This is a genomic window from Phytoactinopolyspora limicola, from assembly GCF_011320225.1.
GTDB classification, from domain to species: Bacteria; Actinomycetota; Actinomycetes; order Jiangellales; family Jiangellaceae; genus Phytoactinopolyspora; species Phytoactinopolyspora limicola.
Genome location: NZ_JAAOEN010000019.1, coordinates 1 through 102,956 on the forward strand (window position 1 = coordinate 1; position 102,956 = coordinate 102,956).

A 102,956-nucleotide genomic window follows, 5' to 3' on the forward strand; every position below is an offset into this window, starting at 1 on the left:
GCTACCAACCCAGCGCCCAACCCCGCTACGACCTACGCGGCCACCGCGAACCCCAACCCACATGACACACTCAAACCGTCAGCGATGTCCCGAGACACACCCGTCAGCGATGTCCCGAGACACCACAGCGCTGTCACGCGCTTTCAGCACACCTGATCGCCCCGGAGTAAACGATCAGGCGTCAAAACGGAGATCAGGTGCACACCGGGGGAGGGCGCTGGGTCAAGGCGCTGGTAGTAGTCCGGAATTGACCCGAGTCAGGGCTAGGCCGATTCCGTAACCGGCCACGATGATCAGGCGGTAACAGTTGATGGGAACCCGGTCGTTGTTGTACGCGGTCCCCGCCAGCGTCAGGGCAGGGGAGCCGGCGGCCACTCCGCATAGCTCGGCGGTCCGTTCGTCCAGCAGCGCCGGCTCCACCCGTTGCAGGCTTTCCATGACCCGGTGACCGGCGGTAGCCATGGCGTCGCCGATGGTGGGGCTGGCGGCCAGGATCTCCGGCGTGATGTCGTGTGCCACCCAGGCGGGTAGGACGTCGCTGGCCAGGCCATAGACGACTCCGTCCCGGCGCCGAACTGCGTCGTAGCGCACCAGTTCGGCGCCTTCGGACACCCGCAGCGCGGTGGCGAGAGCGTCGTCGGCGGTGACGGACCGGTGGCTCCGGTGCGATTCGTCCACGTGCAGTGCTTCGTCGTCGAGATCGTCGAGGAAGCCCGAATAGACCGGGCCGGAGCGTGGGGTCAGCGGCTGAACCGGTAGGACGTCGGCGACGTAACTTCCCGAACCCGTTCGGCTCGTCACGTATCCGGAGTCACGCAGCGCCGCGATGGCCTGCCGGAGGGTACTCCGGCTGACGCCGAGGCTGGCGGCCAGCCGTTCCTCACCGGGCAGCCGGCTACCGGGGGGCAGCGCACCAGACAGGATACGCCCCTTCAGCGATGCCGCGATCCTGCTGTATAGCGGGCGGTCCGGGCCCGGCGGCCGCGTCATCGGTGAGAGCCCGGTCCGGCTACCGGCGGCACCTCGGCGAGTTCGTGTCGGATCCGGGCCTTGGTGGCCTCAGGAGCGTAGGAGACGTCGAGCGCGTCCAGCTGCGTGGCGATCAGCGCCTCGGTGGTGAAGCCGTGTATTTGATGGGCAAGGAGCAGCTCGTCGACGAGTGTGGTCTGGAAGTAGGCGGGGTCGTCGGTGTTGATCGTGATGCGCAGACCTTCCGCGGCCAGCTGCCCGAGTGGGTGTTCGCCCGGACTCGCTGCCAGCTTGAGTGCGACGTTCGACGTCGGCGCGACCTCGAGCGGAATCCGATGCTGGCGTAGGTACGCGACGAGTTCCGGGTCGGCCAGGCATTGGACTCCATGCCCGATCCGGGACGCCTGCAGCGACCACAGCGCTCCCCAGATGCTGGCCGGTCCGACGGTCTCACCGGCGTGTGGCAACGACGCCAGTCCGGCCGCCCGGGCGCGGGCGAACGACGTCTCGAACAGTTCCGGTGGATAGCCGTCCTCGATACCGCCGAGGCCGAGCCCGACGACGCCCTCCGGTGCGGTATGGCCGAGCAGGTATTCGATCGTCGCCTCTGACGCCGGGTCCTCGCTCTCCCGGGCGATATCGCAGACCCAGGCCAGTTCGACGCCATGGTCGGTGAATGCGCGCCGGCGCCCTTCGTTCAACCCGTCGCGGTACTCCTCCGCGGCGACGCCTCGTCGCTGGTGGGTTATTGGTGTGGAGGTGACCTCGGCGTAGCGCACGTTCTGGCGGGCAAGTTCGGCGCCGAGCGCGGCGGTGGCGTCGGCGAAGTCCTCGGCGCTGCGTAGTACCGCGAGACCGGTGAAGAACAGCCGGGCGAAGTCGTCGAAGCTGCCGAACTGGTACAGGCCGGTGAGCTCCTCGGCGGAGCTGGCGCCGACGTCGACACCATTGCGTTCGGCCAGGTGAAGCATGGTGGGTGGCCGTAGTGAACCCTCCAGGTGGAGGTGGAGCTCGACCTTCGGAAGTGTGGTGAGCCAAGGGATGAGCGCGGCAGGCGAATACGTCACCTGTCTTGTTTACCATACAGGTCGCGTCGGGGAAACGGTTGTTTCCGGGGGGTTGCGCTGCGGTGAACGAAGCGTCACTATGGGCATCAACACGTATTGCCAACTCGTGTTGATAGGCCATATGCACTGGACTTAGGAGCTGCCGTCGTGGTTGTGCGCCGAGCCGACGTGGCGAAGATGGCCGGAACGTCGCCCGCGGTGGTGAGTTATGTGCTCAACGGCGGCCCACGCAGCGTGGCACCGGAGACCAGAGCCCGGGTGCTGGCGGCCGTCGAGGCTTTGGACTATCGGCCCAACGGCGTCGCGCGCTCGTTGCGCATGAACAAGACCATGACCCTCGGCCTTGTGGTCCCGGACACGTCCAACCCCTACTTCGCCGAACTCGCCCGCTCCATCGAGGAGTCGGCCTTTGCGCACGGCTACACACTCCTGATCGGCAACGGCGCGGAGGACGACGAGCGGCAGACCGCCTACGTGCGCACCTTCCTCCAGCGCCAGGTGGACGGGCTGTTCCTCGTTCCGGCCCACGGTCCCGCCGGCTTCCTACCCGAACTGGAGCGGGCCCAGACACCGTGGATCGCACTCGACCGGCAGGTCGCGGGTGCGTCGGCGCCCGCCGTGCTCGTCGACAACCGCGGTGGTGCGCGGGCGGCCACCGAGCACCTGCTGGAGCACGGCCGTCGCGCCATCACCTGCATCGCTGGACCTGAGGACGTGCTGCCCGCCACCGACCGGGTGGCCGGCTGGCGAGACGCTATGCGCGCCGCCGGGTTACCCGTGGACGGTGACGCTCTGTGGCAGATCCCGTTCGGCCGCCAGCCCGGATACGCCGTCGCGCGTCGGGTGCTGGCCAGCGCATCGTCCGGTTCGATCGACGCGTTCTTTACGGCCAGCGACGAGCAGGCGCTCGGGGTGCTGCGGGCGGTCACCGAACTCGGCCTGCGGTGCCCAGAAGACGTCGCCATCACCTCGTTCGACGGAATCGCGGCAGGGGCCTACGCCACACCCGCGCTGACCACCATGGCGCAGCCGTTCGCCGACCTGGGCAAGGCGGCGATGGCACAGCTATTAGAACGGATCGCGGACCCGGAAGCGGCCGTCAGCGCCGCGGTCCTGCCGGTTGAGCTGGTGGCCCGTGGTTCCTGCGGCTGCCCAGACCCGCCTGGCGGAGAACTCAGAGCGGGGCCACTAGCCGGTGAGAAGCGGCTGGCCGGTGAGAAACAGGAGGAGGAGCGGTGAGCGTGTTGTCGGAGAGCCGGGCATCAGCCGCTGGTATCGGGTTGGTCTGCCGGGGGCTCACCAAGACCTTCCCTGGGGTGCGCGCCTTGGACGGCGTCGACCTCGAGGTCCGATACGGCCAGGTCGAGGTGGTGCTGGGAGAGAACGGCGCCGGTAAGTCCACCCTGATGAAGATCTTGTCCGGCGCACATGCCGCCGATGCCGGCTCGATGACACTCGACGGTGCGCCGTACCGGCCGGACACCCCACGTGCGGCCATCGCCTCCGGTGTTGTCATGATCCACCAGGAGATGAACCTCGTCCCGGATTTGTCGGTGGCGGAGAACATCTTCCTCGGCCGTCAGCACCAGCGCAACGGGCGCATCCAGTACGGGGAGATGAATCGGGCGGCCGCTGAACTAACCCGCAGGGTCGGCCTGACCGCGGACGTCAGCACTCCGGTATCGCGGCTGTCGGTGGCGGCGCAGCAACAGGTCGAGATCGCCAAGGCGTTGTCCCTGGATGCGCGGATCCTGATCCTGGACGAACCCACCGCCGCACTGGGCGCCGCCGAGTCAGAGCGGCTGTTCGAAATCATCGACGAACTGCGGGCCGACGGTGTCGGCTTCGTGTACATCACTCACCGGCTGCGCGAGGTGGCCCGAGTGGGGGACCGCGTCGTCGTGATGCGCGACGGCCAGCGGGTGGCTGGTTGGGACCGGGCCGACGTCGAGATCGACGAGCTGGTCGAGGCCATGGTGGACCGCACCGTCGACCAGGTGTACCCGGAACCGCGCGAGCCGGACGACGGTGAACTGCTCCGGGTCGACGGTCTCGGCCGCGAGGGCGCGTTCAGCGACGTGTCGTTCACCGTACGTCCGGGGGAGATCTTGGGCATCGCCGGGCTGGTGGGCGCGGGCCGCACGGAGCTGGCGCGGGCACTGTTCGGTGCGGAACCGGCCGACCGCGGGCGGATCGTCGTCGACGGCCGGGAGATGCGCATCCGGGCGCCAGTCGATGCTATCTCGGCAGGGATCGTGCTGGTGCCGGAGGACCGCAAGGCCCAGGGCCTAGTGCTGGGTATGTCGGTGCAGGACAACATCGCCCTGCCGTCGCTGAAGGACGTGGCGCAGGGCGGGGTGGTACGACGCTCAGGCGTCAAACGCCTGGTGGACGAGCTGGCTCGCCGCCTCGATCTGCGCGGCCAGCCGGGCCAGGCCGCCGGCACCCTGTCGGGCGGCAACCAGCAGAAGGCGGCCATCGCCAAATGGATCCCGAAGAATCCGCGGGTCGTGATCTTCGACGAGCCGACCCGTGGGGTGGACGTCGGGGCGAAGGTCTCGATCTATCGCCTCATCGACGAGCTCAGCCGGAATGGCGTGGGCGTCATCGTCATCTCCTCGGAGCTGTCCGAGGTACTCGGGCTGGCCCGCCGGGTGCTCGTGCTCTCGCACGGTCACCAGACCGGGCTGCTGGAACGTGAAGAAGCAACGGAGGAACGAGTCATGACATTGGCGGTGAGTGGCTGATGTCGGCCACAACACAGGAGCCGGAGGCACCGGCGCGAGACAACTCGGCTCCGGCCTGGCGGGCAGTGTTCGACCGCTTCGGGTCCAGCGGGCCGCTATTGGGCCTTTTGGTCCTGGTGGTTGTCCTGACCGTCATGTCGGACGCCTTCCTGACCGTGAACAACCTCGTCAACGTGTTCCAGCAGATCTCGGTCCTGGCCATCCTGGCGTTGGGTATGACGGCAGTGATCATCACGGCCGGGATCGACCTGTCGGTCGGGTCGGTGGTGGGCCTGTCCGGAGTGGTGGCCGGCTGGACATTTGTTGAGGCTGAGCTGCCAATGGTGATCGCGTTTCTGGCGGGCCTCGCGGTTGGAGCACTGGCCGGGTTCATCAGCGGGCTCATGATCACCGTCGGGAAACTCCCGCCGTTCATCGCTACGCTGGCGATGCTGTCCATGGCGCGTGGCCTGGCGCTGGTTATCTCCGACGGCCGGCCGATCTCCGGGTATCCGGACTGGTTCCGCGACATCACCCGGTATCAGATCTTCGGCCTGGTGCCACCGTCGGTCCTCCTGGTGGTCGCGCTGTTCGTGCTCGGCTCCGCCTACCTGCGCTACCGGCCATCGGGGCGAGCGCTCTACGCCATCGGCGGCAACGAAGAGGTCGCCCGGCTGTCCGGCCTCAAGGTCAACCTGGAGAAACTGAAGGTCTACACCGCGGCCGGGGCTCTGGCCGGGCTGGGCGGACTGATCCTGATGTCCCGGCTCGACTCGGCGCAGCCGACCGCCGCGACCGGCATGGAGCTGGACGTGATCGCCGCCGTGGTGATCGGTGGCGCGAGCCTCGCCGGCGGGCGAGGGAGTATGTCCGGCACCCTTGTCGGCGCGCTGATCATCGGGGTGTTGCGCAACGGGCTCAATCTGCTCGACGTCTCCGCGTTCTGGCAACAAGTGATCATCGGTGCGGTGATCGCCATCGCGGTGATGACCGACACCCTCCGTCGCCGGTCGAAACGGTGACCACGTCGTCGGTGATCGTGGGCTGACTTACTCACACGTGCCGTTGTCAGCGGCAATTCATCGAGAACATCAACAAAGGAGTTTCGGAGATGAGAAGAACCCTGATCCCAGTCCTGGCCGTCACCGCGATCGTGCTGGCGGCGTGCGGGGGCGACGACGGGAACGGCGGCAGCGACGACGGCAACGGTGGTGGCGACGGCGGGTCCGGTAGCGACGTGACGATCGGCCTGGCCGTCTCCACCCTCGAGAACCCGTTCTTCGTTACCCTGCGCGACGGCGCGGAGGACGTCGCCAGCGAAGCTGGAGCTGAGCTGCTGGTCTCCGACGCCCGCGACGACGCGCAATCGCAGGCCAACCACGTGCAGGACTTCATCACCCGCGACGTCGACGTCCTGATCGTCAACCCGGTCGACACCGCGGCGATCGTGCCGTCGATCGAAGCCGCCAACGATGCGGGTATCCCGGTGGTGACGGTGGACCGCGGCTCCGACGGAGGCGAGATCGCCGCCCACATCGCCAGCGACAACGTCCTGGGCGGCCGGCTGGCCGGGGAGTTCCTGTTCGAGCAGATCGGCGGCTCGGGTGACGTCGCACAGCTCGAGGGGATCGCGGGGACGTCGGCCGCGCGGGACCGTGGTGCCGGGTTCCAGGAGGCACTCGACGCCGCCTCCGGGATCAGCCTGGCCAGCAGCCAGGCGGCGAACTTCAGCCGTGACGAGGGGCTCACCGTGGCCGAGAACGTGTTGCAGGCCAACTCCGGTCTGGCCGGTGTCTTCGCGCAGAACGACGAGATGGCGCTGGGTGCCGTGGAGGCCGCCCGGTCGGCGGGGATCCTCGACGACCTGGTGATCGTCGGCTTCGACGCCACCGACGACGCGCTGGCCGCGATCCAGGCCGGTGAGATGGACGCGACCGTGGCGCAGCTTCCGGACGAGATGGGTGCGGCCGCCGTCGAGGTAGCGCTCACCATCGCCGACGGTGGTGACGTCGAGGCCGAACAGGGCGTCGACGTGCAGCTCGTGACCTCGGACAACGTCGCCGACTTCACCGGGTGACCACCCCACCCCACCCGCCCCCGCCCCGCTGATCATTGGCTTTTGGCTACCGGATCCGGTAGCCAAAAGCCAATGATCATGGAAGGTACTGAGATATGAAGAAGACGGGGATCCTGCATCCGGCGCTGTCTGCGTTGGTTTCCTCAATGGGGCACGGCGACACCCTCTGTATCGCCGACGCCGGACTGCCGGTTCCGCCCGGCGTCGACCGGATCGATCTGGCCTTTGCCGCAGGCCAGCCCGCGTTTATCAACGTGGTTGACGCGGTCTTGACCGAACTACGAGTGGAGGGCTACACCCTGGCCGACGAAGCACTGAAGCAGTGCCCGGAGTTGGTCGCCCACCTACGCGAGCGGATGTCTGGCGTGGAGGAGACCCGCGTGCCGCACGAGTTGCTCAAGGAGCAGACCCGACACGTGCGCGCAGTAGTCCGCACCGGCGAGTTCACCCCCTATGCGAACGTGCTCCTACACAGCGGCGTCGCCTTCCCCGTCACCGCGTGACTTCCCCTCTCACCCCGGTGATCATGAACAGTTTGGGTCGTATATGGATCGGTAGTGTTCATGATCATGGGGTTGGGGATGGTGCTGGTGGTTAGTGGAGGTGGATGTGGGTTTGGTGGGGTAGGTGGTTGATGTGGGTGCCGAGGTGGATGGTGTAGGTGCCGGGTTCGGTGTGCCAGCCGTTGTTCCAGTGCGCGAACGTCCGCGCGGGTACCGCGATCGTGGCCGACTCCTCGGTCCCGGCATCTGCTCGTATGACGGCGTGTCCGGCCAACCATCTTCGTGGGCGGTCGATCGTGGTGTCCTCACGGGACAAATAGAGCTGAGCGACGTACTTGCCGTCCCGGTGCCCGGTATTGCGTACCGTGATGGCCACTTCCAAGTCCTGCCCAACGCTAGCCGTCTGCGGCACCTTCAGGTCCGTCACCTCCCAGGTGGTGTAGCCCAGGCCGTAGCCGAAGGGGTAGGCGGGTTTGGTGCCGGTTTTCAGCCAGGCGCGGTAGCCGACGTGGATGCCGGCGGTGTTGTAGTCTGCGGCGCCGTCGGCGGGGTTGGTGGATAGTAGGGGGACGTCGGTTTCGGTGGCCGGCCAGGTGGTGGGTAGCCGCCCGCCGGGTTCAACGATGCCGAGCAGGACGTCGGCGAGGGCGTGGCCGAGTTCTTGCCCACCGAACCAGGCCAGCACGACCGCGGCGACCTCATTCCGCCAGGGCATCAGCACCGGCGCGCCGGTGTTGACGACGACCACGGTGTGGGGGTTGGCGGCCGCGACCGCGGACACGAGTTCGTCCTGGCCGTCGGCGAGCGCGAGGGTGCTGCGGTCATACCCTTCGCTTTCCTCGGCGTCGCTGGTCCCGACCACGACAACCGCGACCTCGGCGTCGCGGGCGGTCTGGACCGCGTGAGCGAGTTCTTCTTCCGGTGTTCTGGTGGCTTGATCGATCCCGATGGTCAGCGAGTACGGCCCTGGCGCCGCACCACGGGCGGCAACGTCCATCCTGACCAGCAGTTCCACCGCCCGGCCGGCTACCACCTCGACCGGGGCGCTGACCGGCCGCGGCACCAACGGACGCCCCTGCTCCCCTTCCTCCCCGGCAGGGTGGGGTAGTCCGGCATCGATGACGGTGGCACCGTCCACCGCGACGGTGACCGGGTCCCTCGTCGCGACCCCCAACTGGACCGTGCCGGTGCTGGTGGGCAGGTAGCGGGTGCTGGCCTCGACCCTGACAACACCGGGCCGGGAGCGGATATCCAACGCCGCGATGTCCGTGCTGCGGCGGTTCTCACTGACCACCTCCTGGCCGTCAGCGTCCAGGAACCGCACCCGGACCCCCGGCCCACCCGTCACCGGATCAACCAACGACTCCGGGTCCACCGGCGCGATCCGGCCATGCCCGACCGCGGCACCCAGAGCCCACTCAACCCGCACCCCCGGCAACGCCGCACGAAACCCCTGCAACGGCGACACCACCCGACCAGGCGCCACCCGCGCGCTCCCACCACCCTGAGTACGCGGCACCAACGCATGATTCCCGATCACCGCAACCGAAGCCAACCCTGAGGCGTCCCACGGCAGCTCACCCCCCTCGTTGCGGACCAGCACCATCCCATCAGCAGCAACCTCACGAGCCACCACCACACCATCCACACCCACCGATGATGGTGCCCGCGATACCGCGTCTACCGGGGTCGCCGGCGATGTTCGGCCCGTTGGGGGTTGGGCGCCGTCCAGGGCCCCGACCCGTCCGGCCAGCCGCAGCAACCGGGTCACTTTCTCATCGATCACGTCCTCGTCGATCCGCCCGGCCCGCACCGCGTCCACCACCTGCGGCCCCCAGGTGCGATCCGGTCCCGGCATCTTCAGATCCAGCCGAGCCCTGGCGGCCGGCTCGACGCTGTACACCGCGCCCCAATCAGACACCACCACACCATCGAAGCCCCACTCCCCACACAACGGCTCAGCCAGCAGCGCATTCTCCGTCATTGGTGCACCGTTCACCCCGTTATACCCAGCCATCACCAACCACGGCCGCTCGGTGACAACCGTGTCCTCGAACGCCGCCAGGTAGACCTCCCGCAACACCCGCTCACCCGCCACCACATCAACCGTCTTGCGATCGGTCTCAAACTCATTCGCCACGTAATGCTTCGGACACGCACCCACCCCATGGTCCTGCACCCCCCGCACATACGCCGCAGACAACCACGACGTCAACACCGGATCCTCAGAAAACGCCTCAAAATGCCGCCCACCCAACGGGCTACGATGCAGGTTGATCGTCGGACCCAGCACCACGTGCGCACCCTTCAACCGCGCCTCACCCGCCAACACCACCCCATACCGATACGCCAACCCCGCATCCCACGTCGCACCCAACGCCGACCCCGACGGCAAACTCACACTCGGATCACGCTCATCCCACCCCGACCCACGCACCCCCGACGGCCCATCAGACAACACCACCTCGCCCAACCCCACCACCGGCTCGACATGCAACCGCCACTTATCGGCACCAACCAACAGCCGAACCTTCTGCTCCAAACTCAACCCCGCAACACGATCACGCAGCTCCTTATCATCGACGCTCTCTGCTGGCGGTGTACCTAACTGCGTCATCACTCAAACTCCAAACCCACTACGTGGTTGCGTAACCTCTAAGCCCGGTTCGCCTCGTCGAAGACGGAATCCGGCCAGGCGATCTCGACACCGAGGGTGTCGGTCAGCAACTGCTGGAAATCCGCTGTCCGATCAGGTGAGGAATAGACCTGCCGCGGTGTTGTGTCGTGACGCAGGCAGTACGCCGCGAGCGCGCCAGCTGCTTCGCCGATATTCCATTCGACGGGGTGCAGCCGGTAACACCCGTTGGTGATGTGTGTGGTGCCGATGTTCTTGTTCGCCGGGAGTAGGTTCTCGACCCGTTGAGGGATCAGGGCACCAAGCGGGATCTGAAACGGGTAGCTGCTGATATCCACGTACGTCCGTGGGCCGTTCTCACCACCGGTACTGGGGTGAAGGTCGATCCGGTATCGGCCTACTCCGACGGAGTCCCGATACCGCTCTGAACGCGCCGACAACCCCAGCTCGTGGCGGGCTTGGACGCCGACGTGTTGCTCGGTGACGGTGAACGCTGCCTGGATCCGTCGGGATTCTCGGATGTAGGGGCGCATCGCCAGTTCATGAGTTGTGCCAAGCACGTCACCACGGGGACGCAGCCCGGGATAACCCGTACCTCCGTCATAGCGCGGCGCCTCTGTCTGCATCCAGTACAGGAACGAAAGGCTCAACTGCCGGGAGGCTTCTATATGGTGGTTCTTTTCCTCCTCGCTTACTCCAACCAGCGGGCCGAGCCAGTAGTCAAGCTGCGGCCAATTCACGAGGGTGATGTCACTGCTGTAACGGCCGGGCTCAAAGTTCCGCACCGATAGGATCCGCCGGAACCGCCACAACAGTCCCTTCGTGTTACTGCCTAGGTGCGTGTCGACGTCGGTCAGAACACCACGGGTACGTTTCTCCAGAGTGGGCGGGACAACGTCGTCCCAGGACAGATGCCGGCCGGGCCAGAAGTCGGCCTGGTACTGCGACCAGAACTCGTACTGCTCCGGTTTGGTTATGGTGAAGTCCGCCTCGGGTTGATAGTCCATTGCGAAACACCACGAGAAAGCCTGTTGGTCCAGCGGCTGCGCGGTCCCAACCAACGCGTGCGGCTCCCCGGTGTCGGCCTGGCTCTCCGCGCCGGTGACGTGCTCAACTTTGCCAAGATCCAGCAAATCGCCTAACTCAGTCGCGTCCAGCACGTACGTGGCCTCGACCGTCACCTCGTCGCCGGTCTCATCATCAACGAAGGTCACCGCCCGAACCGTGTCGCCGACACCCAGCTCTGTCGATACCGGACGATGTCGTATGAGCACCTGAAGCTCTCCGCCCGCGCGGTATGGAGCCAGCATCTCGTCAATCGCCGCCACCGCCACCCGAGGCTCGTGGCACAGTCGGCTCACGCCACCCTGGCCGGGATCCAACAAGGCGAGTGTCGCCGCGGTCTCATTCAACGGATAGTTTCGCCGGTAGTAGCTGCGGATTCCCTCCCGCAGCCGGCGATACGAGCGGGTGCAGCCGAATCGTTCAATCCACCCGTGCTCGTCGGGCGGCACTCCTTGGGAAGTCAGCTGGCCGCCCAGCCAGGGGCTCTCCTCCGTCACCACCACCCGGTTGCCTAGCCGGGCAATGGTCAGCGCTGCCGCAACACCCCCAAGACCGCCACCTACCACGAGGACGTCGACGTTTTGCTCTCGCACGAAATTCCTTTCACCTGGATGCTGTCCGATGCATCAGCTTCGGAACGACGCCGTACCCGGCGGATCGCCAACGTATGTGGATTACTGCCGGGTCGCGCTCCACAACCGATCGGTCAGCTGTTCACACGTTCCTCGAACGCCACTTCATATTCACCTCGGGCGTCATCGCCTCCGGAGTTGCGCCAGGTGTCGATGACCTGGTCCCAGTCGGTGATTGGGCGGCGGCCTTGGATGATCTCGTTGATCGCGTCGCTGACTGGTGCGTTGAATGCTTGACCGCTGCGGTCTTCGGTTTCGCTGTAGAGTCCTGCCGTCGGGTTGGATATCCCGTTCGGGACGACCTGCTTTTGGTGGTGATAGAACCGCTCGGCCACCTGCGGGTATGCGGGATCGAAGACCGGGACGGGGGGACGCACCACCAAGTCCACGGGGGTGCGTTCGGTGCCCAGCTTGTCGGTCGGGTCAGGGACGCCCTGGTTGTCGTCCCAGGTGTGGTGTTCGTCTTCGACGCCGAAGTTGAGGTAGAGGTATTCCTCGGTGCCGAACGGCGCGGCGAGCCAGTTGAGGATGCGCAGCAGTTCCCGGGTCCGGTCCTCGTCGAGGCCCTGTTTGATCGCGGTGAGTCGATAGACTCCGGTGCCGTGAACCACGGGTGCGTACCCGCCGCCGTCGGCTAGTGGTGGTGCCATGAATGTGAGGTCCAGGCCGGGGACCTCGTCGGCGAGTACTGAGCGGTAATGCAGGCCACCTTCGGCCATCATCGCGACGCCACCGCTGCGGAACAGTTGTGAATGGTTGGCACCGGCGAATGAGTCCGGGTGGAATATCCCGGCCTCCCACAACCGAGCTGTGTATTCCAACGCCGCCTTGAACTCTTCGGTTTCCCACGCGTTGACGAAAGCCCCACCATCCGCGCTCCATCCCACCGGAGCCTCGAACATGCGGGTAATGAAGTTGTTCAAGATTGCTGTCGGTTGGGCTAACGCGTAGGTGTTCGCGCGGTCATCGGTTAGACCCTGGCACAGTTCGAAGAACTCTTCGGCGTCGGCTGGGTCGCCGTTGAGGGCTTTGGCGTCGACGATGTCCTGGCGCACGTGCATGTTGTTCGGCGCCCGCAGATTCAGCATCGGCACGGCGTAGATGCCGTTGTTGTAGATGCAGTGTTCCCAGGCGTAGGGGTGCAGGTTCGCCAGGTTCGGATATTCCAGTACCGCGTCACCGGACAGGTATTCGGTGAGGTCGGTGAAGGTGGCTTCGAGCATGTCGGGAAGCCTGGGTGTGGTCGGCGCCACCTGGACCAGGTCGGGCAGGTCACCACCGGCGATAGAGGACTGGAACGTGGTCGGGTAGTCGCTCATCGGCATCATGTTCAACTGCAGCTCAACACCGAGGCGCTCGTTCAACCCTTGCCAATGTGCGTTACGTCCCATCGCCGGTGGGACCGTTGTGGTGATCCCGAACATCGCCCGGACCACACCCCCACTGCCGGGCGGGCCATCAGTTGACGGGTTCGCCGGGCGCGGGTAGGAGAAGTACGCATCCGGAACCCCGTGCTCATCACCCGGTAGATCCGGCTCGATCCCATCAAAACGCTGATACGTGGGCAACACCACCCGCCCACCACCGTCCGGTGTCTGACCATTCCCACCCGGACCACCAGTAGCCGAACCCGCATCGTCGCTTCCGGAGTCGCCACCACAGGCCACCAACCCCGTGCCGACCACCGCGGACAGCCCGATACCAGACCCGAGCTGGAGGAACCGCCGTCGTCCCATGTCACGCTGCATCATCATCGTCAAACAACCCTTTCTACGAAAACAAACGAGTGAACTCAGATGTCGCGGATAGGGCCAGAGCCCTTATCCGTGCCACCTTCGCTGAATCAACACAATTAGCTACGAGATGAAGAACTGTTCAGGCAGGCAATCAATAGGGGATGAGAGATTACGTGAACTTGTTTTATGCGAGCTTCGGTTATGCCTCGGTTCCCAATCGGCAGGTGGGATGTGTTTCGAGGCGATCTTTGATCGTTTAGCCTTTGACGGCGCCGATGACGACGCCTTTGGCGAAGTGTTTTTGGAGGAATGGGTAGACGAGGCAGATCGGGACGAGGGAGACGACGAGGATGGCCATTTGGAGGGATTGTTGGGGTGGGACGACGTCGCCGGGGAGGTCGACGCCGATGGCGGTGTTGTCGACGACGTAGGTTCTGAGGACGAGTTGGAGGGGCCATTTTTCGGTGGAGTTGATGTAGAGGACGGCGTTGAAGAATGCGTTCCAGTAGGTGACGGCGTTGAACAGGGCGATGACCGCGATGGCTGCTTTGGACAGTGGCAGCATGATGGACACGAGGATGCGTAGTTCGGAGGCGCCGTCGATGCGGGCGGCTTCGACGATTTCTTTGGGTGTTTCGAGGAAGAACGCGCGCATGATGATGATCTGAAACGCGGAGGTGAGCGTGGGGAGGATGAGGGCCCAGTAGGAGTCGATGAGGCCGAGTTGGCGGATGAGGAGGTAGTTGGGGATCATGCCGGCGTTGAACAGCATGGTGAATAGCACCAGCAGCAGGATGGGTTTGTGGCCCCAGGTTCCTGGGCGGGATAGGGAGTAGGCGAGCAGCGCGACCACGGTGACCGACAGCCCGGACCCGACCAGGGTGATCCCGATGGAGACCAGGGTGGCGCGGGTGACCACGCCGCCGCGGAAGATCGCTTCGTAGGCGTAGAAGGACGGGTTGTCCGGCCAGAGCACGTACCCTCCGGCGGCGCTGATCTGGGCCTGGTCGGCCAGGCTGGTGGAGATCACCGCGAGGAACGGGATGATCACCACCGCGCAGCACAGGAACAGCACGATCCCTTTGACGCCACGCACAACCGGGTTGGGGGGTTTGGCGCCGTTGATCGCTTGCAGCCGTTTCTGCCGGGACACTCCCGGCAGCAGTTTCGCCGGCGCGCCGCTGCGGCGGCCGCGGCGGTTGCCGCCGCCACTGCTAGGGGTAGGGGTGTCTGGTCCGGGTGTGGTCGTCGTGGTGAGATCAGCCATGGGGTTAGAGGTCCTTCTTCGATGAGTAGATCCCGCGTTCACCGAACAGATGCGCCACTTTGTTCGCGCCCAGCACCAGAACGGTGCCGACCAGGCCTTTGACCAGGCCGACCGCGGCTGAGGTGCCCCAGTTGCCGCCCACGATCCCGCGGTTGTACACGTAGGTGTCCAACACTTCGGAGGCTTGCAGGCCGACGGGTCCTTGTTGCAGGAAGATCTGTTCGAACCCGACGGTGAGCACATCGCCGAGTTTCAGGATGAGCAGCAGGATGATCACCGGGCGGATCGCGGGCAGGGTGACATGCCAGAGCTGGCGTATCCGCCCGCCCCCGTCCACGGCGACCGACTCGAACAGTTCGATATCGACGCGGGAGATCGCGGCGAGGAAGATGATGGTGCCCCAGCCGGCGTCTTTCCAGATCACCTGCGAGGTGATCAACGCGATGAACAGGTCCGGGTCACCGATGACGTTGACCTCGAAGAAATCGTTCGCCCTCGCCCAGGTGTTGTACAACCCGGCGTTGCCCAGCATGTGCTGGAACAACGCGACCACGATCACCCAGGACATGAAGTGCGGCAGATACAGGATCGATTGGACCGTGCGTTTGATCCGCTCGCTCAACAACGAGTTCATCAACAACGCCAGCGCGATCGGGATCGGGAACACGAACACGATCTGCACAAACGAGATGATCAACGTGTTCGTCAACGCGTTCACGAACGCCGGATCACCATTAAAGATGATCGCGAAGTTGTCCAGCCCCACCCACGGAGACTCCACAATCCCCAGATACGGCTGATAATCCTTGAACGCGATCACATTCCCCAGCAACGGCACATACTGGAACAACAACACCAACAACACACCAGGGAGCCCCAGCAACAGCAGAAACCGATCACGCCGAAACCGCTGCCACCTCGACATCGGCCGCAACACCGGACGGCGATCTGGCTCGGCGAGGTCGACCTCGGTGTCTTGAGCCATACGTGCTCCTGATCGGTAGTGGGCTTGAAAGTTGATTATCTATTGCATTTAATGACGCGCGTCATGGCGAGACGCTACTGGGTGGCGATGGTTGGCGTCAATACCCAAACTGCAACCATCCCTACTTGGGGTGAATGTCTTGGGGGTCGCCTGAACGTCTGGGTGGGGTCGTCCAATATGGCGCGCGTCATGATGTGCCTCCGATGATCCCGGTGATATGGTGCTCACGTGCCTGACGTTCCGCCCGGAAAACGTCGGCGTCGCGCCACCCAAGCCGACGTCGCAAAGTTGGCCGGGGTCTCCCGTAGTGTTGTCTCTACCGTCATTAACGGCCCCGCCGCGAAGGGCAGCACCGGCGTGGGCCCGGAAGCTGCTGCCCGGGTGTGGGCGGCGATCCGGGAGGTCGGTTATGTCCCCAACATCGCCGCTCAGAACCTGGCTCACGGCCGGAGCAAACTGGTCGGCGTATTCACCTACGAAGCCATCTTCCCGGTCGAGAGCATCAGCTTCTACCATCAGTTCCTGATCGGGATCGAGCAGGAGGCCGACGCGCTCGGCTACAACCTCCTGATGTTCACCTCGAGTCGTACGTCGGATGGCCGACGGGCGATCTACCTCGACGGCAGTAACTCCCTGCAGCTCGCCGATGGTGCCATCATCCTCGGTGGTCATAAGCGTCGAGACGAGCTCGCAAGGCTAGCTACTGATGGTTTCCCGTTCGTTATCGTCGGACGACGTGAGATCCCGGGCACGCAGGTTTCTTACGTGGCCGCGGACTACGCATCCGGCATCCACCGGGCGGTGCAGGCGCTTGTAGAGCGTGGACACCGGCGCATCGCGATGACCAACAGCAGATCACAGACCGAAGCGGCGCAGGATCGCCGTCGCGGTTTCGAGCGAGCCGTGCGGTCCTTCAAGCTGGCCCCGCCGGACACCCCAGTCTTGACCGAACGCAACCCCAACTTGCTCGGGGAAATCGAGAAACGCCAGATCACCGCGGTGCTCACCGAGTCAAGCGGCGAGGCTCGTAATGTGTGCTACCAAGCCCGGCAAGCAGGCTGGGACATTCCAGCTCAGCTCTCCGTCGTCAGCCTCGGCGGCTTGCCCGGGGGGACACATCACACTGATGTCGTCGCCGAACTCTCGATACCACGGCGCGACATGGGGCGTGAGTCCGTTCGCATACTGGCCGACGTTATCGCCGATCCTGATGGGCCGCCCATCCAGAAAACCCTCGACTGCCACCTGGATCTCAGCCATACCGTTGCCCCAGCTCCCTAGGGTGGTACGGGTGCGCAACGTGTCCACATCGTGGAGGCGATCAGGTGCGGAACGTGCGCACCCTGGTCAGGGGGTGATGGCGACCACTGCGGCGTCAGGGGTCTCCAGGCGGTAGGGGCCGTCGGCGGCGCGGAACCGCACCACGTCGCCGTGCACGGGGCGGCGGTGGCCGAACCGGTCGGTCAGGAGGGTGCCGTCGCCGCCGACGGCCACCAACTCGTCGTCCACACGCATAAGCACCGGGGCGTCGAAGGCCGACGTGACCGCGACCCGGCCGTGCCGCAGCCCGTCCAGCACCAGCTCGCCCGGCGCAGGGCCTTCGGCGTCGAATCCGGACTCCACGGCTACCCAGGTGACCGGAACCCCAAGCGGGCGACCATCGGCCGGGTTGTGGAAGTCGCTGCCGCTGATCGGCACGGTGTCCCAGCCCCAGGCGTTCCACCAGGCCAGCGGTCCGGTCCAGCGGGTATCGAGCCAGGACCAGTGCCAGATCTCGGCGAGCGGCGGGCGTCGGGTCAGCGGGTGGCTCCAGGCGAAGTCGCCCATCAGCGGGTGGTTGATGGACAGCAACCCGCCGGCCGATTCCACGTGTGACACCCAAAGCTCAGCGGGCTGACGGAAGTCGACCCAGGGAATCGAGCCGAAGGCGTTGGCATGCCCACGGTCGGTGGTGACCTCCTGACCGGGCAGCAAAGTCACGCCGAAGTTCCGGCCGATCTCCGCTAGGCCGGCGAAATGGCTGACGGTGTTGTGGTCGGTGACGGCCAGCACGTCGAGACCGACGTCAACGGCGAGCGCGGCCAGCTCGGCCCGACCGAAGGAGCCATCGGAATGCAGGGTGTGTGCATGGAAATCGCAGGCCAGCCACGTCAGGCCAGAGTCGGCGGGTAGGTCGCGCCGGGGCCGACGCTCGGGTACGGGCGGTGGTGCTGGCTCGGTCTCCGCGGGCCCCGTCGCTGGCAGGTCGATCTCGACGACGACGTCGATGCCGGCGGCGGGAACCCGGTGCAGCCCCAGCAGCACGGCCCAGACCCCGGCGTCCACCGGCCCCGGCAGGTAACCGGGGGTGGCTTCGGCAGAGCCGACGACGTACCGGGACCTCGCGCCACCGGACCAGCCGCGGAAGCCGTGCGGATCCAGACATCCGAGATCAACCACCCCGTGATCGCGGTTATAGGAGAGCCTGACCTCGATCGACGGTGTCCCGGGCGGCACCTCGAACGGCAGCTCCAGGTACGGCGAGGCGGCACGGTCCTCAGGGGTCAGGGTTCGCGTGATACGCATGCACCCTCCATGATCGCGGGAAGATCCTGTAGATCGGACAGCACGGGTCGGCGGTTGTCGCGCAGCGTGGCGTCCGGCCTGTCGCCAGGCCCGTCGCGGTCGATCAGGTAGGCCCGCATGCCCAAGGCGGCCGCTGCCGCCACGTTCGCTGTCACGTCGTCCACGAATACCACGTCAGCGGGGTCGAGTGCGGCCCGTTCGAGCGCGATCTCGTAGATCTCCTGGCCCGGCTTCTCCGACCCGACGACGGCGGAGATGACGAACGGGTCGAACAGCTGGCGCAGCCCCATGTCGCGGTAGCGCAGCTCCAGCGACGGCCCAGCGTTGGAGACAATACCCATCCGAACACCGGAGGCGGCTAGCGTCCGCAGCACGGCCCGGGTGTCGTCGTAGGGCTCCTGGTCCAGCTCGTACACCGCCGCCTCGGCGAGGGAGTACACCAGGTCTTCGGGAGCGTCGTCGTACAAGACCGCCAGGACGATCCGGTAGAAGCCGACGTACACCCCCACCTCGTCGTCGACGGTCGGGATGGCCTGATGGCTCGCGAGATGCCCGGCTCCGGCGTCGTGGGCGGACCGGATCTGATCGGCGCCGGGAAGCAGGCGGCCCGACGCCTCGATCAGTTCGGCGAAGCGAGGTTTGGGCCACCAGTCATCACCCAGCGGCCGGGCCAGGGTGCCGCCGGAGTCGAAGAACACCGCGGCGGCCGCCCCCCGCCCATGATCATGAACCATTTGCCGTGCCATAGCCCGGATAAGTGTTCATGATCATGGGGAGAGGGGGGAGCCGGTCACGGCCGCCGACGCCACTTCCAGCCGGGGCGATCCGACCAGCCCGCCGTCGCCGGCGCGGTACAGCAGCGTGTGCTCCTGCGGGGCGGCCAGCCGGATCCGGTCGCCCACCTGCGGGGGAGTCCGGGTAGTCGCCTGCACGGAGACACCGTCGCGTTCCACCGTGACGAGGTGTTCGATGCCGAGGAGCTCGACGACGGCGACCTCACCCTCGAACGACGCCCCGGGGTCGGTGGTGATCTCGGTGTGCTCGGGCCGGAACCCCAGCACCACCTCCTCGCCCTCGGTGACGTGTGGCGCGGCCGCGGCCGGCAGCGGGAACCGGGTTCCCTTGATGTCGATGTCGCCGTCGCGGACCACACCGGGCACCAGGTTCATCGGGGTCGATCCGATAAACGACGCCACGAACAGCGACGCCGGCCGCTCGTACACCACGGCCGGGGTGTCCAGCTGGCGGATGTGCCCCAACTCCATCACCGCGATCCGGTCGGCCAGCGCGAGCGCCTCCGACTGGTCATGGGTGACGTAGATGGTGGTGATCCCGAGTTCCTTCTGCAGCCGTTTGAGGAACGTGCGGGCCTCCAGCCGCAGCCGGGCGTCCAGGTTGGACAACGGCTCGTCGAACAGGAACAGGTTCGCGTGATACGCCACGGCCCGGGCCAACGCGACCCGCTGCTGCTGACCACCCGACAGCTGCCCCGGGCGCCGTTCCAGCAGCTTCTCCAACTGGAGGTTCGACGCCGCCTCGGCCGCTGTCTTGCGCCGCTCTTCCTTGCCGACCTTGCGGACTTTCAGCGGATAGGCGACGTTGTCGACGACGGTCATGTGCGGGTACAGGGCGTAGTCCTGGAACACCATGGCGACGTTGCGTTTGCCGGATGGCACCTTGGTGACGTCGCGGTCGTCGATCAGGATCTGTCCCGACGTCGCGTTCTCCAGACCGGCGATGGTCCGCAGCATGGTTGTCTTGCCACAACCGGACGGGCCCAGCAGGGCGAAGAACTCGCCTGCCCCGATGGTCAGGTCGATCCCGTCGAGGGCGCGGACACCGCCGGGGAACTCCTTGACGAGGGAGCTGAGGGTGACACTCGCCGTCATCGTTTGATTCCTCCGTGGAAGCGGAAGCCGTAGCGGGCATTCACGAACAGATACATCAGCACCACCGGGATCGAGTAGAGGAAGGCGAAGGCGGACACCAGGCTCAGATCCGGGCGGCCGGTCTCGTCGTAGAAGTTGTAGATCACCACCGCGGCGGGATACAGGTCGGCGCTGCGTAGCAGGATGAACGGGGTGAGGAAGTCACCCCAGATGTTCACCAGCGCCCACACCGCGATCACGGCCAGGCCGGGCCGCACGACCGGTACGACGATGTCCTTGAGGACTTGGATCGACGATGCCCCGGCCACCTGCGCCGACTCCTCGTAGCTGCGTGGCACCGAGTCCATGAAGTCTTTGAGGATGAACAGCGCCGTCGGGAGCATGCCGCCGGTCAGGATGAGCACCACACCGGTGTGGGTGTTGATCAGCCCGATCTCGTAGATGAGCAGGAACGTCGGCACCATGGTCGCCGTGCCGCTCACCACGGCCGAGAACAACATCAACATGTACAGCAGCAGGTTGCGGCCCGGAATCCGCACCCTGGACAGCGCGTAGCCGGCGAACGCCGCCGACACCACCACACACCCGGTGGCGACCACCGCCAGGACCAGCGAGTTGCGTAGCGACGTCACCGCCCGCGGGTTCTCGAACACACCCTTGAAGTTGTCGAGGGTGAACGACGGCCAGGCCACGTTCAGGCCGGGCGACGCGTCGAAGGGTGCGGTCAGCAGCCACAACATGGGCACCGCGAAGAACAACCCGATCAGCACGGCGAAGAGGTAGAGCCCGATCCGGGAGAGCAACGCCTTGACCGTGGCCATCGGGTCGGTTTCGTCGATCCGGATGGAGGACATGAGTCTCATGACTTCTTCCTCCTGTCGCGCAGCACCCGGAAGTAGACCAGCGCGATGATCAGGTTGATCACCAGCATGACCGCCGATACCGCGGAGCCGAAGCCGAAGTCACCCTGGCCGAAACCGACCCGGTAGACGTAGATGGCCAGCACCTCGGTCTGGTAGTTGGGGCCGCCACCGGTCAGCAGGAACGGCGTGAACAGGTTGAACGTCCACATACTGACCAGCAGGGCGGTGGTCAGCATGTGACCCCGCACGGCCGGGAACACGATGTCGCGCAGCGTCTGCCAGGTGGACGCACCAGAAACCTTGGCGGTTTCCAGGTGCGACGGCGGCAGGGTGTTGAGCGCGGCGTCGAAAAGCAACATGGCGAAGGCGGTGCCGCGCCAGATGTTGAAGACGATGATGGCCAGCAGCGGCTGCCGGAGCAGCCACTCGGTGGTCACGTCACCCGGGATAAGCGAGTTGAGCGTGCCGCCCTCGCCGTCGAGGAAGGCCCGCCACAGGAAGGCCACGACCGAGCCCGGGATGATCCACGACATGATCACCAGGACTTCGATGGTCCGCCGGGTCCAGCCGCGCCACCGCCGGAACAGCCAGGCGAGGGTGAAACCGAGCCCCATTTGGCCGACGACGCCGGAGAACGCCATGAAGATCAGCGTGATCCACAATGAGCTGGTGAACAGGGGATCTTCCAGGGCCCGCGTGAAGTTGTCGGTGCCGACGAACTCCGGCTCGCGGGCCGCGGTGCCGGTGACCCGGTAGTTCGTCAGGCCCAAGTACAGCGCCCACACCGCGGGGAACATCATGAAGACGCCGATGAGTCCCAGAGCGGGGGCGACGAAGCCGATCGCGGTCGGCTTGTTGATCACCGCTACCTCGGCTGTCGCGTCGGCTTTGGGGCGCGGTTCGGGTTCGGGAACGGACGTGGTGCCCTCGTCGGCGAGGACGGGCTGGACGCTGCCACCACCGGCAGGGCTTGGCTGTCCGCCGTCGCTGCCGGTGGGTACGTCATGTCCGGGCGCCGCCGCGTCGTCGCGGCGGCGCCCGTCGTCGGCCGTCATATGGCGGTCCTTCGCAGGACAGCCGGATCAGTTGGCGGAGTTCGCATGGTCGTCGGGATTGCCGTTCACTCGCCGGAGACGTTGTCGGCGCCGACGATTCCCTCGAGGTTGGAGTGGAACTCCTGCGCCGCCGAGTCGACGTCGGAGCGCCCAGCGATGACGTTCTCCACCATCCGCTGGATCGCCTCGGAGACCTGCGGGTACTCCTCGAAGCCGGGGCGGTACCAGGTGAGCGGCAGCACTTCCTCGGCGACGAAGGACTGCATGGGGTCTTCGGCGATGCCGACCTCGTTGACGTCTTCTCGTGCGGTGATCCGGGGTTCACGTTCCACCCAGTCGAGCTGAGCTTCGTAGGAACCCATAAACGACAGCAGCTCCCAGGCCTCCAGCGGGTGCTCGGTGTTCGGGTTAATGACCCGGCCGGTGCCGCCGGACGCCGAGACGAAGTCCTGGCCGTTGATGCCCGCGCCGGGCTGCTGCGCGGGGATCAGCGCCCAGCCGACGAGGTCTTCGCGGCCGTCGATCGGGAAACCGCCGTCGGGGTTGATGACACCACGCCAGAGGTAGTCGCTCTCGATCATGATGGCGAGGTTGCCGTCGGCGAACGCCTCGAACGAGCGGTCCCGGCCATCGGTGACCAGCTGCATGTCGGAGTCGGCGAGGCCCTCGTCGAAGACGGTGGAGTAGAACTCCAGGGTCTCGCGGAGCTGTGGGGTGTCGCCTTGCCAGCTGCCGTCGGCGTAGAGGTCGCCACCAGCGCCGAGCAGGATCGGGATGAAACCTTGCAGGGTGGTGGCTTCCTCCATGTTGACGCCGGCGTTGAGCTGCATCGGAATGACGTCGGGAAGCTCGGACTGGATGGTGCGGGCGGCGTCGAGGATCTCGTCCCACGATGTCGGCTGCCAGTCGGTGGGCAGACCGGCCTGCTCGAACAGGTCGGTGCGGAAGAACAGCACCCGCCCGTCGGTGCCGAGCGGGATGCCGTACTGCTGGCCGTCGACGGCCAGCGACCCACTGACTGCCTCGGGGATTTGATCCCAGCCTTCCCAGTCGTTGACGATGTCGCCGACGACGGTCTCCAGGGGTTCGATCAGGCCACCGGCGGCGAACTCGGCGGTCCAAAACTGGTCGAAGGACGTGATGTCCGGCCCTTCACCGACCGAGAGGTCGAGGGCGAGTTGGGTTTTGTAGTCGTCCACCCCGCCTTCGATGTGTTCGACGGTGACCTCACGGCCTTCCGCGGCCATCGCGGCCTCGAATTCAGGGATGACGTAGTCCTCGATCCACACGGCGACGACGTCCGGGCGTACGGCATTGTGCGAGATGGTCAGGTGGACGGGATCGTCCGAGGGCTCGGGCGCCTCCTGGGCGGCGCCGTCGTCGTCGGACGGGTCGCTGTCATCACCGCCGCAAGCGGCGAGGACAAGTACGGAAGCGAAGATCGCAGCAGCAAATCGACTACCTCTGAGGTAGGTCTTCATTCATCCTCCAGCCAGCACAGCGGGCCAACTACGGTCGGCCTACACCGGTCATGTGGCTGTCAGCATGTCATGACCTTTTAACTTGGTCTAGACCTCGAAGTAACTTTGGCGGAACTGTGATCGAACACAGGTGCGCTGCTGAGGACGACGGTGACCTTAGCCTTGGATCAGCTCGCCACCAGCGGCATCGAACAGCAACGTTCGGTTGTGTCGAGGCACCGCCCAGCCCCGCGTTCCGGGCGCCGGCTCGTCGTCCTCGTCGACGACGAGGTGCAGGAACACCCCGTCGGCCTCCATGGTGACCAGCGCAGCCGCACCGAGGTTCTCGACGACGGTGACCTCACCTTCGACCGCGTCGTCGGTCCGCGTCGGCGACCACCGGATGTACTCGGGCCGAGCACCCCAAATCACCTCGTCGTCGTCGACCACCTGACCTTCGGCGGATGGAGGCAGCGGCATCGAGGCACCGGCGACCTCTACCCGGCCGTCCTTGATGACCGCTGGGTTCAGGTTCATCGGTGTCGATCCGACGAACCCGGCGACGAACGTATTAGCCGGCTCCGCGAACACTTCACGCGGGCTGCCGATCTGCTGGATCTGGCCATCCTTCATAATGGCCATCCGGTCGGCCAGGGCCAACGCCTCGGCTTGGTCGTGGGTGACGAACACCGTCGTGACCCCGAGGTCCTGCTGGAGCCGCTTCAGAAAGGTGCGGGCCTCGAGGCGTAGCCGCGCGTCGAGGTTGGACAACGGCTCGTCGAAGAGGAACACCTGAGGATTGCTGGCCACCGCACGGGCCAGTGCGACCCGCTGCTGCTGGCCACCCGACAGCTGCCCCGGACGACGGCCGGTGAGCCCGTTGAGCGACAGCCCGTCGGCGGTCTCCTCCGCCGTGGCCAGCCGGCTGCCCTTCGACACCTTCTGGATCTTCAACGGATAGGCGATGTTGTCCGCCACCGACATGTGCGGGAACAGGGCATAGTCCTGGAACACCATGGCGACCTGGCGCTCACCCGGCGGCAGATCGGTGACGTCGCGTTCGCCGATGAACAGCCGGCCCTCGGTCGCGCCTTCCAAACCGGCGATGGTCCGCAGCAACGTGGTCTTCCCGCAACCGGAGGGGCCGAGCAGTGCGAAGAACTCGCCATCCTCGATGGTGAGGTCGAGCCCGTCGACGGCGCGGACCCCGCCGGTGAACTCCTTGACCAGCTGGTGGGTGGTGATGGCGGCCATCAGCGCTTGATACCTCCGTAGAAGCGGAACCCGTAGCGGCGATTCACGAAGAGGTACAGCAGCACTACGGGGATGGAGAACAGCAGGGAAAATGCCGAGATCAGCGCCAGGTTGGGTTGCCCGCCTTCGGTGTAGAAGGTGAACATCACCACTGCGGCCGGGAAGTTGTCCGGCGACCTGAGCAGGATGAACGGCACCAAGAAGTTCCCCCAGACCTGCACCACACTCCACACCGCGATGGTGGCCAGGCCGGGCCGGGCGATGGGGACGACGACGTGCCGCAGCACCTGCAGCGACGACGCCCCGTATACGCGCGCCGACTCCTCGTAGGACTTCGGGGTGTTGTCCATGAAGTCCTTGAGGATGAAGATCGCCGCGGGCAGCAGCCCGCCGGCCATCACCAGGACGACCGCGAGGTGGGTGTCGATCAGCCGCAGCTCGGTGATCAGCACAAAGGTCGGCACCATGGCGGCAGTGCCGGTGACGATCGACGAGAGCAGCAGCAGCGAGTAGAGCAGCACGTCCCGGCCGGGGACCCGCACCCGCGACAGAGCGTACGACGCCAACGCGGCCAACACCAGCACGATCACCATCGTGGTGATCGAGATCAGCACCGAGTTCCACAACGAGCGCAGCGCATACGGATTGTCCAGCAGCGTCTGGAAGTTCTGGAGAGTGAACTCGGGGACGGAGAGCCGCAACGCCGGGGCCCGATCGAACGGCGCCGTGACCAGCCAGATCACCGGTAGGGCGAAGAAGACGATGACGAAACCGGTAAACACGTACCGGCCGATTCGGCCGAGCGCGGCCCGCACGAAGCGAGCGCTGTCGGTCCGGGGCGGGGCTGGGGTCTGCACGGTGGTCATGACTGACGTCGCTCCCGGAGTACACGCAGGTAGACGAGGGCGATCACGAGGTTGATCACGATCATGATCAGCGAGAACGCCGCACCCCGGCCGAGTTCACCGGTCTGCAGGGCCATCCGGTAGATCAGTACCGGGAAGATCTCCGTCTGCTGCCCCGGGCCGCCGCCGGTGAGTAAGAACGGTGCGAAGACGTTGAACGTCCAGAGTGTCACCAGCAACAGCACGGTCAGGATGTGCCCGCGGATGTTGGGGAACACCACGTCGCGCAGCGTCGCCCAGGTGCCAGCGCCGACCATCCGGGCGGTCTCCATCTGCGACGGTGGGATCGACGCCAGCGCCGAGCTGAACAGCAGCATGGAGAACGCGGTGCCGTTGAAGATGTTGAACGCGATGATCGACTGCATCGGATACTCGAGCAGCCACGCCGTGCCTTCGGTGCCCAGCAGCGCGTTCAGCGTGCCGCTGCGTCTGTCGAGCAAGACCAGCCACAACCAGGCGATCACCGACGCCGGAAGAATCCACGCGATCAGCACCAGCGTCTCGACGAAGCCGCGGACCAGCTTGTTGGTGCGACGCATTACCCAGGCGATGGTGAAGCCGAGCACCATCTGACCGAGGATCGCCGAGCCGATGACGAACACGAACGTGCGGTAGAGCGAGCTGAGGAAGCGGTCGTCGGTCAGCGCGTCGATGTAGTTGTCGAGGCCGACGAACTCCGGCTCCGCGGCGGCCAGCCCGGTCAGCCGCCAGTTGGTGACCCCCAGGTACAGCGTCCACAGCGCCGGGAAGATCAGGAAGACCCCGATGAGCACCAGGGCGGGTACAACGAACGCGGTGGCGCGCGCCCGGCCCAAGCCGGCGGCATCCGGGTCGGTCCGGCGCTTCTCGGGCCGCTGGGACCCGGCGTTCTCGCCAGGCCCCAGCGGCTCGTGGTCAGTCGTTGATGTTCTCGGCACCAACGATCCCCTCAAGGGTGGACTGGTATTGCCCGGCCGCGTCCTCCGGCGACGTCCCGGTGACGACGGCTTCGGTGGCCTCTTGCAGCGCGATAGACACCTGCGGGTACTCCTCGAGCCCCGGCCGGTAGAAGGTGATGGGGAGCACCTCCTCCGCGATGAAGCTGATCATCTCGTCATCGATGATCTGCTCGTTGACGTCCGTGCGGGACGTGATCCGTGGGTCGTCGGCGTGCCTGGCGAGCAGCGCCTCCGGCGAGTCGAGGAACTCCATCAGGCGCCACGCCACCTCGGGGCTTTCGGTGTTCGGGTTCAGCACCCGGCCACCACCGCCGGACATGCTGACGAAGTCTTGGCCGTCGATGCCGGCGCCGGGCTCCCGAGCCGGGATCTTGGCCCAGCCGATGACCTCGTCCCGGTTCTCCATGGGCGCCAGGTCCGACCCGGGGTTGATCACCGCCCGCCAGAGGTAGTCACCCTCGATCAGCATGCCGATCTCGCCTTCGGAGAACATGAGGAACGAGTTGTCCCGGCCCGCGGCCTCCTGTTGCAGCAACGGGTCACCCAGTTCCTCGTCGCCGTAGACGGCGGCGTAGAACTCCAGAACCTGCTCGACCTCGCCGGAGCCGCCCTGCCACAGTCCGGAGTCTTCGGAGTAGACGGCCGCTCCGGTTCCGGCCATCAGGGGAAGGAAGCCCTGCATCGTGGTGGCCTCACCCATGGAGACCCCGCCGTTGAGCTGGATCGGGACTACACCGTCGAGCTGTTTGAGGGCTCGGGCGGCATCCAGAATCTCCTCCCAGCTGGTGGGCTGCCAATCCTCTGGCAGGCCGGCGTCGGCGAAGAGTTCCTTGTTGAAATAGATGACCCGGCCGTCGGTACCACCCGGGATGCCGTAGCGCTGGTCGTTGAACGACATGTTCTGCTGGACGGCGTCGGGGATCTGGTCCCAGCCGTCCCAGTTGGACGACTCCGGGTAGATGTCGTCGAGCGGCTGGATGTAGTTGGCCTGTGCGAACTCACCGACCCAGATGCCGTCGAAGCCGCCGATGACGTCGGGCCCGCCGCCGGTGGACAGGTCCAGCGCGATGGTGGTCTTGTAGTCTTCGTCGTCGGCGCCGCTGCCCTCGAAGGTGACGGTGATGTCGAAGCCCTCGTCGGCCATCATGCTCTCGAACTCCGGGATGGCCCAGTCTTCGATCCACTCGGCGGCTTCGGTGTTCTTTCCGCCTCGAATGGCGTTCTCGGCCAGCGTGATCGCGACCGGTGCGACGTCGTCGCCAGGTTCGGGATCGTCTTCGTCGTCGGGTGCTGCCTCGCCGTTGTCCGGTTCATCGGGTTCCGGGTCCGCGTCGTCGCCGCCGCATGCGGCGAGCACGAGTGCTGGCGCGAGTAGTGCGGCGGCCAGCCTGCCTCGTTTGGTGTGGGTTTTCATTGATCCTCCACCTGCCTCGTCGTCGAGTAGTGAGGGTTGTTGTTCGTGAGTGTCGCCGCTGTCGGTCGGCCCGCCGGGCGGCCGCTGCCAGGCCGGCAGACGACACGATCCACAAGACGTGCCCGAGAATCTCAGGAGACGTCTGGCTGTCAGAATGTCACGACCTCTTAACTTTGACTAGGCCTACGGCTAACATCGACCGAACTGTGATCGACCGGTAGCCTCCCCGTGGACAGGGGCGCAGCGGGTTGGCTGAGGGGGCGCTGTGTCCAGTGTCCGTTTGGCGGAATCTCTTAACATGTTGTTGTCCGCACGCGATCGACCGTGAGGGGTTGGGATGGCCGAAGAGGTTCCGCAGTTGGTGGTCGATCGGAGTAGTCCGGTACCGCTGTACTTCCAGGTTGCCCAGCACCTGGAGCAGCTCATCGAGTCTGGGGCTTATCCACCCGGCACCCGCCTGGACAACGAGATCGTGCTGGCCGATCAGCTGGGCCTGTCGCGCCCGACCATGCGCCGCGCCATCGAATACCTCGTCGACCGCGGGCTGCTCGTGCGTAAACGAGGGGTGGGCACTCAGGTGGTTCAGCCAAAGGTGCGCCGTCCGGTGGAACTCTCCAGCCTGTTCGACGACTTGCGGGCGGCCGGCCGGGCCCCGCGTACCGAGGTGTTGCGCTTCGAGGTTGAGCACCCGTCCGAGGTCGTGGCCGAGACGCTTGGCATCGGGGTCGACGACGAGGTCTACGTGATCGAGCGGCTGCGGTTCACCGGCGACGAGCCGCTGTCCATCATGCACAACTACATCCCGACGGCGCTGTTACGGCTCAGCCGCGAAGCGCTGGCCGAGCAGGGACTTTACGACATCATCCGGGCTGCCGGCGTGAACCTGAAGATCGCCACCCAGTCCATCGGCGGACGGGCCGCCCGTGCCTCGGAGGCCCGGCTCCTCGAAGAGCGTCCGGGGGCGCCCCTGCTCACCATGAACCGGGTCGCCTACGACGACACCGGCCGGGCTGTCGAGTACGGCTCGCACATCTACCGAGCATCGCGGTACACCTTCGAGCTGACCCTCACCACCGGCTGACAACGGTGTAGGTCATGCCGGTGATAGCGAGGATGGTCCTCCACCGTCGCGCCGACATCCTTCCACCGCTATCGGTGTGAGTGGGGCGAGTGCAGTGAGGCGGAGAGGTCGGCCGCGACGCGGGTCATGACGGCCACGATGTCTTCCTCCCGGTGGGACTCCAGACGGGCCGCCGGCCCGGAGATCGACAGCGCCGCCACCGGACGTTCCGTCGCGGGTGGGTGGTCGCCGTCGGGTCCTGGGTGGGTGGTGCCGGGGCTGTCCGGTGATGGGTTCTGGTCGGGGTGGTGTCCGTTGAGGAAGACGGGGACGGCGAGACAGCGCACCGCGTCCTCCTCCTCGCCGGCGTCGACCGCGTAACCCTGCCGGGCCACGACGTCCAGTTCGGCGAGGAACCGGTCTCGGCTGGTGATGGTGGCCGGGGTGCGCTGCGGGAGGCCGGTGTGATCGATGACCCGTTCGGCCTCGGCACGTGGACCGAAGGCGAGTAGCACCTTCCCGACGGCACTGGCGTGGGGTAACACTCGGTTGCCGACGTGGGTGAACATCCGCAGCCGGCGCGGTCCGGCTACCTGGGCGATGTAGACCACGTGATGGCCATCGAGGACGGCGAGGTTGGCCGTTTCCTGACTTAGTTCAGCCAGTTCGGCCAGGTGCTGTTCGGCCCAGACCCCGAACAGCCGGGTGTATGGTTCGCGCAGCTTGAGCACGCTGGGGCCGATGACGTACCGGCGTGACTCCGGCTCCTGCCGGACATAGCCGCGACCGCCGAGGGTAGCGAGCAGACGGTGGACCGTGGCCAGCGGCAAGCCGGTCTCGCGGATGAGGGTGGTCAGCCCCATCGGCCCGTCGGCCTGGGCGAGCGACTCGAGGATGTCCAGCGCGCGTTCCACCGATTGCACACCGGACCCGTTCTTCGATTCGGCCACGTTCACCTCCTGATAGCGGGCAGGACACGTCGTTGCCTTGACGCGGGCAGGGCTGCGTCGTAGCATTATCCATATAGAGTCACTATATATCCGTATCGCGGAAACATCGAACCTTGGAGATCGTTGATGGTTGACGACGCGGATGCCGTGCCAACGGAGCTCCAGAGTGAACTCGCCGAAATCCTCGGGCCGGAAGGGCTGATCACCGAGCGGTCGCAGCGCCGCACCTACGAGTCCGACGGCCTCACCGCATACCGGGCGGTGCCGGCCCTGGTGGCATTACCTGTCTCCACCGAACAGGTATCCGGTGTGATGCGCGCCTGTGCCCGGCACGGCGTGCCGCTGGTGCCTCGGGGCGCCGGCACCGGGCTGTCCGGCGGTGCGCTCCCGCACCCGGACGGTGTGCTGATCGTGTTGTCCCGGATGCGCCGCATCGTCGACGTCGACGTGCTCAACCAGCGCATCACCGTCGAACCGGGCGTCACCAACGCCGCTGTCAGCCGGGCCGTCGCGCCGCATCAGCTGTACTACGCACCGGACCCGTCCAGCCAGATCGTGTGCTCGATCGGTGGCAACGTCGCCGAGAACTCCGGCGGTGCCCACTGCCTGAAGTACGGCTTCACCACCCACCACGTCCTCGGTTGTGAGCTGGTACTGCCCGACGGCCAGGTGGTTCAGGTGGGTGCGGCCACCTTGGATCCACCTGGCTATGACCTGCGTGGTGTGCTGGTGGGCTCGGAAGGCACACTCGGCGTCGTTACCCAGGTGACGCTGCGGTTGCTGCGCCGTCCGGAGTCGGTTCGGACGCTGGTGGCCGACTTCACCGACCCGGCCTCGGCCGGTACCGCCGTCAGCGCCATCGTCGCGGCCGGTGTTGTGCCCGCGGCCGTAGAGATGATGGACAACCTCGCCATCCAAGCCTGCGAGTCCGACGCCGCGGCCGGGTTCGACGTCAACGCCGGCGCCGCCCTCATCGTCGAACTCGATGGCCCCGAAGCCGAATGTGACGCATCGTTCGCCGAGGTGGTTGCGCTGTGCCAGGAGAGCGGGGCCACGGCCATCCGGATCGCCGACCAGCCCGACGAGCGCGCACGTGTCTGGCAGGGCCGCAAGGCCGCGTTCGCCGCCATGGGCCGGCTGGCCCCGGACTACCTGGTGCAGGACGGTGTTATCCCGCGCACCCGGCTGGGGGAGTGTCTGGCCCGCATCGCGGAGCTGGCCGCCGATGCCGAGTTGCGCGTCGCCAACGTCTTTCATGCCGGAGACGGCAATCTCCATCCGCTGGTGCTCTTCGACAGTTCCCGGCCGGGTGAAACCGAACGTGCCGAGGCGTTGTCGACGGCGATCGCCGAGCTGTGTGTGTCCTTCGGCGGGTCGCTCTCCGGTGAACACGGAATCGGCGCCGACAAGGCGTGCTCGATGCCGAAGATGTTCGGAGCCGAAGACCTCGCCATCATGGACCGGGTCCGGGCGGCGTTCGACCCCGACGGCCGGTGTAATCCAGACAAGGTGCTGCCGACACCCCGGCTGTGCGGCGAACGCCCCGGGCGGTATCGGCCGCACCCGCTGGAAACCGCCGGCGTCATCGAGCGATGGTGACCGCGATGCCCTCGCGCTCCGAAGCTGCCGGCCCGAACCCGCCCGACCTGGCGGCCGGGGCCGACGTCGTCACCGTGGCGCGGCCAACCGACCTCGCAGGTGCGCGGGATGCCGTCGTCACCGCGGGAACCGCCGGCACCAGCGTTCTGATCCGTGGAGGTGGAACCAAACTCGGCTGGTGGGCTCGGCCCCGGGGCGGATCATCGCCGGTGGAGGCAGGGCCGTCGTCAGGGCGCGCGTCGTCGGTCGATAACCAGCGGCCGTCGACGGTGATCGACACCCGTGGCCTCGACCAACTGATCCACCACGAACCAGGCGACATGACCGCCACCGTGCAGGCCGGGATGCGGCTGGATCTGTTGCAGGCGGCGCTGGCCCCGGCCGGGCAGTGGCTGGCGATCGATCCGCCACGGCGCGGGGGAGTTGTCACCGTGGGTGGGGTGTTCGCGGCCAACGACGCCGGGCCGCGCCGGTTCGGCTACGGCGGGGTGCGCGATCTCGTCATCGGATCGACTACGGTGCTCGCCGACGGCGCGGTCAGCCGCAGCGGCGGCACGGTGATCAAGAACGTGGCCGGGTACGACCTCAACAAACTCTGGTGCGGCTCGCTGGGCACCCTGGGGCTCGTCGTCGAGCTGACCGTTCGGCTGCACCCACTGCCGGAGGCGACAAAAACGGTGCGGATCCCGGCCGCGGCAGCCAGCGCGTCGTCGTTCGTCACCGATCTGTTGGCCAGCCCGGTGGAGTGTGTCGCCGTCGAATGGTCGGGTGACGCCCTGGTGATTCAGCTCGAAGGGCGGGCCGCCGGCCTCGACGCGCGGCTGGATCAACTGGCCCGGCTGGCCGGTGAGCACGGCCTCGAACCGGAACTGGTGGACGACGACGTGTGGCCGGCGCTGCGCGAAGCCCACGGTGGTGCACCGGGCGCTACCGTCGTGCGCGCGTCGACGCTGCCCAGCCAGCTGGGGGCGGTATCCGACGCGCTCGCCGCGGCCGCCGGAACCGACGTCAGCGTCACACTGCACAGCCACGCCGGACTGGGGCTGCACGACGCCGTCCTGACCGGCGGCGACGCCTCGACGCAGGCCGCGGTGATCGGTACGTTGCGCACCGCGGTCGAGGCGCTGGGCGGGCACGTCGTGGTCCGCGATCGGCCACCCGAGCTGGACGACCACCTCGACCCGTGGGGTGTACCCGGATCGGCGATAGAGCTGATGCGGTCGGTCAAACGCGCTGTGGATCCCGAGTGGCGGTTCGCGCCCGGGCGATTCGTAGGAGGCATCTGAGGTCATGGACCGAGAGCTCATCGATGACTGCGTGCACTGTGGCTTCTGTCTACCGGCGTGCCCGACGTACACGTTGTGGGGAGAGGAGATGGACTCACCGCGCGGGCGTATCCACCTGATGAAGACCGCCCTGGAAGGTGACTCCCCGATCGACAGTACCTGGGTCGGTCACATGGACGCCTGCCTTGGCTGCATGGCGTGTGTGACGGCCTGCCCGTCCGGCGTCCGTTACGACGAGCTGATCGAGTCCGCGCGTGCCACCATCGAGCACGAGCACCGCCGGGCCTGGCCCGACCGGCTGTTCCGCGCGTTGCTGTTCCGGGCGTTCCCGGGCCGACGGAGGCTGCGCGTAGCCGCGCTGGCCGGCTGGCTGTATCAGCGCCTCGGCGTCGCGTGGCTGGTGCGCCGGCCATGGGTGAGCCGTCGACTGCCGCAGCGGATCCGGGCCGTCGAGTCGATCCTGCCACCGGTGACGCTGCGGTCGGTGACCCGTCGGACCGCGGCGAACACGCCGGCGGTTGGTCCGGCTCGGCTGCGGGTGGGTTTCCTCACCGGATGTGTGCAGGAGGTCTTCTTCGGCGCCGTGAACGAAGCGACGGTGCAGGTGCTGACCGCCGAGGGGTGCGAGGTGGTGGCTCCGGCGGCGCAGGGCTGTTGTGGCGCGCTCGAACTCCATGGTGGACGAGAGGCGTCGGCGCTGAACCGGGCCCGGCGGCTGGTGGATGTCTTCGCGCCGCTGGAGCTGGACGCGATCGTGGTGAACGCGGCCGGATGTGGTTCGGCGATGAAAGACTATGGCCGGTTGCTGGCCGATGATCCGCGATATGCCGAGCGCGCCTCCGCCGTGGCGGACAAGGTCCGAGACGTCACCGAGGTACTGGCCGGACTAGAGCCACGCGGTGGGTACGGGGCGTTGGATCTGACGGTGGCGTATCACGACGCCTGCCACCTGGCACACGCCCAGGGAGTGCGCAACGAGCCTCGGGTGTTGTTGTCGCGGATCCCGGGTGTGGCCCTGCGGCCGGTGCTGGACGACGGACACTGCTGCGGCTCCGCGGGAATCTACAACCTCGTCGAGCCCGAGGCGGCGGCCGAGCTGGGCCGACGGAAGGCACAGGCGCTGGTGGCCACTGGGGCGGACGTGGTCGCCACCACCAACCCGGGGTGTGCGTTGCAGATCGGCCGCGAGCTGTCCTGCCGGGTGGTTCACCCGGTGGAGTTGCTCGCCGAGGCGTTGGGGCGGACTCCGGCCTGACAATCGCGCATGGTGTGTGGAGCGAAAGTTCGACGACAGGAGAATGTGATGGCTGATATCTCGGTGACCGGAGCGTCCGTCGACCGCGGCGACGAGATGCTGACGCCGGAGGCGCTGGCCTTCGTCGCCCTACTGAACTGGCGCTTCCGCGCCCGCCGCGACGAACTCCTCGCCGCCCGCGCGGGTCGGCGCGCCGAAGTGGCGAGTGGAGCGACGCTGGACTTCCTCGCCGAGACCGCCGACGTCCGCGCCGGACAGTGGCGCGTCGCGCCCGCCCCGGACGACCTTCAGGACCGGCGCGTCGAGATCACTGGTCCGACCGAACGCAAGATGGCCATCAATGCGCTGAACTCCGGCGCGAAGGTCTGGCTGGCCGACCTCGAAGACGCCAACACACCCCACTGGGCCAACGTGGTCGGTGGTCAGGTGAACCTTTACGACGCCGTCCGAGGCACGCTGCGGTTCACCTCGCCCGAGGGTAAGGACTATCGGCTGCGCGACGACGTGCCCCGTCCGGCCATCGTGATGCGCCCACGCGGCTGGCACCTCGACGAGCGGCACGTCGTCGTCGACGGCACGCCCGCGGTCGGAGCTCTCGTGGACTTCGGCCTGTACTTCTTTCACAACGCACGGGAGCTGCTGGAACGCGGCAGCGGACCGTACTTCTACCTGCCCAAGATGGAGAGCCACCTAGAAGCCCGGTTATGGAACGACGTCTTCACCCTCGCGCAGGAACAGTTGGGGATACCACATGGCATCATCCGGGCCACCGTGCTCATCGAGACCATTCCGGCGGCGTTCGAGATGGACGAGATCCTCTTCGAGCTGCGCGACCATGTGTCCGGCCTGAACGCCGGCCGATGGGACTACCTCTTCAGCATGATCAAATACTTTCGCGATGCCGGCTCCGACTTCGTGCTGCCGGACCGCAACGCGGTGACCATGACCGCGCCGTTCATGCGCGCCTACACCGAGTTGCTGGTGCGCACCTGCCACGCCCGCGGTGCCTTCGCGATGGGCGGGATGGCCGCGTTCATCCCGAGCCGCCGAGACCCGCGGATCAACGAGCAAGCGCTGGCCAAGGTGCGGGCGGACAAGGAGCGTGAGGCAAGGGACGGGTTCGACGGTTCCTGGGTGGCCCACCCCGACCTGGTGCCGGTGTGCCAGGAGGTGTTCGACGACGTGCTCGGCGGCCGGCCCAACCAGTTGGATCGGATGCGCGACGACGTCTCGGTCGGCGCCGGCGACCTGCTGAACGTGTCGGCGACGCCAGGAGCGGTCACCGAGGCCGGAGTGCGCAGCAACGTGTCCGTCGCCCTCCAGTATCTGGCGTCCTGGCTGGGTGGCAACGGTGCGGCCGCCATCAACAACCTGATGGAGGACGCCGCGACGGCCGAGATCGCGCGGGCGCAACTCTGGCAGTGGATGCACAACTCAGTGCCGCTCGACGACGGAACGCTGATCACGCCTGAGCTGGTGCGCCGCATTCTCGACGAGGAAGTGGCGGCGATCCGCACGGCGCACGGCGCCACGTACGACGACGCCCGCTTCACCACGGCTCGCACACTCTTCGACCAGGTGACGCTCAACGACCACTTCGCCGACTTCCTTACGTTACCGGCGTACGAACTCATCGACTGACCCCGAGAATCACCGAGACGGGCGCACGTTACGATCTTGTGCCTTAAACGGTGACGAAAGGGAAGAATGATGAGCCGGTATGAACGTCTCCGCCTCCGCGGCCGGAAACCGTTGCCGTCGGCGGGGACGGATCTGCCGGCGGGCGCGGATCTGCCGGCGGGCGCGGATCTGCCGGCCGGCACGGACATGGATCCGGACGGGGGCTGGATCGCGGACATCCTCGTCAAGTTCCCCCGCCCGGACGTTCCCCTGACCGAGGACTGGGAGATGTCCATCGCCGCGTTCCTGCGGATGACGCCACGAATACCGGCGGTGGCGACCAAGCCGCTGGGTCTGCTGGATCGGTTTGGTGCGGTGCACCTCGGCACCCGAAAGGTGGGCTTCGACGGCAACGAGGTGCCGTGGGACAAGGTCGTCGAGATCCGCACCTATGACCCTCTGGTGGTCTTCCTCGACCAAGCCCTCGATCAGGAGGTCAAACGCTGGCGGCAATACCTGCCGCCGGTGCCGGGACGCACATGGGTGCTCGGCCGACTCGCCGAGCTGCTGGCGACGCTGACCCTTGCCGTGTACATCGCCCGGCAGGGCGGACGAAGAATGGCGACAGCAGTGGCCGACGGCCTCGCCGACGCTGGCGTGGAGAGGGAGCGGGAGGCTGACACCGACCCGGACGAGTCGAGCGCTGGGGACCTGGTGTTGGGTAATACGGCGGATGCCGCCGTCGCCTCGGACATCGCGGCAGCCTCCGGTCAGGCCCTCACCGTCCCGGCGCAGATTCGCTACCGGGCCAGGCTGGGGCGCACCCGCACGGTGGACCTGAGTCTGAGTTCGATGCTCATGTTGCAGGTTGTGCCGTCCGCGGTGGAAGCGTTGCTGGAGACGGCGCGGTCGAGGGAGATCCCGATCGTCCACGTCCCGGCCGACGAGTCCGACATTGGGGTGGCGGCGCAACGTGCTGATGCCCTGGTCCGTCGGTTACAAGGGTTCAGGCGGGCCGGCGCGGCGGACGCGGAGGCGGCGGAGGGTGCAGAGGGTGCGCAGGACGGTGACGGGGCGCGCTGACTCGCCGCCCGAAGGTCCGCGACTGCCCGCGCCCCGCCCTCCACCGTCACTCTGCCTGCATGACCCCGCCCCCTCACTCCCCGACGCCCCACACTGTGCGGCCTCCTACGCGCCGAACTCGTTCGGGTGGGGGCCCATACGAGTGTTGGAATCGAGGCGGGCGATGTCGGCGAGGTCGTCGTCGTTCAACTCGAAGTCGAACACGCTGATGTTCTCGTACATCCGCTCCGTAGTGACCGTCTTCGGGATGGTGACGTGGCCGGACTGGAGGTGCCAGCGCAGCACCACTTGTGCGGGTGTGCGTTGGTGCCGTTCGGCGATGTCGACGATGACGGGCTCCGCCAGGAGTTTGGCCTTGGCCAGCGGCGCCCAGGCCTCGAGGAGGATGCCGTAGGCATCGCAGAACTCGCGTAGCGGTGCCTGTTGGAGCCATGGGTGCAGCTCAACCTGGTTGATCGCCGGCGCGACGCCGGTGTCGTCCATGATGCGGGTCAAGTGGGCCGGCTCGAAGTTCGACACCCCGATGGAATACACCAGTCCGTCGTCGCGCAGCGTATTCAGCGCCCGCCAGGTGTCGGCGTAACGTTCCTGGCCCGGAGCCGGCCAATGGATGAGGTAGAGGTCGACGGCCTCGAGGCCCAGGCGGGCAAGGCTGGCCTGACAGGCCCGGATGGTCTCGTCGTAACCTTGGTCGGAGTTCCACACCTTGGTGGTGACGAACACTTCATCCCGGTCGAGGCCGCTGCCGGTGATGGCCCGGCCGACACCTTCTTCGTTGCCGTAGATCGCCGCGGTGTCGATGCTGCGGTAGCCGGCGTCGAGCGCATGGCGCACGATGGTTGCCGTCTCGTCCCGTGGAACCTGGAACACGCCGAATCCGAGCTGGGGGATCCGTCGGCTGTCATTGAGGGTGAGGGTCGGCACAGTCATCAGCGTCGTTCAACTCCAGTCGTGGTCGCGGACCATACGTGGGCTCTGGTCATCGACCCTATGCATGGTGGATGGCTGGCTGCCACGCGGCCGGCCGCCGGGATCGGGTGGGTCCGCGAGCGACGGGCCGACCGACTCAGCGTGCGCCGAGTTCGTCCACGACGGCGTCGCAGTACGGTGGCCAGGCGTCGATAGCCCATTCGCCGAAGTCGCGATCGGTCAAGGCGATACAGGCGGCTCCTAGGTCCGGATCCACCCAGACGAACGTGCCCGACTGCCCGAAGTGTCCGTACGTCCGGGGTGAGTTGCGGGCGCCGGTCCAGTGCGGGTCTTTGCCGTCGCGAATCTCGAAACCGAGCCCCCAATCGTTGGGATCCTGACGGCCGTAGCCAGGCAGGATCCCGGTCAGGCCGGAAAAGGCCACGGTTGTGGCGGCTTCGACGGTGCTGGCGTCCAGCAGCGTGGGCTGCTGCACTTCGGCGGCGAAGCGGGTCAGGTCGGCGACGGTGGACGACGCCCCGTGGCCGGGTGATCCCTCGAACGTCGTCGCCGTCATACCCAGCGGACCAAGTAGACCGTCGCGCACGTAGTCCGCGAACGGGATTCCTGAGCGTTCGGCGAGTGCATCGGCCAACTGCTCGAAGCCGGCGCTGGAGTACACCCGTTTGGCGCCGACCCTGGCCACGGTGTTGTGGTCGTTGAGATTGAGCCCGGAGGCGTGGGCCAGCAGGTGTCGGATGGTCGACCCCGCGGGCCCGGCCGGATCGTCGAGTTCGGCTACCCCTTCCTCCACCGCGATCAGCGCCGCGTAGGCGGTGATGAGTTTGGTCACCGATGCCAGGCGGTAGACCCGGTGGGGATCGCCATGGGTGCCCAGGACCTCGCCGGTGGCCGACACGACGGCCGTGGCAGCGTTCTCGACCGGCCATTCCTCGACGAGGCGCACACTCTTCATACCTCCGACGGTATGCCGTGCCCACCGGGAGATCACACCCGGCCCACCTGGTGCTGCATCGCGCCATGGCCGCCGCTGGCGGCGGTACGGCTGGTCAGGGTTTGCGCCCAACCCCGCCGGCAGCGTGGACGTCGGCAACGGGTGCCGGTGCGTCGGGCTCGGGCCGCCACTCGGGACACCGGACGAGTCCAGGCTCCACCCATTCGAGGCCGTCGAAGAGCTCAGCGATCCACTCCATGCTGCGCAGGTGGTAGACGACCCCACCATCCTGGTTCTGCTCGTTGTGCATCTGCTGAACGGCGTTGAGCGCCTCGCTGGTATTGGTTCCGTCGCACACCACCAGGTGGCTACCGGATGGTAGTGCGCTCATCAGCCGTCGGACGACCGAGCGGGCGTCGTGGTCGTCGAGGTGGCCGAGGATGCCGCTGAGGATGAGCGCGATGGGCTGCTGAAAGTCCAGCGACTCCTGTGCTGCGCGCACGATGGTGTCGGTGTCGTGGACGTCGGCATCGACGTAGGTGGTTGTACCTTCGGGCGTGCTGGTGAGCAGCGCGCGGGCGTGGACGAGCACGAGTGGATCGTCGTCGACGTACACGATCCTGGACTCGGGCGCTACTCGCTGAGCCACCTCGTGTGTGTTGTCGACGGTTGGGAGACCGGTGCCGACGTCGAGGAACTGGCGGATCCCAGCGTCGGCGGCGAGGTACCGGACGGCACGGCCGAGGAACAGTCGGAACGCGCGGGCGTTGTCGACGATCGCCGGGAAGTTCTCGCGGAACTGGTCGCCGACCATCCGGTCGACGGTGAAGTTGTCCTTGCCGCCCAGCCAGTAATTCCAGACCCGGGCCGAATGAGGAACACTCGTGTCGATGCCGGGCGGCGGCTGGTTCGAATCGGCAGGCTCGGTTGGTGTCGGTTTCATCCAGCCAGGGGTGTCAGGCATAGCGGCTCGTCCTGTGTTCGATCGATGGTGCGACACAGTGTAGGTGCGCCCACCGGCCATGAAGGAACGGCGGGTCGGTGCGTCGCGTCGGCCCCGTCACGCTACGACATTAGGCGTCAGCTTGGCGGGTGGCGGCATGCTCGGCCAGTCCGTCGGCGCACCGTTGGATGAATCTGGTGAGGGTGCGACGGTACAGCCCGCCGAAACCGGGCACCTTTGCCCTAAACGTTGAGCTCCAGCGAATGTTGGTGCCCGACGGGCCGGCGGTGAGCTCTACATCCGCGCGGTAGGCCCGGACGGCCAGGCCTTCCACCAGTTCATAGCTCAGCCCGCGGTCCGGCTGGCATCCGACGATGCGCTCGACGCTACGGATCCGGCCAGTCTTGAACGCTCGTACCGCTCCAACACTCTCACCACCGTCGGAACCTGGCTGTACGAGCTCGAACGTCTCGACCGGTGACCACCGGGGCCAACTGGCACCATCGAGGAGCAGGGCGTAGACGGCACTTGGCGGGGCAGACGTGTGAGCGGTGACCTCGATGCGCTGGACAGCCATGGAACTCCTCCTTGTACCGATTGGTACATGTACCATACGGTACATGACGGGACGGAGTGCCGGCGGCGTCGCCGGCGTCGGCGGCCAGAGTGGGGGCGGCCAGAGTGGGGGCGGTCCGAGTGTGGCTGGCCGGGATGGCGGCCGTGACCACCTGCTGCGCGCGGTGATCGATGACTTCGCCGCCAACGGTGTGGGGGAGCGGAGCCTGCGGCAGATCGCGACCGCCGTCGGGACCAGCCACCGCATGCTGATCTACCACTTCGGGTCCAGAGAGGGCCTGATGGTAGCCGTCGTCCGGGCCGTCGAGCAGCAGCAACGGGAGCTGCTAGCCGGCCTGGTCGCGGACGCTGGGATCGGTGGCGAGGGCCGCGGCAGTCCTGGAGGCGAAGGTCGTGGAGGCGACAGCGGTCAGGCTGTCGGCGAGGCTCGTGGCGGGGACAGCGGTCAGGCTGCGAGTGGCCAGATCGGGCCGGCCGATATCGCACGTCGATTCTGGGCGACGCTGGCCGATCCCGCGCTGAGACCCTACGAGCGGTTGTTCTTTGAGATGTGTGGGCGGGCACTGCAGGGCGACCAGGCAGCGGCGCCCCTACTGGACGAGTTCGTCGAGCCGTGGACACGGTCGCTTTCGGCAGCGCTGGTCGACGCGGGCGTGGCGCCGGCGCGTGCGCAGGCTCGAGCCAGGCTGGGGGTAGGTGTGGCGCGGGGCTTGCTGCTTGACCTCTTGGCCACCGGCGACCAGGCGGGGGTGGACGCCGCCATGGAGGAGTTCATCACTCTGGCCACCACCCCCACCTGACCCCACTGTGGCTGTTGTCAGGCCGGACACGTCGGTGCGCAGCATGGGCGTAGCGGGCGGCCCTGACAGGTGCCAGCCCGCTAGGAGCGATCCAGGCCGCGCCGTTGCAGCAGCGGCTCGATGCGGGGGTCGCGGCCACGGAAGTCACGGAAGGCGTCCAGCTCCTCAACCGAGCCACCACGAGAGAGCAGCGTCTGGCGGAAATGTTCCCCGTTCTCCCTGGTGAGTCCGCCGTTGTCAGTGAACCACTCAACCGTGTCGGCGTCGAGCACCTCGCTCCAGATGTACGAGTAATAGCCAGCGCTGTAACCGCCGGCGAAGATGTGCGCGAAGTACGTCGAGCGGTATCTCGGCGGGACCTCGGCCATGGCCATACCCGCGGCCGCCAGGGCCGCCGTCTCGAAGCCGCCCACGTCGTCGACGGCCGTACCCGGGGCGATCTCGTGCCAGGCCAGATCGAGCAACGCGGCGCCGAGATACTCGGTCGTTTTGAACCCCTCACCCCAGATCCGCGAGTCGAGCAGCCGCCGCACGAGTTCCCGAGGGATCGGCTCGCCGGTCCGGTAGTGCCGCGCGTAGTTGGCCAGGACTTCGGGCCACACCGCCCACATCTCGTTGACTTGCGACGGGAACTCGACGAAGTCGCGGCGGACGTTGGCGCCGGAGAACGTTGGATAGCGCACATTGGACAACAGGCCATGCAAAGCGTGCCCGAACTCGTGGAAGAGGGTGTTGACCTCGTCGAAGGTCATCAACGTTGGTTCACCGACGGGCGGGCGGGTGATGTTCAGATTGTTGACGACGACGGGTTTGGTGCCGAGCAGCGTCGACTGCTCGACCAACGAATTCATCCACGCACCGCCGCGCTTGGACGGCCGAGCATAGAAGTCGGCGACGAACAGGCCCACGGGGGAGCCGTTCGTTTCGGTGACCTCGAACACCCTGACCTCGGGGTGGTAGCCGACGAGATCGTCGCGTTCGGTGAAGACCAGCCCGTAGAGTGTGCCAGCCGCGTAGAAGACTCCGTCGTGCAGGACACGTTCGAGCTCGAAATACGGACGCAACTCGGCGCCGTCGATCTCGTAGGTGGCCCGCCGTACCCGTTCGGAGTAGAACGACCAGTCCCACGGCTGAAGCTCGAAGTCCGTTCCGATAGCCTTCTGGAGTTCGGCCGCCTCGGCGCGGGCATTCTTCACCGCCACCGGAGCTAGCTTTCCGAGCATCTCGTGTACGGCGTCGGGTGAGCCGGCCGTGGAGTCTTCCAACACGTACGCCGCGTGGTTCGGGTAGCCGAGCAGCGCGGCACGTTCGGCGCGGAGGGTAGATATACGAGCGACGGTGGCGGTGGTGTTGTGCTCGTTGGCGTTGTTGCCCCGCTGCACCGACGCACGGTGGATGCGCTCGCGAACATCGCGGTTGGTCAACGACTCCAGCGCCGGTTGGCCGCTCGGCAGGATCAGCGTCAGCACATACTTGCCGTCGAGGCCGCGCTCACGGGCCGTCTCCGCCGCCGCGGCGATGGCGTCCTCGGACAGCCCGTCCAACTCGGCGGCATCGTCGACGACGATGGCCGACGCGTTGGTGTCTTCGTGCAGCTTCCGCTGGAACGTCGTCGACAGCGCCGACAGTTCCTCGTTGATCTCGCGCAACCTGGCTTGCTGGTCAGGCGCGAGGGCGGCGCCGGACCGAACGAAGTCGAGATGGTACCGCTCCAGCAGCCGGAGCGACTCGGCGTCGAGGTCCGGCCGGGCATCGCGGACGGCTTGGGTGCGAGCGAACAGCGCCGCGTTGAGATGGATGGCGTCGCTGTGCGCGGCCAGCTTCGGGGCGATCTCGGCCTGAATGCCGTGGATTGTCTCGTTGGTGTCCGACGAGACCTGGTTGAAGAAGACCACACGGACCCGATCGAGCACCCGGCCAGCACGTTCCATAGCGACGATCGTGTTCTCGAAGGTCGGCGGTTCGGTATTGGTGGTGATCGAGTCGATCTCGGCCATGTGTTCGGCCATCCCGCGCTCGAAAGCGGGGAGATAATGCGACTCGTCGATCTGCCCGAACGGCGGTAGCGCGTAAGGCAGGTCGCTTGGCTGGAAGAAGGGGTTGTCGACCATTGAGAAACGATATCGATATTCACCCCTGTCGGTCACCTCCCGAGGCTGTGCGGATCTGTCGGCCGACCGGCGGACGTGTGTGGGGGAGGGGCGGGCGCGTGGCGCGAGGATACGGGCGAAGGACAGGAACAGGGACGCCACCGGCGGGGCGCGTGGCGGGAACTGGTCGTGTCATGCACAATAGGACGGTCGGACCGATCCGTGATGGATGGGTAGAGGCCGCAGGGGAAGGCGTCCCTCGACCCACAGGAGGATCCGGTGACGACGACACGTGGCGTGCTGTACGTCCACGCGAGTACGTCGGCGTTGTGCCCGCATGTTGAATGGGCAGTCGCCGGCGCTATAGGTGTGCGCGTGAGCCTGGAGTGGACACCTCAGCCTGCCCAGCCTGGCGCGTTCCGGGCCGAATTGTCGTGGCAGGGCGACGTCGGTACCGGCGCCAAGATCGCATCGGCGCTGCGCGGATGGTTGCACTTGCGGTTCGAGGTCACCGAAGAACCCGCGGCCGGCACGGAGGGGGCGCGTTATGCGTATACCCCCGCGCTCGGCATCTTCCATGCGGTAACCGGCGTGCACGGCGACATCATGATTCCGGAGGATCGCGTCAAGGCGGCGATGATCAAGGCCGCGGCCGGTGAGGTCGACCTTCAGGAAGAGCTGCGTAAGCTGGTCGGAAAGCCCTGGGATGACGAGCTGGAGCCGTTCCGATATGCGGGGGAAGGTGCCCCGGTGCGGTGGCTGCACCAGGTCGTCTGAAAAAGGTCGACGTGAGGGGCTTCACAGGGCGGTGAGCCGCGTGTAAGGTCTCAGCCAGGTGAAAGGCCCCCTGTTCGTGGCCGCTCCGGCATCGGTGTTTTCCCCGGCCCGGTGACCCGGGAACCACAGCGGCCTCACCACGTGAGCGGCCCGGCTCCCCCTCGTGGGTTGAGCCGGGCCGCGCCACTATGTCCACCCCCTGTCCCCATGATCATTGGCTTTTGACTACCGGATCCGGTAGTCAAAAGCCAATGATCATGGGGACAGGGGCAGGACAGGGGGTGTTACAGCGGGATGTTGCTGTGGGAGCCCCTGCGGGCGGGCGCTTCGGCCAGAGCCCGGGCTAGCGCGGAACGCGTCGACTTCTGCTCGACGATCTCGTCCACCACGCCGATGTCCATCGCCCGGTCGAGGCCGCCGGCTACCCGCTCGTGTTCCTCGGCGAGTTCGACCTCCACTTGCGGACGGAGTTCGGGGTCTACTTCGGCCAGCTTGCGCCGATGCAGGATCCGCACCGCCGCCACCGCGCCCATGACGGCCACCTCCGCCGTCGGCCACGCCAGGACCCGGGTGGCCCCCAGCGCCCGCGAGTTCATCGCGATGTATGCGCCGCCGTACGCCTTCCGCGTCACGAGCGTCACCCTTGGGACGCTGGCCTCAGCGAAGGCGTGCAGTAGCTTCGCGCCGCGGCGCACGACGCCGTCCCACTCCTGGCCCACGCCGGGTAAGTAGCCCGGTACGTCGACCACCACGACCAACGGCACGCCCAGTGAGTCGCACATTCGGACGAACCGGGCCGCCTTCTCCGCCGAGGTGGAGTCCAGGCACCCACCCAACCGCAGCGGATTGTTGGCGACGACGCCGACGGTGCGCCCGCCGAGGCGGCCAAGGGTGGTGACGATGTTGGGCGCCCATTTGGCATGCAACTCCACCGCGGTGGACTCGTCGAGGAGGTCGTCGACGATCGGGTGGACGTCGTAGGCGCGTTTGGCGGACTCCGGGAGATGTATGCCCAGGTCGACGTCGTTGACACCGGCTGTGTCGATCTCTCCTTGGCTGCCCAGCAGGGACGCCAGCATCCGGGCGCGGCCAAGGGCGTCCTGTTCGGTGGAGGTGAGGACGTGCACCACGCCGGAGCGCCGCCCGTGTGGTTCTGGTCCACCCAGCCGGAGCATATCGACGTCCTCCCCGGTGACCGAACGTACGACGTCCGGGCCGGTGACGAACACCCGTCCTTCCGGTCCGAGGATGACGATGTCGGTCAGCGCGGGGCCGTACGCGGCGCCCCCGGCAGCCGGACCGAGCACCACCGAGATTTGCGGGATTGTGCCCGACGCCCGCGTCATGATCGCGAAGATCTGCCCGACGGCGTGGAGAGACAACACTCCCTCCGGCAGCCTGGCGCCACCGGAATGCCACAAGCCGATGATCGGGACACCTTCGGCCAGCGCCCGTTCGTAGGCCTGCACCACTACGCGGCAGCCGTCGTCGCCCATGGCGCCGCCCATCACCGTCGCGTCGGAGCAGAATGCCACCACCGGCGTGCCGTCTACGGTGCCGGCCGCGGCTAGCATGCCACTGCGGTCGTCCGGGCTGACCAGCTCCATCGAGCCGGCGTCCAGGAGCGCCTCGAGTCGGTGACGGGGATGGCGTGGGTCTTCGTCCCTGGACAGCCTCTCCGCCCCCGCGGCCGCTTGGGCTGGGACGGGACGGCTGTCGAGGGCTGTCATCAGGGTTTCCTGAAGGCGAGGACGACGTTGTGTCCCCCGAAGCCGAACGCGTTGTTCAGCGCGGCGACTGGACCGTCGCCGAGTTTGCGCGGCTCACCACGCACCACGTCGAGACCGATCACCTCGTCGAGATGATCGACGTTGATAGTGGGCGGGATCTGACCGTGGTGGACGGTGAGAACCGTGGCCAGCGCCTCCACCGCGCCGGCCCCACCGAGCAAGTGTCCGATCATCGACTTCGGTGCGGTGACCGGGATGCCCGCTATGACCTCGCCGAAGACCTTACGCAGGGCTAACGCCTCGGCGGCGTCGCCGACCGGCGTAGAGGTGGCGTGGCAGTTGATGTGGTTGATGTCCGACGGCCGAAGTCCGCCGTCGTCCAGCGCCTTACGAGTGGCCGCCATGACACCGGCGCCGTCGGGCTCCGGCTGCGCGATGTGGTGGGCGTCGGAGGTGATGCCGGCGCCGGCGAGTTCGGCGTAGACCGTGGCACCGCGCGCCTCGGCGTGTTCGGCCGATTCGAGGACGAACAACGCGCCGCCCTCACCCAGCACGAAACCATCGCGATCTTTGTCGAATGGCCGGCTGACGGCCGTGGGGTCGCCTTCACGCTTCGACATCGCCATCATGTTGGCGAACGCGGCGATCGGCAGTGGGTGGATCACGGCCTCCGTGCCGCCGGCGACGACGATGTCGGCGCGGCCCGATCGGATCATGTCCAGCCCGTACGCGATTGCCTCGGCACCCGACGAGCACGCACTAACGGGCGTGTGCACGCCGGCCCGGGCTTGCAGCGCCAGGCCGACGTTGGCGGCCGGGCTGTTCGGCATCAGCATGGGAATCGCTAGTGGAGACACCTTGCGTGGGCCGTGTGCGAGCAGTTGATCGTAGTTGCCGAGCAGGGTGTGCAGCCCACCGATACCGGACGCGCAGACCACGCCGAACCGGTCCGGATCTACCCCGGTCTCCGACGCCTTGCCCTCGAAGCCGGCGTCGGCCCATGCCTGCCGCGCGGCGATCAAGGCGATCTGCGCCGACCGGTCGAGCCTGCGGGCCTCGACCCGCGGCAGGACCTCGGAGGGGTCGACAGCCACCGGGGCGCCGATGCGCACCGGCGACTGCTCGACCCACTCTTCGGTCAGGTGGCGCACGCCGCTGCGGCCGCTCAGCAGCGCGTCCCAGGTCGACGCGACATCACCACCAAGGGGCGTGCTCGCGCCGAGCCCCGTGACGACGACAGGAACCTGGGAACGTGCCATGGTGATCAGGCCTCCGCGCTAGCGTTCTTGATGTACGACACGGCGTCACCGACGGTGGCGAGGTTCTTGACCTCGTCCTCGGGGATCTTCACCCCGAACTTCTCTTCGGCGCCGACCACTACCTCGATCATCGACAGCGAGTCGATGTCGAGGTCGTCGGTGAACGACTTGTCGAGTTGGACGTCCGCCGCGGGGACGCCGGTGATCTCGTTGACGATCTCGGCGAGACCCGTCAGGATCTCTTCTTCGTTGCTGGCCATCTCTTCGTTTTCTCCTCGATCTAGGTGGTGCGTCAAGGGCCCCGTCACGCACGTCGTCGGGCGGGCGGGTGCTCGCTCAGGGTATGCGGACCACTTGGCCGGCGTAGACCAGCCCCGCCCCGAATCCGATGATGAGAGCGAGGTCACCACTCGTGGCCTCGCCGTTCTCCACCATCCGCTCCAGGGCCAGGGGGACCGACGCCGCCGACGTGTTGCCCTGGGTGGCGATGTCGCGGGCGATGGCCACCGAGTCTGGCAGTTTCAGCTGCCGCGCCATCGCGTCGGTGATGCGCATGTTGGCCTGGTGTGGGGCGAAGACGTCGAGGTCGGCCATGGTGATGCCGGCGGCGGCAACCGCCTCCTGCGCTACCTTCGCCATCTCGTACGATGCCCAGCGGAAGACGGGGTTGCCCTCCATGACCAGGTGGGGCATTTCTGGACCGTCCGCACCGAACAGCGCTTCGCGCCAGCCTTTCTTCTGCCGGATGTGGTCAAGGGCGGATCCGTCGGACCCCCACACCACTGGGCCGATGCCGGGCGGGTCGTCCGGGCCGCCCGGGCCGACTACCACGGCACCCGCGCCGTCGGCGAAGATGAACGCCGTCGAGCGGTCGTGCGGGTCGGTGAGGTCGGATAGCCGCTCGACGCCGATGACCAGCACGTGCCGGGACGTGCCGGCCCGGACCATATCCGAGGCCAGCGATAGTCCGTAGCAGAAGCCGGCGCACGCGGCGGAGATGTCGAACGCCGCCGCGCTGCCGGCGCCGAGTTTGTGGGCGATCTCCACTGCGGCCGACGGTGTCTGGTAGAGGTGGGTGACCGTGGCCACGACGACGCAGTCGATCTGGTCGGGCTGGATGCCGGCGTGGGCGAGTGCTTTACCGGCCGCGGCCAGGCTCATCGATACCACTGTCTCGTCCGGGCCGGCCCAGCGGCGGGATTCGATACCCGACCGGGTCCGGATCCACTCGTCGGACGAGTCGATGTTCTTGACGATTTCGTCGTTGCCGACGACGCGGGTAGGCCGGTAGGCACCGAGGCCCAAGATTCGGCTGGTCCAGGCCGACGGGGGTAGCGCTATCTGGGCGCTCATGGCGACACCGCCTCCGGATGCAGTCTAACGAGGGGTTGGCCGGGGGCGACCGGATCGCCGTCCTCCACCAGCCATTCCAGCACGGTTCCGCCGTGGGCGGCTCGGATTTCCCGCGAGTCGCGTAACGACGTGACGGTACCAACGTGGTCACCAGGTGCGAGCTGCGCACCGGCCTCTAGCGTCGCGGCGTTGAAGGTACCTTTCATGGGGGCGACGACCAGGCGCCACGTGGGGCTCGCCGTCATGGGACTGGGTGCTCCGTGCCGCTCGACGAAGCGGCGCGCCTCGTCGAGCTGGTCGGGTGTCTTCAACGCGAACGTCTCGACGCCCGGAATGGCTCGTCGAGCCAAGCCGGTGAGAGTGCCGGCGGGCGGGACCTCCAGGATGCCGGTGATTCCCAGGTCGGCCATGGTGGCCTGACAGAGATCCCACCGGACCGGGTTGGACACCTGCTCGACGATGCGATCGAGAACCTCGCGACCGCTGTGCACCACGTGCCCGTCCCGGTTGGACAGCAGCCTGGTCCGGGGATCGTGAGTGCTGATGGCGCTGGCATAGCGGCGCAGTGTGTCTACGGCCGGTGCCATGTGGTGAGTGTGGAAGGCGCCGGCCACTGACAACGGGCGCAGCCGGGCTCCCTCGGGTGGGTCGGCTTTCAGCGCGTCGAGCTGCTCAAGCGTGCCGGCGGCGACGATCTGGCCGGCGCCGTTGACGTTGGCCGGGGTCAGTCCGTGTTTGTCCAGGACCTGGAGGACGTGGTCGGAGTCGCCCCCCAGCACCGCGGTCATGCCGGTCGGGGTGGCGTTGGAGGCGGCGGCCATAGCTCGGCCGCGCTCGCGGACGAACACCATGGCCTGCTCGGCGGTGATGACGCGTGCACCGGCGGCGGCGGTGATCTCTCCGACGCTGTGTCCGGCCACAGCGGTCACCGCGTGGTAAGCGTCGGCAGGGTGTGGGAAGAGCTCGAGCGCGGCGACGAGGCCAGCGGCCACGAGTAGAGGCTGGGCGATGGCGGTGTCGCGGATGGTGTCGGCGTCGGCTTCGGTGCCGTAGTGCGCGAGGTCGAGCCCGGCGACGGCCGACAGCCACTCGATCCGGTTGGCGAAGGTGGGCTCTTCCAGCCACGGGGTGAGGAAGCCGGGGGTCTGAGAGCCCTGTCCGGGCGCGACGATGACCAACACCCTTCCACCCTGCTCGTTACTGGTCCGTAGAAGGGGGCGGCCCAACGAACAAGGTCGTCCCAGTAACTTTGGGCAGTTCCCACAAACCGGCGTCGGCGGTGGATTCTCCGGTTCCGGGTGACGTGTCCGGGTTTCCAGCTATCCGGTGACCGATCGTCTCGCCGGACGTGCCGTCTGGGGGACCGTCCAGAGCAGTGATCATGGTTCTGACGAGCACAAACCCGACGGCGAAGGACGAGAGCGGCACGCGAGACGACGCCGCCGCGCCGGTGTCACTCCGGATGTGGCGGGTGTAGCCGTCCCAACGTCAACGCCAACCGCAGCGTGTACGAATCGCGGGCGTCGGTGGGTGTGAGTCCTACCACGTCCGTCACCCGGCGTAGCCGGTACCGCACCGTATTCGGGTGGACGAACAAGAACCTGGCCGCCGCCTCCACGGACGCACCCGTCTCCAGATAAGCCGCCAGTGTCTCCAGGACGACCGGACCCGCCTCAGCCACCGGGAAGTACACTTCCGCGACCAACTCGCGCACGGCGTCCTGATCTCCGGACAACGCCCGCTCGGGCAGGAGTGCCGACGCCGCCACCGGGCGAGGGGCATCCGGCCAGCCGTCCGCCGCGACAAGCCCCGAGACCGCGGCCCGCGCCGACTGCGCCGCCGAGACGAGGTCCGGTACCAGCGGCCCCACCACCACCGGCCCCGGGCCGAAGTGACTCACCAGGCTCTTCGCCGCCCGCACCGGATCCTCGACGCCACCGAGGATCGCGACCAGTCGATCGCCCTGCATGCCGGTCAGCACGTCGTATCCGGCTTTGCGGGCGCTCCGGCGGATGTCGTCCACGGTGTTGTCGCGCACCGCGGGAGGCCGGCCGATGATGACGGTCACACCGCCCTCGGCCATCCATCCCAGCGCTGACGCCCGCGAGCGGACGCCCTCGTCGGCTTCACCTCGCAAGAGCGAATCGACGACGGTCGCCTCCAGTCGCGCGTCCCACGACCCCCGTGCCTCGGCGTAGCGGGCGTAGACGTGTGCCGCCGAGAACGCCACCTCGCGTGAATACCGCAAGACACCTTCGAGCACCGCGGGCGCGTCGTCATCACCCACGACGTCGGCGACGTTGTCCTCGACCACCTCGATGGCGACCCGCACGACCTCCACCGTCTGCTGCAGGCTGATCGCGCGGATCAGATCCCGGGGAGCGGTGCCGAAGATGTCCGCGGTGGGTGTCGGACGGGCGTGGCGCGGGTTGCGATACCAATCGACGAAGGCCGCGATGCCAGCCTGGATCACCAATCCCACCCATGATCGCTGCTCCGGCGGCATCGCTCGGTACCACGACAGCTTGTCTTCCATCTTGGCGATGGCCGCCGTGGCGAGCGGTCCCGTGGCACGCTCGAGCAGATGCACGGTGCGCTCGTGACGCTTGGTGTCGCGGCGTGGAGACATATTCGGCAGCGTACGCGGCCACCTTCGTCGCCCGGACAACCGCGTGTTGTCGTGTTGGCACAATCGACGGGCTCCGGCGCCGTCACCCCGGCGTGGACTCCGCCGTCCTCGTGGTAGCTCAGGAGTAGCTCATGGCTGGCACAGGCACTAGGAACAACACCCCGTCCGGCGCTAGGCTGACGCCCTATGTCCACCTCGGTGCCTTCCGGGCGGCCGCCGGGCCGGTTGTCGCTGGACTCGCTCGGCACTGACTTACGCCCGATCCTGCTGGCGATGGCCGGTGGCGCCGTGCTGCTCGTCGTCATCGTGCTCCTGGCCATCCCCGACACCGGCGACGGCGTGGGTGTCGCCATCGTGTTGGCGATCGGGCTGGCGCTTGCCGTTGCGGCGTGGTGGATGCCTGGTGCTCGGTTGACGCCGTTGGACCCCACCCAGCGGGCCGATCCAGCCGCCGCCGCCCAGCTCCTGCGGGGTACCGGCTTCCTCGCCATGGCGCTGGCGGAGACGCCGGTGCTGGTGGGGGTCGTGGTGAGTTTCGTGACAGGTGGTTGGCTGCCCGCCTTGGCCGGTGGCGTGATCGGGACAGCCGCACTGCTCAGCCTGGGGCCGACGCGGCCGCGGCTCGAACTGTGGAAGGAACGGCTCGAGGTGCGTGGCGCACGCACCGGACTGTGACCTCGTCACGCCATCACTGCCGCGCGTTGGTGGACGGTATCCCCAGCCGGGGTGATGGCCCGCCGGAGTCCGCTTCGCGCCCATCGGGAACCGCGCGACACTTGATCCGTGACGGATTACGTGATCATGCGGTCGGCCGACCGGTTCGAAAGCACCGAGCCGGGCCTGGTGTCGCGGCATTCGTTCTCGTTCGGGCGGCACTACGATCCGGGCAATGTCGGCTTCGGATTGCTGGTGATGAACAACGACGACGTGCTGCGCCCCGGCGCCGGATACGCCACCCACCCGCACCGCGACGTAGAGATCGTCACCTGGGTGCTCGAAGGGGCGCTCGCCCACCGTGATTCGACCGGCGCCGGAGGAGTGATCCACCCCGGTCTCGCGCAACGCCTGAGCGCCGGGCGTGGGGTGCGGCACGCCGAGTTCAACGACGACGCCGGGGCCGCGCCGTTGCGATTCGTTCAGATGTGGGTACCGCCGGACGAACGAGGCATCGACCCGTCGTACGAACAATGTGACGTGGCTACCGACCTGGCCGGAGGTGGCCTGGTGACGGTCGCCAGTGGCATGCCGCGATATGCCGACCGCGCGGCCATCCGCCTCGGTCAGCGGGCCGCCGCGATGCACGTCGCCCAATGGGGCGCCGACGGCGTTGCGGCGTCGGTCACCTTGCCCGGTGCGCCGTTCGTGCACCTCTACGTCGCAAGGGGTGTCGTGCACGTCGAAGGCGTCGGTTCGCTGGGGGAAGGTGACGCGGCTCGCCTGACCGACGAAGGAGGACGACGGGTGACGGCGATGTCCGGTGGCGACGTCGAGATCATCGTGTGGGAGATGCACACAACCGTGGCTGCCGCGCCGCCGGCGTGACCTGGTGCGCTTCGGCGCGGCCGGCGTGGCTGCCCGGGCTGGTGGGGCGGGGTGATCAGATGCGCTGTTCGACGTGTGGCGCGGGTTGTGGCATCTGATCATCGGGCGTCCACGTGTTGAGATGCGATCAGATGCGGTGCGGTCGGAATGTCGCGCGCTTCGTGCGCCTGATCGTTCCCGCGGGAGCGATCAGGCGCACAAACGACGATCAGGTGCGAAAGCGGACGCGGCGGTTAGGATTCGCCGCCGGCTTCTTCGGCCGTGGTCGCGGTGACGTCGTCGAGTTTGTACTCGTTGTGAGCGCGCTGGACGACGTCCCAGCCGATCTCGCCGCGCCGAGCGAGCAGCGTCAACACGTTGATCACGATGGACTGAGCGTCGACCTTGAAATGCCGGCGCAGCGCCGCCCGCGTATCGGACATGCCGAACCCGTCGGTACCCAGCGACACCCAGTCGCTCGGCACGTACGGGGCGATCTGGTCCTGGACGGCACGCATGTAGTCGCTGACACCGACCACCGGCCCCTTGGTCTCGATCAGCCGCTGCGTCACGTACGGCACCCGGGACTCTTGGTCGGGATGCATGAGGTTCCACTCGTCGCAGTCGAGGGCCTCACGGCGGAGCTCGTTCCAGGACGTCACCGACCAGACGTCGGCGGCGACCTGCCACTCGTCGGCGAGCCGCTGCTGCGCCTCCAAAGCCCAGTTCATCGCCACACCCGAGGCGAGGATCTGCGCGTGTGGAACCTTGTCGCCTGGAGCGACCTCCATCGGCTTGTACAGGTACATGCCTTTGAGGAGCCCGTCGACGTCGAGATTCTCCGGCTCGGCGGGCTGGACGTACGGCTCGTTGTACACCGTCAGGTAGTAGAAGACGTTCGCTGTGCTTGATTGGTCTTCGCCGTACATCCGGCGCAGGCCGTCCTTGACGATGTGTCCGACCTCGAACCCGTAGGCGGGGTCGTAGTGAACGACGGCGGGGTTGGTGGCGGCGAGGAGGACCGAGTGGCCGTCCTCATGCTGGAGACCTTCGCCGTTCAGAGTGGTGCGGCCGGCGGTGGCGCCCAGGACGAAGCCGCGCGTCATCTGGTCCGCCGCTGCCCAGAAGCCGTCGCCGGTGCGCTGGAACCCGAACATCGAATAGAAGATGTAGATCGGGATCATCGGCTCGCCGTGGGTGGCGTATGACGTCCCGACCGCGGTCCACGACGCTACCGAGCCGGCCTCGTTGATCCCTTCGTGCAGGATCTGGCCGTCGGTGGACTCCTTGTAGGACAGGAACAGCTCGCGGTCCACCGACGTGTAGTTCTGCCCGTGCGGCGAGTAGATCTTCAGCGTCGGGAACAGCGAGTCCATGCCGAACGTGCGTGCCTCGTCCGGGATCACCGGAACGATCCGGTGGCCGATCTCCTTGTCTTTGAGGAGGTCCTTGAGGAGCCGGACGAAAGCCATGGTGGTAGCGACGGACTGCTTGCCGGAGCCGCGCCGGGCTACCTCGTAGACCTTGTCGCCGGGCAGCACCAGCGGCTTGGCCGCCGTGCGTCGCTCGGGGAGGAAACCGCCCAGCTTGGAGCGGCGGTCCATCATGTAGGCGTGCTCGTCGGAATCCTTGCCCGGGTGGAAGTACGGCGGGTTGTAGACGTCCTCGAGCTGGGCGTCGGGGATCTCCATGTAGAGGCGGTCGCGGAACAGCTTGAGGTCGTCGCCGGTGAGTTTCTTCATCTGGTGGGTGGCGTTGCGCGACTCGAAATGTGAACCGAGCGTCCAGCCCTTGATGGTCTTGGCGAGGATGACGGTGGGCTGACCGGTGTGCTCGGTAGCGGCCCGGTACGCGGCGTAGAGCTTCTGGTAGTCATGCCCGCCTCGTTTGAGGCCCCAGATCTCGTCGTCGTTGAGATGTTCCACCATCGCGGCGGTGCGTTCGTCGCGTCCGAAGAAATGCTCGCGGACGTACGCCCCGGACTCCGCCTTGTACGTCTGATAGTCCCCATCCGGCGTGGTGTTCATAAGGTTGACCAGCGCGCCGTCGGTGTCGGCGGCGAGCAGCGGGTCCCACTCCCGGCCCCAGACGACCTTGATGACGTTCCAGCCGGCGCCTCGGAAGAGCGACTCCAACTCCTGGATGATCTTGCCGTTGCCGCGGACCGGTCCGTCGAGACGCTGGAGGTTGCAGTTGACCACGAAGGTCAGGTTGTCGAGCTCCTCACGTGCGGCCATACCCAGCGCACCGACGGTTTCGGGCTCGTCCATCTCGCCGTCGCCCAGATAAGCCCACACGTGCTGCTGGCTGGTGTCCCGGATGCCTCGGTTGTGCAGGTAACGGTTGAATCGAGCCTGGTAGATCGCGTTGATCGGGCCAAGGCCCATGGAGACGGTGGGGAACTCCCAGAAGTCCGGCATCAACCGCGGGTGCGGGTACGACGGCAGACCGCCGCCAAAGCCGGCGTGGGACAGCTCCTGGCGGAAGCCGTCCAGCTGGTGCTCGCCCAGCCGACCTTCCAGATACGCGCGCGCGTACATGCCGGGAGAAGCGTGTCCTTGGAAGTAGATCTGGTCTCCACCGCCCGGGTGGTCCTTGCCGCGGAAGAAGTGGTTGAAACCCACCTCGTACAGGCTGGCCGACGACGCGTAGGTGGAGATGTGCCCGCCGACGCCGACACCGGGGCGCTGGGCACGCTGCACCATCATGGCGGCGTTCCACCGGACGTAGGCACGGATACGGCGCTCGACGAACTCGTCACCCGGGAACTCCGGCTCGGACTCCGGAGGGATGGTGTTGATGTAGTCGGTGTTGCGCAGGCTGGGGACTCCGACCTGGCGTTCGGTCGCGCGCTGCAGCAGGCGCAGCATGAGGTACCGGGCGCGGTGCCGGCCGCCGTGCTCGATCGCGGCGTCCAGGGAGTCCAGCCACTCCTGGGTCTCCTCAGTGTCCGCATCGGGCAGCTGACTGGGGAGGCCGTTGATGATGATCGGGGAGCGGTCTGTCACGACGATCCCTTCGAGGTCGGTAAGCGTCGACGCTGGGGTACAGGTCGGGCTTGAGCGTTACAGGGTCACTGGTATCTGTTCCTATCCTGCTCGCTTCACCGCCGTTCGTCATCATCGGGGTGCCCACCGAGCGCCTCCGGCGGCTCCGGCCGCGGTTTCTGCCGCCCGGTTCGGCTGAGAGGTAGGCGTCATGCCACGCTATGTGCAAGCGTTGTGCTGAAGCTATCCGGCGGGTTTACTTGCGCAAACCAGCGTCCTTGGGTGGACTACTGGCGGTGAGGTGGTTCGCACGGGCGGATCACGTGAGGTAAGGAGGACGATCGGTGGGCCAGACCGCGGGCCAGTTGGCTCAGGGTGACGGGCCGGCCAGCAGGCTTGGGTTCCGTCCTGGGCAAATGGTTCAGGAGCTCGGTTGGGACGAGGATTGTGACGACGAGCTACGGATCGACATCGAGGATGCGACGGGCAACGAGCTCATCGACCAGGGTGGTGGCGATGTCGCCGACGCCGTCCTGCAATGGTGGCGCGAGCACGACGGCGATCTGACCGACGCGCTCGTCGATGCCATCACCGAGCTGGCACCGGGTGGCGTGGTGTGGCTGCTGACGCCTAAGGTCGGCCGGCCGGGGCACGTCGACCCCAGTGACATCGCCGACGCGGCCCTGACCGCCGGTCTGTCGACCACCTCGACGGTGTCGGTAACGGAGGAATGGTCGGGAACCAAGCTTGTCTCCCCGAAGGGCTAGTCTGACCGAATGGAGATGATCGGCTCGCCGGCCCCCGGCTTTCACCTGCAAGATCAGCATGGGGTCGGTTGGCAGCTCAGCGAGTTGCGTGACCGGCCGGTGATCTTGGTTTTCTACCCGTTCGCGTTCACGGGTGTGTGCAGTGGTGAGTTGCGGGCACTACGGGACGAGTTCGTTCCGTCGGTTGGCGATGTCGCCGAAGTGCTGGCCATCTCCTGCGACTCCATGTTCTCGCTTCGGGTGTTCGGTGAAACCGAAGGCCTGATGTTCCCGTTGTTGTCCGATTTCTGGCCACATGGGGCGGTGGCGTCGGCGTACGGTGTATTCGACGAAGAGCGGGGCTGCGCCCGGCGCGGTACCTTCCTGATCGACACGGAGGGCATCGTTCGCTGGAGCGTAGTCAACGATCTCCCCGACGCCCGGCATGTCACGGACTACCGCCGGGCGTTGGACGAGATCATGGCCGCACCGTGATGAAGGGAAGGTGTCATGCCGTGCTACCGCTGCGGAGCCCGTGAGTCCGATCCTGCTCGCGGTGCGCGCCTCTGGGTGCGAGCGGTGCGATCCGACGCGCAGGTGTTGGTGTGCCCGGAGTGCCAGGAGTCGCATGGCTGGTCATCGGACGTCGATCACTGCCCCACCTGCAATGGCACCAATCTGGTCCGACGGCTGGGCCAGACGGTGTGCCGGGCCTGTGAATCGTCGGCCACGGCCGAGTTTCTAGCGGTCGAGAGCACCACGGACCGCGGCGTCGCGGTGGGCGCGGCGGGCCGGCACCGCAGGCCCGACGACGGCCGGGACCTCACGGCGGAGGTCGCCTCCGCACTCGACCGGGTGTTGGGTAAACATGCTCGACGAGAACCCACCGACGGCCCGCCTGACACCGATCACATCCCGGGGCCGCAGCGCGACGGTGCCGCACCTGGCCCGAGTGGCCAGTTGCCAGGGCCAGCGGGGGCCGGGCCGCAGCGTGGCCCCGTCCAGCCGGGTCCCGGTGCTGGCGGTGCAGGCCAGGCGCCCGGTGCTGGCGGCGCGGCAGGAGAAGGCCGTGGGCGGTCGGCCGCAGAGCCGCGCGGACGCGGCTCTCGGCTCCGGCGTGGCCGCCGCCGGTAGCGGGTCGGCCGCGAACGAGCCTGACCACCCATGTGGTCAGGCTGGTGGCAGGGAATGGGTCGGACAGTAGGTATGGTGGTAGCGGCCCGGCGCGAGTTGCCGGGAGGGGCGCATAGCTCAGTGGAAGAGCACTGGTCTTACAAACCAGGGGTCGCTGGTTCGAACCCAGCTGCGCCCACCATGATGTCGTTGTTCAAACCGGCGACATCGCCGGTTTGAGTCCCAGACTCCGTGGCCCGCGACTGTCGGCGGGCCGCGGTTTCCTGCATCTGGGGGTTGAAGAACACGTTGAACGGGGTGCCGGGTTCACCGTCGACGCTGTCGTCGGTGACGATGAGGCGCTCAAAAAAGGCTTGGTTGGCGATGCGGCGGAGCGAGTCGTCGATGCTCATGTAGACCGCGTGGCAGTCTGCTGCGAGGGCGAGGCAGTCGTCGAGGTGGGCTTGGGCTTGTTCGTACTCGATGTCTCCGGCGTTGATCTGGGCGTCGAGGAACGCGATCCGTGAGGCGATGCGGTCTTGTTCGGTCTTGAGAAGGTCGAGGGGGACGGCTCTGGCGTAGTGGGCTTGGAGCAGCTTGGTGCGCTCCTCGCGCAGATCGTCGCGCTCGGATGTGTAGGCGTGTCGTTCTTGTTTCGCGGTGGCGTGGAGCCGGTCGAATTCGGCGGTGATGAGCTCGCGGAGCGCAGTGACTGTGTGCTCGGGTACTTGGACGCGCCGAAAGTAGTTCTCGACGGCGGCTTCCACGTCGGGCACGAACATTGAGCGCTGTTCGCAGTTGGTGCGTTTGGCATGCCGGCCGGCGCAGATGAAGTACGGGTAGATGACCCCGCGGCGGCTTTTGGCGTTGGTTAGGATCAGCCGTGACCTGCATTGCCCGCAGTAGAGCGTGCCTTTGAGGTAGTGATCGTGGGCTTGGGTCTTCTCCCCGGAGCTCTGATGGGCGGTGGGGACGGCCTGGACCCGGTACCAGATCTCGGGGCTGACCAGTGGTTCGTGGATGCCTTCGTAGGTCGCGCCGCGGAACCGGACGTCGCCTTTGTAGTACGGGCTGGTGAGCATATTCTGGATGGTGGACAACGCCGGCGGCTTCGAGGGTCGTTTCGGGGTCGGCACGGTCGTCAGTCCACGGTCGATCAGTTCCTCACGGCGGCTCCGGAACATTCACGAGAATCCGCGGGTCGCCCTCCTGTGCGATCACTACGACGACGACTGGACGCAGCTGTGGTGGGTCCGTGCCGACGGGGCAGCGTTGATCGCCGACGACGGGCCGGCCCGGGCCGCGGCCGTGGAGATGCTCGTCAACAAGTACGAGCAATACGCCGACGACGTGCCGTCCGGCCCGGTGATCGTCGTGGACATCGATTCCTGGTCTGGCTGGGCGTACTCCTCGGCATAGCGAAGGGGCATCTGCACGATCGTGCAGATAGATGGTGAACTCGCATGGCGGCAGCAAGAAAAGGCAAGGATCTGCACGATCGTGCGGCCACTGGTGAACTCGCCGCGCATGTCCGTCGTCGCCGGAAACATTTGGGCTTGCGGCAGGGTGAACTGGCCGACCTGGCCGGCTGCTCCGAGCGGTTCATCCACATGTTGGAGGCCGGTAAGCCGACGGTGCGACTGGACAAGGTGCTCGACGTCCTGCGGGTCCTTGGCTTGCACCTCGAGGTGCAACGCGGTGTCGCCGAGGGAATCACAGTGGACGAGGCGTGAGTCCGAACCCCGGATACTCCCTGGATGAGCTGGTCGATGTCGGACGAGCCGATGTCTACAAGCAAGGCGCGCTGGCCGGCCACATTGAACGCGACGGCGACGACGTCGTGTTCCGGTATGACGACGGTTGGATCGATCACGAGGCCGCGCCGATCGCCACGACGCTGCCGCTGACCGGCACGCCCCATCGGACAGCAGGAGGTGCGGTCCCGGCGTTCTTTGCCGGTTTGCTTCCCGAGGGGCGACGGCTAACGGCGCTATGGCGGGCCACCAAGACGTCGCCGGACGACGCTGACGCTTCTTCTAGGCGTCGGAAGCGACGTCGTCGGCGATGTCCAGGTGGTCCCCGAGGGGATCACGCCAGACGAGGTCACTCCCGTTTTGGAGGTCGATCATGCTCGTGGCTGGGATGAGATCCGCTTCGCCGACATCATCCGCACGCTCGACACTCGGGTGGATCGCGTCGGGCTGGCCGGCGTTCAGGACAAAGTCAGCGCGGCCATCGTCAATCTGCCAGTTGCCCGCGCCGGACACCACTTCATCCTCAAGCTCGAACCACCGGAGTATCGGCACCTGGTCGACAACGAGGCGTTCTTCATCGATGTCGCGCGTAGGTCGGGGTTGGAAGTGGTCGACGCGGCGGTGGTGACCGACGCGGAAGGTGCTCGCGGCTTGCTGGTCCGCCGGTTCGACCGGTACGCCGTCGGCGGCGTCGAGAAGGCGTACGCCGTCGAAGACGGGTGCCAGGTGCTCGGCCGTCATCCAGCGGCGAAATACCGGATCTCTACCGAGGATGCTTTCATTGGGCTCGGCCGGGCATGCGGCGCGCCCGTCGTCGCCGCGCGGACGTTCCTGACCCAGCTGGCCTTCGCCTATCTGACGGCCAATGGGGACGCCCACGCGAAGAACTTTTCGATCGTCCAAGATGACCACGGCGAATGGCGTCCGGCCCCCATGTACGACGTGACCAGCTCGCAACCGTACGGCGATACCACCTTGGCGATGCCGATCGGTGGCCGCCGCGATGCCGGACTGCCGGCGTCGTCCTTCGTCGATCTAGGTCGAGCAGTCGGCGTGCCTGAACGGGCGAGCCGCAGGCTCTTCGCGGAGATAGCCGATAGGGTCGATGGCTGGCTGCCCGATCTAGATCAACTGCCGTTCGACGCTGGCGTCATCAAGAAACTTCGGCGGGTCGTCGAACGACGACGCGCCACCCTCGCACATGCGGCAACGTCCACCGGGGCGTGATGATCACCGGGTGTGCTCGGCTCCCGCGCGGCTCTGCGTGGGGTTTGCGGCCGTCCATTTGGGGCGTTCGGCCAGTCGACGCAGCGCCCGGTAGAGCATGCTCCGGACGACGCGCGGGTGCACGCGCCGCACTATGGCCATGTAGAGCCGGCCACGCCGACTGTGGATCTTGGTCACCGTCGTGATCGTCACGGTCTCCGACTCGACCAGCACCGATGCGCGGAAGTCGAGGTGCGGCGCGTCGGCGCCGAGCATGACCTCGTCGTCGCTACGCTCCACCGGATCGAACGCGCTCTTGTCCGCGACCTCGATGCCGACCAGGCGCACGGCGCCGTTGCGCAGGCGGAGGAGCGCGGCCACCCAGCCCGGCGGCTCATGAAAGATCGCGTCGGCCCAGACCTGCGGATCAGTGGACGCGCCGGGCATCAACGGCACCTGCCAGGCGTCCGCGAAGTCCACCCGGTCGAAGGCATTGAGAGCGAGGACGGCCGTGTCCGGGATCTCGACGGCCCGCGGCTTGGAGAACTCGGTCTGCCGGCGCCACAACCGCACCCACGGTGACCAGGGGGCTGCGCTTTCGAGCCGGCCGGTTGCGGCCAGTTCCGCGTTGTCGAACAGGTCCTCGACCAAGGCGTCGTGCAGCCACCGGACGATCAGCGGTGTCAGTACACGCATCAGCCCGCGCGGCCGACCTTCGAGTACATGCCGGATGACGCATCGGTCTGCGTCGAGTGGCTCGACGCTGAGTTCGTGGTATCCATCGATGCCGGTCACGGGGCGAAAGGTGAACTCCGCCCGGCGGCCGGGCTCGTAGGCGCTCACCCAGTATCGGACGTCGCCGTGTCCGCCGTCGGCGCCCACCTGGAGCGGGCGGTCGAACCGCATGGGCAACCACGCCGGCGAGGGAAACAGCGGATCGTCGTCGCTACCCAGCTGATCGAGTAAAGCGCCGACCTCCTCGGCCGGCGCGTTGATAGTGCGGTCGTGCACGTTTCGCATGGACCTCTCCTTCCATACGGTTGCGTATTGTTTCCATACGGTACCGTACGGAAGGTGGGATCGAAACATCAGGGCGACGGCACGAGCGCTCCGGAGCCGCAGCGGCGCCTCTCCGCGACAGACTGGGCGCAAGCCGCACTGGCCGCCATAGGTGAAGGCGGTCTGGCCGGAGTGGCGGTCGAGCCGTTGGCCGTCCAGCTCGGAACGACGAAGGGCAGCTTCTACTGGCATTTCCAGAATCGGAAGGCGCTGATCGAGGCGGCGATGCAGCTGTGGGAACACGAACACACCGAAAGGATCATCGCCCTGACCGACGCGGACCCCGATCCTGCGGTGCGGCTTCAGAATCTCTTCACGTTCGTCGTCGGCTACAGCCGGAATGATCGGATCGAGGTCGCGTTGCTGGCCACGGCCGACGACCCGCTCGTCGCGCCGGTGATGCGGCGCGTCACCGAGCGTCGCGTCGGCTACGTCGCGTCGTTGTTCGAAGAGCTGGGCCTGCCGGCCGACGAAGCCAGGCACCGGGCGCTGCACGCGGTCAGCGTCTACCTGGGCCATGTCCAGCTGGCGCATGCCGCACCGGACACGCTGGCCATGCAGCCGGAGCAATGGCAACGCCACATGGACGGCATGATGGACGCCCTGCTTCCCAAGCCCACCTAGATGGCGGCCGTCCACCTGCGCTGACCGGCTGTGGCCTGCTAGTTTCAGACCTATGATCACAGGGCTGCCGCGCCGGGTCCTCTTCGGTCTCGCAACGAACTCCCAGTTCGAATCGCTCGTCCGGTCCAACCGGTTCACCGAGGACCTTGCCTACCGTGCCGCCAAGCGCTACGTCGCCGGGATCACTCTGGACGAGGCCCTCGAAACCGTCCGGCACCTCATCGAGGTCGGCTTCGGAGTGACCCTTGATCTGTTCGGTGAAGGTGTCGAGGACGAGCTCGGCGCGGCCGCCGTCGTCGACGGATACCGCGAGGCCGTGTCCGCCGTGGCCGACATCAATGGGGACGTGTACCTGGAGATAGTCCCGTCCCATCTCGGACTGGACATCAGTCTGGACATGTGCCGCCGCCACGTCGAGCAGCTCGTCGAACTTCTGCCTCCGGGTGCCCGGCTGGAGATCAGCGCCGAGGAGAGCTGGCGCACCCCGCACATCATGGACCTGACGGTTGCGCTGGTCGAGGCAGGAGCACCGGCCCTGGCCACCGTGCAGGCGAACCTGCGACGCAGCGCCAACGATGTCGACCGTCTTATCGCGGCGCAGGTCCCGATTCGGCTGGTCAAGGGCGCCTATCTGGAGGCGCCCGACGTCGCGTATCCGTGGGGTGAGCAGACCGATATCGCCTACGTCCGGCTGGCCCATCAGATTCACGCGGGTGGCGTCGGCCTCGCGTTGGCCACGCACGATCCGGTGATCCGGGAGGCGCTGCTCGGGGTCTTGGACAACGCGACGGTAGAGATGCTGCACGGCGTCCGGCGCGACGACGCGGTGCAACTCCTCGAGCGGGGCCATTCGGTGCGGATCTATGCCTGTTATGGCCAGAGCTGGTTCCGTTATTGGATGCGCCGGGTGGCAGAGGCCCAAGGCAGCCCGTGAGAATTCGGGGCCGGCGCGCCGATGTGCTCATCGCGGTGGCAGCCTGGGCGGTCGACACGGCCGACCTCCTGGTGCGCACCCATGACGACGTGTCGGCGCCGCGGATTCTCGCGGCCGCCGCCGGCCTGGTGATCGCGGCTGCAGCACTGACGGCGCGTCGTCAGCGGCCGACGGCGGTCCTTGTCGTCGTCGTGGCCGCCGAGGCCGGGCTGGGGCTGGCGGCCGGACCGCAGACCGGTCTGGTCAGCACGGTGACCCTGGTCGCGCTGTACAGCGCCGGGCGATACCTGCCACTCACGACGGGCTGGGCGGCGGGCGCTGGTGCGATCCTGGTCCTGGCCGCGGCCACCATGGTGCGGACCGAGTCCTGGAGTATCGGCCTGGAGTTCGCCGTGAACTTCCTGGTGATCGTGGTCGGTCAGTTCATCCGGGCCCGCGCGGAATTGGTCGAGCAGCGGCGCGCTCAGGCGGCGCAGGCTGCGGTGCATGCCGAACGACGACGGATCGCGCGCGAGCTGCACGACGTCGTGGCGCACCACATCAGCGTGATGAACGTGCTGGTCGGTGCGGCTCGCACGACAATGATCGACGATCCAGGCAAGGCGACCGAGGCCCTGAGCGCCGGGGAGCGAACCGGCCGGGAAGCCATGACGGAGATGCGCCAGCTGCTCGCGGTCCTGCGTGCCGACGACGCCGACGACGCCGACGACGGTCCTGACGGCACGGAGCCCACCCCGGGGTCGGGGACGGCCGGGCTGCCATCCTTGGTGGCGCTCACCACCGAGACCGGCGTTGCGGCGACCCTGGAGGTCACGGGTGAGCCGCGTCCGTTGCCCGCGGCGGTGGATCTTGCCGTCTACCGCGTTGCGCAGGAGGCATTGACCAATACCCGCAAGCACGCTGGGCGGGTGCGGGCGAGAGTCCGGTTGAACTACGAACCGGATGCGATCGAGATCGAGGTCGCCGACGACGGCCCGAACCCGCAGGCTGGAACGGACGGCGGCGGTTATGGCCTCACCGGCATGGCCGAGCGGGTCGCCCTGTGTGGGGGCCGACTGATGGCCGGTCCACGTCCCGAAGGGGGATTCATCGTGGCTGCCCGGATACCGCTGCCGGCAGCACCGCCGGATCCGGACCACGCCGGCCGGGTGGATCCACTCACGGAGGGCCGCACCGGATGACGGCTGTGCCGGACCGGATCCGGGTGCTCATCGTCGATGACCACTCGCTCGTGCGCGTCGGCTTCCGGATGATCCTCGACGCACAGCCCGACATGGTCGTGGCCGGGGAGGCGAGTGACGGGCTGGCCGCCGTCGCCGAGGCTGAAGCGCTGGTGCCCGACGTCGTCCTGATGGACATCCACATGCCTCGGCTGGACGGCGTCCAGGCCACCAAGCGGATCATCGAGGCCCTGCCGGCTGTACGCGTGCTGGCGTTGAGCACTTTCGACCTCGACGAGTACGTGGCAGAGGCGCTGCGGGCGGGCGCCTCGGGGTTTCTCCCGATGGACGTGTCACCGGAGGAGCTCACCGAGGCGGTCCGGGTGGTCCACAGGGGCGACGCGGCCGTGGCTCCACGGCTGCTGACCCGGCTGATCGGCACGTTCATCCGGGCCGCCCGGCCACGCCCGGCGACGGTGCCGCCCATGGTAGCCGGACTGACCGCGCGCGAGCGGGACATCCTGGTGCTCATCGCGCGTGGCAAGTCCAACACCGAGATCTCCGAGTCCTTCGGCATCTCTGAATCAACCGTCAAGAACCATGTGACCAGCGTGTTCGGCAAGCTCGCCGTCCGCGACCGGGCCCAGGCGGTGATCGTGGCGTACGAGGCAGGGTTGGTGACGCCCGGCGGATGAGCGGGCCTCATCGCTGGTGCTCAGACGCCGTCTGAAGCCGGCAGCCGGGTGGCCGCCTGAACTCTGTGGAGGTGGATGAGACGGACCTGGTCGAGGACATGTTCATTGGTGCCTTCTGCAGCCGGGTCGACGGAGAATTCCTGCCACCGTTGCTGTTCATCGTCTTTGCCCACGGAGAGGAACGAGCCCTGGTTGAACGTGAATCCGATATTGACGAAACGATCACCGATGAGCTCGCGGAGAAACTCACCCTGGATCTTGGGGTATTCGATCGGGGTGGGGGTGGCGGTCTGAGCGATGACGCGAGCCTGCTGGGTCACCCACTCGTGTGCCCGTTCGTCCGGGCCGGCCAGGCCTTCGATGATCCCCAGGGCACGTCGGGCGTCGTCGGCGTTCCGCCGTTCGCTCTTTCAGCGGGCGTTGGATGTATTCGAAGCCGTTCTCAATCGGGTTGATCGGTTCGTACAGTTCGGTGAGTTCGTCGAGCCGGTCCGGGTGGTGCTGGGCGACGTACGAGGAAACCGGATCGAAGACTGCGCCGCCGAGATTCAGGAAGTCGACGTCGTTGCCCATGAACTGGACGGGATCGTCCGGGTCGCGTTTGTTGTGCGCCCGCATCCAGGTGACGAGGTCGACGTATTCCTGGACGTACCACGGTGTCGGTTCCAGCTCCTCGGCCAGGATCTGCTGGGGTTCACCGGTGCCGTGCAGGACGTGGTCGTTGAGGCGGAGCCCGGCACTCCAGCCGGCTTCGAGAGAGAACGTACGGAAGCCCTTCTCTTCCACGAGGTAGCGGAAGACGCGTGCTTCATGGTGAAGAACTCGCGGGAGCCGTGGGGGGCGACGGCAACATTCGAGACGCCCGCACCGAATCCAGATGGATCACGATGTCGAAGAAGTCGGCCAGGGCGATTTCGTCCGCCGGGTTCGGCATGGGGTAGAGGCCGCCGATGTAGTAAGTCGGCCTGGGCTCGCTCAGCCATCCGTGGGCCGTGGCTGGAACGGTGCGAGTATCCAGCAGGTAGTTCTTGTACCGCACCTGGCTGAGTGCGTGTTCGTTGGAGCCCTCTTCGGCGGGTCCGACCGAGAACTCCTGCCAGACGTCTTCCCCTTCTTCGGCCTCGGCGTTTTCGGCGTTGAATGCGCCCTGGGCGAAGGTGAAACCAATGGTGGTGTAAGCGTCGCCCAGGAGATCGCGCAGAATGCCACCCTGCACGACCGGCAGCAGTTCGGCACGAGCGCTCTCGTAGGCGACGTGGCCGTTGTGTGCCGAGAGCAAGATGCGGTCTCCGGTGTGCTCCCTCCACCAGACCACGTTCTCCGCCATGGCGTTCTCGCGGTGCAGCACCGCCTTGATGGCCTCGGCCTCGTCGTCGAGGTCGAACGCATATATGGTCGCCACCTGCGTGATCTCCGTCGCGTGCTGGATGGCGACTGCGCGCTCGGCCGAATCCGGGCCGTCCTGCTCTCGCAGCAGATTCAGTGCTCGTTCGGCGCGCTCCGCGTTGGCCTCCCGTTCGGCCAGCGGCAGCCCCGGGTACGCGTCCAGCCAGGTGGCCATGGTGGTCGCGGGGCGCAGGCCGTGGTACAGGTCGGTGATCGTGCTGAGCTGTTCGGGATGCTGTTCGCGGACGAACTCTGTCACCCGGTCGAACAGCTCGGGACCGGCGTAGTCGATGTCGTTGCCCGAATACTGGACGGGGTCGTCGGGATGCCGCTTGTTGTACGCGCGCATCCATTCGAACAGGTCCAGGTACTCCTTGGTGTTCCACAGCTGAGTTCCGCCTTGGAACTCCTCACGCATGATCTGGCGAATATTTCCGGTGCCGTGGAGTACGTAGTCGTTGATCCGCAGGCCTGCGGACGGGTGCACTTCTTGCGAGAACGCCCGGAATCCTTCCTCCTCCACCAGATAACGGAAGACCCGGTGCTTCATGGTGAAGAATTCACGGGTTCCATGGGTGGCCTCGCCCAGTCCGACGACGTCGGCGTCGCCGATCATGTCGCCGAGTGGACGCAGATCGCGGAGGCTGCCGGGCGCTTCGGTGGAGCGCAAAGGATGGGCATGGTCGTCGAGCTCGGCGATGACGTCGTCGCCCTGCGTCGAACCGGCCGTGGCGGGCGAGACGGTCGCGACCAGTCCGACAGCGACCAGTACGACCGTGATCAGGCCGACCGTGATCGATCGGATCGGCGACGACGACGGAGGGTACAGGGACGTCAGCCGCCTGGGGATTGCCATGTTCATGGGGTGGTGCTCCTCGAAGATCACCGGGACCTTGGCGGCTTCCAGCGTGACCGGTGTACCAGGTCCAGTTCCATCGGGATCCTCCCTGCCACGGCCCGGATCCGGCCCCGAGAGAACCCTGACGACGGTGGATGACAGCGGCTTGCAGCGCGTTCACCATCTCTGGCCGATCACGATCACGCTCGCCCCACCGAGTCGGGTCGATCATGGTAGCGCTGGCGGCAGCCTCGGCGTCGACCCGGAAGGTCTGCGGCAGCGCTCGCACGAGCTTGCGCAGGGCGGCCTTCGCCTCATCGGAGACCGCCGCGGCCGGGCCGACGAGCAGAAACAGCGCCTGCGCCTCGACCGACGACAGACCGCTGAGGTCGGTGCGGGCACCACCGACCAGCGACCAGCCGCCACCCCGGCCAGGCTGCGGGTAGACCGGAACGCCGGCGGCGGACAACGCTCCAGGTCCCGGCGGGCGGTCGCTACGGACACCTCCAGCTCGCTGGCCAGCTCAGATGCCGTCACCTGACCCCGTGACTGCATCAGTAACAGGGCCGCCACGAGCCGATCCCCACGCATGAGTTCAAGTTTGCCAAACAAAGTGCTCAGTTGGTGAGCACTTTAAGGCGAATGATGGAGTCATACAGAAAGAAGGCGGCATCCCCGCCCCGACGAAAAGGGAACACCATGTTGCGAGGACTCACCACTACGAACTTCTTTGCCGACGACCTCACGGCCGCGAAAGACTGGTACACCCGGCTTTTCGGCGTCGAGCCGTATTTCGTGCGCCCCGTCGAAGGTGACCCGGCCTACGTCGAGTTCCGCATCGGTGACTACCAGCATGAGTTCGGCCTCCTCCACAGCAATTACGCACCGCACGAGCTGTCGGGCCAGCCCGGCGGTGCACTGACCTACTGGGCGGTGGACGATGTCCAGGCCAGCTTCGAACGACTGCTCGCCATGGGTGCCACGGTGCATCAGGAACCGATCGAGCGCGGGCCGGGATTCATCACCGCCTCCGTGGTCGATCCGTTCGGGAACATCCTCGGCGTCATGTACAACCAGCACTACCTGGACATGCTGGCATCGCGGACGGGAGCGTGACATGAACACCGTCGTCGCACATACACCCGCCGAGTGGCGCGCCTGGCTGGCGCAGAACTGCCAGACCGAGAAGGAGGTGTGGCTGGTCATCCACCACAAGGACAGCGGCATACCGAGCCTTCGTTATCACGAGGCGATCGAACACGCGTTGTGCTTCGGGTGGATCGACGGCGTGCACCGCACTCGCGATTCGGACAGCTCGCAGCTCCGGTTCACCCCGCGCCGCCCGCGCAGCACGTGGAGCCGAGTGAACCGGCAACGCGCCGCGAAGATGACCGAGCTCGGCTTGATGACCGAGCATGGCCAGGCACAGATCGACCTGGCCAAGGCCAACGGCACGTGGCAGATGGTCAGTGACGCGGAGATCTTGGCCATACCTGCTGACATGCAGGAGCTGTTCGACCGGAACGAAGCCGCGCGCACGAATTTTCAGAGCTTTCCGCCGTCCTCGAGGCGCCTGATCCTGGAGTGGATAGCGAAGGCGAAGCGGCCGGAGACGAGGCAGCGCCGGATCCATCGCACGGTCAGCCTCGCGGAGGTGAACGTCCGAGCCAACCATCCTGGCGTGCGCATGCATGATGCCGGATCCGTCCCGGGTACCACGGCAGTAGGAGTGAGCTCCTAGCTCGCCGCGTTCTCGATCGTCCCAGCGGTGGAGGTATTGTCGCAGGTCACGGGCTTACGGTCGATGTATGAGAGCAACTTCGGCGTCGGCCCAACCAGTCGTGAACCCCGGACGACGCATCGGCGAGCTTGATGCGATCCGGGGATTCGCGCTGTTCGGCATCCTCATCACCAACGTCATCGTGGTCTCGACCCTGTTGACCGTCAGCGGTGACGATGGTGCATCGCTGCTGTTCGACGGCGCGGTCGACAACGCCGTGGGGGTGGTGGTCGACGCCCTGTTTCTCGGCAAGTTCTTCCTGCTGTTCTCGTTCCTGTTCGGGTACTCGTTCACGCTGCAGCTCGACGCCGCCGCCCGGGCCGGTGCGCGGGCGGTGCCGCGCTTGCTGCGCCGATGTGCCGCCTTGTTCGTCATCGGTCTGCTGCACGCGGCGTTCCTGTGGTTCGGCGACATCCTCACCCTGTATGCGGGGCTCTGCCTGATCCTGATCGTCCTGCGCAACATCCGCCCCATCACCGCGTTCATCGCCGGCGTCGGCATACTGCTGGCTCCCGCGGCATTGCATCTGCTGCCGGACGATGAGGACAAGGCCGCCAATGTGCACGCGCCAGGCGGCTCGGACGACAGCCTGGCCTTCCTCGATTTCTCGTGGGTCCACGAGGCATTCACCGGCGGGCCGATGGACACGTTGGCCGCGCAGCTCACCGTCGCCCCCGACTTCATGGGGGTCATCTGGAGCGGCCAGGGACCGTCGGCGCTGGGTATGTTCCTGCTCGGGATGGCTGCCGGGAAGATCCGCTTCATGAACTCTCCGGTCCTTTCCGCGTGGTCGGCGCGGCTGCAATGGATCGGGTTGCTGATCGGCGGCCCGGTCGTGGTCTGGACGATCGTCGTGGGCTTGGGCGACGGCGACCTGCCCGGTTACGCCGACGCGATCACGACCGTCACGAATCCGCTGATCACCTTCTTCTATGCGGCCACGATCATCCGGTTGGCCCAGGGCAGGGCAGGCGCTCGTCTTGTGGCCGCACTGGCTCCGGCCGGGCGGATGGCGGCGACGAATTACATCGCGCAGTCCGCCGTGTTCATGCTCATCTACACCGGTTACGGGTTCGCCTTGGTCGACCGGGTGCCGCCGCTGGGCGTCATCGCCATCGCCCTGGTGACTTTCGCCGTTCAGCTTGCCGGCAGCCATTGGTGGCTGCGACGGTTCAAGTATGGGCCGGTCGAATGGGTATTGCGGGCCGTCACCAACGCTCGGATCCCCGCTTGGCGCCGACCCTCGTGAGATCTGACAGCGCGGGCGAGGGCGGCGCCGACTGGCGACGGCTGGCGGCGCGGACCATCGTCGTCATGACGCTGACGTGGGTCGTCTTCGCCGCGGTCGCCGGGGTCCCTGCGGCGGCCACTGTCACGTTCGTGTTCCCTGTCTCACTTGAGACGGTGCTGGCGTGGGGGCTCCCGCCTGCTGCGCTGCTCGTCGTCGCCGGGTTCAGTGGAGATTGTTTGCGCTGGTGGAAGACGAGATATCGGGTGCACGGCGGTCGCTTCGAGATATCCAGCGGGGTCTTCGTGCGCAGGCATCGGGTGATACCGCTGGACCGGATCCGCAGCGTGGATCTGACTGCCGAGCTGATGCTGCGCATCTGTGGCTTGGCCAAGGTCGAGATCGGTACGGGAGAACAGGCCGACCCGGACGAGAGCTCGGTGGAGCTCGAGTTGGTGACCAGGGCGGAAGCCGATCGGTTGCGCCGTGTGCTGCTCGGGCGCCCGTCGGCGACGCCCGAGCCGGAAACGACGTCGGAGACCTTGGCCAAGCTCGATCCGCGCTGGGCCCGTTTCGCGCCGCTGTCCGTCGAATCGGCCCTCCTGGGCGCCGGCGCGCTCGGCGGCGCCCTGAGCGCCGCCGAGTTCTTCGGTCTGCGGCCGGACGCCATGGCATGGGCCTTCGAGCTATTGAGCAGCCTGCCGCTCGCCGTCGCCATACTCCTGGTGATCGGGGTCGGTTCCATCGCCGGATCGGCCGGTGCGCTGCTCGTGTATGTCATGACCTGGTGGAACTTCCGGCTGGAGCGTGAATCACGCGGCGTGCTCCGGATCCGACGTGGTCTGCTGACGTCGTTCTCGGTTTCCTTGGAGGAATCACGGCTGCGCGGCGTCGAGGTCACCGAGTCACTGGGGCACCGGATACTGCGGGCGGCCCGAGTGGATGCCGTGGAGACCGGGCTCGTCCAGCAAGTCGATGACGAGGAGAGCGATCACCAGACGGTGCTGCCTCCGGCGCCACGCGCCCTGGCGCATCAGGTGGCAGGACTCGTGCTGCGGGATCCGGCGTTGCCGACCGATCCGTTGTACTTGCGCGGACATTCGCGTGCGGCGCGCGACCGCCGGCTGGTGCGGGCTGTGGTGTTCGTGCTGACGGTTGCGGTCGCTTTGGTGATCCTCGGCGTCGCGCTGGCCGAGATGCCGCTGTACGTGGCATGGATCTGGATGGTGACGATGCTGCCGCTGGCCATGCTGGTCGCGGTGGATGCCTACCGGAACCTGGGCCACGGGATCGTCGGCGGATATCTCGTCGTGCGCAGTGGATCGCCGGCGCGCACCACGGTGGCGCTGCAACGAACCGGCGTCATCGGCTGGGTGATCCGCGAATCGATGTTCGAGCGCAGGCGCGGGCTGATCACGCTGACGGCGACGACGGCCGCCGGCTCCGGCGAATACTCCGCGTACGACGTGGGCTTGGCCGAGGGACTGGCGCTTGCCGACGCGGCCACCCAGGGCGTCGTCGGACCATTCGTCGAGCGCGGGCGCCATTGCAGTTGATGTCGCGGTGGATCGGCAGTCCGACATGACGACCTGACTACCTACGCGTGATTCGCGTCCTCGTCGAGGACGAGCATTCCGGTGCGTCGGCAAGCTCGTCATTGAGCATCTGACGCACGCCAGCGTCAAGCCCGACCCCGAACAAGGCTGGCCCTCTGTGTTCCCCTGGCGCGACCAGCAACTCACCGACGGGCACCCGCTGCTCCGCATCGAACCGGGAGCATCGACCGCTCGACGCCTGAGTTGGCGAACGCCCTGGAACACACGAGCAGACTTCTACGTCGACGCCGTAGGCGACGACAAGCGCGTCATCGCCGTGTTCTGCGACTCAGACCTCTGGAACATCGAACGGTTCCACGCTCCCATCCAGCGCGACTTCGACACCCGCCCGCTGCTCACGGGGTCGTGCTGCGGAACCACCTTCGAACGGCGAGGGTACCCGTGCTCAGACTGTCGACAACCGTTCTGCCCTCGTTGCGACGATTGCCGGTGCGAGCGAGACGCCAACCGGCCAGTGACCTGTACCCAGTGCTTCCTCCAGTTACAGCCACACCTGGTCACCGACGGCCTCTGCGTGGACTGTCGCTCCTGACCCTAACTCCGAACGCCCCTATCTCGACTACCCAGTGAGAGCCCCCGCAGAACGGACCTGGGCTGTCGGGATGGAGGTGAGAGAGATGGCTAAGAACACGGGACGAGGACAGCGCGTCGGTGCCGTCAAGAACAGTAGCGAGTTCAAGCGCGGCACGACGTGGTTCAAGCGCGACACCGGCACGGGCCGCATCCTCAACGGCAGCCCCAACCAGCACAAGGGCGTCCGCAACGAGAAGTGATCCCGCGGCCGGCGGCGCCTTGGCGTCGTCGGCCATCCCCTTGCCCATAGCGGGGGTGCAATGCAGAACCGACTTCGGTACAGCAGGAGGACGACATGCCAGTTCACTGGGTCAACTACGACCTCAACAAGACGGGACAGGACTACACGAGGCTCATCGAATACCTGAAGTCTCATCAGAGTTGGGCCAAGCCGCTCAAGAGCAGCTTCTTCGTCAAGACATCGCTGACAGCCGGACAACTCCGAGATGGTGTCCAGAAGCACATCGACACGAATGACGACGTCGTTGTGGTGACGGTCACTGGTGCGTTCTGGGCCACCTACGGCATCTCTTCGGAGGTGACCGAATGGATGAAGAAGAATCTCTAGTGCCCGACGCAGCCCTCTGTTCATCCAGTCAAAGGCGGGGAGTGGAGGGAATGCGTCAGGTTGCTGGCGATGCTGCGGCGGGCCACGTGTGCACCGTAGGCTGTTGCCGCGCGAGCACCGGTTATCGTGACCAGCCCCGGCAACGAGGTCGTCAACAAGCTGGCGACGCCGCGCGTCCACAGCGCCAACGGAGCGCGGTCGCGCAGCACAGCGAACCCTGCGGGCCAGGCCTTGTCGCGTGGGATCAGGACAACGAGTCCCCGCGTTTCGGCCGCCCGGACTGTGGAACGGATCAGCGAGGCGTCCGCACGCTCGCCCAGGCGCATGCGCCACAGCCCCGCCTCGACCCGGCTCATCCCCGCCACCGTGCCCTGGGAGCCCACCAGGCCGACCGTCTCGACAGCCCCGAGCTTCCTGACCAGACGCCCCGTGACGGCATCGCCTGGCTCGGTCATACACGCCAGAACCATCCTCGCGCGTCGATCGTCCGTGGCCAGCGACGTGATCGTGTGCATGCCCGTCTCCTCCCGTCGTCAACGAGAAGGTGAGCACTCGATTCCACGCCATCAGGCGTGGACGCGGCGGCGCCCTGCCGGACGGACCGTGCCCCCGTACGCGATCACCGCCGCACGAACCGAGTCATCGCTGATCCCAAGCTGCGCAGCCACCCCAGCAAGCGTCAGCCCCTCTCCGTACAGGCGTGCCGCCTCCGCACGGGTCGCTTCGGAGAGTTCCGGTCGACGTAGCTCCAGACCTGCCCGGCGCGCGACCTCCCACACGGCCCCGCGATGCACGTCGAAGCGTGTCGCCAGCTCCCGAACCGGCACCCCAGCGGCGTAGCCTGCGAGCAGCTCAGCCCGATTCGAGGCGCTCAAACGGGTTTGAGGGCGAAGCGAATTTTCCGCCACCGGACCGCGCACGTCGCCGAGCCGAGGACGCTGGACACGCGGCCGACGAGCCCGCGACCCCTTGATAACGTGCGAAATCAGCGCACGGAGCGGCTTCCGGGGGTTTGAGAAGCACCCACGGAGGTCCACCCATGGACTATCCAGGTCACGGCCACACTCGGCAGAACGCTTTCGGGTCGTGCCACCGACGTGCCACTAAGCCATCGGGAATTGTTGTTGGAGATGGAAGTAGCAACACGGCGTATTAATGTGCTACAAATAGCACATGACATCGGTTGGTGTGCGTGAGCTGCGTCAGCGAGCTAGTGAGTTACTGCGCCTGGTTGGAGAGGGCGAGACGATCGAGATCACCGATCGTGGTCGTCCTGTGGCGTTGCTGACTCCCACGCCACAAGGGAGTCCGCTGGAGCGGATGCGTGCTGCCGGCGAGATCGAGCCCGCAACCGAGGACTTTGACGATCTGCCCGAACCCATGGTTGTGTCCGCTGGTGTTGAGTCCGCCTCGCAAGCTCTAGCGCGGTTGCGTCGTGATGAGCGCTGATGGCTGCGATTTATCTGGACTCGTCTGCCATCATCAAGCTTGTGGTGCGGGAGGCTGAGTCTGCGGCGCTGCGGCAGTACTTGCGGCGACGTCGGCCGCTGGTCTCCAGCGCATTGGCCCGCACCGAGGTGGTGCGGGCGTTGCTGCCCGCTGGGGAGAAGGCGGTGGCAGCTGGGCGCAAGGTGCTGAGCCGGATCGATGTCGTCCGTATCAGTAACGGGATTCTTGAGGATGCGGCGACGCTGCGGCCAGATGAGGTGCGATCTCTGGACGCGATTCATTTGGCCACAGCTTTCCAGCTAGGCGAGGATCTCGGCGCGCTCGTCACATACGACGAACGTATGGCCGAGGCGGCCAAGCAGTCCGGTCATCGCGTCGTCATGCCGCATTGACCGTTGTCGAAGCTGATGGTCGGGCGGTCACTGATTGCCAAAGCTAACTGGTGCCCGCGCTGGGGCGACACGCCGATGGTGATGGCCACGTCGGGGCAGGCTGAGTCCGTTAGACCACAGCAATCATGCCGCAGTACGGCGACATGCACGAAGCGGCCTGCGGAGTTGTCCAGGTGTATGCGCACGGCCTCTGGGGAGGCGGGTGTTTCACCCTTCACATACCGCGTACAGATCTTGGATCTGTCGCTATGAGTCGGGTGCCAGTCGCCGAGCGATTCGGCCGCTTGGTTTCTCATCCAAGATGAGGTACGTGAGCGGCGGAGACGCGGTCCAGTGGGGGATTCCGATGACTCGTCAGGCTCAGGACGTGCTCCAGGCAGCGCTGGCTCTGCCCGCACATGGTCGGGCTGACGTCGCCGCGGAACTCTTGGCCAGCCTGCATGATCGACCGGAGGCTGATAAACGGGAGTTCGAAGAGGCCTGGGGTCGCGAGATCGAACGTCGCGGCAGGCGTGTGATGGCTGGAACCTCCGAGGGCGAGACGTGGACGGATGTCCGTGCCCGGCTGGTTGAACGACTCACCGAGCGTTGAACCGTCACATTCGGATCGAGCCCGGGGCGGCGGCGGAACTCGAAGAGGCTGTCCTGTGGTACGACGAGCAACATGCCGGGCACGGACTCCGTCCACGTCTCGCGCTCGGAGGTGCCGATGCTGTCAGCCCATCTTGCGGGTCGCCTCGACGTGTGGACGGCGGCCGACGGTGCGTTGCGGCCGCTCCTCCCAGACGCGCTCTGGCCCCATCGTTCATGATTCTCACCTTAGAGCCTGTTGTCGAACCTCGCGTCAGCGAGCATTCGTGACGCCGTCGCGGTATATCACCGCCGGCCGGTACTTCGTCTTAGACTCCATCTGTCACGCGATGAACAGGAGTCTGAGGTGGCCGAGAAGACGGACGTGTATCTGGTGGACGGCACCTACGAGCTGTTCCGGTATCACTACGCACCGAACAACAAGGATACGAACCTTGGAGCCACCCGCGGTGTCGTCGGCACCTGCCTGCAGCTCCTCGAAGAAGGCGCCACCCATGTCGGCATCGCTACCGACCACGTCATCGAGTCATTCCGGAATGACCTCTGGCCCACATATAAGGACGGGTCGGGCGTCGATCCAGCACTGAAGGCGCAGTTCCCGCTGGTTGAGGAGGCTCTCGCCGCCGCTGGGTTCACCGTGTGGCCCCTGGTCGAGGTCGAAGCCGACGACGGCCTCGCCGCCGCCGCACGCATGGCCGAACAGGACGAACGCGTTGGCCGCGTGATCATCTGCACCGTCGACAAAGATCTCGCCCAGTGCGTGGGTGGCAAGGTGGTGCAGTGGGACCGTCGCCGTGACATCACCTTCGATGACGCGGCGGTGTGGGCGAAGTTCGGTGTCGGACCGGCGTCGATCCCGGACTATCTCGCGCTCGTCGGTGACACCGCGGACGGCTTCCCGGGCCTTCCGGGATGGGGCGCCAAGGCGACCGCCACCGTCCTGGCCGAATATGGCCGGCTGGAGAACATTCCCGCCGATGCCGCCGACTGGACGGTCACCGTCCGAGGTGCGGCCAAACTCGCGGCTACCCTGCAGGCGAACTTCGCCGACGCCCTGTTGTTCCGGCGTATCGCCACCGTCGAACTCGACTCACCGGTCAGCCAGTCCATCGATGAGCTCGAGTGGAGCGGCCCTACCGGGGAGTTCGCCGCTATGGCCGACCGCATCGGCGGCCCTCAGCTCTATGCCCGGGCGGCCAAAATCGCCGCTGCGGGCTGACTCGCTGCCAGCCACACCGTAGCCGACCAGCGCATCGAGCGGCCGAGGCAAGGTGCCCCAGCCGCGCCACACCGCGACCAGCTCGTGGAGTTTGGCGGTCTTCCTGACGCCAAGCGAGGTTGTCGACCTCAGCCTCACCCCTCATTTCACGATGTTGTACATCAGATGTGTGGCGGGCGGGGTGTCCACCACGCTTGCCACCTCGAGTTGGATGTGTTCGTCCCCGATGTGATCGAACACGCGCAGTCCCCCGCCGAACAGAACCGGCACGACGTGAAGTCCGATCTGATCGAGCAGTCCCGCCCGGAGAAACTGCCGCCCGACGTCCCAGCCACCCATCACGTAGATGTCTTTTTCTGCCGCAGCTTCCTTGGCCTGCCTGAGGGCGCTTTCGATCCCGTCGGTCACGAAGGTGTAGACACCGTTCTCGGGAACGGTCGCGGGTATCTGGTGGGTCACGATGAACAGCGGCAACCGAGCCACACCGGTAGGCCCATCGGCTCCCCAGAAGCGGATGGAATCGTCGTACGTGCGCCGCCCACCGATGAACGCACCCGCCCGCGCGATCGCCGTGCCCAGCAGCTCGATGCCGGCCGGGTCGCTGCCCCCAGCCCATTGATGCAACCGCTCGCCGCCCTGACCGAGCGGTTCTTCCGGCGTGTGGGCGGCCGCCCGGATGTATCCATCGAGCGACATGCTCATGTCGAAGATCACCTTACTCATGGGACTCCTTAGTAACTACGTCGTTTCCTGGTCAGGACAGCACGCGATAGGTCACGTGCGTGACCAGGCTTGCTGCCCGCGACGTCACCTGCTCGAGTATGAGCGGCGGAACGCCGTCAAAAATCCTGGTGCCGGCGCCGAGCGTGAGTGGCGCGATGTGCAGCCGCAACTCGTCGATCAGGCCGGCGGCGAGGTACTGGTTGATGGTGGTCGCGCCGCCCATGACCGTGACGTCGCCGTCACCGGCAGCTTCGCGCGCCTGGGTCAGAGCCGACTTGATTCCGTCAGTGACGAAGTAGTACGTGGTGCCGCCCTCCATTGGCTGCGGGTCACGCGGATAGTGGGTCAGCACGAAGACCGGGGCATGGAATGGTGGATTATCACCCCACCAGCCGTTCCACTGCCGGTCCCACTCGCCGCGGATCGGGCCGAACATGTTGCGTCCCATGATGAATGCGCTGGCAGCGGTCATCTGGTCGGCCTCGGCCCGGTTCTCCTCGGGAGTCTCGAACATCCAGGCGTGCAGCTTGTCACCGGTGCCGTCGCCGCCGTCGTCGCCGAACGGGCGTTCTTCGGTCTGGTTGAGCCCGGCCGAATACCCGTCGGCCGAGATCGTAATGTTGCCGATCACCTTGCTCACGCATGCCTCCATCTCATTCGCCCTCAACCAGATCTGACCGCTAGCCTGCCCGACGCGAGGTGGCAGAGTTGTGTCATTCTGGTGAAACTCGGCGCCGGGGCAGGCAGTGCTAGCGCTAGGTGGTGCTGGGCCGGACGGTGCCGGACCAGGCAAGGAGGCTGTCCACGTGCTGACTGTCGACGTGCTGGGGCCGTTGCGCGTATCGGTGGGTGGACGGCAGGTCGAGCTGCCAGCCGGGCGGCTGCACGTGTTGCTAGCCGTGCTGGCGATGTCGGCGGGCCGGGCCGTCGCAACGGATACGCTGGCTACCGCGGTGTGGGGGACGGACCCGCGTGGAGTTTCGCGAGCCAATGTCCGCACCAACATCAAGCGGTTGCGAGCCGCCATGGGGAGCCTCGATGGCCAGCTGATCGTCGCCCGGTCAGGTGGGTACCTGCTGTCGATCGAGCCGGAACAGATCGACGCCCTGCGCTTCGGCATTCTGCTCGACGAGGCCGCGGCCGCACAGCATCCAGCGGCCGAGCGATCCCGGCTGGAGGCCGCTCTGGCACTGTGGCGTGGTGCTCCGTTCGAGGGGATTCGATCGGACTGGCTGGATCATTCGATCGCCCCGGCGCTGCAGGAACGCTACCTGTCCGCGGTGGAACGACGCACCGATTTGAATCTGGCAGAAGAATCGCGTCGGTACCCGGCTGAATCGCCTGATTCGTCCAGTCGAGTTGATCTGACCCAGCTAGCTGACCTGGCCGAGCAGCATCCGCTCCGGGAATCCCTGTGGGTCCGGCTGCTGCGGGTTCTGGAATCGGCTGGCCGCCCGGCGGAGGCGCTGGAGCGATACGAGACGATTCGGCTCAGGCTCGCCGACGAGCTTGGAGCCGATCCGAGCCCGCAACTCCAGCAGGCTCACAAGGAGCTGCTAGCCGGAGGCGCACAGGCCAGTACTCGGGTGACACCGAGGCACCACGGCGCTCGGATGATACCAAGGCAGCTGCCCCCGGCGTTCGATGGATTCGCCGGACGACGATCCGAGCTGGCGGCGCTGGACGCGCTGGTCGAACCGCCTAGCGAAACACCGTCCCGGTCGCCGCTGATCACGGTAATCGCTGGGACGGCAGGCGTCGGGAAGACCACGCTCGCTGTGCACTGGGCGCACCGTATCGCCCGGCACTTCCCAGATGGCCAGCTCTATGTCAATCTGCGCGGATACGACCCATCAGGGCAGTCCGCACAGCCGGCGGCGGTCATTCGTGAGTTCCTCGACGCGCTACATGTGCCGCAGCATGAGATTCCGGACAGCCCGACGGCCCGGGCCGGGCTGTACCATAGCCTCCTGGCCGAGCGGCGCATGCTGGTGCTGCTCGACAACGCCCGCGACACCAATCAAGTCGCCCCGTTATTGCCTGCGGCACCAGGCTGCCTGATCGTGATCACCAGCCGTGACCACCTTACTGGCCTAGTCATGACCTATGGTGCCCGGCCAGTCACCCTCGACCTGTTACCGCCAGACGAAGCCAGACACCTGCTGGCCAGCCGCCTCGGGCACGAGCGGGTCGACGCCGAGCCCACCGCCAGTGAGGAGATCGTCCGGCGCTGCGCCGGGCTTCCGCTGGCTCTGGCGATCGTTGCCGCTCGCGCCGCGATCCAGCCCGGCTATCCACTCGGTGCGCTTGCCACCGAACTCCGGGACGTCCTTGGTGCGCTCAGCACCGGCGGCGACGCCGACGTCCGGGCGATCTTCTCATGGTCGTACGAGACGCTCAGCGATCCGGCGGCCAGGCTGTTCCGGCTGGTGGCCGGGCTGCATCCCGGGCCCGACAGCACGGTCACCACGGCCGCCAGCCTGGCCGGTGTCCCGGTCTCGCAGGCCCGGGGACCGATGGCCGAGCTGACCCGCGCCAATCTACTCACCGAGTACGCCCCTGGCCGCCATTCGTGCCACGACCTGCTGCGTGCCTACGCGACCGAACTCACCACCGCTCACGACGCCGACAGGGACGCTGCGCGAGAGCGCATAGTGGACCACTACGTCCACACCGCCCATGCCGCCACGCTGCACCTGCACGGGCACATCGAAACCGTTGCCCCTTCCACGATTCGGCCCGACGTATCGGTCACCAACCTTGCCGGACCGGACGAGGCCATGGCCTGGTTCCGGGCCGAGCGGCCCGCCCTGCTCGCGTCCCTGGAGCTTGCCGCAGATCTCGGCCTGGACCGGCACGTCGGCGACCTCGCGAGAGCATTGTTCGTCTTCCTGCACCGCCACGGCCACTGGCAGGACCGAGCAGAAACTCAGCGAGCCGCCGTGGCCGCGGCCCAGCGGCTGGACGACCCTGTCGAGGAATCGCGCGCCCTGCGCAACCTGGCGTGGGCGTTGGCCGACATGGGCCGCTTCGACGATGCTCACGACACTCTCGACGCCGCCCTGGCCCGGTCACACGAGGATCTCACCGCCGAGGCGTGGACGCACTACTACCGGGACCTTGTGTTCGCGACTGAAGGCCGCGAGGCGGACGCGCTCAATGCCGCCCGCCGCGCGCACGATCTCTTCGACCAGCTTGGCGACCAGAAAGGCCGGGCCATTGCGCTGACCAACCTCGGCTGGCATCACGGCCGCCTCGGGCACGGAGATCGGGCCGTGGATCTCTGTGAACAGGCCCTCGTCCTGCACCAGAAGCTTGGCAATCGCCAGCACGAGACCCACACGTGGTCATGTCTCGCCGACACTCACCTTCGGCTCGGCGAGCCAGCCCGGGCGATCCCCTGCTATCGCCAAGCCCTCGACATGTTCCGTGAGTTCGGTGACCTGTTCGGCGAGGCCAGCACGCTCGCACACCTCGGCGCATGCCACCGTCTCGGTGGCGACGACGCCACCGCCCGCGCGTGCTGGCGCCGCGCCCACTCCCTCCTCGGCGAACTAGACTTGTCCACCATCGACCAGATCCACACCCAGCTGGCCACCATCGACACGTCGTCCGCCAACGCCTTCCGGCACCACCAGACTTCGATCGCCTGAGCCGCGATCAGACGCCTTCGACCCCGAAACCGGTGAACGCTAGACGTCGTCGTCTTCTGGGTGGCTTCTGAGGCGTGTCCATGTCCCGTCCTCTCCTCATCAACGAGAAGGTGAGCACCCCGATTCCGCCGTCAGGCGTGGACGCGGCGGCGCCCCGCTGGGCGGATTGTGCCCCCGCACGCGATCACCGACGCACGAACAGCGTCGTCGCTGATCGCAAGCTTCGCGGCCACGCCAGCAAGCGTCAGCCCTTGTTCGTACAGGCGTGCCGCCTCTGCGCGGGTCGCGTCCGAGAGCTCCGGGCGATGTGACTCCAAACCTGCGCGGCGTGCGACCTCCCACACGGTTCCCGCGATGCACCTTGAACCTCCCCGCCAGCTCCTGAACCGGCACCCCAGCCGCGTACCCTGCGAGCAGTTCAGCTCGATTGCCCCGATCCTTCCGGAGTGACGCCGGCCAGCCCGTAGAGTTCGTCCGCTATCTCGCGGCCGTCGCGGCGGCTGATCGTGTCGAGGTGGCAATCTCGCTCGGCAGGACAGATTCGCCGAGGAACTGGTGTCGGACGTGGCGATTGGTCAACCAGTCCGCCAGGGCGTGGTCGGTGACGGTACGGGCGCACGGCCTAGAATCTTCAGTTGGTTCGCGCTGTCGGGATCTTCGAACGCGTTTGCCTCAGTCAGCTGTCTCTTCGCCTTCGCGTAGTCCGTGTAGTCGACGCTGGCCGTGAAGTCGTGTGCGTACCGCATCGCCTTGATGAACACGCTCGCATCGTTCCGGCGCGATAGCATGCGCAACCCATCGAGGTAGTCCTGACGGAACACTGTCGGAATGATGATCCGCGACCGGCTCGCAGCCTGGAGCTCAGCATTCATCATTACCCGCGCAGTACGACCGTTTCCGTCATCGAACGGATGCACTTCAGCCACCACGAACGCCACCAGGAGCGCCTTCTCCCATGCGGTGTCGAGGTCGTTACGCAACCGGTACCCAGCTCTGAGTGTCCCTTCCACCAACTCCGGCTCGACGAAGTATGTCCCTCCAACCCGGTTGACCACGTCCTTGAACGCGCCCGGTCGCTTGTGTGGCCGGCCATCCATGATCGTCGCGTTGCGCCGCTTCACCAACGCGACGAACTCATCGGCGTTGTGCCCGGTGTGAACCATCTCCTCCGGATCAGCCACAAGTCGGTACGTGCCGATGATGTCGTGGGCGTCCTCTGGCCGACTTGCCGGAATCTCCTTGTCGAACACGATGCGGGCAGCCTCGTCTACCTCGAATTCGGTGCCTTCGATGAAGTTGGAGAAGTAGGCTTCGAAAAACGGCAGGTACGCGTAACGGTCCGGGTCCGCGTCGAGCGGACGCGACTGCGGTGCGGCCCGTCGCAGCGCCTCGACAAGCAGCTCGAAGCGCTGCACCCGCGCCTGGGTCCACCGGATGTCCTGCGCGACGCGACGCCAACGCCCTGGATTCAGTCGCCCCCTCAGGCTGTGTGCCCAACGCGATGCCAACGAGCGTGTTCAATATCGCCATGTGCTGTGGCTCCACGCCTAGCTGAGGTGCTAGCTCCTCGGCCTGGCGCCGAAACGAGGAAAGGCGCTCGGGCCCATCGTTCTGGACGATGTAGTCGACCCAGTCGCCCAGTTCGTCGGCATCCAAGGTGCGCCGTGCACCCTTGCGTGCCCGCGACGGTCTGCAGTTCTCCGCCAAACCCCGGGGTCGCGAGGCTAAGAACAAGCCGCCGGGATAGGCAATGTCGCCCGGTAGCGGGCCAGCTCCGGGACGGGCCCGCACTGTCAACCCGGGAAGCTCCACGTCGCGGGCGCGGCCGTCGCGCGCCAGATACAAGACGCCGTCGACCGCTGTCCCGTTGCGCGCGCTGCAGTCAGTGATCACGGCAGCGGGTATCAGCCGGCCCACAATCTCAAACATGTGCTCACGACACACGTCAACCGGATCCCGCTCGACGTGTGTCGTGTAGACGCCTGGTGCCAGTCGCACAAGCTCGCCTCGGTTGGCGCGGCTCGTGATCGTCGACGATGGCAGGTCGCCCTGGAACACAAGAGCGTTATCCACGCGCCCCTCCGGCATTCTTGGACTTTTCCGTACTTAGCCCATCAGTTGTCGAGTATTTATGTGTTTAAGATGCTCCGACAGTGCATGCGTCAGGTCCTACGGGTCGCACCGTAAGGTCATATGGGGCCGACAGAAATGGCATCACGTGTACTTAGCAGCGCGTTCCCGGCATAAACCGTATTTAGGTGTGCCGCGTGCTTCGTTGCCACCGGTCCTGTCGACAGGTCGTCGGGCTACTCAGCGGAGCCGGCCGGTCCTGTCGACAGGTCGTTGGGGGGTACTCGGCGGAGCCGGCCGGCCCTGTCGGCTCGGCCGGATCCGCCGCTCGGCCCAGCGCGTCGAGCCGTACTTCGAGCGCCCGGTCGAGGGGCCACCCGCATATGTCGAATTCCGGATCGGTGACTACCAAGCTGAGCTGGGACTGATCGACCGTCGCTGGGCACCTCCCGTCGCGGCGACAACGCCGGGTGGGGCCGTCATGTACTGGCACGTTGACGACGTCGAGGCGACATTCAGCCAGCTGCTGTCGATGGGCGCGAAGGAATACCAGCCGATCACCCCGCGCGAGGCGGGCTTCGTGACGGTGGCCGTCGTCAACCCGTTCGGGAACGTGCTGGGCATCATGCACAACCCGCACTACCTGGAAATCCTTGAGGCGACCAGTTCGGCGTAAGCAAGACCGCCAACCTCACGTCCTATCGTCGGGGTACGCGATCGCATGGTCGCGGCTGATGTCGGCATGGCCGAGCTCATCCGACACGGTGCGTTACTACACCCTGGAATGTGCTCGGCGGTCACCTCATCCAGTGGAGCACCGAAGACGGATTCCAGACGGCGGGACCTCAGAGCACTCACGGCTCAATCCTCGCAGGTCCTACTGACGTATCCCGCGAAACCACCAATCCGAGACATTCTTTCCAGGCCTACGTAACCGGGGGTCGATCTCGACCGGCGACGTACGTCACTCCGCCGCGAAGGTTAGGGGCCGATCGGAGAGTTGCGGCGGCACGGGCTTAGGGGCACGGACGTACTCGTAGCGCTCGGCCGTAGAAGCACAGTCGGGGTGTGCAGACGGCCAAACAGTGCCGGTTGACGGGTAATGGACGGCATCTGTTCACCGGTTTCGGGGGCAGGCTCGACTCGGGCCGCGATCGGGGGCGGGGCCGGTATGGTTTGATCGGCCCGGTCCTTCATGGGCAGTGTTTCCTGCCACTGCGCGCGCACAGTGTAGAAGATCTGAGCCTTGTGTTCAGCCTCCTTGTGCAGCGCGTACCAGCAGTCGGCGTCCGCGTTGGTGGGGACGTAGTCCGGGTCGTCGTCGTGGCGATGCAGTTGTTCATGAGCTGCATCCAACGCCGCTGCCAGGTGGACGGGAGGGACCGGTGAACTGGCCACGTGTTTCGGGTAGGGCATGTATCCCGGGTGGCCGCTATGGTGCCGTAACCATCGAGTCAAACATGCATCAACGCGTGGCGGACCAACGGGTCAACCGGGTGAACTTTCGCCGCGAATTCTTCTACACAACTCCCACGGAGGTCCGTGAACACCTCAAGGCGTTCACCGGTGAACTCCTCTCCTTCGAGGAGAACCCGGGAAGCCCTCGAATACCACCAGAGCTTGAAGTCTACCGAGGGCAATGCCAAGCCAATGACCGTGTAAGTGACATGCCGCCTGTGACCCGCTCCACCGATCAACTCGAATGCGCGTCATGCCGCCGCGATGCGGACGCGATGGTGAGCTGTTCCGGCTTCTCGTGGCATGTTCACCTTCTCGTCTGTTTACAAATTAGGCGCGGAATCGAACATTATCTGTTATGTCGTCGGATGGAGCGTTCGGCTACGAAGACTCCATCCTGCCCAACGGCATGCCAGTCGGCACCGCTCAAGAAGCCCTCGACTGCGCCTGCGGGCTCTACCTCAACGCCACACCGCCTGGCAGACCGACTAACACCCGACGAACTTACGGGCGCGGACCACTTAGCCCTGAGCCGCGCACGGAGCGTTGCAGCGATGACTAGAGCCAGGAAGTCGAGTCCGAGGATCACGATCCTGTCGAATCGTGCGTGTCGTCAGAGCGTTGATGCGGCACAATTACACCGTGAGCGCGATTGGCCCCGACGAGACGCAGGTTTGTGCGATGCTGCGTCGCGCGGGTGCGCGGTTTGCGTTTGTACATGGCAGCCGTGCGACTGGACATGGTGTTCGGGAGAACAGCGATCTCGACGTTGCGGCCTGGTGGGGAACGTCCGCGCCCCAGTCGTGGGAGGTCAGCGTCCCGGTTGGTGTTGACTTGGTTGTGCTTGATCGTGCGCCACTGTGGCTGGCTGGTCGCATCGCGCTGCACGGTCGACTGTTGTTCGATGACGATCGGCCAGCGCGCGTGCGGTGGCAGGCGGATACTCGCCGGATCTGGCTTGACGAGCGGCCTTACGTGATTCAACGGCAACGAGAGTGGCGTGATGCCGTGTTGCGACGTGGTTGACGAAGAGCGCGTCATGCGACTCGCGGGGGAGGTCACCAGAGACGTAGCGCGGCTGCGCACTTTGTCCGAGGCCGACAACCTTACTGATCTTCCTGATCAGCTCGACGCAGTGAAGTATAGATTCATCACGGCGATCGAAGGATGCGTGAGCATTGCGCACCACGTGCTTGTTTCTGAGGGCTGGTCGGCACCCGACAGCAACGCTGAAGCTATACGAGGTTTAGCGGCGCACGGGGTTGTCAAGAGTCAACTGGCCGCAGAAGTAGCGAAGGCCGCTGGCTTTCGGAATCTGCTTGTCCACCGGTACGGCGACATCGACGACGAGGCGGTCGTGGCTGCCCTGGGTCGTATCGGTTGATCTGGAGCAATTCGTTCGTGCGGTGCTGGAGTGGGCTGCGTCAAGCGAGCAGAATGGTTTATAGGGCTGGAAGAGCTGCTACTGGCCACACGTGGTTGTTCGTCGCTACTTTCGACGGTTGTAGGTGGCAACCGGCGGCGGGGCGAAGACGACGACGAACACGGTCGTCCAGATCAGCGTGTCCATGAAGGGGCCGGCCACCGGTCCGCCCCATCAGGCAGCGAACAGCGTCCACGAGATGACCGACCGGGTTCCAGCAGGCGAGCGGGCGCGCGATAAATGTGGCGACGTCGGCGATCATCCCTGGGATAGTGGTCGGCCATGGATGAGGTCAAAGTCGTCGTCGCCCATTCTGAGCGCGCGACGCTGCGCGTCGGCGACGTGTTCCTGAAGGTGGACGGCGATCAGGCGCGCATCGACGTCGAGGTCGAGGCGATGGCTCTGGCACCGGTTCCGACCCCGGAGGTCCTGTGGCGCAAGCCGTCCGTGCTCGCGATCGCCGCACTTCCGGGGAGGGCGCTCGGCCGCCTTGGTGAGCCGTCGACGGCGTCCCCGGCGGCGTGGACGGCGGCGGGTGCCGCCATCCGGAAGTTGCACGAGGCGCCGTTGCCGCCCTGGCCCGGCCGGCGCCGACGGGATCCCGACGAGTTGGCGGCGGAACTCGACCGTGAGTGCGAGTTGCTCGTGACGAACGGCGTCCTGCCCGCCGACCTGGTCACCCGCAACCGCCAGGTCGCCGAGGCCGCGATCCGGCCGTGGGCTCCCGTGTTCACGCACGGCGACCTGCAGATCGATCACGTCTTCGTCGACGGCGACGAGGTCACGGGCATCATCGACTGGTCCGAAGCGGGCCGGGGTGATGCCTTGTTCGACCTCGCCACCTTCACGCTCGGACACGAGGAGCACCTCGACGACGTCATCGCCGGTTATGGCGCCGACGTCGACTTCGACGTGATCCGCGCGTGGTGGTCGTTGCGAAGTCTGCTGGGGGTTCGCTGGCTGGTCGAGCACGGCTTCGACGCGTTCGCGCCGGGCTGTGAGGTCGACGTGCTGAGATCCCGGATGTGAGGCTGCGTGCAGGACACGAGCAGGGCCAAGGCTGCGGCTCACCAGGGTCCGGTGTTCATTACCGATCGTGGGCGTCCTGCTCATGTGTTGTTGACGTTCGAGGACTATGAGAAGCTCAGCGGTGGTGGGGGCAGTATCATCGACATGCTCGGATTGCCGCCAGGCGTGGAAGACGTCGAGCTGGAGGTTCCGCCGATGCGGGACCGCGCTCGGCCGGCGGATCTGAGCTGATGTTTCTGCTCGATACCAACGTCGTTTCTGAACTGCGTAATGCCAGGGCAGGCAGGGCCGATCGGAACGTGACTGCTTGGGCAGCGCAGGTGTCGGCTGCGAGCGCACTGGTGCATGGCATGACGGTTGTGACCTGCAACGTCGTCGACTTCGAGCCAACCGGCGTCAAGATCTTCGACCCGTGGACTGATCCGGCCACGTGACCCGGGAGAACGCTGGAGACCTTGTATCCGGGCCGGATCGACCTCGGCGTGGGCCGCGCCCCGGGTGGCGACCGCGAGACGTTCCTGGCGCTGCGCCGTGATCCGGCCGCGGCCGAGTACTTCGCGCAGGACGTGGCCGAGTTGCGCGGCCTGCTCGGAGCTGTGCAGCCCGGCCAGCACGTGCAAGCCATACCCGGGACCGACACCAACGTCCCCATCTACATCCTCGGCTCGTCGCTGTTCGGTGGGAAGCTGGCGGCGTCGCTGGGGATGCCCTATGCCTTCGCTTCGCACTTCGCGCCGGCCGCCCTGGACGACGCGCTGGCCACCTACCGGCAGGATTTCCAGCCGTCCGAGCAGCTGTCCGAGCCGTACGCGATCGTGGCGATGAACGTGTACGCGGCCGCGACCGGCGCCGCCGCGGAGGCGCTGATGACCACGAACCTGGTGCGGATGGCCCGCGGGCTGGTGGCTCGAAGTGGCTCGCCGCTGCCTGAGGTCAGCGACGAGACGCTGCTCGCCTCGCCGATGTGGTCGGCGGATAGTTCGACGACTCGGCATCGGCACAAAATATTCCTTGACACGAATATGCGTCTTGGAGAATACTTTGCTCCGTGGACGCACTCCTCACCGCGCTGGCCGACCCGGCTCGCTGGCGGCTCGTGAATCTGCTGGCCGAGCGGCCCCGCTCGGTCGGCGTCCTCGCGCAGCTGGCCGGGGCACGCCAGCCGCAGACCACCAAGCACCTGCAGGCTCTGGAGCGCGCCGGGGTGGTCGCCTCCCAGCGCACCGGACAGCGCCGCATCTACGCGTTGCAGCCGGGTCCGTTGCGGGAACTGGCAGGTGTGCTCAACCGGCTCGCCGACACCGCGGATCAGGCCGGCGGCCCGCGCGAGACCTTCGATCGCTACCAGCTCAGCCTCGACGCCGAGCGGCTGGCCGCGGACGAACCGGGGTGGGCCGACGACCGCTCGTTCACCTTCGTCCGGTCCCTGGCCGGGCGCCCTGAGCTGGTCTGGCGCCACCTGACCGAAGCACCCCTGCTCACACGATGGTGGACACCTGACGATCTCCGTGTCTCCGAGCTCGTCTTCGAGGCGCGACCGGGTGGACGGGTGGTTCAGGAGTACCGCGATGCCGAGGACGCCGACGGCTCCGACCTGGTCGCCGGGCGCGCTGAGGGCGTCGTCGTCGAGGCGATCCCTGGTGAGCGACTCACCTACCGGTCGTCCCCGGAGCTACCCGGTGGGGGCGGCCCTGCCTTCACCGCCCACGTCGAACTCGGCCTCCGGCCCACGGACGCCGGAACCGATCTCCACGTCCACTACCGGATCACCGACAGCACCGTGGGCTCCGCGGATTTCATCGCGGGCATCGAGATCGGCTTCGGCCAGAGCCTCGACAAGCTCGCCGCGACCCTCGTCGCTGATGCTCACCGCACCGACAACCCTGAGCCCGGCACCAACGACGCCGGGCACGGCACCGAACCGAGGAGCACGAAATGACAGCACAGACCACCGGCCGCAGGGTCGTCACCCACATGGGCCTCTCCCTCGACGGCCACTATGCCGGCCCGGACCCTGAGGACATGGGCTGGGTGATGCCGTACGCCGTCACCGACGTCGCCCGCGACCACATGACCAGCCTCTGGGAACCGGCGACGACGGCACTGCTCGGGCGGGTCAACGCCGAGGGATTCCTCGGCTTCTGGCCCACCGTCATCGGCATGGAGGGTGCCGACCCGCGCGACGAGGCCTTCGCGAAGTGGCTCGTCGACACCGACAAGGTGGTGCTCTCCTCCACCCTCGACGAGGCGCCGTGGGAACGGACGACGATCGTCGACAAGCCGGCCGCCGACGTGGTCGAGGACCTCAAGGCGACTGAAGGCGGCGACATCGTCGTGTTCTCCAGCGCGAGCGTCATCAAGGCATTGCTGGCTGCCGACAAGGTCGACCGGATGGCGATGGCGATCTTCCCGATCTTCCTCGGCGGCGGCCCGCGCCTCTTCGACGACGACCTGCCCGCCGGGAAGTGGGCTCTTGTCAGCGAGGCCGCGGGCGAGCACGGCATGCTGACCCTCGTCTACGACCGAATTCGCTGAGCCGGCCCTTGGCCTGCGGGCGCCCGGTCATGTCCGGGCGCCCCGCATCCGGCGACGGCCGACCGTTTCAGGAGGCGGTCCAGGTATAGAAGAGGGTGAACGCCTGGCCACCGTCGTTCGACACGACGATCGACTCTTCCAACGCCACGTACACGGTTCCGTCGGCCGCCACCGTCATGGCTTGCGGGCGCTCACCCAGGGTGGCGCCCTCCTGCCAGCTCTGGCCGCCGTCGACACTGCTGTGCACATCGCCGGCCGGGCCGACACCGTCCAGCTCGTCCGGCCGCGCCCAATCGGCCAGCATCACGACGGGTGCGTCGCCGAGTACGGCGAACTCACCGCCGCCGTCGACGCTCAGCTGCGCGCCGTCCTCGGTGGTGACGATGACCGTGTCGGGGTCGTCCGGGCTGATCGTGACGTCGGCCATCGCGATCTGCCCGAGCCGGTCCCAGCTTTGTCGATCGTCGCTCACCATGAGCTCGGACGTACCGCTGTCGAGCCCGTAGACCATCCCGTGCTTGGCATCGAGTGCGTGGAAATCCACCCTCGCCGGAGAGCGAGACGTCGGTCCACGTGCGCCCACCGTCGGTGCTTTCGAGCAGGCCGAGGTTGGCCGGGAGATCGGTTCGGCCGTTCGGATGGCCGGTGGCGAGGAAGGTGGTCTCGTCGACCATGGTGAAGCCCATGAAGCTGGAATCGGCGACGCGCAGCTACCGTCAGAGGGAAATGATGAGGATCCAGACGCCGACCGCACAAGCCGCGGCAGCTAACGTCATCGGCACGTAGAGCCGCGCTCCCGATATCACCTCGACCTGCTCCGGATCGGCGGGGTCATACGTCACCCTGACCTTGCTCCCCTTCTTCGGTTCCGACGAGTACACCTTGATGAACGTCCGCCGCTGGCCGCCAGTGTCGGTGAACCGAAGCTTGGTGGGGTATTCCGAGGTCGGGCCGTATTGACCACTTGCAGGCACCGCTCGCTTCTTGGTCGAGGCCACTTTCGCCTCAACCTGCACCCAGGTCCCTCGTTTCCGACGCTGCCGCACCAGGTCATAGACGGCCGCCGGCACCGGAATCAGGATGAGGGCCGCTCCCAGCAACAGCATGAACAGCACCGTGGAGTCCTCCATCCGTAGCGCTCCCCTTCGTGCTGTCTACACACCGCCGTACATAGCGGCTTTGGGCCTGGCATGGCCAGGCGGTGATTCTATTGGCGTCAGTTCCTCGGCGCGAGTTGAACTCGACGGCCGGAGAGGACGTGCCGAAGGTCGGCTCTTGGGGACGAGGAGTTCTTCTGCGAACCGTGTGCCGGCTGCTGGACAGTTCATCGGCGCGAGGAGGTTCGGGCCGAGAGCGTCGATGGCTCGGGCGATTGGGTGATCGACTACGTCCTTCCCGAACCCAACCCTGCTCCGGTCACCACCATCGCGTGGCGTCTTGTCCACGTTGTTGCGGTCAACCATCTCTACTGGGACTACGGCTTTTGGCCCCGCTGAGCTGGATTTTGATCTCGAGATGCCGGGGAATGCGGCTGACGCGAGGGCCTGGCTTCGGGAGAGCCGGGAGCCGGTGTCGCAAGAGTTCCGACGATTGACCAACGCGGACCTGGATGAGCTGCGGCTCACGAACTGGGGCGAACGTCGCTCTACTGACTGGCTTCTCACCACATTGATCCGCGAGCAGGACCATCACGGAGCCGAGATCAGCTTGCTCCGCGATCTCTATCGCAACCGTCACACGCTCAGGTCGCAGCCCGTCAGTGGTGGGCGCGTTTAGAACACACAACAGCTTGTTATGGCTTGGCAAGGAAGGCCTGAGCGAAAGCGAGCACGGTGGTTCGTTCCGGGTCGCCGTCGTCGGGGATCGAGCGTCGACGCCAACTGAGTTGATGCGCCACGGTCTTGAGTCTGCGTTCACCGGTAGCGGCTGTGGTGGCCTGTTGATCGATCTGGGCGGTTGGGGCTGATGTGCCGGCTTCGCGGCCGCGCTTCGGTCGGTGAGGGCTTCCGCATGTGGGTTGGGACTCTTCGGATCTCTGCGGGGCTGGTGCGCTGAACGCTCGCTGGAACCCGGTATCTGGGCCGATCGAGCGAGGACTCACCGCACCAGGCCGTGCTCCCGACGCTTCGTATGGACCAACCGGCGGCGCGCTCGTCACGTACGACGAGCGGATAGCTGAGGCAGCCGAGCAGTCTGGCCATCGCGTCGGCGTGCCGCGCTAAGGAATGTCAGCCTGGATCTAGTGTCACGACCGGGCGCGGCGTTGGCGTTGTTCGGCGGTGGCGCCGGGGCCCGCCACGGCGACGATGTTGTCGACGGCGGGGGCGTCACCGCAGGTCCGGCAGGTGGTCGCCAAGTGTACTGGGCCGCCGCACTCGTCGTGCTCATAGCGGATTGGCGGACCGTTCGGCGCCGCCCATCGGTCGCCCCATTCGCTCAAAGCGATCACCACCAGCCCGAGCTCACGGCCTTTCGGCGTGAGGAGATATTCGTGGACGCCGGGTGTGTCGTCGGTGGGGCGCAGCTCCATCAACCCGTTGGTGAGGAAGTCGTCCAGCCGCTTGGCCAGGATGTTCGGCGCGATGCCGAGGCGGCGCTGAAACTCCGAAAAGCGCGTCATATCGGCGAAGACGGCGTTGCGAATGATCAGGAGGCTCCAGCGCTCGCCGACCAGTTCGAGGGCCCGCGCGGCCGAGCAGTTCTCACGTTCGTACATGCGTCCCAGCACACTTCGACTTTAGCCGATCGGGACTTGCGTCATGAAAGTCAGTCCATTACGTTACTTGCATGATGCAAGTTGAACGGATTGAGGTCCCGTGATGAAGCACCCGAAGATCGTTTCTCCCGTCGAATGGCTGGCCGCACGCAGAGAGCTACTCCGTCGGGAGAAAGAACTCACCCGCGCTCGCGACGCGGTGAACACTGCACGGCGTGAACTGCCGATGACGCGGATCGAGAAGGACTACCGATTCATCGGGCCAGACGGCGAGCTCGGTCTGGCCGACATGTTCGATGGACACCGGCAGCTCGTCATCCAGCACTTCATGTTCGACCCGGCCTGGGAGACCGGCTGCGGCAGCTGCACCGCGATGGCAGATGGCGTCGGCCAGGGGGTCTTCGAACAACTCGCCAAGCGCAGCACAGCATTCGCCGCCGTGTCCCGCGCGCCGTACCCGAAGCTGCGGACGTATCAAGAGTCGAAAGGATGGACGTTCGCCTGGTACTCCGCCCACGGCAGCGACTTCAACTACGACTTCCACGTCACCCTCGACCCGGCGGTGCGCCCGGCGAGCTACAACTTCAAGGCCGGCGACGAGCTGGTCGCCGCGGGGTTCGACTGGATGCTCGACTATGCCGGCGAACAGCCTGGGATCAGCACGTTTCTGCGCGACGGCAACGACATCTTCCACACGTATTCGACGTACGGCCGCGGCTTGGAGGCCATGATGGCCGCCTACAGCCTGCTCGACCTCACCGCACTCGGCCGCCAGGAGGACTGGGAAGAGCCCAAAGGGCGAGCGCCTGTGTCGTATCCGGCTAACCCAAGCTTCCCGGCCTGATACCCACGACCACGTCGTACTCATGCGCTGATGTGGGGCCCGTTGGGTGGCCACTGCGAATGAGCATCGGCAGGTCATCAGGGTCAGAACCGTCGTCCTCGGCGGCGGAATTACAGTCTGGGCATGCGGCCTACGACGGACGAGCAGAAAGACATCGCCAAGTCGCCACGCCGACGAGTGAACGACTACGAAGCCTTTGCCGTGGCTTACTCGGCGGAGAACGACGACAGCCTCGCCAACGCCTACTACGAGCGGCCCGCCATGCTGACGCTGGCGGGCGACGTGGCGGGCCGCAGTGTCCTCGATGCCGGATGCGGCTCGGGGGCCCTGTCCGCCGCTCTGCGGGATCGCGGGGCTATCGTCACCGGCATCGACGCCAGCGCCGGGATTCTCGACCTGGCGAATCATCGGTGTTGGTCACACCAGCCGACCGCGAGGATCACCGTCCACTCCCTGCCGCGGACACCTCCCAGAAGTCGGCGTAGCGGCCGCCGCGGCCCAGTAGCTCGTCATGGGTGCCTTGCTCCACGATCCGGCCATTGTCCAGGAAGACGATGCGAGCGGCGCGTTGGACGGTCCGTAGCCGGTGTGCCACCATCACCACCGTCCGGCCTTTCATGAGGTGTTCGATGCCCTCGTGGACGGCCGCTTCGTTGACCGGGTCCAACGCGGAGGTCACCTCGTCCAGCAGCACGATGGGCGCATTCTTCAGGAGTGCTCGGGCGATCGAGACGCGTTGGCGTTCGCCGCCGGAGAGCAGGGCGCCGCCCTCGCCGACATTGGTCGTCCATCCGCCGGGCAGTCGCTCGATCACCTCGTCCAGCCGTGCCGCGGTCGCAGCGGCTCGCACCTCGGATTGGTCGGCGTCGGGACGGCCGAGACGCACGTTCTCCTCGATCGTGCCATCGAAGAGGTAGACATCCTGGAAGACGAAGGCGATCCGCGACATCAACACCTCGGAGTTGATGTCGCGCACGTCCACGCCGCCCACCCGCACCGCGCCAGAGTCCACGTCGTAGAACCGCGCGAGCAACTGCAGCATGGTGCTCTTACCCGCACCCGACGGTCCGACAACGGCGATCCGCTGCCCCTCCGGCACGATCAGCGACACGTCGTCCACCACCGTGCGGTCGCCATGCTGGAAAGTGACGGACTCGAACTCCACGTCATGGCGGTCCGGCTGGATCGGTTCGTGAGCTTCCGGCAGCGGCTCGGTGCGTAATACCGACTCGAGCCGCGCCAGCTCAGAACGTGCGCCGCGCAGTTTGCCGCCGATGTCCGACAGCGACAGCAGCGGATCTACGGCGCGAGCGGCCAGCACCAAGATCGTCAACACCTCCGCCACGCCGATGTTCCCGCCGAGTGCGAGGTAGGTGCCCAGAACCAACAACCCGGTGAACACTGCCTGCGCCGTGAGGGCCAATCCCACGGCGCCCGGCAGCGCGGACAGCGTTTGACGGCGGGACGTGCGCTCGATGTCTCGCAGCGAGTCGTCGAGCAACTGGAAGCGTTCAGCGGTCCGGCCGCCGGCTCGCAGTACCGGCTGGGCCTGGAGATATTCGATGACTCGCCCGGTGGCCTCGTTGTCGCGTTCGTGACGCTCCGCATCGGTCGCCGCCGTCGAGCGTGCCGTCCGGATCTGGATCGCCGCCACGATGGGCGCGGCGAGCAACGCGGCCAGCCCTAGCTGCCAGTTGAAAACAAACATCACGACGACGATCGTCAGGGGAGTCACCAGGGCGGAGATGAACGGTGCCAGCAGATGCGCCGCTACACCGAGGGCCGCCAGGAGGCCGCGGCTGGCCATGACGGACACGTCCCCGACCCGGCCCGCGTTGTACCAGCCGATGGGCAATCGGGCCAGATGGTCCCCGAGCCGGTGATACATGCCGCGCAACATCGTGGTCCCGACCCGCATGCCGGACAAGTCGCTGATGTAGCGCAGGACCGCGTAGGCCGCGACGGCAGCGCCGAACGCGATCAGCCAAGGCCACGCGTCGTCAGGCGTGTCGCCGAAGAGCGCCCGTAGCACCGGAACCAGCAGCGCATAGGAAAGGCCCTCGGCGATCGCGGTGACCGTCATCAGGGCCACGGTGCGGCGCATCGGCCGGGCATACTCGTCGCCCAGCACGCGCAGCAGCAGTCGAATCATCGGTGCTCATCTCCTTGCAGCGCGCCATCCTGGGTTTCGATCTCGTCGGCGATCGCCGATCGATGGGATTGCCAGAACTCCGCGAACGCTCCGCCTCGTGCCAGCAGTTCGGTGGGCTTGCCACGCTCGACGATCGACCCGTTGTCCAGCACGACGACGGTGTCGGCGTCGGCGACCGTCTCCAGGCGATGGGCGATCACCAGAATGGTCCGATCGCCGCCCAGTGTCGCCAGCGCCTCGCGCACTGCCTGTTCGGTCTGCGGGTCGGCGAAGGCGGTCGCCTCGTCGAGCACGAGAATGGGTGCGTCGGCGAGCAGGGCACGTGCGATCGAGATCCGCTGCGCCTCGCCGCCGGACAGTTCGGCATCTTCACCGATCACCGTCTCGTAGCCGTGCGGGAGCTCAAGAATTCGATCATGAATATTGGCTAGCCGGGCGGCGCGAACGACGTCCTCGTGTTCGGCCTGCGGTACTGCCAGCGCGATGTTGTCGGCGATCGAGGCGCGCAGCAGGCGAACGTCTTGAAAGACGAAGGACACCATCCGGTAGAGCTCCCGGCTGCTGATCTGGCGCAGATCGGCACCGCCAAGGACCACTGAACCGTGGGTCGGGTCGAAGAACCGCGGCAGCAGCTGGACCAGCGTGGACTTCCCGCTTCCGGACGGCCCGACGATCGCGGTGACCGTCCCCGGCTCGAGCACCAGGTCGACCCCGCGCAGCACCTCGTGGCCGTCGTCGTACCCGAATCGAACGTCCCGCAGCTCCACCCGGTGACCCTTTGGTGCGACGGGGCGCTCGGGCTCCGGCAATGACCGCACGTCGAGCACGTCCTTGATCCGGCCAACCGCGCGCCGGGCGGCCTGCATATCGTCGAAGCCGTGGCCCAGCGCCGCCACCGGTGCGGTCAGGCCCAGTCCGAGCAGCAGGAAGGGCAGCAGATCGGCCGGGGCCAGGCCGCCGCCAGTGATCATCGACGTGCCGCCGAGCAGCACTACCAGCAGCACGAACGGCGGTGACAGGGCAAGTTGCATTCCGGCGGCGACCGCGGACATGCCGCGCACCCAGCGGGAGAAGATGCTGACGAACGCGTCCGCGGCGGTGAGGAACCTGCGGTGAGCCCGCTCGGATCCGCCGAACGCCTTGACCACCGAGATGCCCTGGACGAACTCGACGACGGAACTGGCGATGTTGCCCATGGCCGCGTCGTACTCCTCCTGCTCGCGCAGCCGGGCCGGCAGCATCAGCAGCGGGACCAGCAACAATGCCGTCAGCACTGGTATCAGCGTGATCAGCGTCAGCTGCCAGTTGATGCTGAGCAGGTAGATCAGCGATACCAGCGGCACCACGAAGGCGGACACCAGTTCGCCGGGCGCGTGGGCGATGAACGGGTGTACGGCACTCACGTCTTCCCCGACGACCTTCGCCAGCTCGCCGGTTCGGCGTCGGGAGAACCAGCCGATCGGTACGCGCCCTAGCTGTGCGGCTAGGGCTCGTCGAAACGTCAGCTGCACTTGACCGTCGACGATATGCCCGATGCCGGAGGACGCGGCGGTGAACAGCAACCGGACGAACAAGCCGACCGCGCCCGCGATCACGACGAACCAGACATGACGGTGATCGACCGGGCCGGGCGTCAGCAGCGTGCGACCCAGCTCGACGACGGCGAGTAGCGGCGCCAAACCCGCAACGGCGCCAACCACCTGCAAGATCACCACGACGGCGAAGCGGCTCGCGAAGGGGCGCAATAGCCGGGCCATGTTCTGCCCCGATTCAGCATCGGCATCGTGTGATCGCGTGGACGGCCCCCGGGTCGCGAGGTCAACGGTGGTCATCGCGCGTCACGCTCGGGGTGCCGGTGGCTGGTGCCTTGGCGAATGTGGGTGCCGAGCGGAGCCTTCGCGCTCACCGCGTCGTCCTTGCCGTGGAGTGGTCGTTCATGTTTTCGTACATGTATTAAAAGTACCCTGGGTCGAGCCAGGCTCACAACTGGCCCTCAGCCGCACCCGTGGGTGGAACATCACGGCGACGGCAGGAGAAGATGGGACCGTGTCCCCAGTCAAGTCGCCGCATGGCCGGACCGGCCGACCACCGCGAACCTCCCGCGCGGAAGTTCTCGCGGCGGCCCGCGACATCATCGACCGCGACGGTTGGCAGAAGCTGACCATTCGGCGACTGGCCGCGGAGATCGGCGTCGGAACGATGACGGTGTATCACCACATCCGAGACCGGGAAGACCTGCTGGTCCAGCTGGTCAACGACATCGCCGACCAGGCCCCTCGCCCCGACTTGCCCGATGAACCGCGCGACCGGATCGTCGTTGCCGCCGAGGCGATCCACGATGGTCTGGCCGCGCACCCGTGGGCTACCGAAATCATCACCACCGATGGCTTCCTCGATCGCCTCGGCGAATCAGCCCTCACGATGGTCGAAACCATCGTGGCCGGCGCCGTCGACTGCGGATGCACACCCGAGCAGGCCGTCGATGTCTTCCGCGGCATCTGGTACTACACCGTCGGCGAGATCGTCGTCCGCGCCAACTCCGACCAGCTGCAGGCCGAGATGGAGCGGACCGCCGACCGCGAGATCTTCTTCAACAACCTCGACGCGTCGCAGCAGCCTCACCTGGCCGCCATCGGTGACCAATGGCCAGCGCTTGCCGCGCGAGACACCTACCGCCCGACCCTCCACGCCCTTGTCGACGGACTGCTCGCCCAGGCCACGCCGGCGACATCAGACGGCTGAGCAGCACCTCTTCAGGTCCGGGCATCGGCCCGTACCCGGCTAGCTGCGGAAGAAGCGAGAGATCGCGGACGCGATGCGGGTGAGTTCTAGCGAGGCGAGGAAGCGTCCCGCAGGGGCATGCTGGCGTTGCAAGGCGAGATGTAGCCGCGTGCCGCCCGGCTCGGCGTCGAGTTCGACACGTAGCCGTTCGACGCGGCTGCGGTGCATGTGCGGGAACGAGGTCCGCCATTCCAGCAAGCGCGGTTCCTCCCGGGCTATGCGTTCGATCGTGCGGGTGCGGGCGCGGCGTGGGATCGGCCACCGCAGTCCCGGCAGCGACGTGGGCCCCCGTGCTGTCCACTTGTCGGGGCCTGCGGGTTCGATCGAGACGATGGCGGTGTCCCATTCGGGATGTCGCCGAACGTCATCGAGCAGCTCCCACACCCGCTCCGGCGAAGCGGGCACGAAGGCGTCGTAGGACACCCACCGTCCCGCGAAGGGTGCGACGCTCTGTCCACTCGCGGCCTCGTCGCCTGCCGGGTCCACGTCCTGGCTCGATCGCACCAACTCGTCCGGGTCGACGCCGAGCCGCCCGACTACGCCGGCGACGAAGCCTCCGGGCTCGGAGACCAGTGTTCGCAGCAGTGTCATGCCGCTGATGTCGCCGCCTGACTCGGCGAACAGGGCGTTGGCGCGTTCGTTGTACTCGACCTGCGTTGGACCGTCAGCGGGAACGTGTCCGGGTGGAAACCGAACACCGTCGATGCCCAGCATGGACAGCCGCTCGACGTGCTGGTCCTGCACCGCCGTCCGGGCCTCGTCGAGCCCGATGCCGCGGCTGCGAAGCAGTCGGCCGGCGTCGGTCTGGCTGACCAGCAGCGCGAGAAACAGGTGCTCCACGTCGACGGCGGGATGGCCGAACCGCTGGGCTTCTTCGGCGGCGGTTATGGCAAGTCGTTGTGAGTTCTCGAAGATGGCGCCGAGTCTGCTCATGAGCGATGCCTCCTTGGCACGGGGATCGAGGGATCGATTCGCTTGGCGTACTTCCGGTGCACCGCCTGGCGGGTCACCCCGAGTCCATCGGCGACATCCTGCCAGGTCAGCCCGGCCCGCAGGGCGGCTTCGACCTGACGCAGCTCCAAGGTCTCAGTAAGGAGACGCAGCGACGCGACGGCACGCAAACCCGCTTGTGGATCGGACGTGTCCGCCGCGACGACAACCGTCTCAGGGGCTTCCATGTCTATCAACATAGGTTGCTAACGCTAGAGCTGTCAACAATTGTTGCTAACGGCTGCCGCCGACCGCTCAGCTCGCTTCGAGGACGAAGAAGAGGTAGCCCAAAAATGACGTCCGGTCGCCGAGATGAGGAGGGAAGAGTTCACGCGGCGCGTCGGGAGACGCGGGTGGCTCGCTGATGACCGAGATGCGGAAGCCCGCCGCGGCGAACGCGTCCGTCATGGCGTGCAGCGGCCGATGCCAGAACGTCAGCGCCACGGCCTGGCCGTTGAAGGTGTACTCCTCCGAATACTCGGTTAAGGCGAAATAGTCGGCGTCGCGATACATCAGCTTGTAGATGGTGGGATGATTTACCGAGAGGACGAGGCGGCCACCCGGCTTCAGAACACGCCGCAGCTCAGCTAGGGGTCCCGTCCAGTCTTGTAGGTAGTGCAGGACGAGAGATGCAACTGCGTCGTCGAACACATCGTCGTCGAAAGGCAGTGGCTGATTGAGGTCGGCCACGTGCAGGTCTGCATTCTCGCCCAGTCTCCGCCGCGCCAGCGTGATCATCGCCGGGCTGGCGTCGAAGCCGGTGACGATGGCACCCTTCGCGCGCAGCGCTGCGGACAGCGGCCCTGAGCCGCACCCGGCGTCAAGCACGCGGTGACCGTTGACGTCGCCGGCAAGATTGATCATCGCCGGTCGCTCGTAGTAAGCGTTGAGGAGGCTGGATTCGTTCTCTGCTGCGTAGTTCACCGCGAAGCTGTCATAGTGGTTGGCTTTCATCAGGTCCTCACGTTGTTCAACTCGTGGATGAGCAGCCCAGTCGATCATGGCACGGAAGGGTTATCCGCGTGCTCATGCCGATGGCCGCGTGCCTTGACTGACGGGGCGGGTGGTTCCACTTCGGGGGCTCGTTGAGACGCAATAGAGTTCCGCAAGGGCGCGGTCGGTAGGGGAGTGTTCGGTGGGCGTTGCGGGCGTTCACCGGGGTCGAGCGGCGGCATGGCGACATCGATCCGTGTGTGTTGCGCTCGGAGCTGCCGCTGCTGCTGGCCCACCTTGCTGGCCGTATGGACGTGTGGACGGCGGCTGACGGCGCGTTGCGGCCACTCCTCCCGGACGACGACGTACTCCCGGACGGCTGCCATCAGGTGTGGACCAGGCGCAGCGCCCTTGACCCGTGGGAATACGACATCCTGCTCGCGCCTGGCACTGCCGATACCTGGGTTTACCGTCGAGACCCGTGCATCACGATGCCGATGGTGGACGCGCTCTGGGAACGTGCCGGCGTGCGCTACCTCCAGCCGGAGATCCAGTTGCTGTACAAGGCGCCGGGCCTGCGACCCAAAGACCAGGCCGATTTCGAGGCAACTCTGCCGCTGCTCGGTCGGCGGCGTAGGAGTTGGCTACTCGAAGGTCTGGTGGCGACGCTGCCGGATCATCCCTGGATCGACAGCCTCCAGCATGGCGGCGGCCGGAGCTGTTGCTCCGAGCGCGATGTTTGCCGGGCCACGGGTGACAACTGACCACCGCGATGCGTCCCTACGATTCCCTCGCTGGACGGCCCCGGGAGGTGTAACTATCGCCAGGGTCCGACGGCCGCTGAGCGTGGTTGCATCGGCATCCCGTCAATTTCGCGCCCGGTGAGTTGGCTGGAGCATCGCGGCGATGCTGCGGCTATTCGCGGCGACGTCGAGCTGACTTCCACCGTGCGCGGCGATCAGATGCGCAACTCGACACATGTTGGCGGTTATGGCGCCTGATCGTTTTGCCGCTCGCCTGGTTCTGAGTTCAGTTCGACTCAACCGGGCCATTCTCGGTCGTTCAGGTGTGCTGACGATGGCGAAAGCCGCCCTGTGGTGATGGTGAGCCGGATGAGTACCAGATCCCGGCGCGACCTCGCGCACTGCGCTACCGCCAGATGGCGTTAAGAGCCGGATTCGGGCTTTAACGCCATCTGGCGGTAGCGGAGTCCGGGGCGGGCAGCACGATCATCGCCGTCAGAGAAGCGTGGCGAGCGTCAGGGCAACAGTAGGGAGGTTTACTGCGGTATTCGCCGCGGGCACAAGGACGCTTGCTGTCGCCAGGGCGACCACGAGGAGGCTTACTGCACACGGCGGCGTGCCGTGAGGAAGCTTGTTGTGCCCAGCCGAGGATGGGTATCGCCGGAAAATACGCCAAAACCGCCGGACGCGATGAACTCGGTCGAACCGGCAACGGATGCAGACGCCCTCAAGACAGGTTGCTGCCCGCCGCCGTGATGAGGGCGGCCTCCGTGCCGATGGTGATGCTCGTCTACAGGCTGTCACCCGTTCAGGTGACCAAGAGCTTGGCGACGAGTTCAACTTCGACGGGCACGCCGAGGGGAAGGCTGGCTACGCCGACCGCGGATCGGGCATGGCGGCCACGTTCGCCGAGGACATCATGGAGTAGCTGGCCGTCGTGCGGTTGAACGACGGCTCACTGCTCGCAGTCATGAGAACACCGGCCCGCAAGCGGCAACCTTGCCGCTCTAGGTGGCGCTGGCATTGCGCTGACCGCTCGCGCCCGTAGCAGTTTGTCCGCCTCATGTCGCCGTCCGGCGTAGGGTATGGGGTCGTGAACGGATGGCGGGTTGTCGAAGCGGCTGTCGATTGTGTGGGACGTCGGTTGTGTTGCCGCCGCGGTGACCATGCCTGAGCAGCGACGGCCAGGATGGCTCGAGGCTGGAGGTGGGCGCGGCGGGCACGACATGCGGCGGCGAAACGCCTCCAGAGTGGTACGGGCCCTGGTGGAACGCGGGCCGATGCCGCGGATCGATCTGGCCGACGCGGTCTCGTTGAGTACGGGGGCGGTCACCCGGATTACGCGGGAGCTGGGCACGATCGGTGTTTTGCGGGAGCTCGATCCGGTGGCGTCGACCGATGCGGGGCGTCGCCGGATACCCGTCGACTTGGATGATCAGAATCTGCTGGCTATCGGGGTGAATATCGGGTTCGACGACATCATCTACGGATTGGTCGATCTGCGTGGCCGGCTGGTGGGGTCGGCGCACCGGGAGCCGCAGCGATCCACGGATCCCGCCGCTACGGCCGACCAGATCGTGGCGGTGGTCGATGGGCTGGTGGCGTCGCTCCCGACCGGAGCGCAGGTGGTGGGCACCGGTGTCAGCGTCGGCGGAACGGTGGATCATCCGTCTGGTTTGGTGACCGAACCGGACGTGCTGGGCTGGGTCGATGTCGACGTGGCGGTGCTGCTGCGGGGCAGGGTTCCCGGCCCGGTCATGGTGGGCAGTATCTTCCGGGCGTTGGCCAGGGCGGAGTCCTGGTTCGCCGCGGCGCGGAACCGGCAGCACATCGTGTACGTGTTCCTGCGCCACGCGGTTGGTGCGGCGTTCGTGTTCAACGGTGCCGTCTACGACGGCGCGCGGTCGCTGGCGGGCAACATCGTGCATTGGCCGGTCTCGGTTGATACCGGACGGACGTGTACGTGCGGCCGGTCAGGATGTTTGATGTCGGTGGCGAGCCTGGCGGCAGTCGTCGATCGGGCCCGCGATGTCGGCGTGGACGTGAGCGAGCCGGGTGAGGTCAGGCGGATGCGTGACGACGAACGCGTTGCGGCGATCCTCGCCGACCGCAACCGCGCCGTGGGTGAAGTGTTGGGCCTGATGCTGGACGCCCTGGCGCCGGAGTTGGTCGTCATCTCGGCGGCGGTCGCGGAGGATGTGGATTTCGCCGCGATTCGCACGGCCGCCCAGCGGCATTCGACCGGTTCGCGTGATTTGGCCTCGGTCATCGTCCCCACTGATCTGGGCGACCCGTACCAGGCCAACGTCGTTGGCACGGCAACTCTGGTGCTGAACGAGTTTTACGACGACCCGCTGGGCTGGCCTATTGAGGGCTCACGCGGATAGGGCGTTGGGACCCCGTGCCCGTGGCTGCCTTCATAGGCGCAGGCGCTGATCATGAGCGAGTTTGCCCCCCTCCTCAGCCTGTTGCTTTTTGCATTGGTGCTGGTCGGCGTGTCGTGGTGCCTGGTGGGTGGTGCTTTGGCATGGTTCGGCGTTATGGCGAAGGGGTACCGGCGTGTGGATCGTGAGCAGGCGTTTTTGTTG

General features: G+C 66.5%; 99 protein-coding genes, 1 tRNA gene and 5 pseudogenes. 55 read left to right on the forward strand and 50 right to left on the reverse strand.

The window, feature by feature from the left end:
• Positions 1–222 precede the first annotated feature (222 nt).
• Both G8760_RS25665 and add read right to left on the reverse strand, forming a co-directional pair.
• Positions 223–990 carry a GntR family transcriptional regulator gene (locus tag G8760_RS25665; protein WP_166355700.1) on the reverse strand — a complete coding sequence of 256 codons (768 nt, stop codon included), beginning with the start codon at positions 988–990 and terminating at the stop codon, positions 223–225.
• On the reverse strand, positions 987–2,036 hold the full coding sequence (gene add / locus G8760_RS25670) for an adenosine deaminase (RefSeq protein WP_166355701.1): 1,050 nt from the start codon (positions 2,034–2,036) through the stop codon (positions 987–989). Before add ends, G8760_RS25665 begins: the two co-directional genes overlap by 4 nt.
• A gap of 147 nt (positions 2,037–2,183) precedes the next feature.
• Here add and G8760_RS25675 point away from each other — a divergent pair, with 147 nt between their 5' ends.
• From G8760_RS25675 to rbsD, 5 genes are all read left to right on the forward strand, one after another.
• The gene (locus G8760_RS25675; protein ID WP_207782727.1) at positions 2,184–3,275 is read left to right on the forward strand and encodes a LacI family DNA-binding transcriptional regulator; all 1,092 of its coding nucleotides are present in this window, start codon (positions 2,184–2,186) and stop codon (positions 3,273–3,275) included.
• Positions 3,272–4,783: a sugar ABC transporter ATP-binding protein gene (locus tag G8760_RS25680; RefSeq protein ID WP_211199012.1), complete on the forward strand. Its 1,512-nt coding sequence runs from the start codon at positions 3,272–3,274 to the stop codon at positions 4,781–4,783. Before G8760_RS25675 ends, G8760_RS25680 begins: the two co-directional genes overlap by 4 nt.
• A complete protein-coding gene (locus tag G8760_RS25685; protein WP_166355702.1) occupies positions 4,783–5,784 on the forward strand; it encodes an ABC transporter permease in 1,002 nt (333 codons plus the stop codon). Before G8760_RS25680 ends, G8760_RS25685 begins: the two co-directional genes overlap by 1 nt.
• Positions 5,785–5,873: 89 nt before the next feature.
• Entirely contained in the window at positions 5,874–6,839 is a 966-nt protein-coding gene (locus tag G8760_RS25690; protein ID WP_166355703.1) for a substrate-binding domain-containing protein, read from the forward strand.
• Positions 6,840–6,934: 95 nt separating this feature from the next.
• A complete protein-coding gene (gene rbsD, locus G8760_RS25695) occupies positions 6,935–7,342 on the forward strand; it encodes a D-ribose pyranase (RefSeq protein ID WP_166355704.1) in 408 nt (135 codons plus the stop codon).
• A 91-nt stretch (positions 7,343–7,433) separates the two neighbouring features.
• Here the strand turns inward: rbsD and G8760_RS25700 are convergent, their stop codons facing one another.
• The 5 genes from G8760_RS25700 to G8760_RS25720 form a co-directional block, all read right to left on the reverse strand.
• Positions 7,434–9,959 carry a glycoside hydrolase family 3 C-terminal domain-containing protein gene (locus G8760_RS25700; protein ID WP_166355705.1) on the reverse strand — a complete coding sequence of 842 codons (2,526 nt, stop codon included), beginning with the start codon at positions 9,957–9,959 and terminating at the stop codon, positions 7,434–7,436.
• Positions 9,960–9,997: 38 nt separating this feature from the next.
• A complete protein-coding gene (locus G8760_RS25705) occupies positions 9,998–11,635 on the reverse strand; it encodes an FAD-dependent oxidoreductase (protein ID WP_166355706.1) in 1,638 nt (545 codons plus the stop codon).
• Positions 11,636–11,748: 113 nt separating this feature from the next.
• Complete coding sequence (locus tag G8760_RS25710; RefSeq protein ID WP_166355707.1) at positions 11,749–13,428, reverse strand: extracellular solute-binding protein; 1,680 nt, start codon at positions 13,426–13,428, stop codon at positions 11,749–11,751.
• A gap of 238 nt (positions 13,429–13,666) precedes the next feature.
• Positions 13,667–14,677, reverse strand: coding sequence for a carbohydrate ABC transporter permease (locus tag G8760_RS25715; protein WP_166355708.1), 1,011 nt, complete (start codon positions 14,675–14,677; stop codon positions 13,667–13,669).
• 4 nt (positions 14,678–14,681) lie between these two features.
• Positions 14,682–15,662: an ABC transporter permease gene (locus G8760_RS25720; RefSeq protein ID WP_207782728.1), complete on the reverse strand. Its 981-nt coding sequence runs from the start codon at positions 15,660–15,662 to the stop codon at positions 14,682–14,684.
• Between the two features lie 228 nt (positions 15,663–15,890).
• On the opposite strand from G8760_RS25720, the gene G8760_RS25725 reads away from it, so the two are divergent.
• Complete coding sequence (locus tag G8760_RS25725; protein WP_166355709.1) at positions 15,891–16,943, forward strand: LacI family DNA-binding transcriptional regulator; 1,053 nt, start codon at positions 15,891–15,893, stop codon at positions 16,941–16,943.
• Between the two features lie 66 nt (positions 16,944–17,009).
• On the opposite strand, the gene G8760_RS25730 is transcribed toward G8760_RS25725, so the two are convergent.
• From G8760_RS25730 to G8760_RS25775, 10 genes are all read right to left on the reverse strand, one after another.
• Entirely contained in the window at positions 17,010–18,227 is a 1,218-nt protein-coding gene (locus G8760_RS25730; RefSeq protein WP_166355710.1) for a CehA/McbA family metallohydrolase, read from the reverse strand.
• Positions 18,206–18,961 carry an HAD family hydrolase gene (locus G8760_RS25735; RefSeq protein WP_166355711.1) on the reverse strand — a complete coding sequence of 252 codons (756 nt, stop codon included), beginning with the start codon at positions 18,959–18,961 and terminating at the stop codon, positions 18,206–18,208. Before G8760_RS25735 ends, G8760_RS25730 begins: the two co-directional genes overlap by 22 nt.
• Positions 18,962–18,994: 33 nt before the next feature.
• Positions 18,995–20,116 (reverse strand): ABC transporter ATP-binding protein, encoded by a 1,122-nt coding sequence (locus G8760_RS25740; RefSeq protein ID WP_166355712.1) that lies wholly within the window; start codon positions 20,114–20,116, stop codon positions 18,995–18,997.
• The gene (locus G8760_RS25745) at positions 20,113–20,970 is read right to left on the reverse strand and encodes an ABC transporter permease subunit (RefSeq protein WP_166355785.1); all 858 of its coding nucleotides are present in this window, start codon (positions 20,968–20,970) and stop codon (positions 20,113–20,115) included. The genes G8760_RS25740 and G8760_RS25745 overlap by 4 nt, the downstream gene beginning before the upstream one ends.
• A gap of 5 nt (positions 20,971–20,975) precedes the next feature.
• Positions 20,976–22,034, reverse strand: coding sequence for a carbohydrate ABC transporter permease (locus G8760_RS25750; RefSeq protein ID WP_207782730.1), 1,059 nt, complete (start codon positions 22,032–22,034; stop codon positions 20,976–20,978).
• 65 nt (positions 22,035–22,099) lie between these two features.
• Positions 22,100–23,515: an extracellular solute-binding protein gene (locus tag G8760_RS25755; RefSeq protein ID WP_166355713.1), complete on the reverse strand. Its 1,416-nt coding sequence runs from the start codon at positions 23,513–23,515 to the stop codon at positions 22,100–22,102.
• A 156-nt stretch (positions 23,516–23,671) separates the two neighbouring features.
• Positions 23,672–24,748, reverse strand: coding sequence for an ABC transporter ATP-binding protein (locus G8760_RS25760; RefSeq protein WP_166355714.1), 1,077 nt, complete (start codon positions 24,746–24,748; stop codon positions 23,672–23,674).
• On the reverse strand, positions 24,748–25,614 hold the full coding sequence (locus tag G8760_RS25765; protein ID WP_166355715.1) for a carbohydrate ABC transporter permease: 867 nt from the start codon (positions 25,612–25,614) through the stop codon (positions 24,748–24,750). The genes G8760_RS25760 and G8760_RS25765 overlap by 1 nt, the downstream gene beginning before the upstream one ends.
• Positions 25,611–26,570 (reverse strand): carbohydrate ABC transporter permease, encoded by a 960-nt coding sequence (locus tag G8760_RS25770; protein ID WP_207782731.1) that lies wholly within the window; start codon positions 26,568–26,570, stop codon positions 25,611–25,613. Before G8760_RS25770 ends, G8760_RS25765 begins: the two co-directional genes overlap by 4 nt.
• Entirely contained in the window at positions 26,548–28,005 is a 1,458-nt protein-coding gene (locus G8760_RS25775) for an extracellular solute-binding protein (protein WP_166355716.1), read from the reverse strand. Before G8760_RS25775 ends, G8760_RS25770 begins: the two co-directional genes overlap by 23 nt.
• Positions 28,006–28,342: 337 nt before the next feature.
• Here G8760_RS25775 and G8760_RS25780 point away from each other — a divergent pair, with 337 nt between their 5' ends.
• On the forward strand, positions 28,343–29,086 hold the full coding sequence (locus G8760_RS25780; protein ID WP_166355717.1) for a GntR family transcriptional regulator: 744 nt from the start codon (positions 28,343–28,345) through the stop codon (positions 29,084–29,086).
• Positions 29,087–29,154: 68 nt separating this feature from the next.
• Here G8760_RS25780 and G8760_RS25785 read toward each other — a convergent pair whose 3' ends face one another.
• The gene (locus G8760_RS25785) at positions 29,155–30,015 is read right to left on the reverse strand and encodes an IclR family transcriptional regulator (RefSeq protein WP_246222686.1); all 861 of its coding nucleotides are present in this window, start codon (positions 30,013–30,015) and stop codon (positions 29,155–29,157) included.
• Positions 30,016–30,141: 126 nt separating this feature from the next.
• Between G8760_RS25785 and G8760_RS25790 the strand changes: the two genes are divergently transcribed.
• The 5 genes from G8760_RS25790 (at position 30,142) to G8760_RS25810 (ending at position 36,858) form a co-directional block, all read left to right on the forward strand.
• Positions 30,142–31,614, forward strand: a complete 1,473-nt coding sequence (locus G8760_RS25790) for an FAD-linked oxidase C-terminal domain-containing protein (RefSeq protein ID WP_166355719.1) — start codon at positions 30,142–30,144, stop codon at positions 31,612–31,614.
• A gap of 5 nt (positions 31,615–31,619) precedes the next feature.
• Positions 31,620–32,900: an FAD-binding oxidoreductase gene (locus G8760_RS25795; protein WP_166355720.1), complete on the forward strand. Its 1,281-nt coding sequence runs from the start codon at positions 31,620–31,622 to the stop codon at positions 32,898–32,900.
• A 4-nt stretch (positions 32,901–32,904) separates the two neighbouring features.
• Positions 32,905–34,155 (forward strand): (Fe-S)-binding protein, encoded by a 1,251-nt coding sequence (locus tag G8760_RS25800; protein ID WP_166355721.1) that lies wholly within the window; start codon positions 32,905–32,907, stop codon positions 34,153–34,155.
• 48 nt (positions 34,156–34,203) lie between these two features.
• Positions 34,204–35,796 carry a malate synthase A gene (gene aceB / locus G8760_RS25805; RefSeq protein ID WP_166355722.1) on the forward strand — a complete coding sequence of 531 codons (1,593 nt, stop codon included), beginning with the start codon at positions 34,204–34,206 and terminating at the stop codon, positions 35,794–35,796.
• A gap of 69 nt (positions 35,797–35,865) precedes the next feature.
• Positions 35,866–36,858, forward strand: a complete 993-nt coding sequence (locus tag G8760_RS25810) for a hypothetical protein (RefSeq protein WP_166355723.1) — start codon at positions 35,866–35,868, stop codon at positions 36,856–36,858.
• A gap of 105 nt (positions 36,859–36,963) precedes the next feature.
• Here the strand turns inward: G8760_RS25810 and G8760_RS25815 are convergent, their stop codons facing one another.
• From G8760_RS25815 to G8760_RS25830, 4 genes are all read right to left on the reverse strand, one after another.
• Positions 36,964–37,788: an aldo/keto reductase gene (locus G8760_RS25815; protein WP_166355724.1), complete on the reverse strand. Its 825-nt coding sequence runs from the start codon at positions 37,786–37,788 to the stop codon at positions 36,964–36,966.
• A gap of 136 nt (positions 37,789–37,924) precedes the next feature.
• Positions 37,925–38,743 carry a serine hydrolase domain-containing protein gene (locus G8760_RS25820; RefSeq protein WP_166355725.1) on the reverse strand — a complete coding sequence of 273 codons (819 nt, stop codon included), beginning with the start codon at positions 38,741–38,743 and terminating at the stop codon, positions 37,925–37,927.
• Positions 38,744–38,837: 94 nt separating this feature from the next.
• Entirely contained in the window at positions 38,838–39,665 is an 828-nt protein-coding gene (locus tag G8760_RS25825; protein ID WP_166355788.1) for an SAM-dependent methyltransferase, read from the reverse strand.
• Between the two features lie 130 nt (positions 39,666–39,795).
• A complete protein-coding gene (locus tag G8760_RS25830; RefSeq protein WP_166355726.1) occupies positions 39,796–40,242 on the reverse strand; it encodes an SRPBCC family protein in 447 nt (148 codons plus the stop codon).
• 43 nt (positions 40,243–40,285) lie between these two features.
• Between G8760_RS25830 and G8760_RS30025 the strand changes: the two genes are divergently transcribed.
• Entirely contained in the window at positions 40,286–41,041 is a 756-nt protein-coding gene (locus G8760_RS30025; protein WP_207782733.1) for a TetR/AcrR family transcriptional regulator, read from the forward strand.
• 80 nt (positions 41,042–41,121) lie between these two features.
• Here the strand turns inward: G8760_RS30025 and G8760_RS25840 are convergent, their stop codons facing one another.
• Positions 41,122–43,152: a M3 family metallopeptidase gene (locus G8760_RS25840; protein WP_166355727.1), complete on the reverse strand. Its 2,031-nt coding sequence runs from the start codon at positions 43,150–43,152 to the stop codon at positions 41,122–41,124.
• Between the two features lie 258 nt (positions 43,153–43,410).
• On the opposite strand from G8760_RS25840, the gene G8760_RS25845 reads away from it, so the two are divergent.
• A complete protein-coding gene (locus G8760_RS25845; protein ID WP_166355728.1) occupies positions 43,411–43,908 on the forward strand; it encodes a DUF3145 domain-containing protein in 498 nt (165 codons plus the stop codon).
• Between the two features lie 284 nt (positions 43,909–44,192).
• Here G8760_RS25845 and G8760_RS25850 read toward each other — a convergent pair whose 3' ends face one another.
• The 6 genes from G8760_RS25850 to G8760_RS25875 all read right to left on the reverse strand — a co-directional run bounded on the left by G8760_RS25850 (position 44,193) and on the right by G8760_RS25875 (position 50,879).
• A complete protein-coding gene (locus G8760_RS25850; RefSeq protein ID WP_166355729.1) occupies positions 44,193–45,638 on the reverse strand; it encodes a carboxyl transferase domain-containing protein in 1,446 nt (481 codons plus the stop codon).
• A complete protein-coding gene (locus G8760_RS25855; protein WP_166355730.1) occupies positions 45,638–46,897 on the reverse strand; it encodes a beta-ketoacyl-[acyl-carrier-protein] synthase family protein in 1,260 nt (419 codons plus the stop codon). The genes G8760_RS25850 and G8760_RS25855 overlap by 1 nt, the downstream gene beginning before the upstream one ends.
• A gap of 5 nt (positions 46,898–46,902) precedes the next feature.
• Complete coding sequence (locus G8760_RS25860) at positions 46,903–47,157, reverse strand: acyl carrier protein (RefSeq protein WP_166355731.1); 255 nt, start codon at positions 47,155–47,157, stop codon at positions 46,903–46,905.
• A gap of 76 nt (positions 47,158–47,233) precedes the next feature.
• Positions 47,234–48,250 (reverse strand): beta-ketoacyl-ACP synthase III, encoded by a 1,017-nt coding sequence (locus G8760_RS25865; RefSeq protein ID WP_166355732.1) that lies wholly within the window; start codon positions 48,248–48,250, stop codon positions 47,234–47,236.
• A complete protein-coding gene (locus G8760_RS25870; RefSeq protein ID WP_166355733.1) occupies positions 48,247–49,431 on the reverse strand; it encodes an acyltransferase domain-containing protein in 1,185 nt (394 codons plus the stop codon). The genes G8760_RS25865 and G8760_RS25870 overlap by 4 nt, the downstream gene beginning before the upstream one ends.
• Before the next feature lie 272 nt (positions 49,432–49,703).
• Positions 49,704–50,879 (reverse strand): PucR family transcriptional regulator, encoded by a 1,176-nt coding sequence (locus G8760_RS25875; protein WP_166355734.1) that lies wholly within the window; start codon positions 50,877–50,879, stop codon positions 49,704–49,706.
• 186 nt (positions 50,880–51,065) lie between these two features.
• On the opposite strand from G8760_RS25875, the gene G8760_RS25880 reads away from it, so the two are divergent.
• Positions 51,066–51,554 carry a hypothetical protein gene (locus G8760_RS25880; RefSeq protein ID WP_166355735.1) on the forward strand — a complete coding sequence of 163 codons (489 nt, stop codon included), beginning with the start codon at positions 51,066–51,068 and terminating at the stop codon, positions 51,552–51,554.
• Between the two features lie 126 nt (positions 51,555–51,680).
• Positions 51,681–52,421 carry a pirin family protein gene (locus tag G8760_RS25885; protein WP_166355789.1) on the forward strand — a complete coding sequence of 247 codons (741 nt, stop codon included), beginning with the start codon at positions 51,681–51,683 and terminating at the stop codon, positions 52,419–52,421.
• A 233-nt stretch (positions 52,422–52,654) separates the two neighbouring features.
• Here the strand turns inward: G8760_RS25885 and aceE are convergent, their stop codons facing one another.
• Positions 52,655–55,414, reverse strand: coding sequence for a pyruvate dehydrogenase (acetyl-transferring), homodimeric type (gene aceE, locus G8760_RS25890; protein ID WP_207782747.1), 2,760 nt, complete (start codon positions 55,412–55,414; stop codon positions 52,655–52,657).
• 317 nt (positions 55,415–55,731) lie between these two features.
• Between aceE and G8760_RS25895 the strand changes: the two genes are divergently transcribed.
• The 6 genes from G8760_RS25895 (at position 55,732) to G8760_RS30425 (ending at position 58,031) form a co-directional block, all read left to right on the forward strand.
• Complete coding sequence (locus G8760_RS25895) at positions 55,732–56,154, forward strand: DUF3052 domain-containing protein (protein ID WP_166355736.1); 423 nt, start codon at positions 55,732–55,734, stop codon at positions 56,152–56,154.
• 9 nt (positions 56,155–56,163) lie between these two features.
• Positions 56,164–56,628: a peroxiredoxin gene (locus G8760_RS25900; protein ID WP_166355737.1), complete on the forward strand. Its 465-nt coding sequence runs from the start codon at positions 56,164–56,166 to the stop codon at positions 56,626–56,628.
• Between the two features lie 84 nt (positions 56,629–56,712).
• Positions 56,713–57,267, forward strand: coding sequence for a hypothetical protein (locus G8760_RS30030; RefSeq protein ID WP_207782735.1), 555 nt, complete (start codon positions 56,713–56,715; stop codon positions 57,265–57,267).
• A 106-nt stretch (positions 57,268–57,373) separates the two neighbouring features.
• Positions 57,374–57,448: transfer RNA gene (locus G8760_RS25910), tRNA-Val, on the forward strand.
• A 34-nt stretch (positions 57,449–57,482) separates the two neighbouring features.
• Complete coding sequence (locus G8760_RS30420) at positions 57,483–57,773, forward strand: hypothetical protein (protein WP_246222688.1); 291 nt, start codon at positions 57,483–57,485, stop codon at positions 57,771–57,773.
• 12 nt (positions 57,774–57,785) lie between these two features.
• Positions 57,786–58,031, forward strand: a complete 246-nt coding sequence (locus G8760_RS30425) for a hypothetical protein (protein ID WP_246222689.1) — start codon at positions 57,786–57,788, stop codon at positions 58,029–58,031.
• Between the two features lie 15 nt (positions 58,032–58,046).
• Here G8760_RS30425 and G8760_RS31000 read toward each other — a convergent pair.
• Positions 58,047–58,430: pseudogene (locus G8760_RS31000) on the reverse strand (recombinase family protein); the annotation flags it as partial.
• Here G8760_RS31000 and G8760_RS25920 point away from each other — a divergent pair.
• From G8760_RS25920 to G8760_RS25935, 4 genes are read left to right on the forward strand one after another with little or no spacing between them, the layout of a single operon-like run.
• A complete protein-coding gene (locus G8760_RS25920) occupies positions 58,321–58,665 on the forward strand; it encodes a pyridoxamine 5'-phosphate oxidase family protein (RefSeq protein ID WP_166355738.1) in 345 nt (114 codons plus the stop codon). The pseudogene G8760_RS31000 and the gene G8760_RS25920 overlap by 110 nt on opposite strands.
• A 44-nt stretch (positions 58,666–58,709) precedes the next feature.
• Complete coding sequence (locus G8760_RS25925; protein WP_166355739.1) at positions 58,710–58,979, forward strand: helix-turn-helix transcriptional regulator; 270 nt, start codon at positions 58,710–58,712, stop codon at positions 58,977–58,979.
• Complete coding sequence (locus G8760_RS31235) at positions 58,976–59,392, forward strand: HipA N-terminal domain-containing protein (RefSeq protein ID WP_166355740.1); 417 nt, start codon at positions 58,976–58,978, stop codon at positions 59,390–59,392. The genes G8760_RS25925 and G8760_RS31235 overlap by 4 nt, the downstream gene beginning before the upstream one ends.
• Positions 59,361–60,227: a type II toxin-antitoxin system HipA family toxin gene (locus tag G8760_RS25935; RefSeq protein ID WP_166355741.1), complete on the forward strand. Its 867-nt coding sequence runs from the start codon at positions 59,361–59,363 to the stop codon at positions 60,225–60,227. The genes G8760_RS31235 and G8760_RS25935 overlap by 32 nt, the downstream gene beginning before the upstream one ends.
• Positions 60,228–60,230: 3 nt before the next feature.
• On the opposite strand, the gene G8760_RS25940 is transcribed toward G8760_RS25935, so the two are convergent.
• Positions 60,231–61,226 carry a DUF2867 domain-containing protein gene (locus G8760_RS25940; protein WP_207782736.1) on the reverse strand — a complete coding sequence of 332 codons (996 nt, stop codon included), beginning with the start codon at positions 61,224–61,226 and terminating at the stop codon, positions 60,231–60,233.
• 54 nt (positions 61,227–61,280) lie between these two features.
• Here G8760_RS25940 and G8760_RS25945 point away from each other — a divergent pair, with 54 nt between their 5' ends.
• Genes G8760_RS25945 through G8760_RS25960 form a run of 4 tightly spaced genes read left to right on the forward strand, consistent with a single transcriptional unit; the run spans position 61,281 to position 64,678 of the window.
• The gene (locus G8760_RS25945) at positions 61,281–61,889 is read left to right on the forward strand and encodes a TetR/AcrR family transcriptional regulator (protein ID WP_166355743.1); all 609 of its coding nucleotides are present in this window, start codon (positions 61,281–61,283) and stop codon (positions 61,887–61,889) included.
• 52 nt (positions 61,890–61,941) lie between these two features.
• Positions 61,942–62,823, forward strand: a complete 882-nt coding sequence (locus G8760_RS25950; RefSeq protein WP_166355744.1) for a proline dehydrogenase family protein — start codon at positions 61,942–61,944, stop codon at positions 62,821–62,823.
• The gene (locus G8760_RS25955) at positions 62,820–64,004 is read left to right on the forward strand and encodes a sensor histidine kinase (protein ID WP_166355745.1); all 1,185 of its coding nucleotides are present in this window, start codon (positions 62,820–62,822) and stop codon (positions 64,002–64,004) included. Before G8760_RS25950 ends, G8760_RS25955 begins: the two co-directional genes overlap by 4 nt.
• Positions 64,001–64,678 carry a response regulator gene (locus tag G8760_RS25960; protein WP_166355746.1) on the forward strand — a complete coding sequence of 226 codons (678 nt, stop codon included), beginning with the start codon at positions 64,001–64,003 and terminating at the stop codon, positions 64,676–64,678. Before G8760_RS25955 ends, G8760_RS25960 begins: the two co-directional genes overlap by 4 nt.
• Before the next feature lie 20 nt (positions 64,679–64,698).
• On the opposite strand, the gene G8760_RS31005 is transcribed toward G8760_RS25960, so the two are convergent.
• The 4 genes and pseudogenes from G8760_RS31005 to G8760_RS31010 form a co-directional block, all read right to left on the reverse strand.
• Complete coding sequence (locus tag G8760_RS31005; RefSeq protein WP_207782737.1) at positions 64,699–64,998, reverse strand: erythromycin esterase family protein; 300 nt, start codon at positions 64,996–64,998, stop codon at positions 64,699–64,701.
• A complete protein-coding gene (locus G8760_RS30035; RefSeq protein WP_207782738.1) occupies positions 64,925–65,464 on the reverse strand; it encodes an erythromycin esterase family protein in 540 nt (179 codons plus the stop codon). Before G8760_RS30035 ends, G8760_RS31005 begins: the two co-directional genes overlap by 74 nt.
• 22 nt (positions 65,465–65,486) lie before the next feature.
• Positions 65,487–66,926 carry an erythromycin esterase family protein gene (locus G8760_RS25970; protein ID WP_246222690.1) on the reverse strand — a complete coding sequence of 480 codons (1,440 nt, stop codon included), beginning with the start codon at positions 66,924–66,926 and terminating at the stop codon, positions 65,487–65,489.
• A gap of 118 nt (positions 66,927–67,044) precedes the next feature.
• Positions 67,045–67,493, reverse strand: a pseudogene (locus G8760_RS31010) (helix-turn-helix transcriptional regulator); the annotation flags it as partial.
• 108 nt (positions 67,494–67,601) lie between these two features.
• Between G8760_RS31010 and G8760_RS25980 the strand changes: the two are divergent.
• The 6 genes from G8760_RS25980 to G8760_RS26005 all read left to right on the forward strand — a co-directional run bounded on the left by G8760_RS25980 (position 67,602) and on the right by G8760_RS26005 (position 72,667).
• The gene (locus G8760_RS25980) at positions 67,602–68,018 is read left to right on the forward strand and encodes a VOC family protein (protein ID WP_166355748.1); all 417 of its coding nucleotides are present in this window, start codon (positions 67,602–67,604) and stop codon (positions 68,016–68,018) included.
• A gap of 1 nt (position 68,019) precedes the next feature.
• On the forward strand, positions 68,020–68,643 hold the full coding sequence (locus tag G8760_RS25985; RefSeq protein WP_166355749.1) for a YdeI/OmpD-associated family protein: 624 nt from the start codon (positions 68,020–68,022) through the stop codon (positions 68,641–68,643).
• Between the two features lie 67 nt (positions 68,644–68,710).
• Entirely contained in the window at positions 68,711–69,931 is a 1,221-nt protein-coding gene (locus G8760_RS25990) for a DUF418 domain-containing protein (protein WP_166355750.1), read from the forward strand.
• A complete protein-coding gene (locus G8760_RS25995) occupies positions 69,928–71,466 on the forward strand; it encodes a PH domain-containing protein (protein ID WP_207782739.1) in 1,539 nt (512 codons plus the stop codon). The genes G8760_RS25990 and G8760_RS25995 overlap by 4 nt, the downstream gene beginning before the upstream one ends.
• 677 nt (positions 71,467–72,143) lie before the next feature.
• A complete protein-coding gene (locus tag G8760_RS26000) occupies positions 72,144–72,299 on the forward strand; it encodes a hypothetical protein (protein ID WP_166355752.1) in 156 nt (51 codons plus the stop codon).
• Positions 72,300–72,394: 95 nt separating this feature from the next.
• Positions 72,395–72,667, forward strand: coding sequence for a hypothetical protein (locus G8760_RS26005; RefSeq protein ID WP_166355753.1), 273 nt, complete (start codon positions 72,395–72,397; stop codon positions 72,665–72,667).
• Between the two features lie 20 nt (positions 72,668–72,687).
• Here G8760_RS26005 and G8760_RS26010 read toward each other — a convergent pair whose 3' ends face one another.
• Positions 72,688–73,182: an LOG family protein gene (locus G8760_RS26010; protein ID WP_166355754.1), complete on the reverse strand. Its 495-nt coding sequence runs from the start codon at positions 73,180–73,182 to the stop codon at positions 72,688–72,690.
• Positions 73,183–73,233: 51 nt separating this feature from the next.
• Positions 73,234–73,542, reverse strand: coding sequence for a helix-turn-helix domain-containing protein (locus G8760_RS26015; RefSeq protein WP_166355755.1), 309 nt, complete (start codon positions 73,540–73,542; stop codon positions 73,234–73,236).
• 298 nt (positions 73,543–73,840) lie between these two features.
• On the opposite strand from G8760_RS26015, the gene G8760_RS26020 reads away from it, so the two are divergent.
• From G8760_RS26020 to G8760_RS26035, 4 genes are all read left to right on the forward strand, one after another.
• A complete protein-coding gene (locus G8760_RS26020) occupies positions 73,841–74,116 on the forward strand; it encodes a type II toxin-antitoxin system Phd/YefM family antitoxin (RefSeq protein WP_166355756.1) in 276 nt (91 codons plus the stop codon).
• Entirely contained in the window at positions 74,116–74,508 is a 393-nt protein-coding gene (locus tag G8760_RS26025) for a type II toxin-antitoxin system VapC family toxin (protein WP_166355757.1), read from the forward strand. The genes G8760_RS26020 and G8760_RS26025 overlap by 1 nt, the downstream gene beginning before the upstream one ends.
• A 310-nt stretch (positions 74,509–74,818) precedes the next feature.
• Positions 74,819–75,100: an addiction module protein gene (locus tag G8760_RS26030; RefSeq protein WP_166355758.1), complete on the forward strand. Its 282-nt coding sequence runs from the start codon at positions 74,819–74,821 to the stop codon at positions 75,098–75,100.
• A 345-nt stretch (positions 75,101–75,445) separates the two neighbouring features.
• Positions 75,446–76,318, forward strand: coding sequence for a 5'-3' exonuclease (locus G8760_RS26035; RefSeq protein WP_166355759.1), 873 nt, complete (start codon positions 75,446–75,448; stop codon positions 76,316–76,318).
• A 141-nt stretch (positions 76,319–76,459) separates the two neighbouring features.
• Here the strand turns inward: G8760_RS26035 and G8760_RS26040 are convergent, their stop codons facing one another.
• Together G8760_RS26040 and G8760_RS26045 are read right to left on the reverse strand one after the other, a co-directional pair.
• On the reverse strand, positions 76,460–77,041 hold the full coding sequence (locus tag G8760_RS26040; protein WP_166355760.1) for a dihydrofolate reductase family protein: 582 nt from the start codon (positions 77,039–77,041) through the stop codon (positions 76,460–76,462).
• A 31-nt stretch (positions 77,042–77,072) separates the two neighbouring features.
• On the reverse strand, positions 77,073–77,681 hold the full coding sequence (locus G8760_RS26045) for a dihydrofolate reductase family protein (protein WP_166355761.1): 609 nt from the start codon (positions 77,679–77,681) through the stop codon (positions 77,073–77,075).
• A 166-nt stretch (positions 77,682–77,847) separates the two neighbouring features.
• On the opposite strand from G8760_RS26045, the gene G8760_RS26050 reads away from it, so the two are divergent.
• Positions 77,848–80,694: an AfsR/SARP family transcriptional regulator gene (locus G8760_RS26050; protein WP_166355762.1), complete on the forward strand. Its 2,847-nt coding sequence runs from the start codon at positions 77,848–77,850 to the stop codon at positions 80,692–80,694.
• Between the two features lie 575 nt (positions 80,695–81,269).
• On the opposite strand, the gene G8760_RS26055 is transcribed toward G8760_RS26050, so the two are convergent.
• Positions 81,270–82,109 carry a Fic family protein gene (locus G8760_RS26055; protein WP_166355763.1) on the reverse strand — a complete coding sequence of 280 codons (840 nt, stop codon included), beginning with the start codon at positions 82,107–82,109 and terminating at the stop codon, positions 81,270–81,272.
• Positions 82,110–83,083: 974 nt separating this feature from the next.
• Between G8760_RS26055 and G8760_RS26060 the strand changes: the two genes are divergently transcribed.
• The 8 genes and pseudogenes from G8760_RS26060 to G8760_RS26095 all read left to right on the forward strand — a co-directional run bounded on the left by G8760_RS26060 (position 83,084) and on the right by G8760_RS26095 (position 89,209).
• Positions 83,084–83,440 (forward strand): VOC family protein, encoded by a 357-nt coding sequence (locus tag G8760_RS26060; RefSeq protein ID WP_343074462.1) that lies wholly within the window; start codon positions 83,084–83,086, stop codon positions 83,438–83,440.
• A 1,800-nt stretch (positions 83,441–85,240) separates the two neighbouring features.
• Positions 85,241–85,606 carry a type VII toxin-antitoxin system HepT family RNase toxin gene (gene hepT / locus G8760_RS26065; RefSeq protein ID WP_166355765.1) on the forward strand — a complete coding sequence of 122 codons (366 nt, stop codon included), beginning with the start codon at positions 85,241–85,243 and terminating at the stop codon, positions 85,604–85,606.
• Between the two features lie 321 nt (positions 85,607–85,927).
• Positions 85,928–86,674, forward strand: coding sequence for a phosphotransferase (locus G8760_RS26070; protein WP_166355766.1), 747 nt, complete (start codon positions 85,928–85,930; stop codon positions 86,672–86,674).
• Positions 86,675–86,680: 6 nt separating this feature from the next.
• The gene (locus G8760_RS26075; RefSeq protein ID WP_166355767.1) at positions 86,681–86,905 is read left to right on the forward strand and encodes a type II toxin-antitoxin system prevent-host-death family antitoxin; all 225 of its coding nucleotides are present in this window, start codon (positions 86,681–86,683) and stop codon (positions 86,903–86,905) included.
• Positions 86,902–87,108 (forward strand): type II toxin-antitoxin system VapC family toxin, encoded by a 207-nt coding sequence (locus tag G8760_RS30665; protein ID WP_166355793.1) that lies wholly within the window; start codon positions 86,902–86,904, stop codon positions 87,106–87,108. The genes G8760_RS26075 and G8760_RS30665 overlap by 4 nt, the downstream gene beginning before the upstream one ends.
• Positions 87,109–87,117: 9 nt before the next feature.
• Positions 87,118–87,579: pseudogene (locus G8760_RS26085) on the forward strand (MsnO8 family LLM class oxidoreductase); the annotation flags it as partial.
• Between the two features lie 143 nt (positions 87,580–87,722).
• Positions 87,723–88,613: a metalloregulator ArsR/SmtB family transcription factor gene (locus tag G8760_RS26090; protein WP_166355768.1), complete on the forward strand. Its 891-nt coding sequence runs from the start codon at positions 87,723–87,725 to the stop codon at positions 88,611–88,613.
• On the forward strand, positions 88,610–89,209 hold the full coding sequence (locus G8760_RS26095) for a dihydrofolate reductase family protein (RefSeq protein ID WP_166355769.1): 600 nt from the start codon (positions 88,610–88,612) through the stop codon (positions 89,207–89,209). Before G8760_RS26090 ends, G8760_RS26095 begins: the two co-directional genes overlap by 4 nt.
• A 67-nt stretch (positions 89,210–89,276) precedes the next feature.
• Here G8760_RS26095 and G8760_RS26100 read toward each other — a convergent pair whose 3' ends face one another.
• Together G8760_RS26100 and G8760_RS26105 are read right to left on the reverse strand one after the other, a co-directional pair.
• Positions 89,277–89,753: a WD40/YVTN/BNR-like repeat-containing protein gene (locus G8760_RS26100; protein ID WP_166355770.1), complete on the reverse strand. Its 477-nt coding sequence runs from the start codon at positions 89,751–89,753 to the stop codon at positions 89,277–89,279.
• 172 nt (positions 89,754–89,925) lie between these two features.
• The gene (locus tag G8760_RS26105) at positions 89,926–90,339 is read right to left on the reverse strand and encodes a DUF3592 domain-containing protein (protein WP_166355771.1); all 414 of its coding nucleotides are present in this window, start codon (positions 90,337–90,339) and stop codon (positions 89,926–89,928) included.
• A 319-nt stretch (positions 90,340–90,658) separates the two neighbouring features.
• Here G8760_RS26105 and G8760_RS31240 point away from each other — a divergent pair, with 319 nt between their 5' ends.
• Positions 90,659–90,985 (forward strand): DinB family protein, encoded by a 327-nt coding sequence (locus G8760_RS31240; protein WP_425502387.1) that lies wholly within the window; start codon positions 90,659–90,661, stop codon positions 90,983–90,985.
• 469 nt (positions 90,986–91,454) lie between these two features.
• Here G8760_RS31240 and G8760_RS26115 read toward each other — a convergent pair whose 3' ends face one another.
• The gene (locus G8760_RS26115) at positions 91,455–91,937 is read right to left on the reverse strand and encodes a winged helix-turn-helix transcriptional regulator (protein WP_166355773.1); all 483 of its coding nucleotides are present in this window, start codon (positions 91,935–91,937) and stop codon (positions 91,455–91,457) included.
• Positions 91,938–92,028: 91 nt separating this feature from the next.
• On the opposite strand from G8760_RS26115, the gene G8760_RS26120 reads away from it, so the two are divergent.
• Positions 92,029–92,769: a DUF899 domain-containing protein gene (locus G8760_RS26120; RefSeq protein WP_166355774.1), complete on the forward strand. Its 741-nt coding sequence runs from the start codon at positions 92,029–92,031 to the stop codon at positions 92,767–92,769.
• Between the two features lie 123 nt (positions 92,770–92,892).
• A pseudogene (locus tag G8760_RS31245) lies at positions 92,893–93,198 on the forward strand (class I SAM-dependent methyltransferase); the annotation flags it as partial.
• A 10-nt stretch (positions 93,199–93,208) separates the two neighbouring features.
• Here G8760_RS31245 and G8760_RS26130 read toward each other — a convergent pair.
• Both G8760_RS26130 and G8760_RS26135 read right to left on the reverse strand, forming a co-directional pair.
• Entirely contained in the window at positions 93,209–94,921 is a 1,713-nt protein-coding gene (locus G8760_RS26130; RefSeq protein ID WP_166355775.1) for an ABC transporter ATP-binding protein, read from the reverse strand.
• Positions 94,918–96,753, reverse strand: coding sequence for an ABC transporter ATP-binding protein (locus tag G8760_RS26135; protein WP_166355776.1), 1,836 nt, complete (start codon positions 96,751–96,753; stop codon positions 94,918–94,920). The genes G8760_RS26130 and G8760_RS26135 overlap by 4 nt, the downstream gene beginning before the upstream one ends.
• 214 nt (positions 96,754–96,967) lie before the next feature.
• On the opposite strand from G8760_RS26135, the gene G8760_RS26140 reads away from it, so the two are divergent.
• Positions 96,968–97,663, forward strand: coding sequence for a TetR/AcrR family transcriptional regulator (locus G8760_RS26140; protein ID WP_207782741.1), 696 nt, complete (start codon positions 96,968–96,970; stop codon positions 97,661–97,663).
• Between the two features lie 39 nt (positions 97,664–97,702).
• Here G8760_RS26140 and G8760_RS26145 read toward each other — a convergent pair whose 3' ends face one another.
• The 3 genes from G8760_RS26145 to G8760_RS26155 form a co-directional block, all read right to left on the reverse strand.
• A complete protein-coding gene (locus G8760_RS26145) occupies positions 97,703–98,635 on the reverse strand; it encodes an SRPBCC family protein (RefSeq protein WP_166355778.1) in 933 nt (310 codons plus the stop codon).
• Positions 98,632–98,880 carry a hypothetical protein gene (locus tag G8760_RS26150; RefSeq protein ID WP_166355779.1) on the reverse strand — a complete coding sequence of 83 codons (249 nt, stop codon included), beginning with the start codon at positions 98,878–98,880 and terminating at the stop codon, positions 98,632–98,634. Before G8760_RS26150 ends, G8760_RS26145 begins: the two co-directional genes overlap by 4 nt.
• A gap of 67 nt (positions 98,881–98,947) precedes the next feature.
• Positions 98,948–99,646, reverse strand: a complete 699-nt coding sequence (locus G8760_RS26155; protein WP_166355795.1) for a methyltransferase domain-containing protein — start codon at positions 99,644–99,646, stop codon at positions 98,948–98,950.
• A 188-nt stretch (positions 99,647–99,834) separates the two neighbouring features.
• Between G8760_RS26155 and G8760_RS26160 the strand changes: the two genes are divergently transcribed.
• On the forward strand, positions 99,835–100,389 hold the full coding sequence (locus tag G8760_RS26160) for a hypothetical protein (protein ID WP_207782743.1): 555 nt from the start codon (positions 99,835–99,837) through the stop codon (positions 100,387–100,389).
• A 787-nt stretch (positions 100,390–101,176) separates the two neighbouring features.
• Here the strand turns inward: G8760_RS26160 and G8760_RS31025 are convergent.
• Positions 101,177–101,299 (reverse strand): annotated as a pseudogene (locus G8760_RS31025) (RidA family protein); the annotation flags it as partial.
• A 178-nt stretch (positions 101,300–101,477) separates the two neighbouring features.
• Between G8760_RS31025 and G8760_RS26170 the strand changes: the two are divergent.
• Positions 101,478–102,755, forward strand: a complete 1,278-nt coding sequence (locus G8760_RS26170) for an ROK family protein (protein ID WP_207782745.1) — start codon at positions 101,478–101,480, stop codon at positions 102,753–102,755.
• The last annotated feature ends 201 nt before the right edge of the window (positions 102,756–102,956 follow it).

Coding starts and splice junctions, on each gene's coding strand:
- G8760_RS25765 (WP_166355715.1), bottom strand. CDS start 25,614: ATGACCACCGTGCAGACCCCAGCCCCGCCCCGGACCGACAGCGCTCGC.
- G8760_RS26000 (WP_166355752.1), top strand. CDS start 72,144: ATGGCTAAGAACACGGGACGAGGACAGCGCGTCGGTGCCGTCAAGAAC.
- G8760_RS25970 (WP_246222690.1), bottom strand. CDS start 66,926: ATGAACATGGCAATCCCCAGGCGGCTGACGTCCCTGTACCCTCCGTCG.
- G8760_RS25925 (WP_166355739.1), top strand. CDS start 58,710: ATGGCGGCAGCAAGAAAAGGCAAGGATCTGCACGATCGTGCGGCCACT.
- G8760_RS25850 (WP_166355729.1), bottom strand. CDS start 45,638: ATGACAGCCCTCGACAGCCGTCCCGTCCCAGCCCAAGCGGCCGCGGGG.
- G8760_RS26025 (WP_166355757.1), top strand. CDS start 74,116: ATGGCTGCGATTTATCTGGACTCGTCTGCCATCATCAAGCTTGTGGTG.
- G8760_RS25990 (WP_166355750.1), top strand. CDS start 68,711: ATGAGAGCAACTTCGGCGTCGGCCCAACCAGTCGTGAACCCCGGACGA.
- G8760_RS25985 (WP_166355749.1), top strand. CDS start 68,020: ATGAACACCGTCGTCGCACATACACCCGCCGAGTGGCGCGCCTGGCTG.
- G8760_RS26120 (WP_166355774.1), top strand. CDS start 92,029: ATGAAGCACCCGAAGATCGTTTCTCCCGTCGAATGGCTGGCCGCACGC.
- G8760_RS25790 (WP_166355719.1), top strand. CDS start 30,142: ATGGTTGACGACGCGGATGCCGTGCCAACGGAGCTCCAGAGTGAACTC.
- G8760_RS25855 (WP_166355730.1), bottom strand. CDS start 46,897: ATGGCACGTTCCCAGGTTCCTGTCGTCGTCACGGGGCTCGGCGCGAGC.
- G8760_RS26005 (WP_166355753.1), top strand. CDS start 72,395: ATGCCAGTTCACTGGGTCAACTACGACCTCAACAAGACGGGACAGGAC.
- G8760_RS25840 (WP_166355727.1), bottom strand. CDS start 43,152: ATGGTCGACAACCCCTTCTTCCAGCCAAGCGACCTGCCTTACGCGCTA.
- G8760_RS26010 (WP_166355754.1), bottom strand. CDS start 73,182: ATGCACACGATCACGTCGCTGGCCACGGACGATCGACGCGCGAGGATG.
- G8760_RS26040 (WP_166355760.1), bottom strand. CDS start 77,041: ATGAGTAAGGTGATCTTCGACATGAGCATGTCGCTCGATGGATACATC.
- G8760_RS25720 (WP_207782728.1), bottom strand. CDS start 15,662: ATGGCTCAAGACACCGAGGTCGACCTCGCCGAGCCAGATCGCCGTCCG.
- G8760_RS25810 (WP_166355723.1), top strand. CDS start 35,866: ATGAGCCGGTATGAACGTCTCCGCCTCCGCGGCCGGAAACCGTTGCCG.
- G8760_RS26070 (WP_166355766.1), top strand. CDS start 85,928: ATGGATGAGGTCAAAGTCGTCGTCGCCCATTCTGAGCGCGCGACGCTG.
- G8760_RS25830 (WP_166355726.1), bottom strand. CDS start 40,242: ATGGCTGTCCAGCGCATCGAGGTCACCGCTCACACGTCTGCCCCGCCA.
- G8760_RS25780 (WP_166355717.1), top strand. CDS start 28,343: ATGGCCGAAGAGGTTCCGCAGTTGGTGGTCGATCGGAGTAGTCCGGTA.
- G8760_RS26095 (WP_166355769.1), top strand. CDS start 88,610: ATGACAGCACAGACCACCGGCCGCAGGGTCGTCACCCACATGGGCCTC.
- G8760_RS25815 (WP_166355724.1), bottom strand. CDS start 37,788: ATGACTGTGCCGACCCTCACCCTCAATGACAGCCGACGGATCCCCCAG.
- G8760_RS25960 (WP_166355746.1), top strand. CDS start 64,001: ATGACGGCTGTGCCGGACCGGATCCGGGTGCTCATCGTCGATGACCAC.
- G8760_RS25800 (WP_166355721.1), top strand. CDS start 32,905: ATGGACCGAGAGCTCATCGATGACTGCGTGCACTGTGGCTTCTGTCTA.
- G8760_RS25750 (WP_207782730.1), bottom strand. CDS start 22,034: ATGACGGCCGACGACGGGCGCCGCCGCGACGACGCGGCGGCGCCCGGA.
- G8760_RS25900 (WP_166355737.1), top strand. CDS start 56,164: ATGGAGATGATCGGCTCGCCGGCCCCCGGCTTTCACCTGCAAGATCAG.
- G8760_RS25865 (WP_166355732.1), bottom strand. CDS start 48,250: ATGAGCGCCCAGATAGCGCTACCCCCGTCGGCCTGGACCAGCCGAATC.
- G8760_RS25775 (WP_166355716.1), bottom strand. CDS start 28,005: ATGAAAACCCACACCAAACGAGGCAGGCTGGCCGCCGCACTACTCGCG.
- G8760_RS26145 (WP_166355778.1), bottom strand. CDS start 98,635: ATGAGCAGACTCGGCGCCATCTTCGAGAACTCACAACGACTTGCCATA.
- G8760_RS25665 (WP_166355700.1), bottom strand. CDS start 990: ATGACGCGGCCGCCGGGCCCGGACCGCCCGCTATACAGCAGGATCGCG.
- G8760_RS25860 (WP_166355731.1), bottom strand. CDS start 47,157: ATGGCCAGCAACGAAGAAGAGATCCTGACGGGTCTCGCCGAGATCGTC.
- G8760_RS25760 (WP_166355714.1), bottom strand. CDS start 24,748: ATGGCCGCCATCACCACCCACCAGCTGGTCAAGGAGTTCACCGGCGGG.
- G8760_RS25950 (WP_166355744.1), top strand. CDS start 61,942: ATGATCACAGGGCTGCCGCGCCGGGTCCTCTTCGGTCTCGCAACGAAC.
- G8760_RS25735 (WP_166355711.1), bottom strand. CDS start 18,961: ATGGTTCATGATCATGGGCGGGGGGCGGCCGCCGCGGTGTTCTTCGAC.
- G8760_RS26130 (WP_166355775.1), bottom strand. CDS start 94,921: ATGATTCGACTGCTGCTGCGCGTGCTGGGCGACGAGTATGCCCGGCCG.
- G8760_RS25745 (WP_166355785.1), bottom strand. CDS start 20,970: ATGTCCTCCATCCGGATCGACGAAACCGACCCGATGGCCACGGTCAAG.
- G8760_RS25700 (WP_166355705.1), bottom strand. CDS start 9,959: ATGACGCAGTTAGGTACACCGCCAGCAGAGAGCGTCGATGATAAGGAG.
- G8760_RS25740 (WP_166355712.1), bottom strand. CDS start 20,116: ATGACGGCGAGTGTCACCCTCAGCTCCCTCGTCAAGGAGTTCCCCGGC.
- G8760_RS25685 (WP_166355702.1), top strand. CDS start 4,783: ATGTCGGCCACAACACAGGAGCCGGAGGCACCGGCGCGAGACAACTCG.
- G8760_RS25825 (WP_166355788.1), bottom strand. CDS start 39,665: ATGAAACCGACACCAACCGAGCCTGCCGATTCGAACCAGCCGCCGCCC.
- G8760_RS26155 (WP_166355795.1), bottom strand. CDS start 99,646: ATGAAAGCCAACCACTATGACAGCTTCGCGGTGAACTACGCAGCAGAG.
- G8760_RS26105 (WP_166355771.1), bottom strand. CDS start 90,339: ATGGAGGACTCCACGGTGCTGTTCATGCTGTTGCTGGGAGCGGCCCTC.
- G8760_RS25730 (WP_166355710.1), bottom strand. CDS start 18,227: ATGCGTATCACGCGAACCCTGACCCCTGAGGACCGTGCCGCCTCGCCG.
- G8760_RS26020 (WP_166355756.1), top strand. CDS start 73,841: ATGACATCGGTTGGTGTGCGTGAGCTGCGTCAGCGAGCTAGTGAGTTA.
- G8760_RS26150 (WP_166355779.1), bottom strand. CDS start 98,880: ATGGAAGCCCCTGAGACGGTTGTCGTCGCGGCGGACACGTCCGATCCA.
- G8760_RS25795 (WP_166355720.1), top strand. CDS start 31,620: ATGCCCTCGCGCTCCGAAGCTGCCGGCCCGAACCCGCCCGACCTGGCG.
- G8760_RS26135 (WP_166355776.1), bottom strand. CDS start 96,753: ATGACCACCGTTGACCTCGCGACCCGGGGGCCGTCCACGCGATCACAC.
- G8760_RS25690 (WP_166355703.1), top strand. CDS start 5,874: ATGAGAAGAACCCTGATCCCAGTCCTGGCCGTCACCGCGATCGTGCTG.
- G8760_RS25880 (WP_166355735.1), top strand. CDS start 51,066: ATGTCCACCTCGGTGCCTTCCGGGCGGCCGCCGGGCCGGTTGTCGCTG.
- G8760_RS25980 (WP_166355748.1), top strand. CDS start 67,602: ATGTTGCGAGGACTCACCACTACGAACTTCTTTGCCGACGACCTCACG.
- G8760_RS25875 (WP_166355734.1), bottom strand. CDS start 50,879: ATGTCTCCACGCCGCGACACCAAGCGTCACGAGCGCACCGTGCATCTG.
- aceB (WP_166355722.1), top strand. CDS start 34,204: ATGGCTGATATCTCGGTGACCGGAGCGTCCGTCGACCGCGGCGACGAG.
- G8760_RS25820 (WP_166355725.1), bottom strand. CDS start 38,743: ATGAAGAGTGTGCGCCTCGTCGAGGAATGGCCGGTCGAGAACGCTGCC.
- G8760_RS25715 (WP_166355708.1), bottom strand. CDS start 14,677: ATGGCTGATCTCACCACGACGACCACACCCGGACCAGACACCCCTACC.
- G8760_RS25755 (WP_166355713.1), bottom strand. CDS start 23,515: ATGAAGACCTACCTCAGAGGTAGTCGATTTGCTGCTGCGATCTTCGCT.
- G8760_RS30025 (WP_207782733.1), top strand. CDS start 40,286: ATGACGGGACGGAGTGCCGGCGGCGTCGCCGGCGTCGGCGGCCAGAGT.
- rbsD (WP_166355704.1), top strand. CDS start 6,935: ATGAAGAAGACGGGGATCCTGCATCCGGCGCTGTCTGCGTTGGTTTCC.
- G8760_RS25940 (WP_207782736.1), bottom strand. CDS start 61,226: ATGCGAAACGTGCACGACCGCACTATCAACGCGCCGGCCGAGGAGGTC.
- G8760_RS25710 (WP_166355707.1), bottom strand. CDS start 13,428: ATGATGATGCAGCGTGACATGGGACGACGGCGGTTCCTCCAGCTCGGG.
- G8760_RS25885 (WP_166355789.1), top strand. CDS start 51,681: ATGCGGTCGGCCGACCGGTTCGAAAGCACCGAGCCGGGCCTGGTGTCG.